The organism is Microbacterium sp. cf046, from assembly GCF_900114345.1.
Classification (GTDB): Bacteria; Actinomycetota; Actinomycetes; order Actinomycetales; family Microbacteriaceae; genus Microbacterium.
Window position 1 is genome coordinate 340576 of record NZ_FOZJ01000001.1, and the last position, 115343, is coordinate 455918.

At 68.9% G+C, this 115343-nt stretch carries 105 protein-coding genes and 1 pseudogene (2 of these 106 only partly in view); 69 read left to right on the forward strand and 37 right to left on the reverse strand.

Going from position 1 to position 115343, the window contains the following annotated elements; translation table 11 throughout:
- On the reverse strand, positions 1–63 hold the 5' end (the start) of the coding sequence (locus tag BM349_RS01600) for an XdhC family protein (RefSeq protein ID WP_091701687.1). It extends 1008 nt beyond the left edge of the window; the window shows 63 of its 1071 coding nt (coding positions 1–63); its start codon is at positions 61–63; its stop codon lies off the left edge, out of view.
- A gap of 80 nt (positions 64–143) precedes the next feature.
- Here BM349_RS01600 and BM349_RS01605 point away from each other — a divergent pair, with 80 nt between their 5' ends.
- Positions 144–722: a nucleotidyltransferase family protein gene (locus BM349_RS01605; protein WP_091701691.1), complete on the forward strand. Its 579-nt coding sequence runs from the start codon at positions 144–146 to the stop codon at positions 720–722.
- A 44-nt stretch (positions 723–766) separates the two neighbouring features.
- On the opposite strand, the gene BM349_RS01610 is transcribed toward BM349_RS01605, so the two are convergent.
- Complete coding sequence (locus tag BM349_RS01610) at positions 767–1699, reverse strand: 2-hydroxyacid dehydrogenase (RefSeq protein WP_254773679.1); 933 nt, start codon at positions 1697–1699, stop codon at positions 767–769.
- Positions 1700–1804: 105 nt separating this feature from the next.
- On the opposite strand from BM349_RS01610, the gene BM349_RS01615 reads away from it, so the two are divergent.
- Positions 1805–2236 (forward strand): DUF1761 domain-containing protein, encoded by a 432-nt coding sequence (locus BM349_RS01615; RefSeq protein WP_091701696.1) that lies wholly within the window; start codon positions 1805–1807, stop codon positions 2234–2236.
- Positions 2237–2346: 110 nt separating this feature from the next.
- Here BM349_RS01615 and purQ read toward each other — a convergent pair whose 3' ends face one another.
- Entirely contained in the window at positions 2347–3054 is a 708-nt protein-coding gene (gene purQ / locus BM349_RS01620; RefSeq protein ID WP_091701699.1) for a phosphoribosylformylglycinamidine synthase subunit PurQ, read from the reverse strand.
- Positions 3051–3299, reverse strand: coding sequence for a phosphoribosylformylglycinamidine synthase subunit PurS (purS, locus tag BM349_RS01625; protein WP_091701703.1), 249 nt, complete (start codon positions 3297–3299; stop codon positions 3051–3053). Before purS ends, purQ begins: the two co-directional genes overlap by 4 nt.
- Before the next feature lie 264 nt (positions 3300–3563).
- Here purS and BM349_RS01630 point away from each other — a divergent pair, with 264 nt between their 5' ends.
- The 5 genes from BM349_RS01630 (at position 3564) to BM349_RS01650 (ending at position 9415) form a co-directional block, all read left to right on the forward strand.
- Positions 3564–4838: an ABC transporter substrate-binding protein gene (locus BM349_RS01630; protein WP_091701708.1), complete on the forward strand. Its 1275-nt coding sequence runs from the start codon at positions 3564–3566 to the stop codon at positions 4836–4838.
- 84 nt (positions 4839–4922) lie between these two features.
- On the forward strand, positions 4923–5951 hold the full coding sequence (locus tag BM349_RS01635; RefSeq protein WP_091704698.1) for a carbohydrate ABC transporter permease: 1029 nt from the start codon (positions 4923–4925) through the stop codon (positions 5949–5951).
- On the forward strand, positions 5948–6865 hold the full coding sequence (locus BM349_RS01640; RefSeq protein ID WP_091701712.1) for a carbohydrate ABC transporter permease: 918 nt from the start codon (positions 5948–5950) through the stop codon (positions 6863–6865). The genes BM349_RS01635 and BM349_RS01640 overlap by 4 nt, the downstream gene beginning before the upstream one ends.
- Before the next feature lies 1 nt (position 6866).
- Complete coding sequence (locus tag BM349_RS01645) at positions 6867–8357, forward strand: glycoside hydrolase family 1 protein (protein ID WP_091701715.1); 1491 nt, start codon at positions 6867–6869, stop codon at positions 8355–8357.
- A 35-nt stretch (positions 8358–8392) separates the two neighbouring features.
- The gene (locus BM349_RS01650) at positions 8393–9415 is read left to right on the forward strand and encodes a LacI family DNA-binding transcriptional regulator (protein WP_091701718.1); all 1023 of its coding nucleotides are present in this window, start codon (positions 8393–8395) and stop codon (positions 9413–9415) included.
- A 7-nt stretch (positions 9416–9422) separates the two neighbouring features.
- Here the strand turns inward: BM349_RS01650 and BM349_RS01655 are convergent, their stop codons facing one another.
- From BM349_RS01655 to BM349_RS01665, 3 genes are read right to left on the reverse strand one after another with little or no spacing between them, the layout of a single operon-like run.
- On the reverse strand, positions 9423–10304 hold the full coding sequence (locus BM349_RS01655; RefSeq protein ID WP_254773680.1) for a VOC family protein: 882 nt from the start codon (positions 10302–10304) through the stop codon (positions 9423–9425).
- Between the two features lie 36 nt (positions 10305–10340).
- Positions 10341–11285 carry a phosphoribosylaminoimidazolesuccinocarboxamide synthase gene (locus tag BM349_RS01660; RefSeq protein WP_091701724.1) on the reverse strand — a complete coding sequence of 315 codons (945 nt, stop codon included), beginning with the start codon at positions 11283–11285 and terminating at the stop codon, positions 10341–10343.
- Between the two features lie 50 nt (positions 11286–11335).
- Entirely contained in the window at positions 11336–11680 is a 345-nt protein-coding gene (locus tag BM349_RS01665; protein ID WP_091701727.1) for an MmcQ/YjbR family DNA-binding protein, read from the reverse strand.
- A gap of 125 nt (positions 11681–11805) precedes the next feature.
- On the opposite strand from BM349_RS01665, the gene BM349_RS01670 reads away from it, so the two are divergent.
- Together BM349_RS01670 and BM349_RS01675 are read left to right on the forward strand one after the other, a co-directional pair.
- Positions 11806–12432 carry a PadR family transcriptional regulator gene (locus BM349_RS01670; RefSeq protein WP_091701730.1) on the forward strand — a complete coding sequence of 209 codons (627 nt, stop codon included), beginning with the start codon at positions 11806–11808 and terminating at the stop codon, positions 12430–12432.
- Positions 12429–13994: a DHA2 family efflux MFS transporter permease subunit gene (locus BM349_RS01675; RefSeq protein ID WP_091701733.1), complete on the forward strand. Its 1566-nt coding sequence runs from the start codon at positions 12429–12431 to the stop codon at positions 13992–13994. The genes BM349_RS01670 and BM349_RS01675 overlap by 4 nt, the downstream gene beginning before the upstream one ends.
- Positions 13995–14009: 15 nt before the next feature.
- Here the strand turns inward: BM349_RS01675 and BM349_RS01680 are convergent, their stop codons facing one another.
- Entirely contained in the window at positions 14010–14903 is an 894-nt protein-coding gene (locus tag BM349_RS01680; RefSeq protein ID WP_091701736.1) for a siderophore-interacting protein, read from the reverse strand.
- Positions 14904–15099: 196 nt separating this feature from the next.
- Between BM349_RS01680 and BM349_RS01685 the strand changes: the two genes are divergently transcribed.
- From BM349_RS01685 to BM349_RS01700, 4 genes are all read left to right on the forward strand, one after another.
- The gene (locus tag BM349_RS01685) at positions 15100–15999 is read left to right on the forward strand and encodes an amidohydrolase family protein (protein ID WP_091701740.1); all 900 of its coding nucleotides are present in this window, start codon (positions 15100–15102) and stop codon (positions 15997–15999) included.
- A 1-nt stretch (position 16000) separates the two neighbouring features.
- Positions 16001–17707: a thiamine pyrophosphate-binding protein gene (locus BM349_RS01690; protein WP_091701743.1), complete on the forward strand. Its 1707-nt coding sequence runs from the start codon at positions 16001–16003 to the stop codon at positions 17705–17707.
- A gap of 92 nt (positions 17708–17799) precedes the next feature.
- On the forward strand, positions 17800–18852 hold the full coding sequence (locus BM349_RS01695) for an Ldh family oxidoreductase (RefSeq protein ID WP_091701746.1): 1053 nt from the start codon (positions 17800–17802) through the stop codon (positions 18850–18852).
- 3 nt (positions 18853–18855) lie between these two features.
- Entirely contained in the window at positions 18856–19797 is a 942-nt protein-coding gene (locus tag BM349_RS01700) for an NADP-dependent oxidoreductase (RefSeq protein WP_091701749.1), read from the forward strand.
- A gap of 4 nt (positions 19798–19801) precedes the next feature.
- Here the strand turns inward: BM349_RS01700 and BM349_RS01705 are convergent, their stop codons facing one another.
- Positions 19802–20239, reverse strand: a complete 438-nt coding sequence (locus BM349_RS01705; protein ID WP_091701752.1) for a cupin domain-containing protein — start codon at positions 20237–20239, stop codon at positions 19802–19804.
- A 165-nt stretch (positions 20240–20404) separates the two neighbouring features.
- Between BM349_RS01705 and BM349_RS01710 the strand changes: the two genes are divergently transcribed.
- The 7 genes from BM349_RS01710 (at position 20405) to BM349_RS01740 (ending at position 27828) form a co-directional block, all read left to right on the forward strand.
- A complete protein-coding gene (locus BM349_RS01710; RefSeq protein WP_091701756.1) occupies positions 20405–20989 on the forward strand; it encodes a carboxymuconolactone decarboxylase family protein in 585 nt (194 codons plus the stop codon).
- A 27-nt stretch (positions 20990–21016) separates the two neighbouring features.
- The gene (locus BM349_RS01715; protein WP_139230862.1) at positions 21017–21493 is read left to right on the forward strand and encodes a MarR family winged helix-turn-helix transcriptional regulator; all 477 of its coding nucleotides are present in this window, start codon (positions 21017–21019) and stop codon (positions 21491–21493) included.
- Positions 21494–21601: 108 nt separating this feature from the next.
- A complete protein-coding gene (locus BM349_RS01720) occupies positions 21602–22957 on the forward strand; it encodes a glycine cleavage T C-terminal barrel domain-containing protein (protein ID WP_091701764.1) in 1356 nt (451 codons plus the stop codon).
- A 343-nt stretch (positions 22958–23300) separates the two neighbouring features.
- A complete protein-coding gene (purU, locus tag BM349_RS01725) occupies positions 23301–24179 on the forward strand; it encodes a formyltetrahydrofolate deformylase (RefSeq protein ID WP_175525208.1) in 879 nt (292 codons plus the stop codon).
- 29 nt (positions 24180–24208) lie between these two features.
- Positions 24209–25057 (forward strand): methylenetetrahydrofolate reductase, encoded by an 849-nt coding sequence (locus BM349_RS01730; RefSeq protein ID WP_091701772.1) that lies wholly within the window; start codon positions 24209–24211, stop codon positions 25055–25057.
- 29 nt (positions 25058–25086) lie between these two features.
- Positions 25087–26430, forward strand: coding sequence for an aminomethyl transferase family protein (locus tag BM349_RS01735; protein WP_254773681.1), 1344 nt, complete (start codon positions 25087–25089; stop codon positions 26428–26430).
- Positions 26431–26508: 78 nt separating this feature from the next.
- Entirely contained in the window at positions 26509–27828 is a 1320-nt protein-coding gene (locus tag BM349_RS01740; protein WP_091704704.1) for an ATP-binding protein, read from the forward strand.
- Between the two features lie 5 nt (positions 27829–27833).
- Here the strand turns inward: BM349_RS01740 and BM349_RS01745 are convergent, their stop codons facing one another.
- Positions 27834–28334 (reverse strand): MarR family winged helix-turn-helix transcriptional regulator, encoded by a 501-nt coding sequence (locus tag BM349_RS01745; protein ID WP_091701776.1) that lies wholly within the window; start codon positions 28332–28334, stop codon positions 27834–27836.
- 139 nt (positions 28335–28473) lie between these two features.
- On the opposite strand from BM349_RS01745, the gene BM349_RS01750 reads away from it, so the two are divergent.
- The 5 genes from BM349_RS01750 to BM349_RS01770 all read left to right on the forward strand — a co-directional run bounded on the left by BM349_RS01750 (position 28474) and on the right by BM349_RS01770 (position 35315).
- Entirely contained in the window at positions 28474–29847 is a 1374-nt protein-coding gene (locus BM349_RS01750) for an aminomethyltransferase family protein (protein ID WP_091701781.1), read from the forward strand.
- Between the two features lie 196 nt (positions 29848–30043).
- Positions 30044–31588 carry an ABC transporter substrate-binding protein gene (locus BM349_RS01755; protein WP_175525152.1) on the forward strand — a complete coding sequence of 515 codons (1545 nt, stop codon included), beginning with the start codon at positions 30044–30046 and terminating at the stop codon, positions 31586–31588.
- A gap of 75 nt (positions 31589–31663) precedes the next feature.
- On the forward strand, positions 31664–32608 hold the full coding sequence (locus tag BM349_RS01760) for an ABC transporter permease (protein WP_091701791.1): 945 nt from the start codon (positions 31664–31666) through the stop codon (positions 32606–32608).
- On the forward strand, positions 32605–34410 hold the full coding sequence (locus BM349_RS01765; protein ID WP_091701794.1) for a dipeptide/oligopeptide/nickel ABC transporter permease/ATP-binding protein: 1806 nt from the start codon (positions 32605–32607) through the stop codon (positions 34408–34410). The genes BM349_RS01760 and BM349_RS01765 overlap by 4 nt, the downstream gene beginning before the upstream one ends.
- Entirely contained in the window at positions 34407–35315 is a 909-nt protein-coding gene (locus BM349_RS01770; RefSeq protein WP_254773682.1) for an ATP-binding cassette domain-containing protein, read from the forward strand. The genes BM349_RS01765 and BM349_RS01770 overlap by 4 nt, the downstream gene beginning before the upstream one ends.
- Before the next feature lie 39 nt (positions 35316–35354).
- Here the strand turns inward: BM349_RS01770 and BM349_RS01775 are convergent, their stop codons facing one another.
- Together BM349_RS01775 and BM349_RS01780 are read right to left on the reverse strand one after the other, a co-directional pair.
- Positions 35355–36041 carry a class II aldolase/adducin family protein gene (locus BM349_RS01775; RefSeq protein WP_175525153.1) on the reverse strand — a complete coding sequence of 229 codons (687 nt, stop codon included), beginning with the start codon at positions 36039–36041 and terminating at the stop codon, positions 35355–35357.
- 8 nt (positions 36042–36049) lie between these two features.
- Positions 36050–37384: an aminomethyltransferase family protein gene (locus tag BM349_RS01780; protein WP_091701802.1), complete on the reverse strand. Its 1335-nt coding sequence runs from the start codon at positions 37382–37384 to the stop codon at positions 36050–36052.
- 178 nt (positions 37385–37562) lie between these two features.
- On the opposite strand from BM349_RS01780, the gene BM349_RS01785 reads away from it, so the two are divergent.
- The 10 genes from BM349_RS01785 (at position 37563) to BM349_RS01830 (ending at position 45483) form a co-directional block, all read left to right on the forward strand.
- Positions 37563–38456: a LysR family transcriptional regulator gene (locus BM349_RS01785; RefSeq protein ID WP_217645632.1), complete on the forward strand. Its 894-nt coding sequence runs from the start codon at positions 37563–37565 to the stop codon at positions 38454–38456.
- A gap of 91 nt (positions 38457–38547) precedes the next feature.
- On the forward strand, positions 38548–39105 hold the full coding sequence (locus BM349_RS01790) for a MarR family winged helix-turn-helix transcriptional regulator (RefSeq protein ID WP_175525154.1): 558 nt from the start codon (positions 38548–38550) through the stop codon (positions 39103–39105).
- Positions 39095–40102, forward strand: coding sequence for a VOC family protein (locus BM349_RS01795; RefSeq protein ID WP_091701816.1), 1008 nt, complete (start codon positions 39095–39097; stop codon positions 40100–40102). The genes BM349_RS01790 and BM349_RS01795 overlap by 11 nt, the downstream gene beginning before the upstream one ends.
- Positions 40099–41586 carry an NAD-dependent succinate-semialdehyde dehydrogenase gene (locus tag BM349_RS01800; RefSeq protein ID WP_091701819.1) on the forward strand — a complete coding sequence of 496 codons (1488 nt, stop codon included), beginning with the start codon at positions 40099–40101 and terminating at the stop codon, positions 41584–41586. The genes BM349_RS01795 and BM349_RS01800 overlap by 4 nt, the downstream gene beginning before the upstream one ends.
- 11 nt (positions 41587–41597) lie before the next feature.
- Positions 41598–42431 (forward strand): fumarylacetoacetate hydrolase family protein, encoded by an 834-nt coding sequence (locus tag BM349_RS01805; RefSeq protein ID WP_091701822.1) that lies wholly within the window; start codon positions 41598–41600, stop codon positions 42429–42431.
- On the forward strand, positions 42428–42883 hold the full coding sequence (locus tag BM349_RS01810) for a VOC family protein (RefSeq protein ID WP_091701826.1): 456 nt from the start codon (positions 42428–42430) through the stop codon (positions 42881–42883). Before BM349_RS01805 ends, BM349_RS01810 begins: the two co-directional genes overlap by 4 nt.
- Positions 42883–43668: an alpha/beta fold hydrolase gene (locus BM349_RS01815; protein WP_091701830.1), complete on the forward strand. Its 786-nt coding sequence runs from the start codon at positions 42883–42885 to the stop codon at positions 43666–43668. The genes BM349_RS01810 and BM349_RS01815 overlap by 1 nt, the downstream gene beginning before the upstream one ends.
- Positions 43668–44132, forward strand: coding sequence for a GlcG/HbpS family heme-binding protein (locus BM349_RS01820; RefSeq protein ID WP_091701833.1), 465 nt, complete (start codon positions 43668–43670; stop codon positions 44130–44132). The genes BM349_RS01815 and BM349_RS01820 overlap by 1 nt, the downstream gene beginning before the upstream one ends.
- Before the next feature lie 11 nt (positions 44133–44143).
- Complete coding sequence (locus BM349_RS01825; RefSeq protein ID WP_091701838.1) at positions 44144–45196, forward strand: hypothetical protein; 1053 nt, start codon at positions 44144–44146, stop codon at positions 45194–45196.
- A complete protein-coding gene (locus BM349_RS01830) occupies positions 45193–45483 on the forward strand; it encodes a putative quinol monooxygenase (RefSeq protein ID WP_091701842.1) in 291 nt (96 codons plus the stop codon). Before BM349_RS01825 ends, BM349_RS01830 begins: the two co-directional genes overlap by 4 nt.
- 203 nt (positions 45484–45686) lie before the next feature.
- Here the strand turns inward: BM349_RS01830 and BM349_RS01835 are convergent, their stop codons facing one another.
- The 5 genes from BM349_RS01835 to purD all read right to left on the reverse strand — a co-directional run bounded on the left by BM349_RS01835 (position 45687) and on the right by purD (position 51542).
- Positions 45687–47009, reverse strand: a complete 1323-nt coding sequence (locus tag BM349_RS01835; RefSeq protein ID WP_254773683.1) for an MFS transporter — start codon at positions 47007–47009, stop codon at positions 45687–45689.
- The gene (locus BM349_RS01840; RefSeq protein WP_091701846.1) at positions 47006–47452 is read right to left on the reverse strand and encodes a flavodoxin family protein; all 447 of its coding nucleotides are present in this window, start codon (positions 47450–47452) and stop codon (positions 47006–47008) included. The genes BM349_RS01835 and BM349_RS01840 overlap by 4 nt, the downstream gene beginning before the upstream one ends.
- A 22-nt stretch (positions 47453–47474) precedes the next feature.
- Positions 47475–48689 (reverse strand): L-2-hydroxyglutarate oxidase, encoded by a 1215-nt coding sequence (gene lhgO, locus BM349_RS01845; protein WP_217645633.1) that lies wholly within the window; start codon positions 48687–48689, stop codon positions 47475–47477.
- Positions 48686–50134, reverse strand: coding sequence for an aldehyde dehydrogenase family protein (locus BM349_RS01850; RefSeq protein WP_091701850.1), 1449 nt, complete (start codon positions 50132–50134; stop codon positions 48686–48688). The genes lhgO and BM349_RS01850 overlap by 4 nt, the downstream gene beginning before the upstream one ends.
- Before the next feature lie 136 nt (positions 50135–50270).
- Entirely contained in the window at positions 50271–51542 is a 1272-nt protein-coding gene (purD, locus tag BM349_RS01855; RefSeq protein WP_091701855.1) for a phosphoribosylamine--glycine ligase, read from the reverse strand.
- 79 nt (positions 51543–51621) lie between these two features.
- Here purD and BM349_RS01860 point away from each other — a divergent pair, with 79 nt between their 5' ends.
- Genes BM349_RS01860 through BM349_RS01870 form a run of 3 tightly spaced genes read left to right on the forward strand, consistent with a single transcriptional unit; the run spans position 51622 to position 52895 of the window.
- Positions 51622–52047 (forward strand): hypothetical protein, encoded by a 426-nt coding sequence (locus BM349_RS01860; RefSeq protein ID WP_091701860.1) that lies wholly within the window; start codon positions 51622–51624, stop codon positions 52045–52047.
- A 36-nt stretch (positions 52048–52083) separates the two neighbouring features.
- Positions 52084–52452, forward strand: coding sequence for a sterol carrier family protein (locus BM349_RS01865; RefSeq protein WP_091701863.1), 369 nt, complete (start codon positions 52084–52086; stop codon positions 52450–52452).
- 50 nt (positions 52453–52502) lie between these two features.
- A complete protein-coding gene (locus BM349_RS01870) occupies positions 52503–52895 on the forward strand; it encodes a potassium transporter Trk (RefSeq protein ID WP_254773684.1) in 393 nt (130 codons plus the stop codon).
- A gap of 8 nt (positions 52896–52903) precedes the next feature.
- On the opposite strand, the gene BM349_RS01875 is transcribed toward BM349_RS01870, so the two are convergent.
- Positions 52904–53515, reverse strand: coding sequence for a zinc-binding alcohol dehydrogenase (locus BM349_RS01875; RefSeq protein ID WP_091701866.1), 612 nt, complete (start codon positions 53513–53515; stop codon positions 52904–52906).
- An 80-nt stretch (positions 53516–53595) separates the two neighbouring features.
- Here BM349_RS01875 and purM point away from each other — a divergent pair, with 80 nt between their 5' ends.
- Complete coding sequence (gene purM / locus BM349_RS01880) at positions 53596–54756, forward strand: phosphoribosylformylglycinamidine cyclo-ligase (protein WP_302848241.1); 1161 nt, start codon at positions 53596–53598, stop codon at positions 54754–54756.
- Positions 54757–54761: 5 nt separating this feature from the next.
- A complete protein-coding gene (purF, locus tag BM349_RS01885) occupies positions 54762–56237 on the forward strand; it encodes an amidophosphoribosyltransferase (protein WP_091701875.1) in 1476 nt (491 codons plus the stop codon).
- Between the two features lie 82 nt (positions 56238–56319).
- On the opposite strand, the gene BM349_RS01890 is transcribed toward purF, so the two are convergent.
- Positions 56320–57447 (reverse strand): carboxylate-amine ligase, encoded by a 1128-nt coding sequence (locus BM349_RS01890; RefSeq protein ID WP_091701880.1) that lies wholly within the window; start codon positions 57445–57447, stop codon positions 56320–56322.
- Positions 57448–57616: 169 nt separating this feature from the next.
- Between BM349_RS01890 and BM349_RS01895 the strand changes: the two genes are divergently transcribed.
- Both BM349_RS01895 and BM349_RS01900 read left to right on the forward strand, forming a co-directional pair.
- Positions 57617–58822: an MFS transporter gene (locus BM349_RS01895; RefSeq protein WP_091704724.1), complete on the forward strand. Its 1206-nt coding sequence runs from the start codon at positions 57617–57619 to the stop codon at positions 58820–58822.
- Positions 58823–58887: 65 nt separating this feature from the next.
- Entirely contained in the window at positions 58888–59301 is a 414-nt protein-coding gene (locus BM349_RS01900) for a TIGR02611 family protein (RefSeq protein ID WP_091701883.1), read from the forward strand.
- A 30-nt stretch (positions 59302–59331) separates the two neighbouring features.
- On the opposite strand, the gene BM349_RS01905 is transcribed toward BM349_RS01900, so the two are convergent.
- Positions 59332–59508, reverse strand: coding sequence for a DUF3073 domain-containing protein (locus tag BM349_RS01905; protein WP_091701886.1), 177 nt, complete (start codon positions 59506–59508; stop codon positions 59332–59334).
- 164 nt (positions 59509–59672) lie between these two features.
- On the opposite strand from BM349_RS01905, the gene BM349_RS01910 reads away from it, so the two are divergent.
- The gene (locus BM349_RS01910; RefSeq protein ID WP_091701889.1) at positions 59673–60236 is read left to right on the forward strand and encodes a universal stress protein; all 564 of its coding nucleotides are present in this window, start codon (positions 59673–59675) and stop codon (positions 60234–60236) included.
- Positions 60237–60338: 102 nt separating this feature from the next.
- Here BM349_RS01910 and BM349_RS01915 read toward each other — a convergent pair whose 3' ends face one another.
- Together BM349_RS01915 and BM349_RS01920 are read right to left on the reverse strand one after the other, a co-directional pair.
- Positions 60339–60962 carry a PadR family transcriptional regulator gene (locus tag BM349_RS01915; protein WP_091704727.1) on the reverse strand — a complete coding sequence of 208 codons (624 nt, stop codon included), beginning with the start codon at positions 60960–60962 and terminating at the stop codon, positions 60339–60341.
- Positions 60962–61849 (reverse strand): DUF4097 family beta strand repeat-containing protein, encoded by an 888-nt coding sequence (locus BM349_RS01920; RefSeq protein WP_091701892.1) that lies wholly within the window; start codon positions 61847–61849, stop codon positions 60962–60964. Before BM349_RS01920 ends, BM349_RS01915 begins: the two co-directional genes overlap by 1 nt.
- A 188-nt stretch (positions 61850–62037) precedes the next feature.
- Between BM349_RS01920 and BM349_RS01925 the strand changes: the two genes are divergently transcribed.
- Positions 62038–62805 (forward strand): MerR family transcriptional regulator, encoded by a 768-nt coding sequence (locus BM349_RS01925; protein WP_091701895.1) that lies wholly within the window; start codon positions 62038–62040, stop codon positions 62803–62805.
- A 66-nt stretch (positions 62806–62871) separates the two neighbouring features.
- Here BM349_RS01925 and BM349_RS01930 read toward each other — a convergent pair whose 3' ends face one another.
- Positions 62872–64095, reverse strand: coding sequence for an ROK family protein (locus BM349_RS01930; RefSeq protein WP_091701898.1), 1224 nt, complete (start codon positions 64093–64095; stop codon positions 62872–62874).
- A 122-nt stretch (positions 64096–64217) separates the two neighbouring features.
- Between BM349_RS01930 and BM349_RS01935 the strand changes: the two genes are divergently transcribed.
- The 4 genes from BM349_RS01935 (at position 64218) to BM349_RS01950 (ending at position 69010) form a co-directional block, all read left to right on the forward strand.
- Complete coding sequence (locus BM349_RS01935) at positions 64218–65489, forward strand: ABC transporter substrate-binding protein (protein ID WP_175525156.1); 1272 nt, start codon at positions 64218–64220, stop codon at positions 65487–65489.
- 22 nt (positions 65490–65511) lie between these two features.
- Positions 65512–66447 (forward strand): carbohydrate ABC transporter permease, encoded by a 936-nt coding sequence (locus BM349_RS01940; RefSeq protein ID WP_091701901.1) that lies wholly within the window; start codon positions 65512–65514, stop codon positions 66445–66447.
- Between the two features lie 92 nt (positions 66448–66539).
- Entirely contained in the window at positions 66540–67361 is an 822-nt protein-coding gene (locus tag BM349_RS01945) for a carbohydrate ABC transporter permease (RefSeq protein ID WP_254773753.1), read from the forward strand.
- Positions 67361–69010 carry a glycoside hydrolase family 13 protein gene (locus tag BM349_RS01950; protein ID WP_091701907.1) on the forward strand — a complete coding sequence of 550 codons (1650 nt, stop codon included), beginning with the start codon at positions 67361–67363 and terminating at the stop codon, positions 69008–69010. Before BM349_RS01945 ends, BM349_RS01950 begins: the two co-directional genes overlap by 1 nt.
- 117 nt (positions 69011–69127) lie before the next feature.
- Here BM349_RS01950 and BM349_RS18685 read toward each other — a convergent pair whose 3' ends face one another.
- Positions 69128–69292, reverse strand: coding sequence for a hypothetical protein (locus BM349_RS18685; RefSeq protein ID WP_175525157.1), 165 nt, complete (start codon positions 69290–69292; stop codon positions 69128–69130).
- A gap of 255 nt (positions 69293–69547) precedes the next feature.
- Here BM349_RS18685 and BM349_RS01955 point away from each other — a divergent pair, with 255 nt between their 5' ends.
- The 7 genes and pseudogenes from BM349_RS01955 (at position 69548) to BM349_RS01985 (ending at position 77974) form a co-directional block, all read left to right on the forward strand.
- Positions 69548–69817 carry a DUF7218 family protein gene (locus BM349_RS01955; protein ID WP_091701910.1) on the forward strand — a complete coding sequence of 90 codons (270 nt, stop codon included), beginning with the start codon at positions 69548–69550 and terminating at the stop codon, positions 69815–69817.
- Positions 69818–69854: 37 nt separating this feature from the next.
- Positions 69855–70817 (forward strand): DNA topoisomerase IB, encoded by a 963-nt coding sequence (locus tag BM349_RS01960; RefSeq protein ID WP_091701914.1) that lies wholly within the window; start codon positions 69855–69857, stop codon positions 70815–70817.
- Positions 70818–70839: 22 nt separating this feature from the next.
- The gene (locus BM349_RS01965; protein ID WP_254773685.1) at positions 70840–71277 is read left to right on the forward strand and encodes a fluoride efflux transporter FluC; all 438 of its coding nucleotides are present in this window, start codon (positions 70840–70842) and stop codon (positions 71275–71277) included.
- Positions 71274–71648, forward strand: a complete 375-nt coding sequence (locus BM349_RS01970; RefSeq protein ID WP_091701923.1) for a fluoride efflux transporter FluC — start codon at positions 71274–71276, stop codon at positions 71646–71648. The genes BM349_RS01965 and BM349_RS01970 overlap by 4 nt, the downstream gene beginning before the upstream one ends.
- Positions 71649–71805: 157 nt before the next feature.
- Positions 71806–74880, forward strand: a pseudogene (locus tag BM349_RS01975) (efflux RND transporter permease subunit); the annotation flags it as partial.
- A gap of 737 nt (positions 74881–75617) precedes the next feature.
- On the forward strand, positions 75618–76676 hold the full coding sequence (locus BM349_RS01980) for a phosphotransferase (protein WP_175525158.1): 1059 nt from the start codon (positions 75618–75620) through the stop codon (positions 76674–76676).
- Positions 76673–77974 carry an aspartate aminotransferase family protein gene (locus BM349_RS01985; protein ID WP_091701935.1) on the forward strand — a complete coding sequence of 434 codons (1302 nt, stop codon included), beginning with the start codon at positions 76673–76675 and terminating at the stop codon, positions 77972–77974. The genes BM349_RS01980 and BM349_RS01985 overlap by 4 nt, the downstream gene beginning before the upstream one ends.
- Before the next feature lie 8 nt (positions 77975–77982).
- Here BM349_RS01985 and BM349_RS01990 read toward each other — a convergent pair whose 3' ends face one another.
- The 3 genes from BM349_RS01990 to BM349_RS02000 all read right to left on the reverse strand — a co-directional run bounded on the left by BM349_RS01990 (position 77983) and on the right by BM349_RS02000 (position 80812).
- Positions 77983–78597, reverse strand: coding sequence for an antibiotic biosynthesis monooxygenase (locus BM349_RS01990; protein ID WP_091701939.1), 615 nt, complete (start codon positions 78595–78597; stop codon positions 77983–77985).
- A gap of 33 nt (positions 78598–78630) precedes the next feature.
- Entirely contained in the window at positions 78631–79542 is a 912-nt protein-coding gene (locus tag BM349_RS01995) for a DUF998 domain-containing protein (protein ID WP_091701943.1), read from the reverse strand.
- A 193-nt stretch (positions 79543–79735) separates the two neighbouring features.
- Positions 79736–80812 (reverse strand): DUF998 domain-containing protein, encoded by a 1077-nt coding sequence (locus tag BM349_RS02000; RefSeq protein WP_091704734.1) that lies wholly within the window; start codon positions 80810–80812, stop codon positions 79736–79738.
- A gap of 326 nt (positions 80813–81138) precedes the next feature.
- On the opposite strand from BM349_RS02000, the gene BM349_RS02005 reads away from it, so the two are divergent.
- Positions 81139–83184, forward strand: a complete 2046-nt coding sequence (locus tag BM349_RS02005) for a DEAD/DEAH box helicase (RefSeq protein ID WP_091704738.1) — start codon at positions 81139–81141, stop codon at positions 83182–83184.
- A gap of 77 nt (positions 83185–83261) precedes the next feature.
- Here BM349_RS02005 and BM349_RS02010 read toward each other — a convergent pair whose 3' ends face one another.
- Complete coding sequence (locus BM349_RS02010) at positions 83262–84092, reverse strand: VOC family protein (protein ID WP_091701947.1); 831 nt, start codon at positions 84090–84092, stop codon at positions 83262–83264.
- 115 nt (positions 84093–84207) lie between these two features.
- Positions 84208–85272: an Rv2578c family radical SAM protein gene (locus tag BM349_RS02015; protein ID WP_091701952.1), complete on the reverse strand. Its 1065-nt coding sequence runs from the start codon at positions 85270–85272 to the stop codon at positions 84208–84210.
- 119 nt (positions 85273–85391) lie between these two features.
- On the opposite strand from BM349_RS02015, the gene BM349_RS18880 reads away from it, so the two are divergent.
- The 3 genes from BM349_RS18880 (at position 85392) to BM349_RS02030 (ending at position 89943) form a co-directional block, all read left to right on the forward strand.
- Positions 85392–86768, forward strand: coding sequence for a M15 family metallopeptidase (locus BM349_RS18880; RefSeq protein WP_254773686.1), 1377 nt, complete (start codon positions 85392–85394; stop codon positions 86766–86768).
- A gap of 192 nt (positions 86769–86960) precedes the next feature.
- A complete protein-coding gene (locus tag BM349_RS02025; RefSeq protein ID WP_091701955.1) occupies positions 86961–88127 on the forward strand; it encodes an acyl-CoA dehydrogenase family protein in 1167 nt (388 codons plus the stop codon).
- Between the two features lie 205 nt (positions 88128–88332).
- Complete coding sequence (locus BM349_RS02030) at positions 88333–89943, forward strand: M28 family metallopeptidase (RefSeq protein WP_091701959.1); 1611 nt, start codon at positions 88333–88335, stop codon at positions 89941–89943.
- Between the two features lie 62 nt (positions 89944–90005).
- Here BM349_RS02030 and BM349_RS02035 read toward each other — a convergent pair whose 3' ends face one another.
- The 3 genes from BM349_RS02035 to BM349_RS02045 form a co-directional block, all read right to left on the reverse strand.
- A complete protein-coding gene (locus BM349_RS02035; protein ID WP_091704745.1) occupies positions 90006–90815 on the reverse strand; it encodes an energy-coupling factor transporter transmembrane component T family protein in 810 nt (269 codons plus the stop codon).
- Between the two features lie 38 nt (positions 90816–90853).
- A complete protein-coding gene (locus BM349_RS02040; protein ID WP_254773754.1) occupies positions 90854–92620 on the reverse strand; it encodes an ABC transporter ATP-binding protein in 1767 nt (588 codons plus the stop codon).
- Between the two features lie 167 nt (positions 92621–92787).
- Positions 92788–93339, reverse strand: a complete 552-nt coding sequence (locus BM349_RS02045; protein ID WP_091701968.1) for an ECF transporter S component — start codon at positions 93337–93339, stop codon at positions 92788–92790.
- A 173-nt stretch (positions 93340–93512) separates the two neighbouring features.
- On the opposite strand from BM349_RS02045, the gene BM349_RS02050 reads away from it, so the two are divergent.
- A complete protein-coding gene (locus BM349_RS02050) occupies positions 93513–97040 on the forward strand; it encodes a S8 family serine peptidase (RefSeq protein ID WP_175525159.1) in 3528 nt (1175 codons plus the stop codon).
- 26 nt (positions 97041–97066) lie between these two features.
- On the opposite strand, the gene BM349_RS02055 is transcribed toward BM349_RS02050, so the two are convergent.
- Entirely contained in the window at positions 97067–98062 is a 996-nt protein-coding gene (locus BM349_RS02055; RefSeq protein ID WP_091701976.1) for a pirin family protein, read from the reverse strand.
- The gene (locus tag BM349_RS02060) at positions 98059–98415 is read right to left on the reverse strand and encodes a GNAT family N-acetyltransferase (RefSeq protein ID WP_091701978.1); all 357 of its coding nucleotides are present in this window, start codon (positions 98413–98415) and stop codon (positions 98059–98061) included. The genes BM349_RS02055 and BM349_RS02060 overlap by 4 nt, the downstream gene beginning before the upstream one ends.
- 92 nt (positions 98416–98507) lie before the next feature.
- On the opposite strand from BM349_RS02060, the gene BM349_RS02065 reads away from it, so the two are divergent.
- Positions 98508–101066 (forward strand): DEAD/DEAH box helicase, encoded by a 2559-nt coding sequence (locus BM349_RS02065; protein WP_091701983.1) that lies wholly within the window; start codon positions 98508–98510, stop codon positions 101064–101066.
- Between the two features lie 23 nt (positions 101067–101089).
- Here the strand turns inward: BM349_RS02065 and BM349_RS02070 are convergent, their stop codons facing one another.
- Positions 101090–103882 (reverse strand): helix-turn-helix transcriptional regulator, encoded by a 2793-nt coding sequence (locus tag BM349_RS02070; RefSeq protein WP_091701987.1) that lies wholly within the window; start codon positions 103880–103882, stop codon positions 101090–101092.
- A 122-nt stretch (positions 103883–104004) separates the two neighbouring features.
- Between BM349_RS02070 and BM349_RS02075 the strand changes: the two genes are divergently transcribed.
- The 8 genes from BM349_RS02075 (at position 104005) to BM349_RS02110 (ending at position 113794) form a co-directional block, all read left to right on the forward strand.
- A complete protein-coding gene (locus tag BM349_RS02075) occupies positions 104005–105084 on the forward strand; it encodes a class I SAM-dependent methyltransferase (protein ID WP_091701991.1) in 1080 nt (359 codons plus the stop codon).
- A gap of 31 nt (positions 105085–105115) precedes the next feature.
- Positions 105116–106369 carry a glycosyltransferase gene (locus BM349_RS02080; protein ID WP_091701994.1) on the forward strand — a complete coding sequence of 418 codons (1254 nt, stop codon included), beginning with the start codon at positions 105116–105118 and terminating at the stop codon, positions 106367–106369.
- Positions 106369–107238, forward strand: a complete 870-nt coding sequence (locus BM349_RS02085; RefSeq protein ID WP_091701997.1) for an alpha/beta fold hydrolase — start codon at positions 106369–106371, stop codon at positions 107236–107238. Before BM349_RS02080 ends, BM349_RS02085 begins: the two co-directional genes overlap by 1 nt.
- A 78-nt stretch (positions 107239–107316) precedes the next feature.
- On the forward strand, positions 107317–107601 hold the full coding sequence (locus BM349_RS02090) for a hypothetical protein (protein ID WP_091702001.1): 285 nt from the start codon (positions 107317–107319) through the stop codon (positions 107599–107601).
- A 94-nt stretch (positions 107602–107695) separates the two neighbouring features.
- Positions 107696–109696, forward strand: a complete 2001-nt coding sequence (gene recQ, locus BM349_RS02095; protein ID WP_091702005.1) for a DNA helicase RecQ — start codon at positions 107696–107698, stop codon at positions 109694–109696.
- 32 nt (positions 109697–109728) lie between these two features.
- On the forward strand, positions 109729–110175 hold the full coding sequence (locus BM349_RS02100; RefSeq protein WP_091702009.1) for a globin domain-containing protein: 447 nt from the start codon (positions 109729–109731) through the stop codon (positions 110173–110175).
- 119 nt (positions 110176–110294) lie between these two features.
- Entirely contained in the window at positions 110295–111968 is a 1674-nt protein-coding gene (locus BM349_RS02105; RefSeq protein ID WP_091702013.1) for a formate--tetrahydrofolate ligase, read from the forward strand.
- A gap of 44 nt (positions 111969–112012) precedes the next feature.
- Positions 112013–113794 carry a glycoside hydrolase family 3 protein gene (locus tag BM349_RS02110; RefSeq protein ID WP_091702016.1) on the forward strand — a complete coding sequence of 594 codons (1782 nt, stop codon included), beginning with the start codon at positions 112013–112015 and terminating at the stop codon, positions 113792–113794.
- Positions 113795–113867: 73 nt separating this feature from the next.
- Here the strand turns inward: BM349_RS02110 and BM349_RS02115 are convergent, their stop codons facing one another.
- Both BM349_RS02115 and BM349_RS02120 read right to left on the reverse strand, forming a co-directional pair.
- Positions 113868–114227: a hypothetical protein gene (locus BM349_RS02115; RefSeq protein WP_091702019.1), complete on the reverse strand. Its 360-nt coding sequence runs from the start codon at positions 114225–114227 to the stop codon at positions 113868–113870.
- 102 nt (positions 114228–114329) lie between these two features.
- Positions 114330–115343: the 3' portion of a GNAT family N-acetyltransferase gene (locus tag BM349_RS02120; RefSeq protein WP_091702022.1), read on the reverse strand. Its footprint extends 276 nt past the window's final position; the window shows 1014 of its 1290 coding nt (coding positions 277–1290); its start codon lies beyond the right edge, outside the window — the gene reads right to left on this strand; the stop codon is at positions 114330–114332.

The following is a 115343-nucleotide window of genomic DNA, read 5'->3' on the forward strand; positions in this document are numbered from 1 at the left end:
CACGACTGCGACCTGTTCGCCCGCGCGCAGGCGGGGCAGCAGGTCTGCGGCCAACTCCAGCATGCTCGACACGCTAGTCGCCCTGTGTTTCGACCGCGCTACGTCGTCGTGACCGGGTCGCGCGCGGGCGCTACCGTCGACAGATGGGCACACCGGTTCCCGCCCTGTGCGGACTCGTCCTCGCCGCGGGCGCCGGCGCGCGCTTCGGCGGGCCGAAGGCGCTGGCGCGGGAGGGCGACGGCACGCCGTGGGTCGTCCTCGCGGCCCGGATGCTGCGCGATGCCGGCTGCGATCACGTCCTCGTCCTCCTCGGGGCATCCGCAGATCGTGCGCGCCCGCTCGTGCCGCCCGAGGCGCAGATCGTTGTCGTCGATCACTGGCAGGACGGGCTGAGCGCGACGCTCCGAGCAGGACTGGACGCGGCATCCGCGCTGCGTGCCGACGCCGCGCTCATCACTCCGGTGGACACCCCGGCCGCCCCGGCGGACGCGGCCGCGCGGGTGACCGAGCGCGCCGGCTCGCCCCTCGCCCGAGGATTGGCCCGGGCGACGTACGCGGGACGCCCCGGCCACCCCGTGCTGATCGGCCGCGACCACTGGGACGCGCTGCGCGAGACGCTGCACGGCGACAGCGGCGCCGGCGCGTACCTGTCGGCCCGCGGCGCGACCTCCGTCGAGTGCGGCGATCTCTGGTCGGGCGCGGACGTCGATCGACAGCGTTGAGTGGGGCTCCGCCCCAAACCCCTGGCGAGCGCGCCGGCGCTCGCCTAGCTCTCGTAGACCACGTTCAGCGGAGGCTCACCGGCCAGCATCCGCTCGATCTGCGTGCGGATCAGACGCAACGTCCGCGGCTTCATCGCGCTCGACGCACCGCCGACGTGCGGCACGATGAGCGCACCCGACTGGTGCCACAGCGGGTGGTCTGCGGGCAGGGGCTCCGGATCGGTCACATCCAGCGCCGCCCGCAGCCGTCCTCGCTCGAGGTGTCCGACGAGGGCGTCGGTGTCGATCAGGGGACCGCGGCCGACGTTCACGATGAGCGCGCCGTCGGGCAGCAGTGAGAGTGCCGCGTCGTCGATGACGTGGTGCGTCGACTCGCCCCCGGGCAGGGTGAGGATCACGATCTCGGCCTGGGGGAGCAGCTCGTGCAGTCGCTCGATGCCGTGGATCCGCATCCCGTCCTCGAATCTCGCTCGGTGCGCGATGACGGTCAGCTCGACCTCGAAGGGTGCGAGCCGGGCGGCGACGGCCTTGCCCACGCCGCCGTAGCCCAGCAGCAGCACGCGCCGATCGGCGAGGCTGTCGGAGAACTCCGACGCCCAGCGCGCCTGGTCCTGAGCGCGCACGAACGTCGGCAGGTGCCGCTGGGCAGCCAGCGCGAGGGCGAGCGCGAGCTCGGCGGTGGAGGTCTCGTGCACGGAAGACGCATTCGCGAACACGTGCCCGGGCGGCAGGTGGTCCTCGATCCCCTCGTAGCCGATCGACTGGCTCTGCACGAGACGGGTCCGCACGTCGGCCAGGCGCGGCAGCACGACGGACATCGACATGTAGGGCGGGACGACGAGATCGATCGCCTCACGGGGAGCGGGCGCCGTCATGTCCCACAGGAGCACCTCGGCCCCTGCCGGCGCGGGCTGCAGCCCGGTGACGAGCTCTTCGGTGGGCACGGAAACGACAAGCGACGGGGCGGCATGGCTCACGCTTCCACGGTACCGGCGGCCGCGAGCGGCGCGCTTCACGAGGCCGGCTCCGCACCGGCGATACGCTCGGCCCCGAGCGCAGAGGCACGCTCGAAGGAGGCGGTCATGGTTCCCGAGATCAACTACTGGGCGGTGCTGCTGGCGACGGCATCCAGCATGGTCGTCGGCTCGATCTGGTACGCGCGGAAGGTCTTCGGCACGCGGTGGTCGAAGCTCGCGAACGTCGACATGGACCGGCCCGGCGCGAGCGCGACGATCGCGATCATCGTCACGGTGCTCGTGAGCTTCGTGACCGCCTGGGTGCTCGCCGGGGCGACCGCGATCGCATGGCACTTCTACGGCGGCGGCTACCTGTGGACGGCGATCGCCACCTCGGTGGCGCTGTGGGCCGGCTTCACCGCGGCCCGGTTCATCACGCACGACGCGTTCGAGGGCCGTCCGACCTCGCTCACCGTCCTGAACATCGCGCACGAACTGGTCACCGTGCTGATCATGGCGCTGATCATCGGCGTCTGGCCGCCCGCCGGCACCGTCTAATCACTCTGAGTCCCGCGAGGCTGCAATGGGACGCCGAGACGTACGGAGGCGCCCGCAGTCTCGGCGCGCGGATGCAGTCTCGCGGGAAATGCGCGAGCGGATGCCGCGGCTCAGGCGGCGGCGGCGACCACGGCGGCGATCGCCGAGGTGAAGAACGGCAGGCCGTCCAGACCCGAGCGCATCGCGGCGGCGGTGTCGGGGCCGAACCCCTCCTCGACCGCGTGCTCCGGGTGCGGCATGAGCCCCACCACGTTGCCCCGCCCGTTCGTCAGGCCCGCGATGTCACGGAGTGACCCGTTCGGGTTCACGCCGACGTAGCGGAACGCGACCAGATCCTCGCCCTCGAGGCGATCGAGCTCGGATTCCGCGGCGATGTAGCCGCCGTCCGCGTTCTTCAGCGGGATCACGATCTCCTGGCCCACGCTGAAGTCGGAGGTCCACGCAGTCGATGCGTTCTCGACGCGCAGCTTCTGGTCGCGGCGCACGAACTGCTGGTGCGCGTTGCGGATGAGCCCGCCGGGCAGCAGTTGGGCTTCGACGAGCATCTGGAAGCCGTTGCAGATGCCCAGCACCGGCATGCCCGATGCGGCGGCATCCTTCACCTCGGCCATGATCGGCGCGAGCGCGGCGATCGCACCGGCGCGCAGGTAGTCGCCGTAGCTGAATCCACCGGGCAGCACGAGCGCGTCGACGCCCTCGAGGTCGTGCGAGCCGTGCCAGAGGGCGACCGGCTCGGCGCCTGCCACCCGGATGGCGCGCTGCGCGTCGCGGTCATCGAGCGAACCGGGGAATGTGATGACCCCGATGCGCGTGCTCACTCCACGACCTCGATGCCGACGACGTCCTCGATCACGGAGTTCGACAGGATGTCGTCGGCGATCGCGCGCGCCTTGGCGAGGACGTCGTCGCCGATCTCGCCCTCTACCGTCAGCTCGAAGCGCTTGCCGATGCGGACGGACGTGAACTCGGAGACCCCGAGGCGCGAGAGCGCACCCGACACGGCCTTGCCCTGCGGGTCGAGAAGCTCGGCTTTGGGCATGACGTCGACGACGATGGTGGGCATGTGGATCCTCCGTGCGGGCGTGTCCGTCCAGTCTACGGCCGCAGCATCCACCGGCTTTCCGGCCTGGGCGGGCAGGTCGTGATGGAACCGTGACCGAGTCCGTGGGAGCGCTCCCTTGACTTCGTGGGAGCGATCCCATAGCGTGAACTCCCGTCCGGTGGGAACGCTCCCACGGCATCAAGTGGGAACGGGCACCCGGCTCGAACTCGAACACAGCAAGACCATCACCTGCAACACAACCCTGACAAACACAAAGGAGTGACAGTGAACTCACGTGCCTTCCGCAGGGGCGCCGTGGCTGTAGCCGCGTTCTCGGCTTCCGCCATCGTGCTCGCCGGCTGCGCCGGAAGCAGCGGCGACTCGCCGTCCAGCGACCCGAATGAGGAGATCACCCTCACGATCGCCACGTTCAACAACTTCGGCTACACCGATGAACTCCTCCAGGAGTACATGGACGAGAACCCGAACGTCACGATCGTCCACAACAAGGCAGCCGAGTCCGGCGATGCCCGCGCGAACTTCTTCCAGAAGCTCGGCAAGGAGGGCCTGGCCGACATCGAAGCCGTCGAGATCGACTGGCTCGCCGAGGGCATGCAGTACTCCGACCTCCTGGCCGAAGTGCCCGACGACCTCAAGGGCCGCTGGCTCGACTGGAAGGAAGCCGCCGCCACCGACCCCGACGGCCGCCTGATCGGCTACGGAACCGACATCGGCCCGCAGGCCATCTGCTACCGTGCCGACCTCTTCGCCGCGGCCGGACTCCCGTCCACCCCCGACGAGGTGGCCACGCTGTTCGACGGCGACTGGGACAACTTCTACGACGTCGCCGACCAGTACAAGGCAGCCACCGGCAAGCCGATGATCGACGCGGCGAACTCGGTGCTGCAGGGCATCGTCAACCAGATCGAGTTCACGTACACCGAGCCCGACGGCAACGTCATCGCGACCTCGAACCCCGAGCTCGAGGACGCGTACAACTCGGTCGTCGAGCGCGCGATCCCGAACGCGGCGTACGCCGGGCAGTGGAGCGACGACTGGAACGCGTCGATGACCAACGGCGAGTTCGCCGCCATGCTGTGCCCGGGCTGGATGCTCGGTGTCATCAGCGGCAACGCTCCCGATGTCACGGGCTGGGAAGTCGCCAACGTCTTCCCGAACGGCGGCGGCAACTGGGGCGGCTCGTACCTGACGGTTCCGGCCAACGGCGCCAACGTCGCGGCAGCTCAGCAGCTGGCCGACTGGCTGACCGCTCCGGAGCAGCAGGTCAAGGCGTTCGTGAACGCGGGCACCTTCCCGAGCCAGGTGGACGCGTACGAGGACCCGGCGCTCACGGACTTCGTGAACCCGTACTTCAACGACGCACCCACCGGCAGCATCTTCGCCGAGCGTGCTGAGGCAGTCACCGTCGCCCCGTACAAGGACGCGAACTACTTCAAGTACCACCAGGCGCTCCAGGATGCCGTGACCCGTGTCTTCGACGGCGTCGAAGACCAGGCCACCTCGTGGGACACCTACGTCGCAGAGGTTGAAGCCTTCTGATGACCTGATCGAGTGTGGGCCGCGGCCCTGCTGCCGCGGCCCACACTCGTCTTACCGCTCATCACCGCCGATACGGAGCCCCACGTGACCGCGACCGACACCCGCCGCCCCCGCACGTCCCCGGCATCGCCGGAACCCCGCCCCGAGAAGACGAAGCGAGTCATCTCCTTCAGCCACAAGCTGAGCCGGTGGGACCTCAAGCTCTCGCCGTACCTCTACATCTCCCCGTTCTTCATCCTGTTCGCGATCGTCGGGCTCTTCCCGATCGCGTTCACCGCGGTCATCTCGTTCCAGCAGTGGGATCTCGTCCGCAACTCCGGCACCTTCGTCGGCTTCGACCAGTACATCTGGATCCTCAGCCAGCCGCAGTTCTGGACCGCGCTGCGCAACACGTTCAGCATCTTCCTGCTGTCGTCGGTGCCGCAGATGTTCCTGGCGATCTTCATCGCCGCGATGCTCGACCGCAACATCCGCGCCAAGACGTTCTGGCGCATGAGCGTGCTGCTGCCCTTCGTGATGGCACCCGTCGCCGTCGCGCTCATCTTCAGCAACATGTTCGGCGACAACCACGGCCTCGTGAACAACATCCTGACGAGCATCGGACTGAACCCGATCCCATGGCACAAGGACCCGTTCTGGAGTCACATCGCGATCGCCACGATGGTCAACTTCCGCTGGACCGGCTACAACGCGCTCATTCTGCTGGCAGCCATGCAGGCGGTCCCCCGCGAGTACTACGAAGCCGCCACCGTCGACGGCGCGAACGCGTTCCGACAGTTCTGGAGCATCACACTCCCCTCGCTCAAGCCGACCCTCATCTTCGTGATCATCACCTCGACGATCGGCGGCCTGCAGATCTTCGACGAGCCGCGCATGTTCGACAACACCGGCAAGGGCGGCGCGGCGCAGCAGTGGCTCACGATCACGCTGTACCTGTACAACATCGGCTGGGGTGAGTTCAACTTCGGCCGGGCCGCGGCGCTCGCGTGGATCCTCTTCCTGATCATCATCGTGATCGGCCTGATCAACCTGTTCATCACTCGGCGCCTCGTGCGCGACGAAGGCGGCCGGGGCGAGATAGCCCCCCGCCGACGGAAGGGACTCCAGCGATGACCTCCATCAGCTCGCCGCCCCTGGCGATCATCGAGGAAGGCATCCCGAACGCACGGGACCGCCGGCGCAACGAGCGCACCACCAAGATCCGCGGCGTCCGCGCCAGCACATGGGTCTACATCGGACTCGGCGTGGTCGCGGCATCCGCGATCTTCCCCTACTACTGGTCGTTCCTGATCGGCTCCGGCACGGCTTCGACGATCAACGACCCGAACATGTCGTGGCTGCCGGGCGGCAACTTCATCGCCAACGCCCTCTCGGTCGTGAACGACCCCGCGGTGAACTTCTGGCTCGCGCTGTGGAACTCGATCTTCAGCTCGACCGTGATCGCGGCATCCGTCGTCGTGTTCTCGACCCTCGCGGGCTGGGCGTTCGCGAAGCTGAAGTTCCGCGGCGGCAAGTGGCTGCTCGCGTTCGTCGTCGCGACGATGGCGGTGCCGATGCAGCTCGGCGTCGTGCCCCTGTACATCCTGTTCGCCGACCTCGGCTGGACCGGCACGATGGGCGCGATCATCATCCCGGCGCTGACGAGCGCGTTCGGTGTCTTCTGGATGACGCAGTACCTGAGCCAGTCCGTTCCGGACGAGCTGATCGAGGCGGCCCGCGTCGACGGCGCGTCACAGCTGCGCACGTTCTGGACGGTCGGCGTCGTCGCCGCCCGACCCGCCGCGGCGATGCTGTTCCTGTTCACGTTCGTCGGCGCGTGGAACAACTTCTTCTGGCCGTTCATCGTCCTGGACCGACAGAGCCCGACCCTCCCGGTCGCGCTGTCGCTGCTGCAGTCGAACTACTTCGTGGACTATTCGATCGTCCTCGCCGGCGTCCTGCTGGCCACGATCCCGCTGCTGATCCTGTTCGCCTTCGCCGGCAAGCAGCTCGTGAGCGGCATCATGGCCGGGGCGGTGAAGGGCTGAGATGACCACCGACACCCGTGAGGCCTCTGCCCGCATGCCCGAACGCGCCGAGCGCGCGTTCCCCTCGAACTTCCTGTTCGGGGCCGCGACCGCCGCCTATCAGATCGAAGGCGCCGCCCATCAGGGCGGTCGCCGAGACTCGATCTGGGACGCGTTCAGCCGCATCCCCGGCGCGGTGATCAACGCCGACAACGGCGACGTCGCCTGCGACCACTACAACCTGTACCGCGACGACGTGGCCCTCATGAAGTCGATGGGCCTGCAGACCTACCGCTTCTCCACATCGTGGTCCCGCGTGCGCCCCGACGGCGGCGCGCTGAACCTCGAGGGCGTCGACTTCTACAGTCGACTCGTGGATGAGCTGCTCGATGCCGGCATCCTGCCGTGGCTGACCCTCTACCACTGGGATCTGCCCCAGGCGCTTCAGGACAAGGGCGGCTGGACGATCCGCGACACCGCGGAGCGGTTCACCGAGTACGCGCTCGACATGCACGATGCGCTCGGCGATCGGGTGAACGTGTGGACCACCCTGAACGAGCCGTGGTGCTCGTCGTTCCTGAGCTACACCGCAGGCCTGCACGCGCCGGGGCATTACAGCAGGAGCGAGGGGATGCTGGCAGCCCACCATCTGCTGCTCGGGCACGGTCAGGCGGTGCGGGAGCTGCGCTCCCGCGACTCGTCACTCAACCTCGGCATCACGCTCAACCTGACGGTGGCCGACCCGGTCGACTCCACGGACCCTGCCGACCTGGATGCCGCCCGGCGCATCGACGGCCAGTTCAACCGCTGGTTCCTCGACCCGATCTTCCGTGCGCAGTACCCGCAGGACATCTTCGACGAGATCGCGGATGACGCGTTGCGCGCGGCGATCCTGCCGGGCGACCTCGAGGCGATCTCGACGCCGATCGACACGCTCGGGGTGAACTACTACCACGGCGAGTACGTCGGCGGGCATGCCCCGGCTGTGCCGCCGATCGGCGGCGACGCACCGACCGACCGTCGCGGCGAGTCGCCGTTCCCGTCGTCCGAGGGCATCCACTGGCACGAGCGCGGGCTGCCGCGCACCCCGATGCAGTGGGAGGTGCAGCCCGAGGGCCTCACCCGTCTGCTCGTGCGGGTGTCGGACGAGTACGCGGCCCCCGCCGGCACGTCCCTGTTCGTCACCGAGAACGGCGCAGCCTACGACGACGTGCCGGTCATCGAGGACGGGGTCGTGCGGGTGCACGACGACGAGCGCGTCGACTTCGTGCGCCTCCACCTGGGCGCGATCCTCGACGCGGTGGATGCCGGGGTCGATGTGCGCGGGTACTTCTACTGGTCGTTCCTGGACAACTTCGAGTGGGCATGGGGCTATGAGAAGCGGTTCGGTATCGTGCGAGTCGACTACGACTCGCAGGAGCGCTCCGTGAAGGACAGCGGACGCGAGTACGCCCGGATCATCGCGCAGCGCACCCTGAACGATACGGTGACCTCGGACGACACCCGGTCGTAGCAGAAGAGGGTCGGAGAAGGGCAGGAAGGCACGGCATGGTCGACACGAGCACGCACGGCATCGGCACGGCTGTCACGATCGAGGAGGTCGCGGCCGCCGCGGGCGTCTCCCGGTCCACGGTCTCCCGGGTCGTGAACGGCTCGACAGCCGTGAGCCCGACCGCCCTCGAGGCGGTCCAGCGCGCGATATCCGACCTGAACTACGTGCCCAATCGTGCCGCCCGTTCGCTCGCGAGCCGCCAGACGCACGCGATCGCCCTGGTCGTCCCGGAAGACACGACCCGGTTCTTCGGCGACCCGTTCTTCGCCGCGATCGTCTCGGGCATCAACGCCCGCGTGAGCCGCTCCGACTACGTGCTGAACCTCTTCATCGCGAGCGATGACCCGGGCGACAAGACGACCAGCTACGTGCGCAGCGGCAGTGTGGACGGCGCGATCATCGTGTCGCACCACACGAGCGACCTCTTCATCGATCGGATCGCCGCCGCCGTGCCGGTGGTCTACGGCGGCCGCCCGGTGCGCGAGCGCGAGCGCGACTACTACGTCGACGTCGACAATGTGCGCGGCGGTCGCGAGGCGACCGAATACCTCGTCGAGCGCGGGCACCACAGGATCGCGACGATCACCGGGCCCCTCACGATGCCCGCCGGTGTGGACCGGCTGCAGGGCTACCGTCAGGCGATCGCGGCTGCAGGACTCGAAGAGGTCGCGATCGAGGACGGCAACTTCACGGCCGACGGCGGCGCCGCGGCGATGACCCGCATCCTCGAGCGCGGCGAGCGCCCCGACGCACTGTTCGTGGCGAGCGACCTCATGGCCCGGGGTGCGCTCGCGGTGCTCGCGCGTGCCGGCATCCGCGTTCCCGACGACATCGCGATCATCGGCTTCGACGACTCGCCGGTCGCGACGTCGGTCTCACCGCAGCTGACCACGATGCGTCAGCCGTCCTTCGTGCAGGGCGAGCAGATGGCCGAGGTGCTCCTCGACCTGCTCGCAGGGCGCGATCCCCGGCACGTGACCGTGCTGGAGACCGAACTGGTGGTCCGCGACAGCGTCTGACGAGGCGTCAGGACGCGGTCGCGAGGATCCGGTTCGCCCAGGGGTCGTCGAACGACAGGGTCATGCCGTCGTCGCGCACGGCGAACCCGTGGTGGCGAAGGCGCTCGCCGAGCGCGCCGAGCGCGTCGCCGTCCGGCAGCGCCAGGTCGACGCGGCCGAGCCCGAGGGCCGGCATCCGCGGACCGGCGCCACGCGAGTTCCATACGTTCATCGCCATGTGGTGGTGATAGCCGCCGGCGCTGACGAAGACCGCCTGATTCCCGAGGCCGGCGGTCTCGTCGAAGCCGAGCGCGTCGACGTAGAACGCGCGAGCGGTGGCGACGTCACCCACCGACAGGTGCACATGACCGACGGATGCCGCGTCCTGCGCGGTCGTGCCGCCGGCAGCCTCTTCGGTGAGGTGCTCGCCGAGGAACGTGTTCGGATCGAGGTACAGGGTGGCCATCTCGATCTGGCCGTGCACCCATGACCAGTCGGTGCGCGCACGATCCCAGTACAGCTCGATGCCGTTGCCCTCGGGGTCGGTGAAGTAGAAGGCCTGACTGACCAGGTGATCCGCGGAGCCCGTGAACGTGCCGGGGGCGTGGCGCGCGACCGAGTACAGCGCCGCCGCAAGTGCCGTCTGCGTCTCGAACAGGATCGCCGTGTGGAAGAGGCCGGCCGACCCGGGGGTCGCATGCCGCAGCGCCGGCTCGTGGCGCAGGATCACGATCGGACGCCCTGCCCGGCCGAGTGTCACCGCGTCGCCGTCCGCGGCGAGCACCTCGAGCGTCACGACATCGCGGTAGTACCGCGTCATCGCGTCGAGGTCGCCGACCAGCAGCGTCACCGCCCCCATCGAGGTGTCGGCCGCGAGCTTGTCGCCGCATGCCGCGAGCATTTCATTCATGTGCATACACAACGCGCGGCTGCATCCGTGCATTCCTCAGGACGTGAGCCGGGACAGCAGCCCGCGATAGCGGTCGGCCGTACGCTCCACGATCTCGGCGGGAAGCACGGGAGGCGTGCCGGTCCTGTCCCAGTTCGCGGCGAGCCAGTCGCGCACGATCTGCTTGTCGAAGCTCGCCATCCGCTCGGCGGGGGTGGTGCCGGACTGCCAGGCTACGGCATCCCAGTAGCGTGATGAGTCACTCGTGAGCACTTCGTCGGCGAGGGTCATGACACCGGAGTCGTCGATGCCGAACTCGAACTTGGTGTCGGCCAGGATCAGACCGCGGTCCTCGGCGATGCGCGATGCGCGGCGGTAGACCTCCAGCGACAGGTCGCGCAGCTGCGCAGCGCGGTCGGCGCCGACGAGTTCGACCGTGCGCTCGAACGAGATGTTCTCGTCGTGCTCGCCCATCGGCGCCTTGAACGCCGGCGTGTAGATCGGCTCGGGCAGTCGATCGCCGTTCTCGAGACCGCCGGGGAGCGGGATGCCGCAGACCGTCCCGCCGGCCTGATACTCCGCCCAGCCCGATCCGGCGAGGTAGCCCCGCACGACGCACTCGATCGGCTGCATCTCGAGGCTCTTGACGAGCATCGCCCGGCCCGCGACTTCGGATGGGATGAGCGAGCGGGCTCCGCCGTCGAGCGTGTGGTCGGAGACGAGGTGGTTGGGGATGCCGGGCTCGCGCGCGCTCCCCGCGACGAGGCGGTCGAACCACCACAGGCTGAGGGTGGTCAGCAGGACTCCCTTGTCGGGGATGCCCGGCTCGAGCACGTGGTCGAATGCGCTCACCCGATCGCTCGCGACGACGAGCATGCTGTCGGCGCGAACGTCGGCACCGCCGTTCCCCGTGTCGCGGGTCGAAGGGTCGGGCACATACAGATCGCGCACCTTGCCCGAGTAGAGGTGGCGCCAGCCGGGCAGGGCGAGGGGAGAGGTCACCGGGCCATTATCCCGCGCGGGCGAGGGATGCCGAGGCCGCGGCGACGGAGCTACGGCGTGATCTCGTCCAGGAACGCGTACGCCTCGCCGATGAGCTCGTCCCACCGCTGCGGGCCGGCTTCGACTCCGACGGTGGCCCACTCGCGCATCGGACGCTCGCGCATGATCATGCGCTTCGCGGCGCCCTGCTCTTCGAGCTCGGTCACCCGCACCTCGGGGATCTTCACGACGAGTCCGCCGAGGTGCCCGACGAACGCGAACACCTTGCCGCGGACGCGGAGCCCCTCGCTGCCGAACATGGTTCCGATGTCCACGCCGGGGCGCTCGAGGAAGCGCGCTGCGATGGGGTCGAAGATCTCATGCGCCTGAGCCAGGGTGGCGGCATCCTTCGTCATGCAGGCAACGGTAGTCGCGGCATCCGACGGTCGCATCGACGACGGGATGCCGGGTCGCATCTCGCGGGCGATTCTTGTATAGTCCACATGGACTAATCCACATCAACCAAAGATCTCGGGCATTCGTGAAGGACGCAGTCGACCGGCTGACCCCGCTGGGGCTCATGGTGCTCGCTCTGCTGCGCGAAGGCGACATGCACCCGTACGAGATGATGCGCCTGATGCGCCAGCGGCATGATGATCGCCTCGTCTCGATCACGAACGGCACGCTGTATCACACCGTCGGTCGCCTCGAGCGGGCCGGGCTCCTCGACGAGGTCGGCGTCGACCGCGAGGGGAATCGTCCGGAGCGCACGACCTACACGCTCACGCACGACGGCCGCGATGCGGTCGAGGAGTGGGTCCGGCGAGAGCTGCCCCGGCTCGATCATCCAGCCGAATTCCGGATCGCCCTCGCGGAGGCCCACAACCTCGATCGCACCGTCGTCGTCGAGCTTCTGCGGGTGCGCAGATCGAGTCTGATCACCGAGCACCTGCTCCACAGTCAGGGGCGCGCGAAAGCCCTGGAGCGCAGCGTACCGGAGCAGTTCCTGATCGAAGTGGAGCGGGAGGAGATCCTCCTCGAGACCGAGCTCCGCTGGATCGACGCCCTCATCGAACGTCTCGACCGACACGCATTCGCCTGGGGGGCCGACGAGCTCTTCCCCCCTTCGGAGCGCTACCTCACAGACCGGAAGGCCGCACGGCTATGACAGAACAATCGACTCGGGCTGCGGCGAAGGCTGACAGGCAGGTCCCCCAGGAACGCAGTCCGTGGCCCGCCCTGTGGGCGCTGGTCATCGGCTTCTTCATGATCCTCGTCGACACGACGATCGTCTCGGTGGCCAACCCGGCGATCAAGGCGGCGCTGGACCCCGAGACCAACAACCTCGACAACGTGGTGTGGGTCACATCGGCCTACCTGCTGGCCTACGCGGTCCCGCTGCTGATCACCGGTCGTCTCGGCGACCGATTCGGGCCGAAGAACATCTACCTGATCGGCCTCACGATCTTCACCCTGTCCTCGCTGTGGTGCGGCCTTTCGGGCACGCTCGGGATGCTGATCGCCGCGCGCGCCGTCCAGGGGTTCGGCGCGGCGCTCATGGCGCCGCAGACGATGGCGATCATCACCCGCACATTCCCGCCGATGCGCCGCGGTGCGGCCATGGGCCTATGGGGTGCCACCTCCGGTGTCGCGATGCTCGTCGGACCACTGGCCGGTGGGCTGCTGGTCGACGGCTTCGGATGGGAATGGATCTTCTTCGTCAACGTGCCCGTAGGCATCGTCGGCTTCGTCCTGGCGTGGATCCTGGTGCCCAAGCTCGAGACCCACTCGCACAGCTTCGACATCCCGGGCGTCATCCTGAGCGCGATCGGCCTGTTCCTGATCGTGTTCGGCCTCCAGGAGGGCGAGACCTACGACTGGGGCGTCATCTGGGGTCCGATCACGGTGTGGGGGATGATCATCACCGGTGTCGCGGTCATGGTGCTCTTCATCTGGATGCAGAGCCGGACCAAGAAGGAGCCCCTCGTCCCGCTCGAGCTGTTCCGCAGCCGCAACTTCGCGATCTCGAACATCTCGATCGCGACGGTGGGGTTCGCTGTCACGGGCATGTCCCTGCCGATGATGTTCTTCATCCAGCTCGCCCGAGGACTCACGCCCACTGAGTCCGCCCTGCTCCTGATCCCGATGGCACTGTTCGCGGGTGTGCTCTCGCCCCTCGCGGGCAAGCTCCTGGACCGGGTAGACCCGCGGCTCATCCTGGTGCCCGGCATCCTGATGTTCTCGATCGCGCTCGCCTGGTACGCGGTGCTGATGACCCCGGAGACGCCGATCTGGATGTTCCTGCTGCCCTCCGCTCTGATGGGGATCGGCAGCGCCGGCATGTGGGGGCCGCTCGCGACCACCGCCAACCGCGACCTGCCCGTGCAGCAGGCCGGGGCAGGATCGGGCGTGTACAACACGACGCGCACCGTGGGCTCGGTCCTCGGGTCGGCCGCGATCGCGGTCTGGATGCAGTCCCGGCTGGAGGCGAACCTGCCGGGCGCCTCCACCGCCAGCGGCGGATTCTCCGGGGGCCAGCTCCCCGAGGCGGTCGTGGACGGCTTCTCGGCAGCGATGTCGCAGGCGCTCATGCTCCCCGCGGCCGTGATGCTCATCGCGATCGTGGCGGTGCTGTTCCTGAAGCGGACGAAGGCGTCGGTGACGGCCGACTGGCACGCGTCCCAGTCGGTGGTCGAACCGGCGCAGGATGGCGCGCGCGTCGCGGACTGACCGCGCCGCGCGGACTCACTCGTCCGGGTCGAAGGGGTCGATCGGGGCATGGTGGTCGAAAGCGACCGTGCCCCGTCGCCAGTAGCCGCTCAGCTGTGCCTGCGAGGGCGACAGCCCGAGGGTCCTGCGCAGGTGCCGACGCACGCCGACGAGAGCGGACGCCTCACCCGCTGCCCAGACGAAGACACCTTCGCCGATCGGCGGGAGCTGCTCCATCGCTGCCAGCGTCGTCGCACCTGTCGCATCCGGTTCGACGACGTGGATGTGCACATCTGCGCCGGCTACCTCGCCGAGGTAGTCGGCGATCCACTCTCCCGATCCGGAGACGGCGGCGATCACGTCCACCCGCGTGCCCGACGGGACGTCGCGGATCCATCGGCTGACCGACGGCAGCGAGGTCTCATCGCAGATCAGGAGCAGCCCGTCGATGTCCTGCGGGGCGCGCTTCGAGCCGCGCGGCCCCACGATCACCAGCTGGTCTCCAGGCTGAGCCGACTCCGCCCAGGACGACGCCGGGCCCGGATCGGGGTGCACGAAGAAGTCGAGATCGAGCTCGACGCCACCGGGTGCGACGCGCGGAAGCGGCGTGAAGTCGCGGGCGATCGAGGCGCGGTCGGGGCGGACGATGCCGTCCTCACCTGGTCCGACAGGGGCGGGCGCCACGAGCTCCCCGGTGGCGGCATCCGGGAAGAACACCCGCACATGATCCGCGGGTCCGCCGCTCGTGAAGTCGGCGAACTCGGGGCCCGAGACCGTCACGCGGACGATCTGCGGTGCGACCCGCCCCACGTGCAGCACCGTCGCCGCGCGCGCCGTGAAGCGGTTGCGACCGCCGTCCCGCGCGAATCTGCCGGCATCCACTGCCTCGCGGCGACGACGAGGAGACTCGGGCGCGGTGACATCGCTCATTGCTCCAGCCAACCACAGGGCACTCGAGCGGGGGGTCGACGACCGTTGCACGATCCGTTCACATAAAGATGCGTCTGTGCGGCTGGATCGTCCCAAACGCCCGGGATAGCGTCGCACTCACTGGAGCGAACGCGCTCAGGCGGACCGCGGCCTTTCGGCCCCGCGGCGACCGCTGGACACAAACGGAGGAAATGACTTGTTCATCGTCGACTCGCAGATCCATCTCTGGAAGGAAGAGACGCCGGATCGCCCGTGGGTGCCCGGCGCGCGTGCGCGCATCCGTCTCAACGGCCACCGCGAGGAGGCCTTCCTCGCCGAAGAGGCGATCTCGCTCATGGATGAGGCCGGCGTCAACCGGGCGCTCATCCTGCCGCCCTCGTGGGAAGGCGACCGCATCGACTACGCACTCGAAGCCGCCGAGCAGTACGACGGCCGCTTCGGCATCATGGCCCGCGTGCCGCAGAACGACCCCGAAGAGGGAGAGCGCCTGCTGCACTTCATCAAGGACAGCGAGCACATCAAGGGCGTCCGCCTCACATTCCACCGCCCTCAGGACCGGAACTGGATGATCGACGGCACGAACGACTGGTACTGGCCGCTCGCCGAGAAGCTCGGCATTCCGACGATGGTGCACGCGCCGATCTGGAAGGCCGAACTCGGCCAGATCGCCGAGAAGCACCCCGGACTCAAGATCATCATCGACCACATGGGCATCATGGCGCGCTGCGTCGATGACGCGATCGGCTATTGGGTGGAGGAGACGGCCGACCTGCACGTGCACCCGAACATCTCCGTGAAGGTGTCGGCGCTTCCCGGATACTCCACGCAGCCGTTCCCGAACTACAACATCGAGAAGTACGTGCACGAGGTGGTCGACAAGATGGGCCCGGAGCGGGCGCACTTCGGCACCGACATCACGCGACTCCTCGGCCACGGGCTGACCTGGACGGATACGATCGAGCAGTTCACGAAGTACTACACGTTCTCGGCGGAAGAGCTCGACTGGATCATGGGCAAAGGCATCTGCAAGGTGCTCGACTGGGACATCCCGGCGTCCGAGACCGTCGGCGCGGGCGCGAAGGCAGAGAACGCCTGACGTGTCCGAGCCGAAGTACGACGGCGGCGAGGTGCTGATCGCGGCGCTGGATGATCTCGGCGTCGACGTCATCTTCTCCTCGCCCGGCTCGGAGTGGGCACCGGCATGGGAGGCGCTCGCCCGCCGTCAGGCCGATGGCGTGCCGACTCCCCGCTACCTGGATCTCATGCACGAAACGGTGGCCGTGGGCATGGCCACCGGCTACGGGCTGGTCACCCGCCGCGTGCAGGCGGTGCTGCTGCACGCCGCGCCGGGTCTCCTCCAGGGATCGATGGCGGTGCACGGGGCGCTGCTGGCCGGTGTCGGCATGGTCGTCGCCTCCAGCGAATCGACCACCTATGGCGACGGCGACGGGCCCGACCCTGGAGGCCAGTGGTACCGGAACCTGTCCATCGTCGGCGGCACGCACCACGTCGCCCAGCCGTTCACGAAGTGGTCGAACCAGGCCGCGAGCATCTCGACGCTGTACACGATGGTCAAGCGCGCCGGGGAGCTCGCCGATCGGCAGCCGACCGGCCCGGTGTACCTGAACATCCCGCTCGAGGTGCTGCTCGACCAGACCACGCCGCCGGTCAAGCCCAAGAAGGTCGTCGCCCGCGGTCGTCGCGTGAGCGCGCCGGAGGACATCGCCGCGGTCGCCGAGCTGCTCGCTCGCGCCGAGCGCCCTGTCATCATCACCGAGACCGCCGGCCGCGAGAAGGGCGGATTCGAGGCGCTCACCGCGCTCGCCGAGACGCTCGGCATCGCCGTGGTGGAGCCGGCGTCCGCGGTCTGCGCGAACATCTCGAAGTCCAGTCCCGCGTACATCGGCGCGGACGTGGACGCGATCATCGACGAGGCCGACCTGATCGTGCTCGTCAACTGCCGCGCGCCGTTCTATCCGCCAAGTCGCCGGCCGGCCGCGGCGAGCATGGTCGTGATCGACGAGATCCCACAGCGTCCGCACATCGTGTACCAGGTGCTCAACGCCGATCACTATCTCGAGGGCGCGCTGCCGGAGACGCTGACCGCCCTGCTCCGGGCGACGCTCGATGCCGCCGACCCTGCCCTGCTCGAGCAGCGCCGCACAGAAGTCGCAGATGCGCACGACAAGTGGCAGGCGCAGACCGCCGAGGCAGAAGCTGATGCCGCGGCCGCGGCATCAGCAATCGATCCGATCGTGCTGTCGGTCGTCCTCCGCCGGATCGCACGAGCCGAGGATGCCACGGTCGTCGACGAGACGATCACGCACGGCCGGCTCGTTCAGCGGCACATCGGCTGGGAGCGCCCCGACTCGTTCTTCTATGTCCAGGGCGGTCTCGGGCAGGGCATCGCGGTCGCCCTGGGCGTGAAGCTCGCCGTCCGGGACGGATTCGTGCTGTACACGGTCGGCGATGGCGCGTTCCTCTACAACCCGATCGTGCAATCGCTGCTCGCGTCCAAGGACTTCGCCCTGCCGGTGCTCATTGTGATCTACAACAACAAGAAATACCTGTCGATGAAGATGAACCACTTGCGCTTCTATCCGCAGGGCTCGGCGGTGCAGACCGGGAACCATCTCGGCGTCGATCTGTCCACCCAGCCCGAGCTATCCGCGTTCGCCGCGCCGTTCGACATGTACCACGCCGAGGTCGATGACCCGGCGGACCTCGCGCGTGTCCTCGCCGAGGCGACCGCCGCAGTCAGGGCAGGCACGACCGCCGTGGTCGACGTCGCCGTCTCCCGCTGAGCCTCCCGGGGCCGAGCCGACCCGACCGCGCGGCCCCGGGGCACCACCGAATGCCCGCGCGCATCGCGCACCAGAATCGAAAGGCCGTACACATGCCCGGTCCAGTCACCGTCCCATCCGCCGTCCTCGAGTCGTTCATCCGCGACCTGTTCGTCGCCGCCGGCGTCAGCGAGGCGGATGCTGCGACCGCCGCGCCCGTGTTCGTCTGGGCGAATCTCCGTGGTGTCGACTCGCACGGGCTCGCCCGCGTGCCCCGCTACGTCGAACTGTTCGAGTCGGGGGAGGCGAACGCGTCGCCCGACATCACCGTGACGAGCGACCGCCCCGGAGTGCTCGTGATCGATGCCGATCGGGCGCCCGGACCTGTGGCGCTGACCCGTGCCGCCGACCTCGCCGTCGAACGGGCCCGTGAGCAGGGTGTGGCGATGGTGTCCGTCCGGGGAACCGTGCACACGGGGGCGATCGGCTACTACGCCTCGCGGATCGCGGATGCGGGACAGATCGGCCTCGGCATCGTCGCGGGCATGCCCAACATGGCGTACGAAGGAGCTGCTGGTGCCGCGGTCGCGACGAGCCCGCTCGCGATCGCCGTCCCGGGCACGGGTGTGCACCCGACTGTGGTTCTCGACATGGCGACAGCGGTCATCGCGCTGGGCAAAATCGCCCAGTTCAAGCGCGCCGGCAGACCGCTTCCGGAGGGCGCGGCCACCACCGCCGACGGCACCCCTACGACCGATCCGGAGCTCGCCAAGATCCCCCTCCCCGTGGGCGGCGCGAAAGGCTCCGGGCTGTCACTCATGTTCGAACTGCTCACCTCGGTGCTCGTGACCGCACCGATCCTCACCGGCTTCCACGGAGGAGCCGAGGGCGGCAGGAAGCATCGCCAGAACGCCACGCTCATCGCGATCGACCCGTCCGCAGTCGGACCCGCAGACGAGTTCGCGGCGAACGTGGACGCAACGATCGAGACGATCCAGGCTCTGCCGACCGCCGAAGGATTCGACCGCGTCATCGTCCCCGGACAGCGCGGCGCCGAGACGTTCGAGAAGCGGTCGGCGGCCGGCGTCCCGGTCGGCGAGAAGCTCTGGGCCGAGATGATCGCGGCCGCCGAGAAGCTCGGCGTCGCTGTGCCCGAGGTCGGCTGAGTCATGGCACAGCGCTGGATCCTGCCGGCCTACGACGGGGTCGATGCGCTGGAGCTCGTCGAGGCTGACCTTCGCGCGCCCGGTGCCGGCGAGGTCTCGATCAGAGTGACCGCGGCGGGAGTGAATCCGTCCGATCACAAGGGGCTGTCGGGCGGGTGGAACGCAGACCCGTCGCTCCTCCCGCTCGGCATCGGTCAGGAGGCCGCGGGGGTCGTAACCGCCGTCGGGCCCGACACGCGGATCGCGACCGGCCCCGTCGCCGTGGGCGACCGCGTCGTGGCCTTCAAGATCTCCGGTGGGTTCGCGAGCGAGATCACCGTCGTCGCGGACGACGTGTTCGCACTGCCCGAGCAGCTCGATGACATCGCCGCGGCGGGGATCCTGCACGTCGGCGTCGTCGCCGCCGAGCTCCTGCATCTCTCGGGTGCAGGCGCCGGCGACACGCTCCTCGTGCACGGGGGTTCGGGGTCCGTGGGTGCGCTCGTCATCCAACTCGCCGAGCGCGCCGGTGCGCGCACGATCGCGACCGGGTCCGCCGAGAGCCAGGACAGGATCCGACGTCTCGGGGCGGAGCCGACCGTATACGGAGAAGGGCTCGCCGATCGCGTGCGCGCGCTCGCGCCTCGCGGGGTGGATGCCGCGATCGACGCGGCGGGCACCGCCGAGGCGCTCGACGTGTCGCTCGAACTCGTATCCGACGCGTCGCGGATCGCGACCCTCGCCCCCGGGCCGCGGGCCCGAGAGGCGGGGGTCGGCATCTCGGCCGGCGCGGCGCCCGCGAGCATCGCGTTCCGCGAGCCCGCACGAGCCGTGATCCTCGAGCTGGCGGCATCCGGTGCCATCGCGCTGCCGATTGCGCGGACGTTCGCCCTCGAGGACGCGCCCGAAGCATTGCGCCACGTCGCGACCGGACACCCCGGCGGGAAGGTGGTGCTGGTCCGCTGAGCGCTCAGCGGCCGCCCATCGCATCTTCGGCGGTGAGGTGCTCGACGGTCTTGCCGGTGTCGCCGAATGTGCGGGTCACATAGGCCTGGGGATAGATCCACAGGATGCGCATCGGCACGTCGCCGGTGTTCTGGTACCGGTGGAAGACACCGGCCTTCACGTACGCGGTGTCGTCCTTCGTGAGCTGCGCACGCACGATGCCCGCCGGCTCGTCCTTCCCGCCCTCGTGCACCTCGACGAAGCCGTCACCCTCGAGGATCAGCACCTGCTCGTCGCAGTTGTGGCAGTGCAGCGGCGCACCGGCACCAACCGGGTAGATGCTGATGCCGGTGGCGAGATCATTCTCACCCGCGCTGGTCTCGGTCGTGATGAGCGGCCACGTGCGCACCGAACCCCCGCGGTCCATCACCTCGATCTCGGCGAACTTGATGATCGTCGTCATGGTTCTCCTTCCGCGTCCGTTGTCCACGTTAGGACGCGAACGGATGCCGGAGCAGTTCGCACACTGCACGATTACCTTGCCTGCGCGGGCCTGCTTGCCTGCGATCGGCGGTCCTAGCATCGCGGTGACGGGTGCTCCGTCCGTCCGCCGACCTGAGGACCAGCCATGCGACTCGACGTGATCCCTCTCGAAGACATGACCGATCGGCAGCGGGAGCTCGCAGACCGCATCGTCGCCAAGCGCGGCAAGATCGGGGGCCCGTTCAAAGTCTGGTTGCACAGCCCCGAGCTGTGCGACCGGGTCGAGGCGCTCGGTGCCTTCGTCCGCTTCGACTGCAGTCTGCCCGAGCGGATCCGCGAGTACGCCCTGCTGATCGCTTCCAGGTACTTCGACGCGCAGTTCTCGTGGAACTCGCACATCGAGAAGGCATTGTCCACGGGCATCCCCGCCGAGGCGGTTGAGGCGCTGGCGAACGGGGAGCGTCCGGACTTCGGCGACGACATCGAGCTCGCGACGTTCCACGAGGTCGCCGCCGAGCTGCTCGGCACGCACTTCGTCTCGGACGAGACGTTCGCTCGTGCTCGCGAGGTGTTCAGCGACCAGCAGCTGGTCGATACCGTGGGACTGCTCGGCAACTTCACGCTGCTGTCGATGTGCCTGAACATGTTCCAGGTCGACCTGCAGGCCGACCGGGTTCCGCCGTTCCCCGACGTTCGCGGGTACGGCAAGGTCGAGACAGCGCAAACCTGACGACGGCGCGCCCCGTACGCTTCCGGTGTGACGGATCAGATGGCGACAAGCGGTTCGGAGTGGCTGGACGGCATCGCGTATCGCATCTGGCTGACCAGCCAATCGGTGGGTGCGCGATTCGTCGAGGTCGTTGAGCACCCCGATGTGACGGTGACGCAGCTCGGTCTCGCGGTCCATCTCGATGAGCTCGGGGCGATGTCCGCCTCAGATCTCTCCAGAATCCTCAAGATCACCCCGCAGGGCGTGAGCAAGGCGCTGCGTCAGCTCGAGGTGCTCGGGTGGGTGTCGCGATCGCCGCACCCGGATCACGGGCGCATCATCCTGTTCGAGATCACCGATGCCGGGCGCGCGATCGCCCTCCAAGGGCGGCATGATGCCGCGCGAGCGAACCGTGAGATCGAGACGCTGCTCCAGGCCTTCGACCTCTCGACGCTGCAAGCGGCCCTGTCAGCCGTCCGGAGAGGTCTGGATCAGAAGGGCAAAGACGCTGGGCTCAACGAGTGATGCAGGAAGCGCAAGCAGAGCGTGCCAGTTCAGTATGCCAACCAGTTTCAACTCTGAGCTAGCTTCGTCGCAGAAGGCCGCAGCGCAGCGGCACCGAGGAGCAGCATCATGGATTTTGCAGATCGCCAACGTGAGACGTGGGAAGCACTCAAGGCGAACCCGTGGGGCGGATTCATCTCCGACCGACCCGCACTTTTCAGTCCTGCGGCCGCAGCCCAGGACCCGGCAAACGGCAAGAACACCTACATGCGGTTCGGCCCCATGTACCTCGCGATGGAATTCGCGGGCAACCTCAATGAGGCGAAGGCGCATCGCGAGACGGCCTACATCGGCGACTGGTCGCCCTTGGCGAAGGTGATCGTCAAGGGTCCTGACGCGCTGAGGTTCCTGTCGTGGTTGGGCATGAACGATCTGTCGAAGTTCGAGATCGGGCAGATCAAGCATCACGTCCAGCTCGATGCGAATGGTTACGTCGCGATGGAGGGGATTCTCCTGCGTCTCGGTGAGGATGAGTTCATGTTCACCGCCGGCAGCGGCGACTGGCTGGTCTACCAGTTCTCCCAGGGCTCTTGGGAAGCGGAGGTCACGGAGGTCACGCCCGATCGCTACATCTTCGGGGTGCAGGGCCCGAACTCGCTCGAGATCCTCGAAAGGCTCTCCGAAGGGGGATTGCGCGACATCGCGTTCAATCGGAGCCGCCCGGCGCGACTCGCCGGCTTCGACATGCGCGTTCTGCGCACCGGCATCTCCGGCCAGCTCGGCTATGAGCTGCACGGCGGCGCGAACGACGGCAATGCCGTATGGGGAGCAGTCGTCGAGGCGGGGACGGACTTGGGGCTGCTGCAGCTGGGGTTCAAAGCCATGTCGAACCAGCACGTCGAGGCGGGGATTGCGACGAACGGCCTGGATTACCTCCCCGCCTCGATCCCGACGCCCGGCGCCCCCTGGCAGTTCAAGAGCGGGGGACCCACGGGAAGCTTCATTCCGACCGGACTCGCAGACTTCTTCCGCAAGCCCGGCGAACTCGGCTGGTCCGCGCGCGCAGGATCGCACGGCGACGACTACCTCGGCCGCGCGGCTATCGAGTCGGACAAGGCCGCCGGAGGGCCTGCGCGCACCTTCGTAGGGCTGTACTGGAACACGGATGACGTCATCGATGTGCAGAACTCCCTGTACGTCGGCGACGAGGTCATCGACCAGATGGACTTCCCCCGCGCCGCCGGCGCCGCATTCGATTTCATCCAGATCGACGGCAAGAACGTCGGCGTTGCGAGCGGACGCACATACAGCCCGTCCCTGCGGCGGACGATCTCGTTCGGCGTGATCGAGAAGGCCCACGCGGCCGTGGGAACCGAAGTCGAGGTGCTGTGGGGAACACCTGGCACTTCGCAGCGTCTCATCCGCGCGACCGTGACCGACTTGCCGTTCCTGCCTGACAACCGCCGGATGGACGTCGGGATCTAGCCTTTCCGGCTCCGGCGTCCGTCGCGCACACCGCCCGTGACGGGCGGTCAGTCGGTCTCGGCACCCTGGCAGAAGCTGCACTCGTCGTCTTCGCAGTGCCAGCCGACGACGGCGGTATCCGTGGACATCTCATTCTCCTTCGGTGGCGAGACGGGGCATCGGGCGATGCTCATGGTGCCACTTCGAGGGCCGTGCCACCTCCGCGGATCGTGCACGCGAAGGTGACGGATCTCGTCGTGCCGATGCCCTCGACCGTCAGACAGTCGACTGGTATAGTTTCAGTCAACTGAAATATGTCAGGTGAGTCCACCTGAGGGGGACAATGACGATCGTCGAACCGCGCATGCCCAATGCCGCGCTGAGAATGCCCCAGGACGAGGGCGTGCTGCTCGTGCACGGAGAAGACCGGCCCGGCCTGGTGCGTGCCATCTCCTCCGCTCTCGCGGAGTCCGGCGCGAACATCGTGTCGCTGGACCAGCACACCGATGATCCGTCGGGAGGTCACTTCTTCCAGCGCACCGTGTTCCACGTCGACGACTTCACGGCCGTGCGGCCGGCGCTCGAGGGGGCACTCGAGGCCCGGCTGGGCAAAGGCCTCGGGCTGACCTGGCGTCTCGCCGACAGGTCTGCACCGAAGCGGGTGGCGATCCTCGCCTCGACCTCCGACCACTGCCTGCTGGACCTCCTGTGGCGCCAGCGTCGCGGCGAGATCCCGATGACGGTGCCCATGGTGATCGCGAATCACAGCACCATGGCCGACGACGTGCGCGGCTTCGGCATCCCGTTCTTCCACGTGCCGTCGCGCGGTGCCGACAAGTCGGCCGCCGAGGACGAGATCGTGCGTCTTCTCGCGGGAAACGTCGACCTCGTCGTGCTCGCCCGGTACATGCAGATCCTGTCGGCCGATTTCCTCCAGCGTGTCGGCGTGCCGGTCATCAACATCCACCACAGCTTCCTCCCCGCGTTCATCGGCGCCGGGCCCTACCGCAAGGCGAAGGAGCGCGGTGTCAAGCTCATCGGGGCGACCGCGCACTACGTCACGGAAGACCTCGATGAGGGTCCGATTATCGAGCAGGACGTCGTACGGGTGTCGCACGTCGACACGGCGGCCGACCTCCAGCGCCGCGGAGCTGACGTCGAGCGCGCCGTCCTGGCACGCGCCGTGACCTGGCACTGCCAAGACCGCGTCATGCGAAACGGTCGCGAGACCGTCGTGTTCTGAACCCACCCATCACATCTGAAAGGCGATCGATGACGAACGCACCCACGGCAACGAACCTGATGACCGACTTCTCGCTCGAGATGACGGGAAAGGACATCGACGACCTCGACCAGGCTGCCGGCCTCATTCCGGCGGGCACGCGCGTGAATGTCACCTTCCTCGGCAATGAGGACCTCGAGATGCGGCTTGCGGCATCCCGTTCTGTGCTGGCGAAAGGACTCGTGCCGGTGCCGCACATCTCAGCCCGCCGCCTGACCAGCCGTGCCGAGTTGGAGACCTACCTCGGAGCGCTCCGCGACGCAGGGGCCATCGACAGTGTGTTCGCGGTCGGCGGCGACCCGAGTGAACCGGCAGGGCCGTACTCCGACTCGGAGAGCGTGATCCGATCCGGGCTGCTCGCCGAGTACGGCGTCCGCCGGGTCAGCATCGCGGGGTACCCGGAGGGCCACCCCGACATCGCCGACGACGTGCTGTGGGATGCGCTCGCCGGCAAGGCCGATTCGCTCGCCAAGCAGGGCCTCGAGGGCACGATCATCACCCAGTTCGCCTTCGACGAGGAGCCGGTCTTCGCGTGGATCGAGAAGGTCCGTGATCGCGGCATCACCCTGCCGATCCGCATCGGCGTGCCCGGTCCGGCCGGTGTCAAGCGCCTGGTCGGGTTCGCTCGTCGGTTCGGCATCGGCGCGAACGCGATGATCGTGAAGAAATACGGCTTCTCGCTGACGAATCTGATGGGCACAGCCGGACCCGACAAGCTCATCTGCGCGCTGGAATCCGGTTACGACGCCGAGCGGCATGGTGAGGTGCATCTGCACTTCTACACGTTCGGCGGTCTCACCGCGACGTCCGAATGGATTCAGCGCTTCGGTCAGAACTGACGACCCCCGATACTCGACGAGGAGAGCACATGATGCCCGCACCCAGCCTGCAGGACGCGATCGATCGCGCGGGGTCACCGATGGCCCTGCTCTGGAAGCCGGGGGTCGCACCCTGGGCCGTCCCCGTCGTCGAGCCGGAGTTCGGCGGGTGGGCCCAGGAGCAGGCGGCGTGGCGATCGACGGTGGCCCTGTTCGATCTCTCGTTCCACATGTTCGACACCTTCTTCGAAGGATCCGACGTCACGCGTCTGCTCAGTGAGGTGAGCGCCAACAACTACGACTCCTTCGCGATCGGCCAGGCCAAGCAGTTCGTGCCTGTCGCCTTCGACGGCAACATCATCACCGACGGCATCCTGCTGCGAACCGGGCAAGAGGCGTACACACTCACGGGCGTGCCCGCCGCGCAGAACTGGGTCAAGTACCACGCGACGAACGGTGGGTACGACGTGCAGTTCACCACCGACCCCGATTCCTCTGTGCGACGGGATGCCGACCCGCGCCTGTTCCGCTTCCAGGTGCAAGGGCCGCGAGCCATGGACGTCGTCGAGCGGGCGCTCGGGCGGACGCTTCCTGAAACGAAGTTCTTCCACTCGGTCGTGCTCGAACTCGACGGGGTGCCCGTGCGTGCCCTGCGACACGGGATGGCGGGTCAAGCCGGCTACGAGTTCATCGGAGACTTCGCCCACTATGTGCACGTCAGGGAAGCGCTGCTGAACGCGGGTGCGGCATCCGCGATCGCACCCGTCGGAGGGCTCGCATACTTCACGAACGGCGTGGAGAGCGGGTGGATCCCCACGCCGACCCCTGCCGTGTACACGGACCCGCGCCTCGAGGAGTACCGCCGGTCGCTCCCGGCACTCTCCTACGAGGGCATGAAGCCCCTCAGCGGCAGCTTCTACTCCGACGACATCACCGATTACTACATCTCACCGTGGGAGCTCGGCTATGGCCGGTCAGTCTCGTTCGCCCACGACTTCATCGGGCGGGATGCGCTCCTGGCAGCGCGCGATGACGTGCGACGTACGAAGGTCACGCTCGAGTTCGATGCGGACGATGTGCGCAGAACCATCGGCGATGAAATCGGCTACCTCAACAGCTACGGCCGGTTCCGCATCGAGCACGGCGGCGAGCTGGCGGGTATGACCTTCTGGACCTCGCACATCGACCCTGTCGGGACGGTGCTCGCGCTGTCGCTCGTCGACCACGCGGCCGCAGCCCCAGGCACCGCAGTCGAGGTCGTCTGGGGAGAGCACCCGGGCAGCGGAACGGCGACGGATGCGAATCTCGGCTTCCCGCGCATCCGCGCCACCGTGCAGACCTCGCCCTACGACGACTACGCGCGCACCGCATACCGCGCGGACGCGCTGGCCTGATCGGCTCGGGCTGAGACGGCATCCGGCCGCGGCGGGATCGGGGTCGGAGTGCACAGGGAGGTCAGGGTGGTCAGATCCATCGGGCGCGTGCACATCCGCGACTTCCACGACGATGATCTCGACGGCATCGTGCGGCTGTGGGAGGGAGCGAGCCTCAAGGGCAGTCCGGTGTACTCCCTCGCCGAGGTGATCGCCTCGTGCCAGGCCGACCACGCTGTCGTCGCGGTCTCCGACGACCGGCTCGTCGGTGCGGCTGTCGGGCGCGCCGCCCACGCGCAGGGCTGGATCGTGTTCTTCGCGACCGAGGCGGACGGGCAGTCCGAGCGGATCGACACGGCACTCCTCGACGCGCTCGAGCGACGGATGGCTCCTCTCGGGCTGGGGAAGCTGTCGATCCTCCTCGCGGAGCACGGAGACGGATTGGCAGGGCTCCTGGCCAACGGCTACGAGGTGCGCCATCAGCTGCGCTACCTCGAACGGCCGATGCCGGTCCAGCGGCGAGAGCTCGATCTGCTCAAGGAGGTGGGCGGCCGCATCCTGCCGCGTCATCTGTGGCGGAACGTCAGCGGCATGCGGCGCGAGAAGCAGCTGCTGGAGGAGCGACTGGTCACTCCGCTCGCGCAGCCCGAGATCGCGGAGCGGTTCGGCGTGGTGCCGCCCCGCGCGGTGATGCTGTTCGGGCCGCCCGGCACCGGGAAGACGACGTTCGCGAAGGCGGTCGCCTCGAGGCTGAACTGGCCATTCGTCGAGCTGTTCCCGTCGCGCCTCGCACACAGTCCGGGTGGCCTCGCGGGGGCGCTTCGCGCGGGGTTCGAGGTGATCGCAGATCTCGAGCACGTGGTCGTGTTCATCGACGAGGTCGAAGAGGTGGCATCACGACGGCGCGGGGACCCGCCCTCGCCGACGCAGGGCGTCACCAACGAACTGCTCAAGCTCGTTTCGGAGTTCCGTGAGCGCGAGGGACGCCTGCTGATCTGCGCGACCAACTTCATACGCGGATTGGATGCCGCATTCCTCCGGCCCGGGAGGTTCGACTATGTCATCCCGATCGGCTTGCCCGACCGCGACGCACGACGGGCGATCTGGACGCGCTATGTGCCGGAGGGCGTCATCGGCCGCATCGACGTGGACGCACTGGTCAGCGCGAGTGAGGGCCTCACGCCCGCCGACATCGAGTACGCGGCGCGCGGCGCATCGCAGGAGGCCCTCGCTCGGGCCCTCAAGACAGCGCCCAGGATCGACGGCGACGAGACGGATGCGGCCACGACCGCCGGCGCACCCGTGGTCGACCTGCGGACCGACCACTATCTCTCAGCACTCGCGGCGACGCGGGCGACGGTCTCGCCCGACGCCGCACGAGCGTTCCTCGAGGACATCGCGACGATCGGCCGCCTCTGAGCGGGTCAGGCGGAAGAAGCCGACCGGCCCTGAACCGGCCACATCGTGCCGGCCGGGAGGTCGTCGTCCATCACCGCGATCAGGGTGAGTGCCTCCTTGAAGCTCCCGCGGTCGAAGTCGGCGAGAAGGGCGTCCACCTCGGCATTCACCTGAGCGACCCGTGCGCGGCCCTCCTTCGCGGCGTCGAGGCCATTGGTCGTGACCTCGTACCAGATCACACGCTTGTGCACCGGGTGAGGAACGCGTCTGACCCATCCGAGCCCCTCCAGGTGCCCGAGTGCAGTGGTCACGCTCTGCGGGGTGAGCCGGAACAGTCGGGCCAGGTCGGACGCCGACATGTGCCCGAGCTCGTCCAGGTGCACAGTGATGCCGAGCTGGGTGACCGTGACTCCGAGGTCTTCGATTGCTTCGACGACACGGCGGTGGAGCGCCTGGTTCGCCCGCCAAAGGCGGTACGGGGTTCCATCCAGCCACGCGGACGCGGCCTCGGTGGGGTCTGTCGGCATTCGCGGTGCTCCGTTTCAGTCAGTTGCGACATTATCAGAGTGAGAAAACTTTGAAGATGACTGTATACATTGCAGATAACTGGTAACATCGCTGCATCCCGCGAAGCAGCGGGATCGACAGTCTCGAAAGGACGATCTGATGGCAAGCCTCGAAGATGAGATCCAGCGACTCGGGGGTCCGCTCGAACTCCTGCGCAGCGGGCGCTCCGGTGCCTACGTCTTCCCCGTCAAGGCGGAATTCACGAACTGGCGGGATGAGCAGGAGTCGTGGCGCACCACTGCGGCCCTGATGGACCTCTCCCTGCACATGCCCGACCTCACCGTCGAAGGCCCCGATGTCTTCGCCCTGCTGGCGCACATCGGTGCGAACAGCTTCCGCAACTTCGGGCCCATGAAGGCGAAGCAGCTCATCGCTGTGGGACATGACGGCAACATGGTCGGTGACGCGATCCTCTTCTGCCTCGGCGAGAACCTCGTCCGCATCGTGGGGCGCCCGCCGGCGTTGAACTGGGTTCAGTTCCACGCCGAGACCGGCGACTGGGATGTCACCGTGCGCAAGGACGAGCGGGCGATCCTCAACCCCAAGGGCCGCGAGCTCTACCGCCTGCAGCTGCAGGGACCGACAGCGGGCGAGATCTTCGAAAAGGTCAACGGCGGCCCGCTCCCCGAGATCAAGTTCTTCCACATGGCCACGATCAAGATCGGGCAGTACGAGGCCACTGCGCTCAATCACCGGATGTCGGGCTTCCCCGGGCTCGAGTTCTTCGGCCCCTATGCCGAGCTGGAGGGCGTTCGCGACACGCTGCTCGAGGCCGGCGCGGAATTCGGCATCACCCAGATCGGCGGCCGAGCCTACGCGTCCGTGGCGACCGAATCCGGGTGGATCGCGAACACGCTGCCGGCGATCTACAGCCAGGCCGAGATGAAACCCTTCCGGGAGTGGCAGAACGTCCGCTCGTTCGAGGGCATGCTCGCGCTCGGCGGCAGTTTCGTCTCCGATCGGATCGAGGACTACTACGTCACGCCGTGGGATCTCGGATACACCCACATCACGAAGTTCGACCACGACTTCATCGGTCGTGAAGCGCTCGAGGAGCGCCAGGACGAACCGCACCGCTCCAAGGCATGGGTCGAGTGGAACCGAGATGATGTCGCCAAGATCTTCGCGAGCATGTACAACGAGGGCGCCGAGCGGTTCAAGTACCTGGACAGTCCGATGTCGACGTATACCGCGTGCCAATTCGATCGTGTCGAGAAGGACGGCCGGCACGTCGGCAACATGAACCTGTCGATCTACTCGTCCAATACCCGGAGCTGGCTCTCACTCGGGTCTCTGGACAAGGACGCCCAGCCCGGCGACGATGTGGTGCTGACCTGGGGCGAGCCGGGCGGCGGCTCGAACAACGCCGCGATCGAGCGGCACGCCCAGACGACGGTGCGTGCGAAGGTCATCGCGCGACCCTTCTCCGGCATCACCGAAGGGTCCGGATCCAGGATCCCGGCTACCGTCTGACCCGCCTCCGCCCACCCGCCGTGCGCGTTCACGGCGGGTGGGCGCGTGGGGTCGCGAACGCAGCTGCTGCAGCAACTGACACGTCTGGTTCACCCCCCGCGATCTGCACGGTTATCTTGCGCCCCGGGCCATCGTGGACCTCGATCCCTTCGGGTTAGCGTCGAACATCCCGACGCACCGGATGCAAGGAGGCACCATGCGAACAAAGACTGCCGTACTCAGGATCGTCGCTCCGCTCGGAGTGGCCGCACTGCTGTTGAGCGGATGCTCGGGCGGAGGCGCTCCGGCCGAGACCGAAAGCTCGGCCCCGGCAGGACCGTTCACTCTCCGGGTGAACTGGGGCGGCTTTCCGGTGACCTGGGCACCCGGCTCGGCTGCGATGCAGGCGGGCCACCTGCGCATCCCGTACGAGACTCTCCTCACCCGCACCAGCGACGGCCAGATCCACCCGAACCTGGCGACCGAGTGGGAGTACGGAGAGGGCTCGATGTCACTGACCCTGACGCTCCGGGACGACGTCGTATTCCAGGACGGGACGCCCTTCAACGCCGAGGCGGTCAAGACGAACATCGAGTACGTGAAGGATGTCGTCGGCGGACAGTACGGCGGCCCGATCGCGGCAGGCGTCAAGTCGATCGACGTGGTCGACGACTCGACCGTCACGATCAACTTCACCCGCCCGTACGGCACGTTCACCACGCTGCTGACGCAGCAGAATCTGCCGATGGGAAGCCCCGCGGCCATCGCGGACGGCTCGATCGAGACGCACCCCGTCGGGACGAGCCCGTGGGCGTACGACGAGTCGAAGTCGACGGCCGGCTCGATGATGTACTTCGGCAGGTTCGACGACTACTGGGGCGAGATGCCCGCAGCCGAGAACATCGAGCTGTACGCGATCCCGGATGACACTGCAGCGGTCGCCGCCGTCATCAGCGGGGAGATCGATGTGACGGATGCCGAGGCCGAGCAGGTCCCGCGCATCGAGGAGTCGTCGGACGTGGACTGGTACCAGTACCCCGCCCTGCGCAACAACATCACGTTCTTCGACCGTGGCCCGGACGGCGTGCTCGGCGACGAGAACGTGCGCCAGGCGCTGTGCTACGCGCTGGATGTTCCGGTGTACGCGAGCCTCGACACGACGACCCACGCCGCGGACCAGCACTTCATCGAGGGCGAGCCGGGTTACAGCGCCGACATCGACGGCTACCCCCACGACCTCGACAAGGCCGAAGAGCTGCTCGCCGAGGCCGGCAACCCGACCCTGGACCTCACGATCCCCGCCGCGCCGTTCAACAAGCAGCAGGTCGAGATCTACGCCGAGCAGATGAACGAGCTGCCCGGCGTGACGGTCACCGTCCAGGACCTTGCAGTTCCCGAGTACGTCGCCACGTGGTCCAGCGGTCAGTTCCCGCTGGGCATCGGCTCCCACCCGCAGATCACGCCGCAGGACTGGTACGGGGCATGGTGGGCCGACACAGCCCGCACGAACCCGTCGGGCTGGGCGAGTGACGAGCTCAAGGCGCTCGCGGGCCAGGCGTACGGCGCCGGCGACACGCCCGACTCCGATGAGGCCTGGGCTGCGGTCATGAAGGAGGTCGCCGACGAGGCGCTCGTCTGCGGCCACATGCAGGTCGACCAGGTCATCGCGTACAACAACACGACAGTTGCCGACGTCCAGCCCTCCGAGGCGGTCTGGGAGGTCAACCTGATCGACTACTGGGCGGTCAAGCCGGCCAGCTGATCGGCGGGCGTCCCTCGCGGGCGCGCTTACAATCCACACTGACGACCACTACGAGGACGAGGCGGCCAGACCCACATGATCAAACTCATTGGGAGCCGCCTCGTCCTCGTCATTCCTCAGCTGCTGATCGTCGCTCTGCTGGTCTTCCTCCTGGTCTACCTGGTTCCGGGCAGCGTGGCGGGCATCGTGCTGGGCGACAGTGCCAATCCCGAGGACATCGCGAGGGTCGAGGCGCAGCTCGGTCTCGATCGGCCGCTCTACGAACAGCTCGGCGTCTACTTCGGCGGTCTCCTCCGCGGAGACCTGGGCGACTCGTTGATCTACGGCAGGTCGGTCGGCGACATGGTGCTCGAGCGGCTTCCCGCGACGCTCTCCCTGGTGGCCGGCGGACTCCTCGTCGCGATCGTCATCGGCGTGGGGCTGGGGATGCTCGCCGGTGTGTATGCGCGCCGCCCGGTCGACCGTGGGGTCACCGTGTTCAGTTCGCTTCTGCAGTCGGTGCCCGAGTTCTGGATCGGACTGATCCTCGTGCTCGTCTTCGTGATCCAGCTGCGATGGGCGCCCGTCGTCGCCTGGACGCCGCCCGACGAGGATGCGGCGGCGTGGCTGCGGGGACTGCTCCTTCCGTGCCTTGCGCTCGGCGCGGGCGCCTCGGCCCTCATCGCCCGGCAGACCAGGACCGCAGTGGCCGAGTCTCTTGCATCGCCCTACGCCGACATGCTCACCGCGGCCGGGGTGCCGCGCTCTCGGATCATCTGGAAGTACGCGCTGAAGAACGCGATGGTTCCGGTGCTGGCGGCGTCGGCGCTGGCGGTCGGCATCCTGTTCGGCACGAGCCTCGTGATGGAGCGGGTCTTCGCCTTCCCCGGCCTCGGCGGCCTGCTGCTGACGAGCGTCATCAGCAAGGACTTCCCTGTCGTCCAGGGCGCGGCGCTCGTCGTCTGCGTCATCGTCATCTTCGTCAATCTGGTGGTCGACATCGGGTACGGCGTACTGAACCCGAGGACCCGTCCGCAATGAGTGCCCTCGAGAATCCGCACACGACGACCGTCGCCGCCGGCGCGCAGGCGGCGCCTTCAGCGCCGACCGGTATCCTCCGCGTGGTGCGCATCGTGCTGGGCAAGCCGCTTGCAGTGGTGGCGATCTGCTGGCTCCTCCTCGTCGTGATCGCGGCGGTCGGAGCGGACTGGCTCGCCCCCTATGACCCCCTCGAGAACAACTTCACCCTCGAGGGAATCCTGCAGGGGCCGAGCGCCGAGCACTGGCTCGGCACCGATGAGAACGGCCGCGATGTCCTCAGTCGCCTGCTGTACGGGGCGAGGATCGCGCTCGCGGTGGGCTTCGGCTCGGTGCTGGTCGCCATGCTGATCGGAGTTCCGATCGGCCTGTTCCTCGGCTATCGCGGGGGATGGTCCGATCGCGTCGGAACGCGTTTCGTCGACATCTTCGATGCACTGCCAGGGATGCTCGTGGCATTCGCGATCGTCGCGATCCTGGGTCGCGGACTTCCCTCAATCATGCTTGCTATCGGTCTCATCTTCGCGATGAACTTCGCACGGATGGCTCGCGCGATCACTCTCGCGGAGCGTTCGAAGCTGTACGTGGATGCCGCGAAGGTCGGCGGCATCCGGGAGTCCTCCATCCTCTTCCGGCAGGTGCTGCCGAACCTCGCCGGACCGCTCGTCATCCAGGGCGCGATCCTCGTCGGCGCCGCGATCATCATCGAGTCGGCGCTGAGCTTCCTCGGAATCGGTCTCGAATCCAGCGTTCCGTCGTGGGGCGGCCTGCTCGGAGTGGCCGCGGCCAAGCAGGCCGTGCAGCCATTCCTCGCGTTCCCACCCGGCCTGACGATCATCCTCACCGTGCTCGCGTTCAATGTCCTCGGCGACGCGGTGAGCGAGGCCCTGCATGGCGAGAAGCGCAAGCGGTTCAAGATCCTGACGCCCAAGACGCAGGCCGCCGCGGCACCCGCCGCCGCCGCTGCGGACCCCGACGCGATCCTCGAGATCCGTCATCTGAACGTCGAGCTGCGCGGAGCGGGGGAGCCGGTCCCGCTCGTGCGGGATGTGTCCCTGACCCTTCAACGCGGTGAGATCGTCGGTCTTCTGGGTGAATCCGGCTCGGGCAAGTCGACCACGGCGCGCGCCGTGCTGGGACTGCTCCCTCCCGGGATCGGGATCTCGTCGGGATCGATCCTGCTCGACGGGCATGAGCTCGTGGGCAGGACCGAGAAGCAGCTGCGCCGCTTCCGGGGGACGACCGTCGCGGCGGTCTTCCAGGATCCGATGGCTTCCCTCTCGCCCGTGCACACAGTGGGCGAGCAGTTGCGAGAACCGCTCCGCGCTCATTTCAAGCTGTCCAAGAAGGCTGCCCGGGCGCGTGCGATCGAACTGCTGGACCGGGTCGGCGTGCAGAACGCCGCGGCGCGCATCGATGACTATCCCCATCAGTTCTCGGGTGGCATGGCGCAGCGCGTGGCCATCGCGATGGCACTCTCGGCGGGCCCCATGCTGCTGATCGCGGATGAGGCCACGAGCGCACTCGACGTGACGACCCAGGCGCAGGTTCTCGATCTCCTTCTCGACCTGCGCGACGAGTTCGGGATGGCGATCCTGCTCATCACCCACGACCTCGGAGTGGTCGCCGAGGCCTGCGACCGCGCCGCCGTGATGTATCGAGGTGAGGTCGTGGAGATCACCGAGGATGCGGCAACCCTGTTCGATGCCCCTGCTCACGAATACACGGCCAAGCTGCTGTCCGCGCGGACGCCGCGTCCGCGCAGGAAGACGGTCGCACCGCCGGTCGAGACGGTGGTCCCATGAGCCTCGACCAGGCGGCCGTGATCGACAGCGAGGAGCTCATGATGCATCCCCTGCTCTGCGTCCGAGACCTCACGATCTCCTATGACCTGCCGCAGGCGCTCTCGCTCCGGCCGAAGAGGGTGCCCGTCGTCAAGAACGTCAGCTTCGACATCCGCCCTGGCGAGACCCTGGGTCTGGTGGGGGAGTCGGGATCCGGGAAGTCGACGACCGGGCGCGCGATCCTGCGACTGCTGGACCCGGCATCCGGATCCATAGAATTCGATGGCGTCGAGGTGACGGCGTTCGGTCGGCGCACACCGCTGTCGTACCGGCGCGACGTGCAGGCGGTGTTCCAGGACCCGTCCACATCCCTGAACCCGCGCCAGCCGGTGTCGATGGCGGTGACGACGATCCTGCGACGACACGGCGTCGGCAATCGCGCGCAGCGCGATCGACGGGCAGCTGAGGCCTTCGAGCACGTCGGCCTGCAGCGCATGCACCTCGACCGGTACCCCGGTGAACTGTCCGGTGGTCAGCAGCAGCGCGTCGCGATCGCCCGTGCGATCGCTTTGCGTCCACGCCTCATCGTGTGCGACGAGGCGACCAGTGCGCTCGACCTGTCCACGCGCGGGCAGATCATCGAGCTGCTCGGCGACCTGCAGGTCGAGACGGGGGTGAGCTATCTCTTCATCGCCCACGACCTCGGCCTGGTCCGCCATTTCTCCGACCACATCGCGGTCATGCGGTCGGGCGAGATCGTCGAACTCGCCTCGGCGAACGATCTGTTCGAGCGCCCTGAGCACCCGTACACGCGCAAGCTGCTCGGAGCGACGCCGGAGGATCATCCTCGAGGCCGCGAGGAGCGGCGCAGAGTGCGCAGGGCCTTCGCGAGCGCCCACGGCGAGGGACTCATCCCCGACGTGTGACGGCCGGCGCGACCAGCACGGCTGATCGACTGCGTCCGGTCACTCGTCCAACAGGACGTACGAGCTCTCGAAGCGCCAGTGCATGTCGTGGGTCGTCGCCGGAAGGACCTCGGCGTACAGCGCATCCCGAGGTGCTGTCACGGTCGAAAGCGGCCCGCCGTGCGCCAGCGACGCGAGCAGCAGACCCGCGTGCTGCTCCGCGAGGATCGCGCGGAAGACCGCCTCGCGGACCGTGCGACCGACGATGACGGCGCCGTGCCAGCGCATCAGGCCAAGCCCGCTGTCGCCCATCGTGCGGACGAACTGCTCGGCCGCCTCGTGGTCGCGGATCAGCTCCGGTCGATCCCAGAGAGGTATGCGCTCGGGCCAGAAACTCGCATGCATCATGAGCAGTTCACCTGGCGGCTCGGCCATCGCGGCCAGCGCAACGAGGTTCGGGGAATGCACATGAATGAGAGATGCGATCTCCGGCTTCGCCCTGTGCATCGCCGCGTGGATGTACAGCTCGAGCGGCAGACCCGGACGGAACTCGTCGTCGAGGCCCAGTTCGAACAGCTCGTCGGGGCGACACAGATCCTTGCGCCGCCCCGCGCCCGGGCAGATCAGGTAGCGCTCGGGGTCCTCCGTGAGAAGGCTGACGTGCCCGAACATCCCGATCAGCTCGTGGCGACCGAGAATCCGCGTCGCCGTCGCGAGCTCGGCCCGGAGCGCTGACCGATCTGCCACCTGCGTTCTCAGTCCTTGCGATAGCCGGTGCGCGCGAACTCGTTGTAGGGCGCCGGCTGCACGGTCGCCCGCAGTCGCGGGAACCCGAGTTCGGCATCCGGAGCCGTTCCGAAGCCGGGGTGATCGCCCCACACGACCTCGACCTGCGTGCCGGGCGCAGCGTGCTCACGAGCGATGAGCGAGAGTGCGAGCACAGTGCCGACCGGCGCGATGCGCGCGGCTTGGAAGGTCGTGCCGACGAGGTCGCCGCCGACTTCGATCCGATTGCGGGCGTACGAGTTGAGGTAGGCATCCGTGCTCTCGAAGACACGGCTGACATCCGCCTCGTCCAGTTCGAGTGTCACCTTCGTCCGGCGGACGTTCTCCTTCGCTTCCTGGAGCGCGTCCCGACCGATGAAGTCGTGGTTGAACGAGACGGATCGGCCGTAGCCGAGCTCCCACGGCGTCGTGTAGTAGTCCTCGATGCTTTCGGAATAGAAGCTCCCGTAGAGAGGATTCTGACCCTCGTAGGTGAACAGTCCGAGTTGCGCGCGGTACTCAGCCAGACGCGGATCCGTGTAGATGGCGGGCGTGGGCGTGGGGATCCAGCCGCTCTCTATGCCGTTGGTCGCATATGACAGCGCGCCGACATGCACGAGGCCCAGCGGCTCGCCGGCGGCGGTGAGCGCCGCCTTGACGGCGTCGTGATCCGAGTACGCACCGATGAACTCGTAGCCGGGCTGGCCCGCCATTCCGTGCCTCAGCGCGCGGAACTTCGCGCCGGCGAGCTCGACCGGGGTCGAGTGGAAGAACTTCGTCTCGGGGAGCGGTCCGCCGAACGCGTTCTCGACCAGTTCGAGCGCGCGAGGACCCTGAATCTGAAGGCGGAACAGGCGGGGGTCGTCCTGGCGGTAGCTGAGGTCCGGGTCGGTCTCGAACTCGACGTCGTACCCGCCGGCGGTCGCGTGGTACGCGACCCAGTTCTGCGCGCCCGGCACGCCGCTGAGCACGTAGGACTCGTCGCTCTCCTTGAGCAGGATGCCGTCGGTGATGATGTTGCCGTCGTACGCGACCGGCACGAACTGCTTCGCCTGACCGACGACGAAGCTGTCGATGTTGTTCGCGCTGACGTCACTCAGGAGTCGCGCGACACCGGAGCCGCGCAGGAACGTGTCGGACATGTGGAAGGACAGGTCCGAGATCGCCACGGTCGAGCGCCACGCGTCCTGCTCCGGCGCCCAGCCGGCGTACTCGTCGTCGACGACGGGCGGCTTCCACGGGTCGGCTCCTGGTTTCCACAGCAGTCGCTGCGGCGATCCCGCCTGGTCGATGCCCTGCTGGAGGCTGACGAAATCCCACGCCATCTCAGGCTCCTTTGCCCTCGTGCTGTCACTCGACCGCGATGCCGTGGTCGAGTCAGTTATATGAAGCAGTGTAAGTCAACTGAAAACTCTTGCCAAGAGCGATCCGTGGCATGACATCCGCGCGGTTAGTCTGGGCACGCAGCGTCAAGGGAGGCGGACGATGGATCGACTGGTCGTCATGAGAACATTCGTCACGGTCGCGAAGTCGTCGAGCTTCAGCGGCGCGGCACGCGAGTTGGGCATCTCCGGCTCGCTCGTCTCCCGCCATGTCGCCGATCTGGAGCGGCAGGTCGGCGTGCGCCTGGTCAATCGCACGGCGCGGTCCGTCTCCCTCACTGAGGCGGGACACCGGTACGCCGAGTTCGCCGACCGCATCCTTTCGGAGATCGACGAGGAGGACGGGGCGCTGTCCCAGTCGCGCGATGCGCCGGAAGGCACCCTCTCCGTGATCTGCCCCAAGTGGATCGGGACGCTCGAGGTCGGGGACGCGATCGCCGCCTTCGTCCGGGACCATCCGAAGATCCATCTGCGGTTCGAGCTCGGCGGCATGTCGGACCGCAATTACGACTTCCTGGACAGGGGATACGACGTCGCGTTCCACACGCGCGATCTGCGCGACTCGAATGTGCTGGTGCGTCGTGTGTCGGAACTGCCGTTCGTGCTCGCGGCATCGGCCGACTACGTGCGCCGGCGCGGAACCCCCGAGTCAGTCGCCGATCTGGGCGAGCACGATTTCGTCCTCCATCCCAACGACCCGGTCTGGCGCCTCGGAGAGGGGGCGGACACGATCCACTACAAGGTGCAGAACGCGACTGTGGTCGCCAATTCGTACCTGGTGATCGAGAAGCTCGTCGAGAGCGGCTGCGGCATCGCCCTCATCCCGAGGCGTCCCGCCGTGAATCGGCTGGACAGCGGTGAGCTCGTCGAGCTCCTCCCCGACCACCGCCCTCCAGCGCGCGCGCTGTATGCGGTGCACGGCCCAGGCGGCCGGACGCCTGAGCGAGTGCGGATCTTCCTCGACTTCATGACCGGGTGGTTCCGGGCGAACGCGGCACGCGGCGCCACCGGCTGACCGCGGCCGCAGTGGTACCGGATGCCTTGTCGTCAATTGATGATTATGTTTGAATAACTAAAATCATCGACTGATGCGACGAGGCGGACCAATGGGGGATGCAGCGGATGCCGAGTTCCTGGAGCTCGCGGTGCTCGTCGTCGACATCGCCCGCGAGATCCAGCTCCGGGCGGCGATGAGCACCCCGGTGGTACCCCTCACACAGACCCAGGGTCAGGTCATGCGGTACGTGCACGACCACCCCGGCTGTTCCGCCACAGACATCGCCGACGGCAGCGGTCTTCAGCGCGCGAACGTGAGCGCGGCCCTTCGGGATCTCCGCGGTCGTGGGTACATCACGTCGCGGCGGGACGAGGATGACGGTCGCGCGATTCGCATCGACGCGACTCCGCTGGCGGATGAGACGATCGCGAAACTGCGCAGGTCGTGGGCGGAGCTCGTCTCCGACGCCTGGAACGCGGATGCCGCCGACGATCACACGCCGAACCTGGACCATCTCACCGCGGACCTGGCCCGCATCCGCGAGGGACTGCGTGCACACCGCGCAACTAAAGCGTTCCGCATCCCGTCTCCCGCCCCGCTGGGCGGCGGCACAGACTCGACACATCACCTCGTTATCGCTGAAGGGCCGAGCACTGATGGCGATTGAGCGCATCGAATCCGTCACGTACGGCGTGGACGACCTGGCGGAGTGCACGCGATTCTTCAGCGACTTCGGGCTCACCCTCGCCGAGGAGGCCGACGATCGTGTCGTGTTCACGACACAGGTCGGGCAGACCGTGGTCCTGCGCCCGGTCGACGCGCCCGACCTCCCGCCGTCGGTCGAGACCGGTCCCGGCATCCGGGAGGTGATCTGGGGGGTCGATTCGCATGGGGCGTTCGACGCGCTGGTCGCCGAGCTGCGCACGGATCGCGCGGTGACCGTGGTCGACGGGGTGGCGCACACGCACGACGAGACCGGTTTCGGCCTCGGCTTCGCGATCACCGACCCGGTGCACCTGAACTACGACCCTCGCCGCTACAACAGCTCGGGGCGGGTCGAGCGCTGGAACCAGCCGCACACCGCGATCCGCGACATCCGCCCGATCCGCATCTGCCACGTCGCGCTGAACATCCCGAAGGAAGGGCGGTGGGATGCCGTGCACTTCTATACGGACCGCCTGAACTTCCGGGCCACCGACATCGTCAAGCCGATGGGTGTGTTCATGCAGGTCGAGGGCGATGACGACCAGCACAACTTCCTGCTGTGCCACCGCCCGGATCGGGCCGGGACGAATCACACCTCCTACGAGGTATCGGGTTTCGACGATGTGATCGAGGGCGGCAATCACATGATCGAGAAGGGCTGGCGCGAAGCGCGGCGGCTCGGTCGGCACACGGTCGGATCGAACGTGTTCCGGTTCATCCACAATCCCGCGGGCGGCCGCGTCGAGTACGCCGCCGACATGGACCGCGTCGACGAGACGTACGGCCCGAACGTGCACGAGGAGACACCCCCGCACCACATCTGGGTGCTCGAGACGAATCGCGATGCCGAACAGGGGACGCTCCCCGGCGGAGACGGCGTCGCCGAGCCCGGGTCGGCTTCGCAGCCCGGTTCCACCGAATTCAGTGAACCCGCTGAGCCCCGAGGAGACTTCCAATGACCGCTCCCACGGACACCGTCACCGAAGCGCCGAGCCGGGCCGCCGAGATCTACTCGCGCGCCCGCCTCGGCCTGTACATCGACGGCGAGTGGCGCGAAGGCGCCGCCGGGCGCTCGTTCGAGATCCTCAACCCCGCCACCGATGAGGTCATCGGACACGTCGCGCGCGCCGAGCTCAGCGACATCGACGACGCGCTCGAGGCAGCGGAACGGGCCTTCCCGCTGTGGCGCGACACCTCGGCGTTCGAGAAGAGCCGCATCCTGATGAAGGCCGTCGCGCTGCTGCGCGAGCGCGCCCCCGAGATCGGCACGCTCATGGCGATCGAGCAGGGCAAGCCCCTCGCCGACGCGACGACCGAGGTCATGCGGGTCTCGGGAACGCTGGAATGGTGCGCCCAGGAGACGCGCCGCCTGTACGGCCGCATCATCCCGACCGACATCGACACGCAGCTCACCGTCCGATACGAGCCGGTCGGAGTCGTAGGGGCCATCGTGCCGTGGAACTTCCCCGCGGGCTCCCCGATGCGCAAGATGTCGGCGGCGATCGCGGCCGGATGCGCGCTCGTCATCAAGGCGTCGCAGGAGGTGCCGGCGACCGTATGCGCACTGACGCAGGTGTTCCACGACGCAGGGCTCCCCAAGGGTGTGCTGAACCTCGTGTTCGGTCGCGGTGCCGAGACGGCCGAGCGGCTGATCGACGCGCCTCAGACGCGCCTGATCGCCTTCACCGGCTCGGTGCCGGTCGGCAAGGAGCTCAACGCACGCGCCGGCGCGCTGATGAAGCCGACCATCATGGAGCTCGGTGGGCACGCCCCCGTCATCATCGCCGCGGATGCCGACCCGATCGTCGCCGCACGCCGCACCTCTGCGGCGAAGTGGGCGAATGCCGGGCAGGTCTGCACCTCGCCCAGCCGCATCTTCGTGCACGAGAGCATCGCCGAGGAGTTCACTTCCGAAATGGTCCGGTGCGTCGCGGCGCTCAAGGTCGGCGACCCGCTCGAGGGCGGTGTCACGATGGGGCCGCTCATCAACGCGAAACGGGTCGAGGCGACCGAGCACCTCGTTCAGGATGCCGTCGCGCACGGTGCCACGATCGCGTTCGGCGGCGAGCGCCTCGGCACCCGAGGCAGCTACTACGCCCCGACGATCCTCACCGGCGTGCCGCTGGATGCCGAGGTGATGTCGGAGGAGCCGTTCGGCCCGATCGCGCCGATCACGACCTTCACCGACCTCGATGACGCCCTCCGGATCGCGAACTCCCTGCCGTTCGGACTCGCCGCGTACGGCTTCACCGAGTCGGCCTCCACCGCCGACCTCCTGGCGCGGGGCTTCGAGGCGGGAATCCTCTCGATCAACCACTGCGGCGGCTCCGTCACCGAGGCGCCGTCCGGCGGCGTGAAGGAGAGCGGCCTCGGCCGCGAAAGCGGTCCCGAAGGCGTGCAGGCGTACCTCATCACCAAGCGCGTCAACCACAGGCTGCGCTGAGGGAAGAGCTGATGCGATACGCCAGGGTCGCTGTCGACGGGAGGGAGCTCTTCGCAGCCGTGCATGACGACCACGTCATCGAACTCACCGACGTTCGACGCTTCGGCGAGGTCCGGGACGGCTCCTTGACCTCGACGGGTCGCGGGGAGCCGCATCCGCTCTCCGCCGTGACCTTCCTCCCTCCGGTGATCCCGCCGACCTTCTACGCGGCGGGGTTCAACTACCGGGCCCACAACCGTCACCACGAAGACCTCGGCTACGACCCGGTCAAGGTCGGCCCGCACCCCGAAGTCGGGTACCGGGCGCAGAGCGCGCTGATCGGGCACGGCGCCGCGATCGTCAAGCCCGACGACATCGAGGGCAGATTCGAGACGGAGGCGGAGGTCGTCGCGGTGATCGGCCGCACGCTCCGGCATGCGAGTCGCGATGAGGCGCACGACGGCATCTTCGGCTGGACGATCGGCAACGACGTGAGCGCGCGCGCCTGGCAGCACTCCGACCGCACGCTCTGGAGGGCGAAGAACGCCGACACGTTCAAGCCCATGGGGCCGTGGATCGAGACGGAGGTCGACCCGCTGAAGTCGAGCACCACCGTGCGGCGGAACGGCGCGGTCGACGCGCAGTTCGCCACCGGCGACATGATATTCGACCCGTACGACTTCATCGTCGAGATCACGAAGTACATCACCCTGAGCCCCGGCGACGTCCTCTGGATGGGCGCCGACGGCAACACCCCGATGGATGCCGGGGATGTCATCGACATCGAGATCTCCGGCATCGGAACCCTCACCAATCACGTGGTCGGCGCAGCCGCCGGCACCGACGCAGAAAGGATGCTGACATGAGCACCACCGAGACGAACGCCGGCCCGCAGCAGGTGGCGACCGACTTCAGCCTGCCCGAACCGAAGTTCGACGACCAGGGCCGCAGCATCGAGCCCAAATACATCCATCACGTCAATTTCCCGACGACCAATGTCGACCGCACCGTCGAGTGGTACACGAAGGTCTTCGGTCTGAAGCGCGTGATGCCGAAGAGCAACACCCGCGTCGTGCTCATGACCAAGGGTCGCTTCGACATGCACTTCACCCCCGTCGAGGAGATGGACCGCATGGCGCCGTACCACTTCGCAGTCGAGGTGGAGGACTGGGATGCGTTCCTCGGCCATCTCGACAGCCTCGGCATCCGTCACACCCGCACGGTCGAGCGGCCCGAGAACCAGTCGAAGTTCTGCTATATCCACGACCCCGATCACACGATGATCGAGCTCGTCTTCCACGGCAAGCGCCCGGCCTGATGGCCGTCGTCGACAACAGCGGCACGCGGATCTACTACGAGGTGCACGGCGAGGGATCGCCGATCGTCTTCGTGCACGGCTCCGGAGGACACCACGCTGCGTGGTGGCAGCAGGTGGTCGCGCTGCGCGGAACACACACCGTGGTCACCCTGGACCTGCGCGGATTCGGCAAGTCCGACTCCGACGAGACGTACGACAGCCTCAGCTTCCCGGGCGACATCGTCGCGGTGCTCGAAGACGCCGACCTGACCGATGCGGTCCTCGTCGGACAGTCCATCGGCGCGGCCGCGGCCCTCAAGGCCGCACTGCGCGTGCCGCACCGAGTGCGCGGCGTGATCCTCGCCCACAGCCTCGGCGGCATCGACGACCCCGAGGTGGTCCCGCTCGTGAAGGCCGACCGCGCGGAGGCCGAGAAGCTTCCCGTCATCGATCGACTCCTCACGAAGCGCTTCCGCGAGGAGGAGGAGGCCAAGACGTTCCTGTTCACCCAGATGGGCACGTTCAACGCGGCGCGGATGCAGGACCTCCGCAACCTCGCCGTCGACGGCCCCACGGTGGCGGACATCGCCGAGTCGGGCATCCGCATCGCCTTCCTCGCGGGCGAGAAGGACGCCGTGATCAGCCCGACGACAGTCACCGCAGCACATGAGCTGATCGATGGCTCACTGCTGCGGATCGTGCCCGATGCGCCCCATTCGATGTATTGGGAGCGCGCTGACCTGTTCAACGCGGCGGTCGCCGAACTGACCGACGCGCTCGCCGACCAGAAAGTCGAGGTGGCCTGATGGCCGACGTCCTGCAGAACGATGCCGAGAAGATCATGGCGATCGCCGAGCGCGAAGCACGGAGGATCGGCAAGGGCCTGGCCATCGCCGTCGTGGACTCCGGCGGCTTCATCGTCAGCATCCGCCGATTCGACGGCGCGCGCCCGATGACCCCGCTCATCGCGCTCTCCAAGGCCTACACCTCGGCAGTCATGCAGCGTCCGAGCGGCATGCTCAAGCCGTGGTCGAACAACGACCCCGTGTTCTTCAGCCAGGTCGCGACGATGGGCAACTTCCCGATCGTCGCAACCGGCGGCGGAATGACCCTCAAGCGCGACGGCGAATTCGTGGGCGGTGTCGGCGTCTCAGGCGGAACGCCCGGCGAGGACCAGCTGGTGGCCGAGGTGGTCGTGGGCGAGCTCGGCTACGAGACCGACTTCTCCGAGTGGGCCGGCGCCAAGGCGCCTGCCACCGAGAGCGACTGAGGGCGTCGAGGATGGCGAATCTCTTCGCGTACCGCATCGACAATCACGGCGACAACGTGCGCCCCGAAACGATCCAGGCCGCTCGGGCGAAGTTCCGCGCGAAGGAGATCGATGCGGATGAGCTTCGCGAGATCGAGGACGAGGCGATCCTCGACCTGATCTCGCAGCAGCGCCACCTGACGCTCTCCTGCTTCACCGACGGGGCTTTCCGCAGTGGGGACTACCGCAGCGCTGTGCTCCATTCGGTGTCGGGGTTCGTCCGCGTGCCAGATCGGAAGACCCCCGACGGCGTCGGGGTGTGGACGGTCGACGGTCCACTCAAGCTCAAGAAGCCGATCGCGTCGGATGCCGCCCGGTTCCTCCTGGAGAACACCGGCTTCCCGGTCAAGGTGAAGCTGCCTTCGGCCGCCCACCTGGCAGCGCACACGTACTCTGACTCGGCAGTCCGCGCCTACCCCGGTGCGGCGGCGCTGGGCGACGCGATCGCCGAGCTGCTGCACGACGAGATCGAGCACCTGTTCGAGATCGGTGTGAAGTTCGTCCAGCTCGACAACCCCGACTTCTCTGCTCACCTCGTGGGGCGCGAGGCGGGTGAGCTCAGTTTCGATGAGGCCATCGAGATCGACGCGGCGGTCGTGGCGGGAATCGAACGCGAGGAGGACCAGAAGGTCGCCCTGACGATCGGCTGGGGGGACCACACCGATGCCTCGGTCGATCTTCAGCGCGCCGAGAAGCTGTTCGCGCTCGAGTACGACAAGTACACCGTCCCCTACCACTCCGATGCGGCCGTCGCGCAGGACCTGCCGAGGCTCGTGCCCGATGACAAGCAGATCGGGCTGGGCATCGTGGACGCCACGGTCGCAGCGCTCGAGGACGTCGACATCGTGATGAGCCGCATCGATCGTGTGCTCGAGGTCCACGACTGGGACCGCGTCGGTCTGCTGCCGCAGCGCGGCTTCCAGCAGGTGCACTACATTCCAGCGGCCCTCACGATCGAGGAGCAGCGCAAGAAGCTCGAGCATGTCGAGACGATCGCAACCATGGTCTGGGGAAACGAAGCATGAGTGAGCCGGTCGCCGTGTCCGCGCGGCTGTTCCCCGACCCGGCGCACCTCGATGCCGCGGTCGCCTCCGTCCTCGCCGCCGTGGGCGGAGTCCGCGCCGAGGAGGGGTGCGAGCAGTACGACCCGCATCTCGCTGACGACGGCAGCCTCCTCATCGTGGAGCGCTGGTCATCTCGAGAGGCCCTCGCCGCCCACGACACCGGTTCCGCCGTCCAGGTGCTCCGCGACGGTCTGGAGGGTCTCATGATCGCGCCCGCCCAGGTGACGGTGGCCGTGGCGCTCGACTGACAGGCAGCTGGACCGGACCGGCATGCCGAGTTGCAGCGGCGGGCATGCTGACCGACGGCGTCCGGCGCGATGCCGGACCGCGAAGCCCGTGGAGCGTATTGAGCTTCCGGTTCACACTCACCGACCGCCGAGCAGTGTGTGAACGGGAAGTTCAATGCGCTCCCGGAGCGACATCGAACGACATCCGCGGATCCTGCACTCGCTCAGCCACCGGAGGGGCGCGGATGCGGGACGTATCGCGGGATCGTCACCGCGAATCCCACGGCGCCGAGAAGTCCGATGACCCCGATCACGGCTGTGGCGGCCGAAAGTGTCGAGGCGGCGGTGATCGCGGCGATCAGGAGCGGCGCCGCCGCACCTCCCGCATCCGTCAGCGTGCGCCACGAGCCGAGGAACGCGGCCGGGTCTGCCGGCGGCGCGACGTCCGCGCCGAGCGTCATCAGTATGCCGCTGGAGAGGCCGTTGCCGATGCCGACGACGACCGCGACTGCGATGAACCAGCCGAACGCGGCCGGGAGGTCGTGCGTGAAGGCGAGGCCGAGGAACGCAGCGCCCATGAGCACCATCGACGGCAGCGCCGCCCACAGGCGTCCCCACCGGTCCATGATCTGGCCGCTCGAGTAGAAGAGGCCGAATTCCAGCGCACCCGTAATCCCGACCACGAGGGCGATCGTCTGTGCGTCGAGGCCCAGCGAGAGGCCCCACAGGGGCAGCAGGTAGACGCGCGCCTGTCGAAGGGCGGACAGCGTCGCGGCCGGCAGCCCCAGTCGCGCGAGCACGCCGCGGTAGCGCCACATCGTGCGGAACACGCCCTGCCGCTCGGCGGTCGGGATCGACCCGGTCGTCGCTTCGCCGGTGTCATCGGCGATGTCGTCCTCGATGCGAACAGGTGCGTCGCGTGGCGGCGTGAGCCCTGCCGAAGCCAGCTCCTCCTCGGGATCGCGCCCGACCAGCACGAGCAGGATCAGTGCGACGAGGCACGCCGCGAAGAACCAGGCGACGGCACGCTCGTCGTCCCACACCGCGAGCATCGCCGCGGCTACGAACGGCCCGGCGAACATGCCGAGCCGGAACGACCCGCCGAGGACCGAGAGGGCCCTCGCGCGATAGTTCAGCGGAACGCGGGTCGTCATGAATGCGTGCCGAGCCAACCCGAACGCCGAGGCGCACAGGCCGATGCCGAACACCGACACCGCGAGCAGGGCGAGGGTCGGCGCGAAGATCACACCGAGCGAGCCGGCAAGAGCGAGGGCGCCGGCAATCGCCATCGTGTACCGCTCCCCGATCCGGGCGACCAGCCATCCCGCAGGCAGGTTGCCGACGAGCCGGGCGACGACGAGCGCCGCGGCAATGAACGCGGCCTGGGGGACATCCGCACCGAGGGATGCCGCGACGACGGGCAGCAAGGGAAGCAAGGCGCCCTCGCCGAGGCCGAACAGCAGCGTCGGTCCGTAGATCATCGGCGCGAAGCGCCACAGCATCTGACGCGTGCCCGAGTCGAGGGCCGACCGGCCGCGAGCACTCATGGGCGGAGCTCGTCGACGACCGCGCGCGCCCATGCCGCGGCCGACGCAGCCGGATCCTGCCGGCTCATCACGTCATGTTCGCCGAAGGGTCCGACGCGCTGCGCTCCGAGACGCGTGAGCAGCTCATCGAATTCATGGCTGCCTCGGTTGTAGCTCTTTTCATAGGTCGTGTCACCGAGTCCGAACATCGCGTAGCGCAGGCCGGTCAGGTCTGGGTTGAGGTCATCGAGATCATCGTGGAGGAACTGCGCGAAGCCGGGCAGTTCGCCACCGCCGTGCGTCGAGCACGTGATGAAGTAGAACGCATCCCGATCGATGTCGTCGGGTGCGGCATCCGCCATGTTCTCGACTTCGATCGCGAGGTCGGGCAATTCCTTCGCGATCGCCCGCGCGGCATCCTCGGCGTTACCCGATTCAGTACCGAACAGCGCGATCATCCTCATGGGACGCCATCCTCTCCGCCCGCTAGGCGGGTGTCGCGGCGAGGTAGTGCTCGATGACGTACTCGGCGATCGCGATCGATGAAGTCGCGGCAGGCGACGGGGCGTTGCGGAGGATCGTGACCGGTCCGACCTGGTCGACGGCGAAGTCGTCGAGCAGGTCGCCTGCCCTGCCCCACGCCTGGGCGCGAACGCCGGCGGTGCTCTTGTACTCCAGATCAGACATCGTCAGTTCGGGCACGAACCGGCGCGCCTTCTGGAAGTAGAGCGGCTTGATCAGGGATCCGCTGATCTCGTCGACGCCCATCCGCCAGTGCTGCTTCGCGAGCGGCCAGGCTCCCGGCCACCGCAGCGACTCCCAGGTGTCCTTCAGGGAGATCTGCAGCCAGGTGTAGCCCTCGCGCGAGAGGGCCGGCACGGCGTTGGGGCCGACGTGCACGTTGTCGTAGACACCGCGCGTGAAGTGAACTCCGAGGAACGGGAATCGCGGGTCGGGGACCGGGTAGATCATGCCCTTGACCAGGTCGGTGCGTTCGGGTGCGAGCTCCCAGTACTCGCCACGGAACGGCAGGATCTTCGGCGACGGGTCGGCGCCGACAAGACGTGCGACGACGTCGGACTGCAGCCCCGCGCACGCGATCACGCGGTCGAACACGTGCTCGCCGAGCGGTGTGATGACCCGCACCCTGCCGTTCTCCAGCCGGATGCCGGTGACCTCGCTGTGCAGCAGAATCCGCCCGCCCGCCGCGCGCACGTCCTGCGCCATCGTGTCGGTGATCGCCGCGTAGTCCACGATCGCGGTGTGCGGGGAGTGCACGGCGGCGACCCCGGCGACGTGCGGCTCGATCTCGCGCAGGTGCGACACGTCGTCGATGCGCGTCAGGTCGGGCACGCCGTTCTCGAGCGAGCGACGCTCGATCTCGGCGAGGGCATCGAGCTCGGTCTCGTCGACGGCGACCACGAGCTTGCCGACCTCGCGGTACGGCAGGCCCTTCTCCTCGCAGAACTCCCGGATCGACACTCGACCCGCGGCGCACAGCGTCGCCTTGAGCGAACCGGGCTTGTAATACAGGCCCGCGTGCACGACGCCGGAGTTGTGGCCGGTCTGGTGCTGTGACAGCCGCGCCTCCTTCTCGAGCACCGTCACCTCCGCGCCACGCCGTGCGAGCGACCGGGCCAGCGCGACCCCGACGATGCCACCCCCGATGATGCCGAGGTGCTGGTGGCCCTGCGCCGTCACGCCGACCTCACTGCCGCGGTCTTGACACGCGTGTAGAAGCGCAGCGCCTCGAGCCCCTGCTCCTTGAACGGCGACCCCGATTCGCGGAATCCACCGAACGGCTGATGGATGTCCCAGCCACTGGTGGGCTGATTGACGGACACCTGCCCGGTTTCGGCTTCGTCGATGAACCGGTTGGCCGAGGCGAGGCTCGTCGTGAAGATGGCGCTGGACAGCCCGTACGCGGAGTCGTTCACGGCGGCGATCGCCTCGTCGAGTCCGTCGACGGTCAGCATCCCCAGAACGGGTCCGAAGACCTCTTCGCGCCAGAGCGAGTTGTGACGGTCGACGGTCATGAGCATCGGCACGACGAACGAGCCACGCTCGATGAGCGTCTCGTCGACGTCGGCTGACGCCACGACCTCCGCCCCCTCGGAGATTCCGCGCTCGACTCGCTCGGCGATGTCTGCCTGCGCGGTGCGGCTGACGACGGGCCCCAGGTCCACCCCGTCAGCCCCGCCCGGACCGACGCGCAGCGCGCGGATCGCGACGCTGATGCGCTCGGTGAGCTCGTCCGCGATCGAGCGGTCGACGATGAGTCGACTCGTTGCTGTGCACCGCTGTCCGGCCTGTCCGAAGGCGCCCGCGACGATGACCGATGCCGCGAGCGTCAGGTCCGCATCGGCCAGCACGACCGCGGCGTTCTTGCCGCCCATCTCGGTCTGCACGCGGACGCCGCGACCCGCGAGCCTGCGCTGCAGGCCGAGGCCGACAGCGGTCGACCCGGTGAAGGACACCGCGGCGATCCGGCGGTCGTCCACGAGGGCGTCGCCGATCTCCGAGCCGCGGCCGGTGACCGTGCCGAGCGCTCCCGCGGGCACCCCTGCGCGGTGGAGGATCTCGGCGAGCCGGAGTGTGATCAGCGGAGTCTCGGTGGCCGGCTTGATGACGACCGCGTTGCCCGCGACGAGCGCCGGTGCGAGCTTGCGTGCGGGAGTCAGCAGCGGGTCGTTCCAGGGGGTTATCAGCACCACGATGCCGATAGGCTCGCGGATCTGCATCGCGTACGTGCCGGGTCGCGCATCGGGCAGCAACTCGCCGAACGGCAGTCGCGCAAGGCCGCCGTAGTACTCGAAGAACTCGGCGGTCTTGCCCACCTCGCCCCCCGCCTCTGCCCGGGTCTTTCCCATTTCCGACACGATGAGCTCGGTGAGTCCGGCCGCCTCGGCACGGAGCATCGTCGCGGCATCCAACAGGATGCGCCCACGTGCGAGCGGGCCGACCGCGCGCCACGCCTTCGCCCCGGCGGATGCGGCGTCGAACACCGCTTCGACGTCGGCGGCCGTGAGGGCGGGAACCCTTCCGACCAGCGCACCGTCGGCCGGATCGGTCACGTCGATCACGCGACCCTCGGGTGCGGCGACGAATTCGCCGCCGATCAGATTCGCGAGCGTAGGCACCGTCATGCGTCGACCTCCTCTTGCAGGCCGCGCGCGGGCGCGCGAGAACCCTGTCCAGCTTCGTCGGCGGTGCGCGCAGCGACAATGTCCGAACACGCAACCCTTGGTTGCCGGGCGCTCACCCGACGCGCAGCGCGCGGGCTCAGTCCTCCACGACGCGCGCGGCGATGTCGGTGCGGTACCGACCGCCCTCGAGCGAGATCTCCGCGAGCCCACGGTAGGTCCGGTCGCGGGCCTCGGCGAAGGTCGTGCCGAGTCCCACGACGTTCAGCACGCGTCCGCCCGTCGCGATGAGCCGGTCGCCGTCGACCGCGGTGGCGGCGTGCGCGATGTGCACGCCCTCGACGGATGCGGCAGCATCCAGTCCCCCTATCGCGCGACCGGTCACGGGAGCTTCGGGGTATCCCTCGCTCGCGAGCACGACGGTCACCGCGACCGCATCGGCGAACGCCGGGCGCGGCCGGTCTTCGAGCGTTCCGGATGCCGCGGCCAGCAGCAGTACCGAGAGCGGGTCGACGAGCCGGGGGAGCACGACCTGGGTCTCTGGGTCGCCGAAGCGCGCGTTGAACTCGATCACCTTGATGCCGTGCTCGGTCAGGATCAGGCCGGCGTAGAGCAGGCCGATGAACGGCGTGCCCTCGGCATCGAGCTGCCGGATCACGGGCTCGGCGACCTCGGTGGTCACGTGGTGCACGAACGTGTTCTCGTCGCCGAACAGGTCGGAGAGCCAGGGCAGTGGGGAGTAAGCGCCCATTCCGCCGGTGTTGGGTCCGGCGTCCCCGTCTCCGAGGCGCTTGTAGTCCTGCGCGGGACTGAGCGGCAGGACGTGGTCGCCGTCGCTCAGGAAGAAGAGCGACACCTCCGGTCCGGACAGGAACTCCTCGACGAGCACAGCGCCGGACGGCAGGAACGCGGCCGCGTGCGCGAGCGCCGCGCCGCGGTCCTCGGTGACGATCACGCCCTTGCCTGCGGCGAGACCGTCGGCCTTCACCACGTGCGGCGCGCCGAGGTCGTCGAGCGCGTGCTCGACCTCGGCGAGCGTCGTGGCGCGCAGGGCGCGGCCGCTGGGGACACCGGCGGCATCCATGATCCGCTTCGCGAACGCCTTGGATCCCTCCAGCTGCGCGGCGGCACGACCAGGACCGAACACCGGGATACCGCGCTCCCGCAGCGCATCGGCGACACCCGCGACCAGTGGCGCCTCAGGCCCGATCACGACCAGGTCGACGGCGTTCTCCTTCGCGAACGCGGTCACTGCGGCCGGGTGGTTCTGATCCAGGTCGACGATCGTCGCATCGCGCGCGATGCCCGCGTTGCCCGGCGCCGCGAACACGTCGTGGGAGGCTTCCTCCGACCGCAGCGCCAGGATGATGGCGTGCTCTCGCGCGCCGGAGCCGAGGACCAGGATTCTCACCCGCTCAGCCTACTGATCGCCCGCCCGCCGGCTGCCTCGAGACCGCCCATCGGGGGCCCGGCGGTGGGACAATCGAGTCATGACAGCCGAGCGCGGCGATCCGGCCGGCAGGGCCGTCGGTGACGAGCACGTCGTCGATGAGGAGGTCCTGCCCGTCGTCGTGCACTCATCGCCCCGGTACGGCCGATTCCTGATGATCGGAGTCGTCATCGGGCTCGTGGTCGCCGCCGTGCTCACGTTCCTGTCCGGCGTGAACGACGAGCCGGGTGGACCGCTGTCCACCGGCGCCTCCGGCGTGCTGCGGGTGTTCGGGGTGTACGCCGCCGTGTGCGTCGGGATCGGGCTCGTCGTGATGGGCCTGCTCGCGATCCTCCTCGGGCGCCGATCGCTCAAGCATGCGCGCTCCGCGCGGGCGGAGCATGCGACCACGCTCGTCATGGACCTGGACACACCGGTCAACGACGACGTGCCGCGCTGGGTGCGCGACGACGACGACCTCTCGTAGCGGCGCGCTGTCGCGACCGGGGCGTACCGTTGTCGGATGCCGCGCAAGATCACGACCGATGAGGGCCGTTCCGCGCTCGCGGCAGTGGGTGCGGCGGATGCTGCAGGGGCGACGCCCGCCCGCACAGAGCTCGCGACGGCAGTGCGCTACCTCCTGCAGCTGCTCGTCGAGAAGGCTCCAGGCGGCGCGGTCGAGGTGCGCGTGCCCCCGTTCGGAGCCGTGCAGGTGATCGAGGGCCCCCGGCACACGCGCGGCACACCGCCGAACGTCGTCGAGACCGACGCCGTCACGTGGATCGCGCTGGCCACCGGCCGGCAGCGCTGGGAGGATGCGGCGGCCTCTGGCCGGATCCTCGCGTCCGGCATCCGTGCCGACCTCACCGACGTGCTGCCGCTGCGTCCCTGACCGGTCACCCTGCGGCATCCCGCCGTTGCGTGCGGTGAGAGAATGGAGTCATGGCCGAACAGGCGCAGACCCCCGACGAACTCGATGCCGCGGCATCCCCTCCCGCGAGCGACGAGCGCGAACCGCTGACCGTCGTCGAGGAGCACGTCGAGACCGTGCGGGTGCGGCGCTCGCCGAAGTACGCGGTGTTCCTGGCGGCCGGCGCGGGTCTCGGCATCCTCGTCGCGCTCATCCTGACCTTCTTCTTCAACGGCACCGGCGAGGTGAGCCCCAACACCGGGCTGGTCTACTCGCAGAGCCAGGTGTTCGGCTTCCTGGCGCTGATCTGCATCACGGTCGGCGTCGTGCTCGGAGGGGTGATCGCGCTGCTCCTGGACCGCGTCCTCGCCAAGCGCACGCGCGAGATCACGGTCGACCGCGAGAGCGTGCGCGTCGAGGACTGACGCCGCCGCTAGGCGAGTTCGGCGATGATCGGGTGGATCGCCGCGTCGAACGCGACCACGTCTCCGCGAAGTCCGTCGGTGACGGCGATCGTGAGGGACCCGATCCACCACACGCCGCGCTGCGTGAGCGGCAGCACCTGCACGTTCAGTTCGAACGAGTGCGCCCTGCGCCCCACCTGGCGCTCGTGCTCGGCGATCGCACTCGCGTACGCACGATACGAGACCCCCGGCTTGGCGGCGGAGTCCTTGCGATAGCGCTCGTGCGCGGACTGCGAGAACGCGAGCGCCTCACCCGCGTAGGGCATGATCGCGGCTTTGAGCACGTCCGACCCCTGCGACGGCAGCGCCACGAGCGTCTCGAATCCGTCGACGAGCTCGAGCGGCACCGGAGAAGGGTGGGCGGTCGGCTCGACCGTCATCGCCCAGTACTCCCGCCACTGCCGCTCGAGCAGAGCCTGTGCCTCCTCGGTGCGGTCGTTGACGCGGGGAGGGATGCCGCGCAGGTGCGGCAGCTCATCGGGCGAGCGGATGCCGAGCACCTGGCGCAGATACAGGGCGAGCAGAACCGGCTGGCCCGCGTCCTCGCGGATCAGCCACTCCGGAGCCCCGGTTCCGCCCATGCCGTCAGTCTACGGCGGGGTGGCCCCATCGGCGTGGGGACCCGGCATCCGCCCAGGTCGCCCGCCGGTAGGCTGGGTGCGTGGCCTCACCCTCCCACGACATCCCTTCCTCGTCAGGAAGCGCACCAGTGAATCCCTACGCCGAAGCCGGAGTCGATACGGCCGCGGGCGACCTCGCGGTCGAGCTGATGAAGTCAGCGGTGCGGCGCACTCACGGCCCGGAGGTCCTCGGCGGGGTCGGCGGTTTCGCCGGACTGTTCGACGCATCCGCGCTGCGCACCTACGCGCGTCCGCTGCTGGCGACGAGCACCGACGGCGTCGGCACGAAGGTGGCGATCGCGCAGGCCATCGACAAGCACGACACGATCGGCATCGACCTGGTCGGCATGGTCGTGGACGACATCGTCGTGGTCGGCGCGAAGCCGCTGTTCATGACCGACTACATCGCCTGCGGCAAGGTGTTCCCGGAGCGCATCGCCGACATCGTGGCGGGCATCGCGCGCGGCTGCGCGGAGACGGGCACGGCGCTGGTGGGCGGCGAGACCGCCGAGCACCCGGGTCTTCTCGGCATCAACGACTACGACGTCGCGGGGGCCGCCACCGGAGTGGTGGAGGCCGGCCGCATCCTCGGCGCCGACCGGGTCCATGCGGGTGATGTCGTGCTTGCGCTCGCGTCCAGCGGTCTGCACTCGAACGGCTACTCCCTCGTCCGCCACATCGTCGCCGGCGCCGGCATCCAGTACGGCGACAACGCGGCCGATCTGGGCACGACGTGGGGTGAGGCGCTCCTGGAGCCCACCCGCCTCTACACCTCGCCCCTGCTGCGGCTGATCACCGATCTCGGCGGCGGGGTGCATGCGCTCAGCCACGTGACCGGCGGCGGCATCGCCGCCAACCTCGCCCGGGTGCTGCCGCGGAGCACGTGGGTCGAGGTCGACCGGTCGACCTGGTCGCCGCCCCCGGTGTTCCGCACGCTCGCCGATCTCGGCGGCCTCGAACTCGAGGCGACCGAGGGCACCTGGAACCTCGGCATCGGCTTCGTCGCGGTCGTCGCAGCCGACAGGGCGGATGCCGCGGCCTCCGCGCTGGCGCAGGACGGCATCGCGACCTGGCAGGTCGGGGTCATCCGCGACGGTGCCCGGCCCGACGACGCGCACGGTGCGTTCGAGCAGGGTGCCAAGGGCGTCGACGGGGGAGCCGTCCGCCTGGTCGGGTCATTCAACGACGGCGAATCGAGCTAGGTCCCATGTGCGGCATCGTCGGAATGGTCGGGCAGGGTTCGGTCAACCAGGAGATCTACGACGCGCTCCTGCTCCTGCAGCATCGCGGGCAGGACTCGACGGGCATCGCGACCGCCGAAGCCAGCGGCATCTTCCACATCGCGAAGGCGAAGGGTCAGGTGCGCGAGGCCTTCCGCACCCGCGACATGCGGGCGCTGCTCGGCGAGATCGGCCTGGGGCATGTGCGATACGCCACCAAGGGCACGGCATCCAACGAGGAGGAGGCGCAGCCCTTCTACGTGAACGCGCCGTACGGCATCGTCCTCGTGCACAACGGCAACCTGACCAACACGCGCGAGCTCACCGACGAGCTGTTCCACAACGACCGCCGGCACCTCAACACGAGCAGCGACACCGAGCTGCTCGTGAACGTGCTCGCGAACGAGCTGCAGTCCTCCATCTCGGGCATCGAGCTCGATCCGGAGCAGGTCTTCCAGGCGGTCTCCCGGGTGCACGAGCGCGTCGAGGGCTCGTACGCGGCCATCGCGCTGATCGCCGGCTACGGTCTGCTCGCGTTCCGCGATCCGTTCGGCATCCGTCCGCTCATCATCGGCACTCGCCCCGCAGTCGACCCGGAGACCGGGAAGACCGCGTACGAGTGGATCGTGACGTCCGAGTCGCTCGTCCTGGAGAACGGGGGCTTCGAGGTCGTCCGCGACGTGCTGCCCGGCGAGGCCGTGTTCGTCGACCTGGACGGTCACCTGCACACCAAGCAGTGCGCGACGGATCCGAAGCTCGTGCCGTGCTCGTTCGAGTACGTCTACCTCGCCCGGCCCGACTCGATCATGAACGGCATCTCGGTGTACGAGGCGCGACTGCGCCTGGGCGAGCGCCTCGCCGACACGATCGCCAAGTACACGCCGATGAATGCGATCGACGTCGTGATGCCGATCCCGGACTCCTCGCGACCCGCCGCGATGCAGGTCGCCCGCAAGCTCGGCATCGAGTACCGCGAGGGCTTCTACAAGAACCGCTACGTCGGCCGGACGTTCATCATGCCCGGCCAGGCGGTGCGCAAGAAGAGCGTGCGCCAGAAGCTCAACGCGATGTCGAGCGAGTTCAAGGGCAAGAACGTGCTGCTGATCGACGACTCGATCGTGCGCGGGACGACCTCGAAGGAGATCATCCAGATGGCCCGGGATGCCGGCGCCCTCTCGGTCACGTTCGCCTCGGCCGCTCCGCCCGTGCGCTACCCCCACGTCTACGGCATCAACATGCCGTCGCGGCACGAGCTCGTCGCGCACGGCAGGACCATTCCGGAGATCGCCAAGGAGCTCGGCGCGGACTACATGGTCTACCAGGAGGTCGAGGACCTCAAGGCCGCGATCCTCGAGGGCTCAGACGTCGAAGACCTCGACATGAGCTGCTTCGACGGCCGCTACGTCACCGGGACGGTGACCGAGGAGTACCTCGCGTGGGTCGAGGGCAGCCAGGAGTCTTGACCTCCCCTGCAGTCGACTTGTGGTGAACGGCCGCTCTGGGTGGCGCTGACGCGTCCGAATGCCGCAAGTCACCGGCCGCGGGTCACAGATCCTGGTGGAACTCCTCGATCAGGTGATCGACGACCGCCGTCATCGCCTGGTCCTGGTCGGCGCCGGCCGCAGTCGCCTCGGCGACCACCGCCCGCTGTCGCTGAGCGGACGTGCCGTCAGTGGCGATCGAGAGGACCCGCACCATCTCGTCGCGGCAGTCGAGGGCCTCGGCATCCTCCGCGATCATCTCGACGAGCTCGGCCATGAGTTGCGGGAACGGCACGATCGTGTTCGCGCCGAAGTCGATCAGTCCCTCGGTGACGCCGTACCGCTGTGCGCGCCACCGGTTCTCGCCCACGAGGAAGCGGTCGTAGATGCGCCAGCGCTGGTTTCTGATGCGCAGGCGCCAGAGCATGCGCATCAGGCACTGAGTGACGGCGGCGAGCGTGAGGGCATCCACCGCGCGCGGTGACACGTCCATGATGCGCGTCTCGAGCGTCGGGTACCGGTTCGAGGGGCGGATGTCCCACCAGATCTTCGACGAGTCCTCGATGATCCCGAGGTCGACGAGCACCCCGACCGAGCGCTGCAGCTCCGCCCAGCTTTGGTAGTCCGGCGGCAGGCCGGTGCGCGGCAGGTTGTCGAACACCGAGATCCGGTACGAGGCCAGCCCGGTGTCCTCGCCCTGCCAGAACGGCGATGAGGTCGACAGCGCGAGCAGGTGCGGCAGGAAATAGGGCATCTGGCGCAGCAGGTCGCTGCGCAGCGCGTTGTCGCCGATTCCGATGTGCACGTGACAGCCGCAGATCAGCAGCCGGCGTGCGACGCCGGCCAGATCCCGCTCGAGGCCGCGATACCGCTCCTTGTCAGTGTGGTGCTGGTGCTTCCAGTCGGAGAACGGATGACAGGATGCCGCGATCGGCGCGAGTCCATAGCGGGCGGCGTGCCGCGAGATGGTCGACCGCAGGCGTCGCAGATCGTCCCGTGCCTCAGCGACGTTCCGGCACACCTTCGTGCCGATCTCGACCTGGCACTGCTTGTACTCGGGGCTGACCTGATCCTGCAGGTCGGCACGGCAGTCCTCGATGAAGTCCTCGGGAGCCACCCCCAGCGCCCGGGAATCGCGGTCGACGAGGAGGTACTCCTCTTCGATCCCCATCGTGAACTCGGGTCGCTCCATCGCGACCTCCTTCCGTTGCCCTATCTCAGCGTGCCGCGGCGCGGACGGCAAGAGCGGCGGCCCGAGAGAGCGGACCCGTCCCCGCACCTAGGCTTGATGAGTGACTCCGACTCCTGCCGGTCCCTCCTCGGGGTCCGCCCCAGAACCCCGGCTCGCCGGCTCGCGCCCGCTGTGGCAGGGTCGGGCCCTCGCGGTCATCGGCATCGTCCTGTTCGCGTTCTCCCTGCGCTCGGCGGTGGCTTCGCTCTCTCCGCTGATCGACCACATCACGGTGGACTTCGCGATGCCCGCGGCGATCATCGGGCTGATCGGAACGGCACCACCGGTCTGCTACGCCGTGTTCGGCATCCTGACCCCACTGTTCGAGCGGCGGCTGGGGCTGGAGCGACTGACCGTGATCTCGATCGTCGTCGTGGCGGTGGGCATGGTGCTGCGCGGCTTCGCCGCCGACTCGGTGGGGCTCCTCCTGTCGACCTCGTTGATCTTCGCTGCCGTGGGAGTCGGCAACATCCTGCTGCCGCCGCTCGTGCGGAAGTACTTCCCCGCTCGCATCGGGCTGATGACCACGATCTACTCGACCACGATGGCGGTGGCCTCCTTCACGCCGCCGTTGGTCGCCGTGCCGGTCGCCGACGCCTCCAGCTGGCGGTTCTCGATCGGGATGTGGGCCGTCTTCGCCGTGGTGGCGATCATTCCGTGGGTCGCGATGCTCGTGCGCGAGCGCGCCGCGGCGTCCGACGACGCCATCGAGCCGCCCAACCCCCGGGTGTTCGGCCGCATGTGGCGACTGCCCCTGGCCTGGGCGCTCGCCGTCGGGTTCCTTGCGGCGGGGTCGATCGCGTACACGTCCTTCGCCTGGCTGCCGCAGCTGCTCGTCGACACGGCCGGCGTCACGCCCGCTGCGGCCGGCGCACTGCTGTCGCTCTTCGCGGCGATGGGGCTGCCGGCATCCCTTCTCGTCCCCCTCCTGGTGACGCGGTACAACGCCACCCGCGTGCTCTTCGGCGTCGCGGTCGCGACCGGTTTCGCCGGCATCGCGGGACTCCTGTTCGCACCGCAAGCGGCCCCGTGGCTGTGGGTCGGGCTCCTGGGTCTGGAACCGCTGCTGTTCCCGCTCACCCTCGTGCTGCTCGGACTGCGCACCCGCACGCACGAGGGATCGGTCGCGTTGAGCGGGTTCGTGCAGAGCATCGGCTACGCGATCGTGGCGCTGTTCCCGGTCGGGATCGGGCTGCTGCACGGTGCGACCGACTCGTGGACAGGCCCGCTGATCGTGCTCGCGTGCGTGGTGGCGGCCGCGATCCCCGCGGGGGTCGTCGTCGCCAAGCGCGCCACGATCGAGGACGAGTGGGAGCGCCGGCACGGAGCCTGGTAGCCCGGCGGCTCCGCTCGGGGCTGATTGCCAGGCAGACTCGCGATATATCGTGTTAGGGTCCTGACATGGATCACCTGCCGAGCCACGCCGAACAGGCTGCCGTCTGGGGCGGAGAGCACCTCTCCGACGACCTCGAGCGCACGGTGCGCTCCGAGATCGTGGAGGCGGAGCGTCCCGACCACCCGATTCGCCGGATGCTGCGCCGTGCGCGTGCGCGGGTGTCGAAGCATCCGCGACTCGAGCACGCCTACCGAGTCGGCGTCGGCATCCTCGGCGGAACGCTGACCGCGATCGGCATCCTGTTCATCCCGCTGCCCGGACCCGGGTGGCTCATCGTCTTCCTCGGGCTCGCGGTGCTCGGCACCGAGTTCCGCTGGGCCAGGCGCATGGCGGTCTGGCTCAAGCGTCAGCTCGACCGCTTCTGGGCGTGGTGGAAGGCGCGGCGCGCAGCACGCGCGTCGCAGCGCGCCACGGCCTGATGACCGAGGCTGACGCGACGGAGGAGAGGACTAAGCCTTCTCGTCCTCGTACTCGTCGGCGTACTGGTCCGCCCACTTGTCGACGTACTGCTCGTCGTCCGGGTGGCCCAGTTCCTTCTCCAGTGCGGAGTAGTTGACGGTCGGGCTGTACGACTTGAGTTCGCGCGCGATCTTGGTGTGCTTCGCCTTCTGACGGCCACGCCCCATGCGAGACCCCCTCATTTCTGAGTCGCGGGCGGTGCGGGGGCATTCCGCCGCGTCAACCCGGGCATTCACGAAACCGGCTCGAGGCCGGTAAGAGTAGCATTCAGGATAACACGGAGCCCCTGGTCACCGACCGCTCCGACCCGGCACGGAAAGGGCGAAGACGCATGGCGGATCACGCACCCGAGGGCCCTGTCGGGGACGCCGATCCGGCCCCGGTCGGCGCCGACGAAGCGGCCGCACTGCAGGGCGCGGTGCTCGTGGGAGTCGTGCCCGGTCTGCCGGTCCGTGTGCTCAAGGAGGCCGGACGCTACGCCAAGCTCCTGCATGCTCCGCTCGTCGTCGTCCACGTGGATGTCACGCGATTCGTCACGTACGAAGACCCGGACGGCTACGTGCACTCGGCGCCGATCGACATCAACGTCGCGGCAGGCGAGGGGGACCTCGCGATCGTCACCGCGGAGGCCGAGAAGGTCCTCGCCGGTCATGAGGTCGAGTGGACCGTCAAGCAGCTCGTGGGCGACCCTGCCATGGCGATGAAGCACCTCGCCGATCAGGTCGACGCGAAGCTCCTCGTCGTCGGAACGCGCAAGCGCGGACTCGGCGAGTCGATCCGCGAGTTCTTCACCGGCTCGGTCGCTGCGCGGCTCGCGCATCGACAGCAGCGGCCCATCCTGGTCATCCCGCTCGGTGAACCCGTGCCGGATGACGAGGAGATCTGGCCCGGCTGAGCGCCGACGCCGAACCGCGAGACCGCATCCGAGCGCCGAGACTTCGGGTGAACCCCTCGGTCTCGACCTCCCGGTGCAGTCTCGCGGTCCTGGGCGAGGTGATCAGCCGCGCAGCGTGCGCGTGATGTCGCGGGCGATGTCGTCGAGCGACTTCGCGAGATCATCGATGACGGATGCCGCCAGCTCGCCGCCGCGGGCGACATGCGACCGCAGGTCCGCGCGCACCTGGGCGCGGAACTCGTTGATCCGCTCGTCGGCGCGATGCACCTGCTCGCGGCTGGCCGTGCGAGGGTCGTCCGCGCCGGAGAAGCCCGCGGGTGCCGTCTGGTTCGCGGTGGCCCGCTCATCGCGCGCCGCTGCGGCGAGATCGGCGCGAAGGCTCTTCATCGCCTCGCGGACATTACCGCGCACTTCGTCGGCGATCAGCCGGACGGAGTCGGTGAGGCCCGCCTCGATGCCCTCGAGGTCACCGCTGCGCGCGGCCACCTCGGCGCGTCCGGCATCCGTGATCTCATAGACCGTCTTGCGACCGTCGACCGTCTTGGTCACAAGTCCCTCCTCCTCGAGCTTCGCGAGGCGCGGGTAGATTGTGCCGGCGCTCGGCGTGTACGTGCCGCCCGTCCGGTCCGAGAGCGCCTGCATGAGGTCGTAGCCATGACGTGGCCCCTCGTCGAGCAGGCTGAGCAGGTAGAGGCGGAGGTCGCCGTGCGAGAAGACGGGTGCCATCACCACTCCTCTTCGATGGCCGGTCGGGAGTCGGATCCGGCATCGGCCGCTGTCGGCGCATCGGCCGAGGCGCCGACCCGGCGCAGCACGGTGACGCCGCCGGAGACGGAGTTCGCGCGCACGTCGACGAAGGAGCCGCTGAGCTCGCCCACCGAGCCGGTGAAGTTCGTGGTCGGGCCGTTTCCTCGGCCGGAGCGCACGACGCCGTCGACCTGGACGCGTCCGCTGACGCTGCGCACGACGTAGTTGGCCGGGAGGCCCTCGTCGAGGCGGACCGTGGCCTGGCCGCTGACCGTGTTGAGACCGACCTGGTGGGCCTCGCCGGTGGTGTCCACGAGCATCGCACCGGAGACGGTGTCGATCGTCGCCTTGCGGAGACTGCCCGTCGCTGCGACATCGCCCGACACGCTGTTGGCGCTCAGCGCGCCGACGAGCTCTCGGATCTGCACATCGCCGGAGACCGCGTTCACCGTCAGGTCGCCCGTGAGGCCGTCGACGATGATATCGCCGGAGACCGTGTTCAGGCGGGCATCGTTGCGGATGCCGGAGACGAGCGCGCTCGCGCTGACGACGCCCAGGTTGAGCGCGACCTCGCGCGGCACCGCCACGCTGATCTCGGCCTTCGGGCCTCCGGCGCCGAAGTTGCGGAACACCTCCAGGAAGTTGTCCCAGCGCAACTGCGGGTGATCGATCTCGACCACGTCGCCGGTCACCTCGATGCGGAGGTCTTTGATCGTGACCCCGTGCACTTCGATGCGCGCGCCCGGTTCGTCGTGGCCGATCACATCGATCTGTCCACCGACGAGGCCGACCTTGAGCTTGCGGACGGTTTCGATGTCGATGACTCGGGTCTCGCCCGGGTGGATGATCCACTTCTCGAGGGTCATTGTGTGCTCCAGAGTTCCGTTCTGATGGGACTGACTCGCGATATATCGCGATGAGTCAACGATAACACGATATATCGCGAATGTGTCAACCCATCCTTGGACTTCGAAGAGGGTTTGCAGACTTGACATTGACGTAACGTCAAGATCTAGCGTGTATGTCGAACCGCTGCGAAGGAAAGGGGGCGGCCATGCAGACCGAGGAGTGGTCGATCCAGCAGATCGCGAAGATCGCCGGAACGACGAGCCGCACCCTGCGCCATTACGGCGATGTGGGGCTGCTGCCGCCGTCGAGCATCGGCCGGAACGGCTACCGCCACTACGACAGGGAGTCCCTCGTGCGCCTGCAGCGGATCCTTCTGCTGCGCGACCTCGGACTGGGGCTTCCGCAGATCGCGGACGTGCTCGATCGGGAGGGCAGTCAGGAGGATGCCCTGACCGGCCACCTCGCGTGGCTGCGGCAGGAGCAGGACAGGCTGGAGCGGCAGATCGTGTCGGTTCAGCTCACCATCGAGGCATTGAGAGGAGGTGAACGACTCATGGCAGAAGACATGTTCGACGGCTTCGACCACACACAGTACAAGGACGAAGTGGAGCAGCGCTGGGGCAAGCGCGCCTACGCCGACAGCGACCGCTGGTGGCGCGGGATGAGCGCCGACGAGAAGTCGGCGTGGAAGCAGCGCCTCACGGACCTGACGAGCGACTGGGTCGCGGCGGCCGAGGCGGGCGTGGCGCCCGACGGCCCCGAGGGGACTGCGCTCGCGCAACGGCACGTCGAGTGGCTGACCGGCATCCCCGGCACGCCCGCGGCCGGGCCGGACGGCGACGTCAAGGCGTACGTCATCGGACTCGGCGAGATGTACGTCGCCGACGAGCGATTCGGCGCGAACTACGGCGGCACGACCGGTGCCGAGTTCGTCCGCGACGCGCTGCGCGCATACGCGGACGCGAACCTGTAGCAGCGCGAGCGGATGCCGCACCCCGACCGGACAGCCGGGCGTGCGGCATCCGCCGGCGTCGTGCGGTCAGCCCGCCGCGCGCTCAGCGTTGGTGAGATCGAGGATTCCCGCGCGCGCGGTCTCGACGGCGGCCGCCACCGCGCCGATGGAAACGACGTCGGCGCCAAGCGGAGACGCGTGGATCTCGGGGATCGGCAGGTCGAGCTCATCCGGAAGCGCACGCCTGGCGGCGTCGATCACAGGCTCGATGCCGCCTGAGACGGCGCCCGAGACGATCAGGCGCCGCGGGTCGAACAGGCTCCCGAACACGCCGGTGATCACCGCGAGACTCTCGCCGACGCGCTGAGTCACACGCAGGGCGTCGGCATCGCCGGCCGCGGCGAGTTCGAGCACGAGGCGCCCGTCGATCTCCGCGGGCGCGTGCCGGGCCAACCGGTGATCCGCGGGGATGTCGCCGGCGGCGATGGCTTCGCGCGCCCATTGCGCCGCCCGAAAGCCCAAACCCCACGCACCGCCCACGCCGACGACGTGGTCGAACGCCACCATCTCGGCGACGCCGCCGTGGGCGCCGCGGAGGATCCGGCCGTCCACGGCGATGCCCGCGCCGAGCCGCTCGCCGGCCAGAAGCACGACGAAGTCGTCGAATCCGACCGCTGCGCCCGAGGTGCGCTCGGCCATGGCGGCCAGGTACGCATCGTTCTCCACGCGTACGAGCGGGATCGGCGCCGCGAATCCGTCGGCGAACCCCGGATTCATCCGTCGCCAGAATCCGTCCCGATGAGGGGGTGACTCGCCGGCGGCGTTCACCGGCGCCGGCACGCCGACGCAGAGCGCTATCGCGTCCGCGCGTGAGCGACCGGCGGTCGTGAGAGCGGCATCCAGCGCGCGCTCCGCGAGCGCGCGGCGCACGTCGCCGCCGTCGTTCTCCGGATCGAGATCGATGTGCTGACGAACGAGCGTGCGACCGCGCAGATCGGCGACCGTCGTGATCAGGTGCCCACGGCCCACGTCGATCCCCACGACAGCCCCCGCGTCGGCGCGCAATTCGAACCGGCGGGACGGCCGGCCTTTGTGGTAGTCGCCCGCCGCGCGGGCGTTCGGCAGTTCACGCAGCAGCCCTCGGTGGACAAGCTCGTCGATCACGTCGATCGTCGTCGACCGGGTCAGGCCGACGCCGGCCATCGCGTCGCTGGCTGTGAAGTCTGCTGCGTCCCACGCGTGATTGAGGACCGCGGCCAGGCTCGCCCTGCGCAGGGGATTCGGAGGGGTGCCGGAGATCACATCAGTCACGGGTATTGACCTTTCGATCCATCCTCGCCATTATGGGTCACACAAATTGATTCGACTGGTAAATCTAATCTTCGAAACAAAATTCCTGATCCAAAGACGGATCGTTGGAAGGGGACAGTGTCGTGCCGAATCCATCCAGAATCTTCACCCGGCGCGCGGCGGCAGCGCTCGCGGTCGTGCTCATCGGGTCGACCCTCGGGGCGTGTGCGAGTTCCGGCGGCCGCGAGACGATCCGGTTCGCCCTCGCCAAGCCCGAGGCGATCCCCTACATGCGGGACCTCGTCCAGGAGTACAACAGCTCGCAGGACGATGTGACCGTGGTGCTCGACACCTCCGGCATCGATGCGGTCTCGGCCGGATTCGTCCGTGGCGATCCGCCCGACATCGCCCTGAACAACTACAACCAGGAGACCGCGCGCTTCATCCAGCGCTGCGCGATGTCCGATCTCTCCGACACCGAGGCGGCGCAGAGCGTTCGGGAGGACCTGACGCCGTTCATGGATCAGTTCGGCGTATGCGAGGGTCGCACGAGCGCGATCCCGTATTCGATCATGGGCGCGGCGGTGATCTACAACAAGGAGATCTTCGAGCAGAACGATCTCGAAGTGCCGACCACGTGGGATGAGCTGATCGAGGTGTGCGAGACGCTCGAGGCCGCGGGGATCACGCCGTTCTACGCGACCTTCGCGGACAACTGGACGGTGGGACAGGGCTGGTACGACTACACCGTGGGCGGCATGCTCGACACGGTCACGTTCTTCGACGAGCTCGCTGCGGAGGGCCCGAACGTCGGGCCGGACTCGGCGGTCTCGTTCCAGAAGGATCAGGCCGAACCGGTCGACAGGATGCTCGAGCTGTCGCAGTACGTCAACGACGACGCCGCGAGCCGCACGTACGGCGACGGCAACACGGCGATGGCGAACGGCGAGGGCGCGATGTACCTGCAGGGCCCGTGGGCGCTGGGCGAGATCGCGAAGGCGGCCCCCGACCTCGACCTCGGGATGTTCCCGCTGCCGGTCACCGACGATCCGGGTGACCTGAAGGCCAGGATCAACATGGACCTCGCCGCGTGGATCCCCGTGGCGTCGAAGCACCAGGAAGCTGCCCGCGCGTTTCTGGCGTACCTCTACCAGCCGGAGGTCATCCAGGCGTACAACGAGTCGCAATTGGGATTCGTGCCGACCAAGAACGCCCCGCCCGTCGAGGACGAGCGCATCATCGGGCTCCAGGAGTACATCGACGCCGGCGACGTCTACCAGGGCTCGACGCAGCTCGTGCCTCGAGCGATCCCGATCATGAACTACACGCAGGCCATCATCCTGGGCAGCGATCCGCAGCGGATCCTGAGCAACATCGACGCCGACTACGCGCGGCTCGCTTTCCGTCAGCAGTGATCCGGGCACAAAGGAGTCCCTCATGACAACCACGACGGCCCCGGCCACCACAGCGACCCTCGTCACACAGGGCACGCGACGACCTGGACAGACTCGCTCGCGCCGCCGCGTCGAGCCCATCTACTACCTGTTCCTGGTTCCGACCCTGATCCTGTTCACGCTCGCGATCACCCTTCCTGCGGTGATCGGGATCTTCTTCAGCTTCACCGACTCGATCGGCCTCGGGGAGTGGAAGTTCATCGGGCTCACGAACTACCTCGCCCTGTGGCAGGACCCTCTGGTCGTGCAGAGCTACCTGTTCACCTTCGGGTTCTCGGTCGTGACGGTCATCCTCGTGAACATCATCGCGCTGCTCCTGGCCGTGGCGCTCACATCGCAGATCCGGCTGAAGACTCCGCTGCGCACGATCTTCGTGATCCCGATGGTGATCTCGGCCATCGTCATCTCGTTCGTCTTCAAGTTCCTGTTCTCGAACTCGCTGCCGGCATTCGCCGACTTCACCGGCATCGCGTGGCTGCAGGAGAGCATCCTGGCCAATCCGGACTGGGCGTGGGTGGCGATCGTGATCGTCACGGCATGGCAGGCGATCCCGGGCGCGCTGCTCATCTACATCGCCGGCATCCTGTCGATCCCCGGCGAGGTCTACGAAGCAGCCGACATCGACGGGGCGAGCAAGGTGCAGCAGCTCACGCGCATCACGGTCCCGCTGATGTTCGGCTACATCGTGATCAACGTGATCCTGGGCTTCAAGGGCTTCCTGAACGCGTACGACGTCATCAAGGGCCTCACCGGCGGCGGACCGGGAACGTCGACCTACAGCATCGCGATGACGGTCGTGTCGGGTCTGACCACCGGCGACTATGCCTATCAGATGGCCAACGCGACGGTCTTCTTCGTCATCACCGTCCTGATAGCCATCGTCCAACTCTCGATCACGCGCGGAAGGAACGCCCTCTGATGTCAGTTCAGCCAGCACTCGTCATCGAAACGGTCGAGGCCACGGAGGTCCTCGAGGGCACCGCCCCGAAGAAGGCCGGGGGCCGCATCCGCATGGAGCGGGTCAACTGGACCGGCACCATCCTCCTCATCCTCTGCGCGATCACGGTCCTGTTGCCGCTGTACGTCACCGTGACGATGGCGTTCAAGACCAGCGCGCAGGCCGTCGACGGCAACGCGTTCTCGCTGCCGGCGCCGTTCAGCGTCGAAGGCTTCGTGGCGGCATGGGACCTCGTCAACTTCCCGGTGGGGGCGGCCATGTCGGTGCTGGTCACCGCGGGCACCGTCACCGCGACGATCTTCCTGGCCGCGTTCGCCTCATTCGCGATCGTGCGCAACTGGGATCACAAGCTGTTCCGCTACTCGTTCTTCTACCTGCTCGCGGCGATGTTCATCCCGTTCCCCGTCGTCGCGCTGCCGCAGGTGCAGCTGACCGGACTCGTCGGGCTGGCCAACCCCGTCGGCGTGATCATCCTCGCGACCATGTTCCAGTTGAGCTTCAGCGTGCTGCTGTTCACCGCGTTCCTGCGTTCGATCCCGTTCGAGCTCGAGGAGAGCGCGCGCATCGACGGCGCGTCCACGTGGCAGACCTTCTGGCACATGATCTTCCCGCTGCTCGCACCCATGAGCGCGACGATCGGCATCTTCGCCTTCCTGTACGCGTGGAACGACTTCATGATGCCGTCGCTCATCATCGCGGACCCCGCGCTGCAGACCCTTCCCGTGCTCAACTCGCTGTTCCAATCGCAGTTCAGCAACAGCTACAACGTGGCGTTCGCGTCGTACCTGATGGCGATGGCGCCGGCGATCATCGTGTACCTGTTCACGCAGCGCTGGGTGATGGAGGGCGTGACCCAGGGAGCCGTCAAGGGCTGATGACGACAACGGATGCCACATGGTGGCGGCAGGCGGCCGTCTATCAGGTGTACCCGCGCAGCTTCGCCGACGCCGACGGCGACGGGATCGGCGACATCGCCGGCATCACGTCCCGGGTGCCCTATCTCGCCCGCCTCGGCATCGACGCGGTGTGGCTGAGCCCCTTCTACCCGTCGGCACTTGCCGACGGCGGCTATGACGTCGCCGACTACCGTGACGTCGATCCGCGGCTGGGCACGCTCGAGGACTTCGATGCGATGGTCGCCGCGCTGCACGCGCAGGACATCCGGGTGGTGGTCGACATCGTGCCGAACCACACCTCCGATCAGCACGAGTGGTTCCAGGAGGCGCTCGCGGCCGGCCCGGGATCCCCCGCCCGCGACCGGTACATCTTCCGCGAGGGGACGGGGCCGGGAGGCGCCGAGGCACCCACCGACTGGGAGTCGGCCTTCGGCGGCCCGGCGTGGGATCGAGCAGCCGATGGGCAGTGGTACCTGCACAATTTCGCCGTGGAACAGCCGGACCTCAACTGGGCGAACCCCGAGGTGCGCGACGACTTCGTGCGCACGCTGCGCTTCTGGTCGGATCGCGGCGTCGACGGCTTCCGCATCGACGTGGCGCACATGCTCACGAAGGACATGTCGGAGCCGCTGCCCTCGCGCGCCGAGCTGGACGCGATGCCGCGCGACGGCGCGCATCCGCTGATCGATCGGGACGACGTGCACGAGGTGTACGCCGAGTGGCGCCAGGTCTTCAACTCCTACGATCCGCCGCGCACCGCGGTTGCCGAAGCATGGGTCGATCGCGCCCGGATCCCGCTGTACGCCCGCGCGGAAAGTCTCGGACAGGCCTTCAACTTCGACCTCCTCGAGGCGGACTTCGCAGCCGACCAGTTCCGCCGGATCGTGACCGAGAACCTCGAACTCGCCGCGTCATCCGGCTCGTCCACGACCTGGGTGCTCTCCAACCACGACGTCGTCCGGCACGCCACCCGCTACGGGCTGCCGCATCCGGAGCGCGACGCAGACGGGCGGCCCGCGCTCAAGCATGGCAACGAGTGGCTGCTGTCGGGGGGCAGGCAGCCTCGACTCGACCGTGCCGGCGGACTTCGGCGCGCGCGGGCCGCCACACTCTTCGTGCTCGCCCTCCCGGGCTCGGCGTACCTCTACCAGGGCGAAGAGCTCGGCCTGCACGAGGTGGCGGAACTCGACGACGCCGACCGTCAGGACCCGACGTTCTTCCGCAGCCCCGGCCAGGACCTCGGGCGGGATGGATGCCGCGTCCCTCTGCCCTGGACTCGCACGGGCGGCTCCTTCGGCTTCGGCGCCGATGGGGCGCACCTGCCGCAGCCGGCGTGGTTCGGACAGTGCTCGGTCGAGGCCGAGGAGGAGCACCACGACTCGACCCTGACGCTGTACCGCCGTGCGCTCGCGCTGAGGCGCGAACTCCAGTCCGTCGAGCAGCTCACCTGGATCGACGCGGGACGCGCAGACGTGCTGTGGTTCGAGCGCCCGAACGGATGGACCGTCGTGGCGAACTTCGGGACTGAGCCCTTCCCGCTCGATCGCGCGGACATCGTGCTCGCCAGCACCGACGTCCCCATCGGCGTGGTGCCGGGCGAATCGACGGTCTGGCTCGCTTCTCGGTGAGGTCGAACGGCCGGCTTCACCGGGGAAAAGACGGATGCCGCGTCCCGACGCAGTTGTCGGGGACGCGGCATCCGTGCTCCGGGGGGAGCGGGTCAGCCGGGCCGGCTGACACGTCTATCAGGTGCGGCGATTGCCGCTGATCACTCGGAACAGGAAGATGATCAGCGCGATCACACCGACGATGAGCGCGACCCAGAGGAGCCAGCTCAGTGCCGAGTTCAGTCCGCCGAAGATCGCGAGGATGACCGCGATCACGATGATGATGATGAGGGCGAGGTTCATGGAGGTTTCTCCTTCTGTCGCCGGGCTGCGGGGGATTTGGCGCGACCCGGATGCCCCTGGGGGCACGGATAAGAGAATGCACCCCTCGCGTGCGCGGGGGGAGGGGCTTGACGCGTGACGATCGGCGGTGATACGCGCTGGATTGCCCCTCATCCGCAGGTATCGAGACGCGCTGGGACTGTCAACCCCTCCCGCTCCGGGACGCCACGGTCGTAGCGTCGGAGGACCAAGGTCGATCGGACCAAGGAGGAGACCATGCCGAACCGCAGCGCGTCAGGCAGTCTGAAGAATCGCGAACTGTACGAGGAGCTCCGCAACGAGGGAGCCTCCAAAGAGAAGGCCGCTCGCATCTCGAACGCCGTCGAGCGGCACGGCCCGGCCGCCGTGGCCCGCCGGGGCGGCCAGTCGGGTGACTACGAACGATGGACCGTCCCGCATCTGCGCGAACGTGCGAAGCAGATCGGACTGTCCGGGTACTCCGGCAAACGCAAGGCGGATCTCATCCGGATGCTGCGCACGCACTGACGCGCACCACCCCTGACGCACCAAGACGAGGCACGACGTGGCACGACTAGTCCGGGTGCGCCCGGGAGATGATCCCGGGTTCCGGCGCATCCGCTCCGGGAGCGGGTTCCGCTACGCCGATGCGAAGGGCGACGCCCCCGGGCCTGCAGACCGCGAGCGGATCCACGGTCTCGTGATCCCGCCCGCCTGGGACGACGTGTGGATCGCGGTCGAGCCCAGCGCACATATCCAGGCGACCGGCGTCGATGACGCCGGCAGGCGTCAGTATCTCTATCACCCCAAGTGGCGCGAGCGCCGCGATCGCCGCAAGTTCTCGCGGGCCCTCGAGCTCGCCGCGGCACTGCCGCACGCGCGCGGTCGCGTCACGACCGCGCTGCGCCGCGAGGACCTCGACCGGGAGCGCGTGCTCGCGGCATCCTTCCGGCTGCTCGACGAGGCTGCCCCCCGGATCGGATCCGCCCGCTATCTCGCGCAGCACGGCAGTCGAGGTCTCACGACCCTGCAGCGACGGGATGCCGTCGTCTCGGCATCCGTCATCACCCTGTCGTTTCCGGGCAAGAGCGGCAAGCGCGCCCTCATCGAGATCGATGACGAGGATCTCGCGGTGGTGATGGCGGAGCTGAGCGGGGGCAGGCCGCGCTCGCCGCTGCTGTCGTATCAGCGCGGCAACCGCCGCGTTCCGCTGACACCGGCCGACGTGAACTCGCACGTGCGCTCGCTCACGGGCGGAGCGTTCACCGCGAAGGACTTCCGAACGCTTCGCGGCACGATCATGGCGGCTGACGCGCTCGCGCGGATCGGCACCGTCGATACGGCGAAGGATCGCAAGCGGGCGGAGACCCTCGCTGTGCGTGCCACCGCGGACGCGCTCGGCAACACCCCTGCTGTCGCCCGCGGGAGCTACATCGACCCTGGCGTGTTCCAGGCGTACGCGCGGGGCGAGCTGCTCGCCCTCGACGTGTCGCCGGAGTCCGCGATCCAGCGGCTGCTGATCGGCTGACGACGGGGAATAGTGTGATGGCGTGCCGCACCCACCCGTCTTCCGTGCACGGATGCTGGGCGTGGTCATGGCCGGCGGGGTCATCGGCGTCGCGCTTCGCGAGCTGCTCCTGCTGCCGTTCGTCACGGGTGCCCCCGACTCGCTCGCCCTGACGATCGCAACGGCAGGCGTCAACGTCATCGGCTCGTTCGCGCTCGGCGTCGTGGTCGGGCTCCTGCGGGACCGGCATCCGCTCGCCCGCGGATTCCTCGGGACCGGCGTGCTCGGAGGCTTCACGACGTACAGTGCGTTCGCTGTGCAGACCGCTGTCCTGCTCGGCTCGGCGCCGCTGGCCGGCATCGCACTCGGCGTCCTCTCCGTGCTGCTCGGGCTCGCAGCAGCTGCGCTGGGCGTGCGGATGACCGGGGGTCGGCGCGGTACGGAGCCCGACACGGAAGCCAGCTCGGGAGCGGCCGCGTGAGCGCCTGGGTCCTCATCGCGGCGGCCGTGGCCGGCGGCGTCGGCGCTGGTCTGCGCTACCTCGTCGATGTGCTCGTCGTCGGCGGCCGGCCGGGGCGTCTTCCCCTCGGCATCTTCGTGGTGAACGTCACGGGCTCCTTCGCCCTCGGGCTGGTCACCGCACTCGGGGCGGGGCTCATCGGCGGGGACGCGGTGTGGATCCTCGGCGTCGGCCTGCTGGGCGGGTACACGACCTTCAGCACGGTCTCCCTCGAGTCGGTGCTGCTCGCCCGGAGCGGCGAGGCTCGTCGGGGGTGGCTGAACGCCGCCGGCACGCTGGTGATCGGAGTCGCGGCGGCCGCCGCGGGACTCGCGATCGGCAACCTCTTCTGACCGCCGCGAACGCGCGTATCCACGGCGAACGCGAGGTTTTCGGCATGGGATACTGAGACCCCGATACATCTCCGTATCCGCCGCAGGATGATCCCCGCGGCATCCTGGCCCGGCGATCCACCCGGGCATCCCGAACTGCATCACAGCGAAGGCCCCCGTGTCGAATCTCGCCGTCCTGAGCCTCAAGAACCGTGCGCTCATCGCCCTCATCACGATCGTCGCTGCGGTCTTCGGAGGACTCGCGCTCACGAGTCTCAAGCAGGAGCTGATCCCGTCGATCGAGTTCCCGCAGCTCGTCGTGGTCTCGACCTACCCCGGAGCGTCCCCCGAGGTCGTCAGCAACGACGTCTCGGTGCCGATCGAATCGGCCATCCAGGGTGTCCCCGGTCTCGAGTCGACCTCGGCGACCAGCACGACGAACGCCTCGATCATCCAGGCCTCGTTCACCTACGGCACCAATCTGGCCACCGCCGAGCAGAAGATCAACCAGGCGATCAACCGCATCAAGAGCCAGCTGCCCGACGGCGTCGAGCCCAACGTCATCTCCGCGAGCATCGACGATTTCCCCGTCATCCAGCTCGCCGTCACCGGCTACGACGACGAGGAGACCATCCAGGCGCAGCTGGAGTCGACGGTCGTCCCGGAGCTCGAGGACGTTCCCGGGGTCAACGCGGCCCAGATCGTCGGCGGCGTAGGGCAGCGCGTCACGATCACTCCGGATCCGGAGGCGCTCGCCGATGCCGGGTACACCCAGCAGGCGATCCGCGACGCGCTCGATCAGAACGGCGTCCTGTTCCCGGGTGGCGAGATCACCGAAGACGATCAGACGCTCACCGTTCAGACCGGCTCGAAGATCGCCACCGTCGACGAGATCGCCGCGCTCCCGCTCGTGCCGTCCACGGCCGGCCAGCTCCGTGCCGGTGAGGTGACGATCGCCGACGTCGCCACGGTCGAGCAGAACGAGGACCCGGTCACCACGATCTCGCGGGTGGACGGCGAGCCGGCCCTGACGATCGCGGTCACCAAGCTCCCGTCCGCCAACACCGTTGATGTGTCGCGCGGCGTGCTCGCGGTGCTCCCCGATCTCGAGGACTCCCTCGGCGGCGCGACGTTCACGGTCGTCTTCGACCAGGCGCCGTACATCCAGCAGTCGATCGAGTCCCTCGCGCAGGAGGGTCTGCTCGGCCTGTTCTTCGCCGTCCTGGTGATCCTCGTGTTCCTGCTGTCGGTGCGCGCGACCCTGGTGACCGCGATCTCGATCCCGACGAGCGTGCTGATCACGTTCATCGGCATCCAGGCATTCGGCTATTCGCTGAACATCCTCACCCTCGGCGCGCTCACGATCGCGATCGGGCGCGTCGTGGACGACTCGATCGTCGTGATCGAGAACATCAAGCGCCACTACGTCGGCGATGCCGACAAGATGCAGTCGATCCTGCGTGCGGTGCGCGAAGTGGCCTCGGCGATCACCGCGTCGACGGTCACGACGGTCGCGGTGTTCCTGCCGATCGCGTTCGTCGGCGACGTGACAGGGGAGCTCTTCCGCCCGTTCGCCCTCACGGTGACGATCGCCATGACGGCATCCCTGTTCGTGGCGCTCACGATCGTTCCGGTGCTCGCGTACTGGTTCCTTCGCCCGGGCAAGCCGCTTCTGGACGCCGACGGCCGCCAGGTCGACCCCGAAGCGCCCGAGGCTCCGCCCAGCCGTCTGCAGAAGTCGTACCTGCCGATCCTGCGCTGGACGCTCAAGCACTCCTGGGTCACGCTTCTGCTGGCTGTGCTCGTGCTCGCCGGCACCGTCGCGGCCGCTCCGTTCATGAAGACGAACTTCCTGGGCGACTCCGGCCAGAACACCTTCACGATGACGCAGGAGATCGGCGCCGCTCCCAGCCTCGAGGCCGAGGATGCCGCATCCGAGCAGGTGGAGGAGATCCTGCTCGGGATCGACGGGATCCAGACCGTGCAGGTCTCCATCGGCTCGAGCGGCTCCGCGCTGCGCGACGCGTTCACCGGCGGCGGCAGCGGCACCACGTACTCGATCACGACCGATCCCGACGCCGATCAGGTCGCGCTGCGCGAAGAGGTGCAGAGCGCGGTCGGCGAGCTCGACGACGCCGGCACGTTCACCGTCGCCGGCGGCGGTGGCGGCTTCGGCTCCAGCGACATCGAGATCGACGTCACCGCGCCCGACTCGTCGACCCTCGAAGAGGCGACGGATGCCGTCGTGGACGCCGTCACGGGCGCCGAGGGCATCGGCCAGGTCTCGAGCAACCTCTCGGCATCCCTCCCCTACATCGCCGTCACGGTGGACCGCGACAAGGCCGCATCCCTTGGCCTGTCCGAGGTCGCGGTGGGCGCACTCGTGTCGAACACGATGCAGCCTCAGCGCATCGGCACGGTCGAGATCGACGACACGACGCTCACCGTGTACCTCGCGGCGTCGCAGACACCTGCGACGCTCGACGAGCTCAAGCAGCTGACCGTGCCGAGCGCGACCGGCCCGATCCCGCTCGAAGAGGTCGCCACGGTCGAGGAGAGCGAGGGTCCCACCTCGATCACGACGGAAGGCGGTCAGCGCACCGCGACCGTGACGGTCACGCCGTCCACCGACGACCTGACCACCGCTTCCGCGTCGGTCAACACCGCGCTCGCCGAAGCCGACCTGCCCGACTCGGCCGACGCCGCGCTCGGCGGAGTGATCTCGCAGCAGCAGGACGCGTTCACCCAGCTCGGGCTCGCACTGCTCGCCGCGATCCTGATCGTCTACATCGTGATGGTCGCGACCTTCAAGTCGCTACGGCAGCCCCTGCTGCTGCTGGTCTCGGTGCCGTTCGCGGCGACCGGCGCCATCCTCCTGCAGATCATCACGGGAGTGCCGCTCGGCGTCGCATCGCTCATCGGCGTCCTGATGCTCATCGGCATCGTCGTCACGAACGCGATCGTGCTCGTCGACCTCGTCAACCAGTACCGCACGAAGGGGCTGACCGCGCACGACGCGACCGTCGCCGGCGGGTCGCGCCGACTCCGGCCGATCCTGATGACGGCGCTCGCGACGATCTTCGCGCTGACCCCGATGGCGCTGGGCATCACTGGCCACGGCGGGTTCATCTCGCAGCCGCTCGCGATCGTCGTGATCGGCGGTCTGGTGTCCTCGACCGTGCTGACGCTGCTCGTGCTCCCGACGCTGTACAACCTCGTCGAGGGTGCGAAGGAGCGTCGGGCAACGCGACGGCGCGGGGATGCGGATGCTGCTCCCGGTGCGCTCGAGCCCGTCCTGGTCGGTGCAGGAGCGGCCGGCGCCGGGGGCGCGGCACTGACCCGCCGCGAGCTGCGGGCGCGCGAGGCCGCGGCCGCCGCTGCGAGCGGTGCTGCGGTCGCGACGGCGGCGGACGCCGACGTGCCGACGATCGACGAAGGCCCCGACGTGGAGATGCCGGAGGAGACGTCGGCAGCCGTGGTCGTCGATGACGAGTACATGGAGCCTGAGTCCGCATCCGAGGATGCGGCCGGCACGGCCGAGGATGACCCGGAAGAGCCCGAGCCGGCTCCTGCGGACGCGCCGACCGACACGGTCGGCGGCGAGGCGGAGGATGCTGATGCGTCACACCCGAGTGACTCGGACGTCACGGGCGACTCGGGCGTCGAGGAGAACGGCGAGGGCGATGCCGAGGCCGAGCACGACGACGGCGAAGATGTCGAGGACGTCGAGGGCGGCGACCCGGACGGAGCGGCCCACGCCGAGGCCGAGCACGAAGATGGCGCTGGGGAGACCGCCGCCGCCGCCGACGCCCCTCGCGACGACGAAGATCCTGAAGACGACGGCGAGACCGCGGCCGAGGTCGACGGCGGCGCCGAGGGCGAAGGTGCAGCCGAGCCGACCCACGACGAGCCCGGCGCTGATCACGAGGAGTCGCAGGATCGCACCGACGGATGGACTGGCGACGAACACTCCGACCGCCCGGAGTAGTCATGGCTGACGAGATCGGCGGGCCGCCGCCGATGCCCGCCGATCTCGAGGCTGCCGCAGCATCCGTCGTCGAGCGGGAGTGGCGCCGCCCGGTGTCGCGCGTTCGGCGGGTCTCATCCGACGTAGAGGAAACCTTTCTCGTGCGGTTCGACGACGACCGCGAGCCGTCGCAGGCGGTGCTCAAGATCGCCGAACCGCGGGCCGACCAGGACTGGTTCGCATTCGAGGCCGCGATCGTCGAAGCGGCGCTGCGACAGGATGCGGAGCTGCCGTTGGCGCGGGGCATCCCGACTCCCGGCGGAGCGTCGATCGTTGAGGTCGTGTTCCACGGCTCCACCCGCGCCGCCCGGCTCACGCAGCTCCTCCCTGGAGGAACGGCGGCACAGGCGCGGCCGGATGCCGCCGCGCGACGGCGGATCGGGCGAACGGCCGGCCGGCTCAGTCTCGCTCTGTCCGGTGTGACCCATCCGGTCGCGGACCGTCGCGTCGCCTGGGATCTGCGCGACCTCGACGCGCTCGCGCAGCATCTGCCGCTCCTGTCCGGCGGCCCGGTCCGCACCGAGGTCGAGAACGCCCTCGCCGCGCACCCCGCGCTCCTCCGCGCCGTCGAGCACCTGCCCACGCAGATCTCGCACAACGACCTCAACGGCGGGAACATCCTGGTCTCGGCCGATGATCCGGGACACGTGAGCGGGATCATCGACTTCGGCGATGCCGCGCACATCGCCCGCGTGTTCGACGTCGGGATCGCAGCCGCCTACGCCGGTGCAGAAGCCGCACGCGAACGCGGCGCCGGGGCTGTCTGGGGCGCTGCGGCGGCGATGACGCTCGGATATGCCGACATCGTGCCGCTCACGGCCACGGAACTGGCGGTGGTCCCCGCGATCGCCCGCGCCAGGCTCGCGCAGCGCGTGCTGATCGCGGCCGGCCGGCGGGAGGTTGCCGTCGGCACGCCGACACGCGACGATGACGCATGGCTGGCATCAGCGCAGCGCGACCTGCTCGCGATCACGGTCCGGAGCCCTGCCGACGCCCCGGAGAGCCTTGAGGAGTGGAGATGACCGACCGCCCCGTGGGTCCGAGCACATACTTCCGCCCGGAGCACTCAGCAGGCCTCGACGCCCGAACCCGTGAGCTGATCGCGCGCCGCGATCATGCGATGGGCGGGGCGTACCGGCTCTTCTACCGGCAGCCGGTGGAGTTCGTCCGCGGTGCAGGGACGAAGCTGTACTCCGCCGACGGAGAGGAGTTCCTCGATGCGTACAACAACGTCCCCTCAGTAGGGCACGCGCACCCGCGGGTGGTCGCGGCCATCGCCGCCCAGGCTGCCCTGCTGAACACGCACACGCGATACCTGCACCCGGCCGTCATCGAATACTCGGAGAGACTGCTCGCCACGATGCCCGCCGGCATCGGACACGTGATGCTGACCTGCACCGGATCGGAGGCGAACGACCTCGCGCTCAGGATCGCGCGGGACGCGACAGGCAGCACCGGCGCGATCGTGACGAGCTACGCGTACCACGGCGTCACGATCGCCACCGCGAACCTCTCCCCGTCGCTCATCGGCGCGGATGCAGTGGAGCCGTGGGTTCGAGTCGTGCCCTCACCGGTCGTCGACCCCGCCGCATTCGTCGACGGTGTGCGCGCCGCGATCGCGTCGCTCGATGCGGCCGGTCTCGGCCTGGCCGCGCTCTTCGTCGACACCGTCTTCTCGAGTGACGGTGTGCAGGCGAGCGGGACCTTCCTCGGGCCCGTCGCCGAACTCGTGCGGGCAGCAGGAGGACTCCTGGTCGCCGACGAGGTGCAGGCCGGTTTCGGGCGCATGGGCCACGGCATGTGGGGATTCGAGCGTCACGGGATCGTGCCCGATGCCGTGACCTTCGGAAAGCCGGCGGGAAACGGCATGCCGATCGCGGGCTTCGCCGCACGGGATGCCGTGATCGACGGGTTCGGCGCGCACCAGCGCTACTTCAACACCTTCGGCGGAACCCCGGTCTCGGTCGCCGCCGCACAGGCCGTGCTCGACGTGATCGAGGGCGAGGGGCTGATCGCGAACGCGGCAGCCGTCGGCGATCGGCTCTCCGCCGCGGTTCGTGGCCTCGACGCGCCCGAGATCGGCGACGTGCGCGGAGTTGGCCTCTACTACGGCATCGACATCGTGGACTCGAGCGGCGGCCCCGACGAGCCGCTCGCCCTCGCCGTCGTGAACGGGATGCGCGATCGGCGGGTGCTGATCGCCGCTTCCGGCCCGCACAATCACACCCTCAAGGTGCGGCCACCGCTGCCGTTCGACGATGCGGATGCCGACCGCTTCGTCGCCGCGCTCGCCGACACCCTCGAAGCCACGCGGAACTGAGCCGAAGGTCAGGCCGGGCGCTGCAGCCAAGGGCGCAGCATCCGCGTGACCCACGGCAGGACCAGATACGTCATCACCGGCGTGAGCAGCACGGTCGCAATCAGCACCCGCAGAGCGAGCGGCCAGTCCGCGAATCCGGGCACGAAGCCGAGCGCCCAGGATGCCAGCAGATTCGTGGGGAAGAACCCGAGCCAGATCGTCACCGCCTGCTTCCAGCGTGGCGGGGCAGAGGGGATGGGATGCTGGATCGGCCCTGTCGCGGGAGCGTCGGCACCGCGCTGCGATTCGACATGCGTCGCGAAGGGCGCGTCGAACCAGCCCTCGATGCCGGTGCGGCGCTCGATGCGCACCTCGCTCGCGAACACGCGCCCGGAATCGAGCCACCATGCGCGCTGCGCGGAGTCCTCCCACGCCTCGAGTGTCGGGATGTCGCGGAACCGGTACAGCATGTACCAGAGGTCGCTGCCCTCGCCCGCCCGCACCCACCCGGAGCCGAGGAAGCCGGGGAACGTCGTCGCGAGGTCGGTGCCCGCTTGCATCCACGAAGTCGCTTCGACCGCTCGCGACGGGTCGATTCGGCGTTCGATCGCAACAGTGATCGGGTGTGCATCGGGTTCTGCCATGCATCCATCCTCACGGTTGGATGCACCGTGCGCTCACGTCCGGTCGACCTCGGTTCGGCCGCCCCGCGCGCGGTGGTGCGCCAGATCGGATCGCTGCGCCGCGTGGCCGTGGATCAGCCGTCGGGTCGGCACGGCTGCTCGAGGGTGAGTCGCCGCCCGCATCCCGGAATGCGTCGGCATGCCGTCCCGGGTGGCGATCGCGACGTGCTCCATGCCGGCGCTGGGGGAGATCACGACGGTGCGCTGCATGCTGCCCGTTCTCGTGGGCGGCTTGGGTGGAGGGGCATCGGCGGGCCGTCCGATCGTGCGTGCGAACAGGAGCAGCCACCAGAAGATCAGGCTGAAGACGATCAGCTCGAAAGCCGCGAGGTTGATGAACCCGCCGATGTACGGCGCGGTCGTGGCGACGAGGCCGAGTGCCACGAGGCGGCTCGCGCGCGACATGACCCGGTGCATCCCCCGCAGCGTCCAGCGGCTCGTCGAGAGGATGACGACGAAGCAGAAGACGGCCCCGGTCGAACCGCGATCGTGGACGAACTCGTTCGCGTTGACCGGGAAGAAGCCGACGAGCGAGAGATTGATGCCCAGGAGTGCGACCAGGATCGGCACGATCGTGGCGGCGCGGCGGTTCGTGAGGACCGCGGTGCCGGAGTGCTGCACCATCTCGCGATTCAGGCGGAGGGCGAACAGGACGACTCCCACGCTCGTGGCGATGATCGTCGCGTTGAAGACGTGGCCGGAGAAGGCGGCGAACGTGCCGAGGCGGCTGAAGTGCAGCTGCCACCACAGCGGATCCGGGGTCGTCACGATCGACAGCAGGAGTCCGACGCCGAGGATCGCAGCCGTCGAGAAGCCGACCTGCGACGCGGAAGGAACGCGCGGCAGCGCACGCCGCAGGACGGCGCGGGGACGGATGATCGCAGGGGAGGCGGCGAGGAGGGCCACGGGGGGAGGATGGGCCTTTCGTGAGGCGGAGTGCGGCAGCGCTCCCGCCCTGCACGTTCTCCAGGCCGCAGCCGCCTACCCCCCGGAACCAGAACGCTGCGCGAACAGCCGTGCCCCCGCGCAGCAGTCGTCTCTTGGGTCGAGGGTAGCCGTTCCGCGTGACAAGCGGCGAATCGTTGCGAGCGATTCGGACTTACTCGTGCTGGCCCGTGACGCCGAGGAAGCGGATGAAAACGGCGATCCAGCCGAAGATCAGCGCGAACACGATGATCTCGAACGCGGTCAGCGAGAAGTAGGTCACGATGAAGAGGATGACCGATGCGACCGTCGCCGCCAGGAACGCCCAGGCCGACAGGAAGTAGGTGCGCGGCATCCCGCGGAGCAGCTTCGGGCCCGCGATCAGCAGCACGAGGAACATGACCGCCATCCCCGTCGCGGACAGATTGTGCAGCAGCAGGCTGAAGTCCACCGGGAAGATCCCGACGCACGCGAGCATGATCCCCATGACGACGAAGAGCGTCGAGACGGTTCGCGGCGACCTCTGGTTCTGCAGGACTCCGGCCCGGACCAGGGCCTCCATGTCGTTGGCGATGTACACCGCGAACGTCGTCACCAGCAGACCGCCCGCGATGAGCGTTCCGTTGAACACCCAGCTGGACAGGTCGTCGAATGTCCCGAGGTGGCTGAAGTGGACCTTCCACCATTCCGGATCGGGAGTCGTGAGCATCGCGGTCAGCGTGCCGATCACGATGAACGACATCAGCAGCGACGACATGCGCTGCGTCGTCATCTTCGACACGGAGAGGTAGACGATGTACGCCGTGAGCCCGAGCGTGACCGTCATGAGCACGATGGCCCAGAAGGTGATCACGGGAAGGCCGATGAATCCCATGCCGAGCAGCCGGAATCCGGCATAGGTTGCCAGGAACGCCAGGGCGGTGTGGACGACCACGACCGAGATCGTGTTGACCGTGAACTTCCACGAAGGCAGCGACCGCCGCCATTCCTGGCCGGGGTGGTTGCGCGACCGCCAGTATCCGGTGGCCGATGCGGCCGCGGCGACCACGCCCGCCCCGATCGCGGCGAGCAGCCCGAATGCGCCTTCGTTGTCGGCGAGCGGCATGTCGGGAGCGATGAGAGCGACGACGAGTCCGTAGATCGCACCGAGCACTCCCGCTCCGGCCGCCGCGTAGATCGCCTCGGATTCTGCGCGCAGCGTGGGTGCCGGCGCGACGCCCTCGGCGGGGACGGCGCGGGTGTTCGTGGCCATGGCGCCAGTGTAGGGCCGGGATGCGCTGCCCACCGGCATCCTCACAGGCTCGAATCCGAGGCACCCGCTAGAGTGAAGGGTCGGCTCTGGACACCGCGCGCACAGTGCGGATGGGTTTGTGAGTCCAAGGGGCCGATGGTGGGAGCGAATCCGCTCCGGCGACCATCACGTTGAATGGCCCCCGGCCGACGATAGTCCGGGCAACTCCGTGCCGCATGTGCGGCGTCGCGGCAGTGAATTCCGCGCAGTCCACGCTGCGCGGGTGAGTACTGCGCGCGAACTGTGGAGTGCTGTTCTCAGCTGAGACAACCCAGAAGGACATCACCATGCCCAAGAGCAAGAAGCCCGCCGGCGGACGACCGGCGAAGAACTTCGAACCGCGCTACGGCGAGAAGAAGACCTCGTTCCACGACCGCAGTCGTGGTGCCGCGCAGAAGCCGGGCAGCAAGAGCCCGAATCACCGCGGTTACCGCGCCGCCGAAGAGGGCGCACCGACCGGCGCGCCGAAGACCCGGTGGACGGCGACGCAGCGCGCCGGCCGCGACGAGGCGCGCGGCATCCGCACGCACTCGCAGGGCGAGCGCCCTGCACGTTCGTACGACGATCGTCCTGCACGTTCGTACGACGATCGTCCTGCCCGGTCGAACGATCGCCCGGCGCGTTCGTACGATGATCGTCCTGCCCGCTCGAATGATGGCCCGCCCCGTTCGTACGGAAACGATCGCCCCATGCGTTCGTACGATGATCGTCCGGCTCGCTCGAACGACCGCCCCACGCGTTCGTACGATGATCGTCCTGCCCGGTCGAACGACCGCCCGGCGCGTTCGTACGATGATCGTCCGGCCCGGTCGAACGACCGCCCCACGCGTTCGTACGATGACCGTCCGTCCCGGTCGAACGACCGCCCCACGCGTTCGTACGATGACCGCCCCGCGCGCTCGAACGACCGCCCCACGCGTTCGTACGACGATCGTCCGGCCCGGTCGAACGACCGCCCCCAGCGTTCGTATGACGACCGTCCCGCCCGCCGCGATCAGCACACCGACCGTCCGCGCGGCACCCGCCCCGCCGGCCGCTCCGACTGGAACACGGCGACCCCGCGGACACAGGCGCACGAGCAGCACGTCGACGTCGTCCACGAGCGCCTGCAGGCCGAGGCGATCCAGGCGACCGATGTCGACGGCGTGAGCTTCGGCTCGCTCGGCCTCGGCGACAACATCGTCCGCACGCTCGGCGACCTCGGTGCCATGGCCCCGTTCGCGATCCAGGCTGCGACGATCCCCGAGATCCTGGCCGGCCGCGACGTGCTGGCTCGAGGCCGCACCGGTTCGGGCAAGACGATCGCCTTCGGCGCACCGCTCGTTGAGAACGTGCTGCGTGCCGGTGCAGGCAAGCGGCGTGAGTTCGGCCGCAAGCCGAAGGCGCTCATCCTTGCTCCGACCCGCGAGCTCGCACTGCAGATCGACCGCACGATCCAGCCGATCGCGCGCAGCGTGGGCCTGTTCACCACTCAGATCTACGGTGGTGTGCCCCAGGCTCGCCAGGTCGGCGCGCTCAAGAAGGGCGTCGACATCATCATCGGCACTCCTGGCCGCATCGAGGACCTCATCACCCAGCGCAAGCTCGACCTCAGCGAGGTCATGGTCGCGGTCATCGACGAGGCCGACCACATGTGCGAGCTCGGCTTCCTCGAGCCCGTCCAGCGCATCCTGCGCGAGACGGCCGACGGCTCGCAGAAGCTGCTGTTCTCAGCGACGCTCGACCGCGAGGTCTCCGCGCTGGTCGACGAGTTCCTCGTGGACCCGTCGGTGCACGAGGTCGCCGGTGAAGACCAGGCGTCGAGCACCATCGAGCACCGCGTGCTCGTGATCGAGCACCGCGACAAGGCCCAGATCCTCGACCAGCTGGTCGACCGGGACGGCAAGACCCTCGTCTTCGCCCGCACCCGCGCGTACGCCGAGATGCTCGCCGAGCAGTTCGACGACGCCGGCATCCCGGCCGTCTCGCTGCACGGCGACCTCAACCAGGCTCGCCGCACGCGCAACCTCGAGCGCCTCACGTCCGGTCGGGTCAATGTGCTCGTGGCGACGGATGTGGCAGCTCGCGGCATCCACGTCGACGACATCGACCTGGTCATCCAGGCGGACGCGCCGGACGAGTACAAGACGTACCTGCACCGCTCCGGCCGCACCGGCCGGGCCGGCAAGTCCGGTCGCGTCGTGACGCTCATCACGCGTCAGCGTCGTCGCAAGATGACCGAGATGCTCGAGCGCGCCGAGATCGACGCGCCGTTCGAAGACGCCCGCCCGGGTGACGACACGATCGAGGAGCTGGCCGGTCGCGTGCCGACCGCGGCCGAGCTCACCGCGTAGCACCACACCTCCGGAACGCCGGGTCGCTCCCTCGGGACGCGGCCCGGCGTTCCGCATGCGCGGCAGTCGCGCGCGACCTACCCTTCGGGTGGATCGAACTGGCTCACGATGAACTGCGCGCCCTGGGGGTCGGCGATCACGGCTTCCTTCGTCCACTCGGTGTCGGCGCGGGAGCGCACGGTGCCGCCCAGTCGCTCGGCGCGGGTCGCGCTCTCGTCACGGTCCTCGACCGTGAAGCGGATCACCCACGATGCGCGCGACGCCGTCGCGTCGGGTGTGAGACCGGCGATCACATCGGCGAAACCCGGGGGAGCGGATGCCTGACGCTCATGGATGCCGGGGTCGACCGTGGCGGCGAGATGGTCGCCGTACCCCGGCAGGCGGATCATGCCGGCGCCGAGATCGGCATCCATCCGCCAGCCGAACACATCGCCGTAGAAGGAGAGGGATGCCGCGGCGTCCGGCGTGCGCAGATCGCTGAAGTTCCACGCGCCGGGCACATTGACGATCTGCGATCCGGGATGCGACCCGGCCTGCCAGAGACGGAAGATCGCCCCCTGCGGATCGGCGCAGGTCGCGCTCCAGCCGTACGGACTGCTGTCCGCCGGCGGGACGCCGACGATCCCGCCCGCTCGTTCGACGCGGATGCACGTCTGCCCGATGTCGTCGCACGAGATGTAGCTGACCCACCCTTCGCCGCCTGAGCCGGCCTCGAGGGCGCCGACATCCCTGCCGTCGAGCTGCGCGAACAGGTACGGCCGGTCCGACCCCGGCTCGCCCGCCTCGACGAAGCTCCACCCGAACAGGTCACCGTAGAATTCCGCGCCGGCCCGGACATCGGGCTGCGCTGCGTCGATCCAGCACGGCACCCCCGTTGGATAGGTCCGCAGCTCGTCAGGTCCGCTCATGGCTCCTCCTTCTCGGGCGATGGCGCCCAGAGTGCCACGATGACGGATGCCGCGGACAGGGGTTGACCGCGATCGCCCGCCACTCCCCTGGGCCTCCGAGCAGCTGTTCGTGCGCTCAGAAGAGCCGCGTCGCCTCTTCCGCGGCTCGGCCCCGCGATGTGGTCACGAATTGCGGCCGCGCCGCGAGACCCGGGACAGCGGACCGTCGAGGCTCGTCGTCCTCCGCGCGACCGTCGAGTCCGTGCACCCGCAGCAGCGGTCGCACCCGCTTCGAGAGCCAGGTGCGGTACGCCTTGGGTGCCGTCGCCGACACGCCGGGGTAGAGGCCGAGGTACGACGAGAGCAGTTCCGGATGCTCGCGAGCGAGCCATTGCATGAACCACTGCTTGGCGCCCGGCCGCAGGTGCAGCGCGCCGAAGACGACGCGCACGGCACCGGCATCCCGTATCTGCGTCAGTGCGTGGTCGAGCGCCGGGATGGAGTCGGTGAGATGAGGAAGGATCGGCATGAGGAAGACCGTCACGCGGAAGCCGGCATTCGTCGCCGCGCGCACGGTCTCGAGGCGTGCGGAGGCCGAGGGCGTGCCGGGTTCGACGAGCTTCTGAAGGGTGTCGTCGAAGACCGCGATCGACATCGCGATCGACACATGCACGGATGCGGCAGCATCGGTCAGCAGCGGAAGATCGCGGCGCAGCAGCGTGCCCTTCGTGAGGATCGAGAAGGGAGTGCCCGATTCGGTCAGCGCGCCGACGATGCCCGGCATGAGCTTGTACCGGCCCTCTGCGCGCTGATACGGGTCGGTGTTCGTGCCGAGCATGACCGGATCCCGCGCCCATGTGCCGCGCCGGAGCTCCTTGCCGAGCACCTCCGCCACATTGATCTTGACCACGATCTGCGAGTCGAAGTCGTGCCCCGCGTCGAGCTCCAGATACTCGTGCGTCCCGCGGGCGAAGCAGTACGCACACGCATGCGTGCACCCCCGGTACGGATTGACCGTCCAGTCGAACGGCATCGCCGAAGCACCCGGTACGTGATTGAGCGCGCTCTTGCACATGACCTCGTGAAAGGTGACGCCGGCGAACTCGGGCGTCGTCACGGACCGCACCAGCCCGTTGAGGCGCTCCAGACCCGGAAGCGCGGCGGCATCCGCAACACCGAGTTCCTGACCCTGCCACCGCATGAGACAATGGGAACAGAGATACGAATGTAAGTCAAGTCCGTGTAGTACAGAGTATCGATGAAACGCCGTCTGCAGGCGAGGCCTCGACCGGAGCGCCGCGGCACGGAAGAATGGGGCGGGTGACGGCACCCGAACCGCACAATCCCCCGTTGTCCCGTCGCGCCGCTCGGCTGCAGCGCGAACGGGATGATGAGCGCGCCCTGGCAGCGGACCCGGTGACGGATGCCGCGCCGTCACAGCCGGCCGAGGCGTCGCCCGATGAGCCTCGGGAAGTGCTGTCGCACACCGTTCCGCTCCCGGTGATCGCCGACCCCGAGCCTGACGTCACGCCCGACTCCGCCCCCGCCCGCGAGGTCGTGCTGGGCGCTGCGGCGCCCCTCCGCTCGCGGACGCCGGGGCGTCGCTCCAGCACGGGGCCGACCCCGATCCGCGTCGGTGCGCGTCGATCCGCCCCCGCGCCGACGCGTCGCGCAGCCAAGACCGCCGAGCTGATGGCTCCTCGCTCGGCGCCTGCGCGGCACGCACGCGGTCGCAGCGTCGCACGGATCGGCGTGGTCGCAGGCCTTGCCGTCGTCGGTTCGCTCGTCCTCGGCTCGGCTGCGACGGTCACGGCCGCCGTCACCGGCGGCCCGCTGTTCGGGATCGCGGCAGGACGCGCCGCCGAAGTGCGTGAGACGATCGAGCCCGCGCCGACCGCGCGGCTGAGCGTTCCTCTGCCTGCGCCGGCCGAGGCGATCCCCGCCCCCACCGTCGAGGCCGCGCCCGCGGCGCTGGAGCTCTGCGCGATGCCGGCGTTCACCGCAGCGCTCGCCGCCGGCGACGATGCGGGCGCGATCGCCGCCGCCGGTGGCGCGGTGGCGTTCCGGACCTCGGTCGCAGAGGGCACCGCCCCGTGCGTCGCGCTCGATGATCCGGCGCGGGTGTGGGTCGTGATCAACAAGACGCGGCCCCTGGTTCCCGTGGACCACTTCCCCGGCTCCCTCGCAACGCCCGAGGGGGTGCGCAGCACCGAAGGCGGCACGCTGCGGTCGGACGCGGCTGCGGCGCTGTCCACGATGGTGGGTGCCGCTTCATCGGCGGGGGTCGGTGAGATCGCGCTCGAGAGCGGGTTCCGGTCCTACTCGACGCAGCAGGCCACGTACTCGAGCCAGGTGAGCGCACAGGGCGTCGCGGAGGCCGACCTCTCGAGCGCGCGACCCGGGTTCAGCGAGCATCAGTCCGGGCTCGCCGGTGACCTGGTGGCATGCGCGGACGGATGCGGCACACTCGACGACCTCGGCGCGTCGATCCAGGGCCAGTGGATCGTCGCCCACAGCTGGGAGTTCGGCTGGATCACGCGCTACGAGGACGGCTACACGCCGATCACCGGCTACACCCCCGAACCGTGGCACCTGCGCTACATCGGAGTCGACCTCGCCCGGGCTTACCACGAGGGCGGCTGGCACACCCTCGAGGAGTTCTTCGGCCTCCCCGCCGCACCGACCTACCTTCAGTAGGCGTTCGGATCGCGAGGTTGAGACATCCCACAAACGCGGTACCCAGTACCGCGGATCATGGGATGCAATGTCACAGCGGTTCGGCATCCCGGCAGATCGGTGCCCTAGAATCGCCAGCGGCGACGCGGCCGCGCACGTCGATTCTCGAGAGCCCGGCCGGACGCCCACGTTCACAGAAGGGCAGGAGCGCACATGGAGCGCGAGATCTACGACGAGGACCACGAGGCGTTCCGCGACGTCGTGAAGGAGTTCCTCAAGCGCTACGCGAGCGAGCAGAAGCGCAAGGAGTGGGACGAGGCCGGCGAGATCGATCGGGCGACGATGCTCGCGGCGGGAGAGGCCGGCATCATCGGCCTCTCGGTGCCGGAGGAGTTCGGTGGCGCAGGGATGCTGCAGGACTATCGCTTCCGCGCGATCGTGCTCGAGGAGACCATCGGCGCGGGCTACGGCTCGCTCGCCGGCGCGCTCGGCATCCAGGACGACCTGGCTGTTCCCTACATCGCCCACATGGGCACGCAGGAGCAGAAGGAGAAGTGGCTTCCCCGGATGGCCACCGGCGAGGTGCTGGGCGCACTCGCGATGACCGAGCCCGGCGCGGGGTCGGACCTGCGGGGCATCAAGACGACCGCGAAGCGGGTCGAGGGCGGCTACCTCGTCAACGGCGCGAAGACCTTCATCTCGTCGGGCAAGACCGCCGACATCGTCGTGACCTTCGTCAAGACGGGCGAGGGGAACAAGCCGGACGCGTTCAGTCTGGTCATCCTCGAGAACGGCATGGAGGGCTTCGACCACGGCAAGAAGCTCGAGAAGATGGGCTTCCACGGCTGGGACACCGCCGAGATGTCCTTCGTCGACGTGTTCGTTCCCGAGGAGAACCTGATCGGCGGCAAGGAAGGACTCGGTTTCATCCAGCTCATGATGAACCTCCCGCTCGAGCGGCTGTCGATCGGGGTCGCAGCGGCGGCCGCCAGCGAAGCGGCGTTCGTATGGACGCGCGACTACACGCTCAGCCGTGAGGCGTTCGGCCAGTCGGTCGCCGACTTCCAGAACACCCGCTTCAAGCTCGCCGACATGGCCACCACCGTCGACGTTCTGTGGGCCTACGTCGACCGCGCCATGCTGCTCTACAAGGACGAGAAGCTCACCGCCGAAGAGGCCGCGAAGGTGAAGTTCTGGGCGACCGACCGGGAGTGGGAGCTGCTCGACATCGGCGTCCAGCTGCACGGCGGATACGGCTACATCACCGAATATCCGATCGCGCGCGCATTCCTCGACGCCCGCGTCCACCGCATCTACGGCGGAACGAACGAGATCATGCGCGACATCGTGAGCAGGCAGATCGTCCGCAAGCGCAGCTGATCTACTGTCGCATCGATTCTGGATGCCGCGCCCCCCGTCCCTCGGTTCTCGAGCGGCCGAGGGGCGCGGCATCCCTCATTTCAAGGGAGACGTCAAGGGGGTTTCGGAGCCCCCGCGTCGCCGGGTAGCCTCGGCGGAGTTGCCTACCGGCAACGAACCCCCCGACGGGTGTCGACGAAGACACCCGCCCGCGAAGGAGAACAAGATGAATCTGTCTGCACGACCTTCCCGAAGAGCTGTCGCCATAACGACGGCGACAGCCACCGCCCTCGCACTCGCCATCCTGCCGGCGAGCGCGGCACTGGCCGCTCCCCCCGCGGCCGCTTGCGACAACCGGAACAACAACACGATCGCCAAGCTCACCGAGTGCGTCTCGGCGGCCGGTGTCAACGAGCACCTCGCTGCGCTCCAGGCCATCGCCGACGCGAACGGCGGCACGCGCGCCGCGAACACTCCCGGCTACGACGCGAGCGTCGACTACGTCGTCGACACGCTCTCCGCCGCCGGATGGCAGGTCCACACCGAGCCGTTCGACTACTTCGTCCCGCTCCCGTCCGAGCTCGAGCAGCTCACGCCGGTCGAGGTCATGCACGACAGCGAGGCGCCGCAGGGCGCGGGCATCGGCGAGGTCACCGGGAACATCATCCCCGTGGATCTCATCCTGGGCCAGCCCAACGCCAGCGTCGTCACGAGCGCGTGCGAGCCGGAGGACTTCCTGGGGCTCGACTTCACCGGGCCGAACGACGTCGCGCTCGTGCAGCGCGGCACGTGCGAGTTCGGCGTGAAGGCGGCCAACGCCCAGACCGCCGGCGCCGAGGCCGTCGTGATCATGAACCAGGGCAACACTCCGGAGCGTTCCGGGGTGCTGACGAACATCACCCTGATCGGCGTCAACCCGGATCCGCTCAACATCCCCGTCGTGGGAGCGTCGTACGCGGCCGGAGAATCGCTCGCCCAGACGGGCTCGACCGCACGCGTGCTCGTGCCCGAACCCGACAAGTTCATCCTGCAGAACGTGATCGCGGAACTCCCCGGCAAGAACACGAACAACGTCGTCATGGCCGGCGCGCACCTCGATTCGGTTCCCGAGGGTCCCGGAATCAACGACAACGGCAGCGGATCGGCCGCGCTCATCGAGCTCGCGCAGAGCATGGCGAAGGTCAAGCCGCAGAACACCGTGCGCCTCGCATGGTGGGGCGCGGAGGAAGAGGGCCTGATCGGGTCGACGTATTACGTCGAGAACCTTCCGCAGGCGGAGCTCGATCGCATCGCGCTGTACCTCAACTTCGACATGGTCGCGTCGCCGAACTACATCTTCATGGTCTACGACGGTGACGAGTCGAGCTATGAGGCGCCGGTCGTCGTGCCCGATGGATCCGTGGAGATCGAGGACCTGTTCGAGCGCTACTTCACGAGCGTCGGCCAGCCGTATGACGACGCGGAGTTCAGCGGACGCAGCGACTATCAGGCGTTCATCGCGAACGGCATCGCGGCGGGTGGACTGTTCACCGGCGCTGAGGTGCCCAAGACGCCGGAGCAGGAACTGATCTGGGGCGGCACCGCCGGTGCAGCCTTCGACCCCTGCTACCACTCGGCATGCGACACGATCGCGAACATCAACATGGACGCGCTGGAGGTCAACTCCGACGCGATCGCCCTCGCGGTCCTGGCGTACTCGTACTCCACGGAACTGGTCAACGGCGTCGTCGGCAAGTCGATCCCGGGCGGCCTGAACCTGCCCGACCCGGCTGGTCCGGAGATGACGTTCCCCGACGGGGACGGTGGCCTGGCCCACCACGCCCTGACCGTGAACTGACCGTAACGGTTACACACGAGGGCTCGTCGCTTCGGCGGCGGGCCCTCGTGGCGTTCACGGCGTCAGCCCAGACCCCACGGAAAGAGGACCCAGAAGATCGCGGCGGATGCGGCCAAGAAGAGTGCGATGAACACGACATCGCGCGCACGGAACGGAACGACGTGCCGCTCGGTGCGATCGGGGTGGGCGCCGAAGGCCCGTGCATCCATCGCCAGCGCGACGCGCTCGGCGTGGCGGATGGCGCCGGCCAGGAGCGGGACGATGTACCCGCTCCACCGGGCGATCGCAGCGAAGGGTCCGCGGCCGCCGTGTGCGCCGCGCACCCGATGCGCCTGCCGGATCACCTCGAGCTCGTGGCCGAAGCGCGGCACGAAGCGGAACGCGGCCAGCGCCGTGTAGCCGATCCGATACGGCACGCGAAGCTGCTGCACGGTGGAGCGGACGAGGTCGGGACCGGTCGTACTGAGCCCGGCGATGAGCGCGAGGGCGACGATCGCCGCGATGCGCAGACCGGTCGCCAACCCGACCACCAGCGCGCCGCCGTACAGCGTCCAGGACCCGATCTGCCAGACGACGACACTCTGATCGACGTGCGCCGGATCGGTCCAGAGCGAGAAGCCGAAGCCGATCGCCGCGGCGCCCAGCGGCAGCGCGAGCAGGAGCACGAGTGCGAGCCGGCGCGTGAAGCTGACGCCGATCAGCAGCACCGCGTACGCCAGCAGCAGGAACGCGAGCGGCGTGGCGAGATCCCTCACGAACACCAGAAGGACCATCGCTGGCACCGGCGCCAGCAGCTTCGCGAGCGGGTTGAGCCGATACAGGAACCGCACCGGCGCGGCGGTCACGGCATCCGCGTACGGGTCGACCGCCATGCGCGGCACCTGCGCGGCCAGGAGCGGTCCGGTGGCGGTCACGCGGCGCCTCCGGGCAGGTCGGACAGCCGAGCGATGCGAGCGAGATCGGGATGCCGCGTCACCGCGCGCAGCGCTTGCGCCAGCGGCGGCATCCGCAGTCCGGCACGCTCGATGAGCTCGGCGTCGGCGTAGACGTCGGCGGTCGCCCCCTGCGCGAGGACGCGGCCGTCGGCGAGCACCACCATGCGGTCGGCGTACTCTGCGACCAACTGCATGTCGTGGGTCACGACGATGACGGTCGTCCCCTCCTCGTTCAGTTCGCGCAGGAGCCCGAGCAGCTCGTCGGCGCGTGCGCGGTCCTGGCCGAAGGTGGGCTCGTCCAGCGCGAGGACGGGGGCGCCGGCGACGAGCGCGGTGCCGACGGACAGCCGCCGCTTCTGTCCGCCGGAGAGCAGGAACGGGTGGGTCTGCGCCTTGGCAGTGAGACCGAACCGGTCCAGGAGCGCTTCGGTCCGCTCGCGGACCTCTGCATCCGAGAGGCGCTGCCGGCGCAGTCCGTGCGCCAGCTCGTCGAAGACCGTGTTGGCGATGAACTGGTGCTCGGGGTTCTGGAAGACGAAGCCGATGCGCGAGGCGAGCGTGCGCGCATCGGCGCGGCCGACATCGAGGCCGTCGACGTGCACCGACCCGCGCGGAGGCGGCACGACGCCGGCGAGCGCCTGGATCAGGCTCGTCTTGCCCGCGCCGTTCGCGCCGACGATGGCCAGGAACTCGCCGCGGGGCACATCGAGGTCGATGTCGTGCAGCACCTCGCGCCGGCTCCGGCGCACCGAGAGTCCGCGCACCGTGATGATCGGGTTCGCGAGGTGGTGTGCCTCCGTGCGGCCAGACCACCCCTTCTCGCCGAAACCATGCGCGACGGGCGTGCCATCCGAGGTGGGTTCGGCGAGAAGGGGTGGTTTCGCCGTAGAGAGGGGGGCGGATGCCGGAGCCGGAGAGGCTTCGAGCGCGGCGTGCAGCTCGGCGGGCGTCAGCGGCAGCGGGTCGAGGGCGAACCCCGCACGCCGCAGCCGCAGCGCGGCCAGCGCGGAGGTCGGCAGCCACACCCCCATCTCGTGCAGCTCCTCCGCGCGTTCGCGAAGCACCGCGTCGACAGTCCCGTCCGCGACGAGGCGTCCGTCCTGATCGAGCACGACGGCGCGGTCGACGAAGCCGATCGCCGCATCGAGGTTGTGCTCGACAAGCAGGATCGCCCGGTCGCCGGCGGCCACGAGCTCGGCGAGTGCGGCGTAGACCTCCTCGGTGCCCTGCGGATCCAGATTCGCGGTCGGCTCGTCCAGCACCAGGAGCGGCGATCCCATCGCCAGCGCGCAGGCGATCGCAAGACGCTGGCGTCCGCCGCCGGAGAGCCGGTCGGGATTCTCGCCGCGACGCTCCCACAGCCCCACCCTGCGGAGCGCGGCCTCGGCTCGATCGAGCACGTCCGAGACCGGCATCCGGAGATTCTCCGGTCCGAACGCGACCTCGTCGAGCACCGTGCCCGTCACCAGCTGCGCGTCAGGATCCTGGAAGACCATGCCGACATGCGTGCTCAGCACGGCCACGGTCGCCGCCGCCGCATCGAGTGCTCCGACAGTGATCGTTCCTTCGACGTCGGCCGGCACGTCGTTCGGGATCAGACCGTTCAGCGCGAGTGTGAGCGTGGACTTGCCCGATCCGCTGGGGCCGAGCAGCAGGACGACCTCTCCCGGGGCCACGTCGAAGCGGACCGCCGCCGGGGTCGCGGCATCCTCTCCCTGATGGGTGATCGCGAGATCGCGCACCCGCAGGAGGGGGGTGCCGGCGCGCGGCGGATCGGCCGCGCCGGCGGGCCGGGGTGCCTGCGCCGAGGCGGAGGGATCGCGCTCGAGTGCGGTCACGGGTCTTCCTGATTCAGGAGCTGAATGCAGTCCTAACTTAGCCGACCCTAACCTTGGCTCCGGGGAGGCCCTCAGCGCTGAGCGGAGCGGGCGACTCCGGCGCGGCGCAGGGCCGCGCCGATCGCCAGTCCGACCGCGGTCCATGCGACGGGCCCGACGATGAACAGCGCGATATAGACGATCTGCCCCCACACCGGGAAGCGGGAGACGTCCGCGGCGAACCAGATCGGCACGGCGATGACCACGCCGACCACGATGGCCGAGACGAAGAACCGCCACGCCTCCCAACGGCGGTAGCGACCGAGCGCCGCGATCCCCTCCTGCAGCGCGCCGATCAGGAGGGCGGTGCCGATGTACCGTCCGATCCACAGCGGCACGACCGCGCTCGCCACCAGGGCGGCGATCAGGTGGGTGATGAGGGCGACCCAGGGGCGCCGCAGCAGCTCCTGGGCGATGACGCCGGGAAGCACGTGCACGCCGAGCACGAGTCCGTAGAGGATCGGGACGGCGGCGGACACCGGCCCGCTGATCGCACCGGCTCCGGCGGAGAGCGCGCCCGTCGCGACGCCGATCGCCGCGCAGGTGAGCAGAACGCTCGTCGAGAGCCTGGATGCCGATGCCACCTGCCCAGCGTAGTGCGCAGGTCGGATGCCATTCCCACAACCCCCTTCCCCACTCCCGAGCCGAGAGTTAGGTTTGCCGCAGGCCGTTCCCAAGCGCCTGCGCGGCGTCGGACGGCCCTTCACCCAACCGGGAGTCCGTCATGGGTCGACGAGTGTTGCGCGCGGGAGTGTGCGTGACGATCGTCGCGCTCGCGTGCGGCGCGGCATCGCTCACGGGCGGTGCGGCCTTCGGCGCTGCCCCGGCTGACGAGGTCATCGCGCCGGTGCCGATCGAGTCGCCGACCGGCTCGTACATCGTCGTCCTCGACGAAGCCCCCGCCGCGACCTATCAGGGCGGCGAGGCACGGCTCGTCGCGACCCAGCCCGAGGAGGGCGAAGAGCTCGATCCGCATTCGTCCCGCGTGCAGAGGTACGTCGCGTTCCTGCAGACCCGACAGGAGCGGGTCGCCGCCGCGGCCGACGTCGAGCCGGCGGCGACGTACCAGATCGTGCTCAACGGCTTCAGCGCCACGCTCACGCCGGAGGACGCGGCCAGGGTCGCGGCGACCGAAGGGGTGCGTGCCGTCTACCCGGACGAGATCTTCCACCCCGACTCCGTGGACTCGACCGCGGCGGTCGGCGCCGGAGTGACGGCGAAGGTGTCTCCCGCCCCGATCGCCGCGGATGCTCCCGGCGTGGTGATCGGCGTGATCGACACCGGGATCTCGCCGGAGAATCCGTCGTTCGCGGGCGAGCGACTGCGGGCCAGGGTGGGACCGGAACCGCATCTTGACGGCAACGAGGTCGTCTTCGAGAAGGCCGATGGGCACGAATTCCGCAGCGAGCGCGTCACCGGCGACGGGTGGGCGAAGTCGGACTACTCGACGAAGCTGGTCGGTGCGCAGGTCTTCGCCGCCGGCGCGACCGCTGCCGGCTTCGACTTCACCCATGACGTGCTCTCCCCGGTCGACAGCGACGGCCACGGCTCGCGCACGGCGAGCATCGCGGCCGGCAACGGCGACGTGAGCGCGATGATCGACAACGTGCCGTTCGGAGTCGTCTCGGGCGTCGCGCCCGATGCGCGGATCGCGGCGTACAAGGCGTGCTTCGCCGGCGAGGATCCGCTCGTCAGCACTGACGACATCTGCGTCGGAAGCGACCTCATCGCCGCACTGGAGCGCGCCGTCGCGGACGGCGTGGACGTCGTCGACTACGCGATCGGCGGTGGGGCCGGCGCGTCCGTGTGGGCCCCCGACGACCTGGCTTTCTACAACGCGGCGGTCGCGGGCGTGTTCATCGCGGTGAGCGCGGGCAACGGCGGCCCGGCCGCCGGCACGGCGCAGGCGGGAGCACCCTGGTACACCACGGTGGCGGCATCCACTGTCCGCACGTTCGAGGGGTCGCTCCGCCTGTCGACCGGCTTCGAAGCGGGCGGTGTCTCGGTCTCGGTTCCGGTCGGCGCACCCGTCACGGCACCCGTGGTCTACGCGGGGGATGCCGGGCTGGCCGGATCGGCGGACGCCGCGCTCTGCTACGCCGGCACGCTCGATCCGGCGCAGGTGGAGGGGCGGATCGTCGTCTGCGACCGCGGGACGAATTCTCGATTGGAGAAGTCGGAGGAGGTCGCGGACGCCGGCGGGGTGGGGATGATCCTCGTCAACGTCACGCCGGATTCGCTGGACAGCGACTTCCACTCCGTCCCGACCGTGCACATCGATTCGTCATACCGCGACGCGCTGCTGAGCGAGCTGGCGAGCAGCCCCGATGTCACCGCGACGCTTTCCGGTGAGAACCTCACCGGCGTCGAGATCCCGGTGCCCCAGATCGCCGCATTCTCGGGCCGCGGACCGCTGGCCGGCACCGACGATGTGCTGAGCCCCGATGTCGCGGCCCCCGGCGTCGCGATCCTCGCCGCCACCGGGAACACGCCGGAGGGCGACCCGGCGTGGGACCTCGCCTCGGGGACGTCGATGGCCGCGGCGCACGTCGCCGGGCTCGCAGCCCTCTCGCTGATGGCGCATCCCGATGCGACGCCGAGCGAGATCAAGTCCGCGCTCATGACCGGCGCGGCGAACACCTTGAACCCCGATGGATCGGCGAACGTCGACCCGTTCGCACAGGGTGCCGGCCAGGTCGATCCCGATGCCCTGCTCGATCCGGCGCTCGTCTATCCGAGCGGACCGCTGGACTGGGCCGGGTTCGTCCAGGCGCGCGACCACGGGGCCTACGAATTCCCGTTCGTGGACGGCACCGATCTGAACCTGCCCTCCATCACGATCGGCGCCCTCGCAGGTGAGCGCACCGTGTCCCGCCAGGTCACCGCGACGCGGGCCGGCGTGTACCAGGTCGCGGCCGACATCCCGGGGGTGGACGTGTCGGTCAGCCCCGAGACCCTGACGTTCTCGGGTCCGGGTGACACACAGGCCTTCACCGTGACGTTCGCGAACGACACCGCGCCGGTCGAGGTCTGGGCGAGCGGATTCCTCAGCTGGACGGGCGAGGACGGCGCGTCCGTCCGGTCACCGCTCGCGGTGCGGCCGGTCACGGCGACCGCGACCGATCTGGTCGTGGGCACCGGTGTCGCGGGCAGCGCCGATCTGGCCGTCGTCGCGGGAGCATCCGGCGACATCCCGCTGCAGGTCGCCGGACTCGCACCCTTCGAACTGCTCGTCGACCCGGACCAACCCGCGCCGGGCCATTCGGGCGATGCTTCCTCGGGCGATGCCAACGGCAACATCGCGTGGGTGGTGGACATCCCCACGGGTGCCCCGCTCGCGCAGTTCACGCTCGAGGCGTCCGATGAGAGCGACCTCGATCTGTCCGTCTACCGCGTCGCGAGCCCTTCCGACTTCCGCTACTACGAGAGGTGGATGCCGACCGCGACGTCGCTGGAGCAGATCGCGCTCGTCGACCCGACCCCGGGCTCGTACCTCGTCGTGGCGAACGTGAGCGGCGCTGCGGACGACGCCACATGGGATCTGCACTCCGCGGTCGTCGACGCGGGTGCGGACTCGCTCACGGCGGACTCCGAGTCGCTGAACGCGCAGTCCGGGGAGGACGCGCGATTCACCCTGGAGTGGTCGGGGCTGCGGCACGACACGCGCTACCTCGGGATCGTGTCCTATGGCGATTCCGCGCCGCCGACCACCCTGGTGATCGACTCCGGTCCCGAGCCGCCGGTCCCGGACGAGCCGGCGACGGTGTCCGGGACGGCCGAGATCGGCTCCGTCCTCACCGTGGAGCCGGGTAGTTGGGACCTGGATGACCTCTCCTTCGCCTATCGCTGGCTGCGCGACGGAGAGCCCATCGCCGATGCGCTCGATCCCGAGTACCGCATCACCCGAGCCGACGTGGGGACCACGCTGACGGCCGAGGTCATCGCGACCCAGCCCGAGAACGTGAACACCGGCAGGTCGATCAGCGACGGGGTCATCGTGCGGGCTCCGTCCACAGTCGCCGTCACCCTCAACCACTACACGGGCTCCACGTCGCAGGAGTACGCGGTGACGGTCGAGGTGGACAGTTCGCGAGGCGGGATGCCGGACGGCTCGGTGTCGGTGTTCGTGGACGGCGATGAGTACACGGGCACACTCGCTGCCGGCCGTGTCACCTTCACGCTGCCCGCCCAGGAGCCCGGCATCCATGTCGTCGTCGCCGAATACGCGGGCAGCGATCGCATCCAGCCCGCGACCGGGGTCTCGGGGTTCGTCGTCACCGGGTGATCCGCCGCCCGGCGAGAATCGTGCCGCTAGATGCGCCTGCGGCGCCGCGTGAGTCGCACACCGGGCAGCGGCGGGGCGGGCACGCGCTCATCGCCGTGCTCGACGACCCGACCGAAACGGGCGTCGTGCGTCTCCCACGCGTCACGGGCGGCGACGATCTCCTCGTGCGAACGGCCGACGAAGTTCCACCACATCACGATCTCGTCCTCGAACGGCTCACCGCCGAGAAGGAACACGAGCGCGTCGCCCTCGGCGGTCACCGGCACCGATGCACGTCCCGTGCCGAGGTAGAGCATGTGTTGACGGTCCAGTTCGACGGACGGCTCATCCGCCGGAATGCCCGTGGTCACCATCGCGATGCCCTCGACGCCGACGATCGCGTACTCCCAGTCCGGCCGGAGCGGGATCTCGATGCGCGCTCCAGCAGGGATGCGGATCTCCGCGCCCACGATCGGCGTGTAGACGCTCGCCGGTGAGGTCACGCCGCCGAGCTCACCGAGCACGACGGTCGCGACGGCCGGCGGACCGGACTGCGCCGCAAGTTCGATCGAGGGCAGGTGCTCGTGGCGCTCGAACGCCGGTGCGCCGTGACGGCGCGATTCGGGCAGGGCGACCCAGAGCTGCAGCGCATCCAGTGGGACGGCACCCTCACCGACCGAGTACTCGGAGTGGGCGATGCCCGCACCACTGGTCATCAGGTTCAGGGCACCACGGCTGAGGACGACGTCGCTGCCCACGGAGTCGCGGTGCCGGATGTCGCCGGCGAACGGCCACGTGACGGTCTGCAGGCCGATGTGCGGGTGCGGTTCCACGCGCATCCGCGTGACCTGCGGGCCGAAGCGATCGAGGAAGCACCACGCGCCCACCAGCGGCAGGTCCCGCTGCGGGAGGGAGCGGTGCACCGACATCGCGCGGACGCCGCCGAGCGGCACCTCGCGTGATTCGAGCAGCATCGCACGCGGACCGTCGCATGCCGTGCCCGCCTCCGAGAGCACCGCCTCGTCGGCGTCGAGTCTGGTCATTTCACGAAGTCCGGCGCGTCGGGCCAGTCGATCAGCAGATCGGCGACCTCGTGGCCGTGAAGGTAGCGCACGACGAACGGGCACCGCGGAACGATCCGCTCTCCGCGCTTCGCGACGTCCGCCAGCGCCCGGCCGACCAGGATGCCGGCGAGGCCCTGTCCCTTGAACGCGGGGTCGACCTCGGTGTGGGGGAACACCAGGCGTCCGTGCGAGTCCACGCGGAACTCGGTGAACCCGCCGACCGCGTCGCCGACGAGGATCTCATAGCGACCGGCATCGTCGTTGCGCACGACCCGCAGGTCGGCGTCCTCGGTCGCACTCGAACCCGGGTTCGCGGCGGGCTGCGTCGTCATCTGGTTCCCTTCGTCCCCTTCGTTCAACGTACGGGCGGGCAGGGCATTCCGCCAGGTCCGGGTCGGGGATGCGGGGCTGGCAGACTCGGGTGATGTCCTCAAGCCTTCAGGGCCGCATCCCGAGCGGGGCGGACGACGACGCCGTCTACGACGGGTTCGTCGCGTGGGCCGCCGAGCAGGGGCTGTCGCTGTATCCCGCGCAGGACGAGGCGGCGATCGAGATCGCCTCCGGGGCGAACGTGATCCTGTCCACGCCGACCGGCACCGGCAAGTCGCTCGTCGCGATCGCGGCGCACGCGGCATCCCTCGCCCGCGGCGGCCGGACGTACTACACCGCGCCGATCAAGGCACTGGTCAGTGAGAAGTTCTTCGCCCTGGTCGACATCTTCGGCGCAGAGAGCGTGGGCATGGTCACCGGCGACTCGTCTGTGAATCCGGACGCGCCGATCGTCTGCTGCACGGCGGAGATCCTGGCGAACCTCGCTCTGCGGCAAGGGCCGGATGCCGACGTCGACCAGGTCGTGATGGACGAGTTCCACTACTACGGCGACCCCGACCGCGGCTGGGCATGGCAGGTTCCGCTCCTGCTCCTCTCGCGCGCGCAGTTCGTCCTCATGTCCGCGACCCTCGGCGACGTGACCGAGATCGCCGCCGACCTCTCGCGCCGCACGTCACGCCCGACCGCGGTGATCACCGGCGTCGACAGGCCCGTGCCGCTGCACTTCTCCTATGCGCGCACGCCCGTGCACGAGACGGTCGAGGAGCTGCTCGAGACCGGCCAGGCGCCCGTCTACATCGTGCACTTCTCGCAGGCCGCTGCGATGGAGCGGGCGCAGGCGCTCTCCAGCGTGCGGATCGTCAGCCGCGAGCAGCGGGACGCCATCGCCGAGGCGATCGGCGGCTTCCGGTTCACCACCGCGTTCGGACGCACACTGTCGCGCTACGTCCGGGCCGGCATCGGAGTGCATCACGCCGGGATGCTGCCGCGCTACCGGCGTCTGGTCGAGACGCTCGCCCAGCGCGGGCTGCTGCGGGTCATCTGCGGCACCGACACGCTCGGCGTCGGGATCAACGTGCCCATCCGCACCGTGCTGATCACGGCACTGGCCAAGTACGACGGGCAGCGGATGCGGCAGCTCAGCGCGCGGGAGTTCCACCAGGTCGCCGGGCGTGCGGGTCGAGCGGGCTACGACACCGCCGGCACCGTGGTCGTCATGGCGCCCGAGCACGAGATCGAGAACACGGTTGCAGTCGCCAAGGCCGGAGACGACCCCAAGAAGGTCCGCAAGATCGTGCGCAAGAAGGCACCGCAGGGGTTCGTGAACTGGGGCGAGGCGTCCTTCGAACGCCTCGTCGCCGCGGAGCCGGAGCCGCTCGAGCCGCACCTGCAGCTCACCGCCGCGATGCTCATCAACGTGATCGCCCGCGGCGGCGAAGTGTTCGAGAACGTGCGCTCGCTCGTATTCGACAACCACGAGTCACGGGCGCGCCGGTACGAGCTCGCGCGACGCGCGCTCGGGATCTTCCGGACGCTCGTGGCGGCAGGCGTGGTCGTGGCTGATCCGTCGACCGGCGGCATCCGCCTCACGGTCGACCTGCAGCCGAACTTCGCGCTCAACCAGCCGCTCTCGCCGTTCGCGCTCGCCGCGATCGGATTGCTCGACCCGGGTGACGGAGCGCCCAATGGGGCTCCGCCCCAAACCCCTGGCTCGCCGGCGCGCGCCGACTCCGCAGGCACCGGCCACTACGCGCTCGACGTGGTCAGCGTCATCGAGGCGACGCTCGACGATCCGCGCCCGGTGCTCTCGCAGCAGCAGTTCCTGGCACGCGGGGACGCGGTCGCCGCCATGAAGCGGGAGGGCATCGAGTACGACCAGCGCATGGAGCTGCTCGAGGAGGTCACCTACCCGAAGCCCCTCGCCGAGCTGCTCGCCCAATCATTCGAGGTCTTCGCCTCGAGCCAGCCGTGGGTGCGCGATTTCGAGCTCTCACCCAAGTCGGTGGTGCGCGACATGTTCGAGCGGGCGCTCTCGTTCGCCGAGCTCATCCAGGTGTACCAGCTCTCGCGCAGCGAAGGTCTGGTGCTGCGCTACCTGAGCGACGCGTATCGGGCGATCCGTCAGACCGTTCCCACCGAGGCGCAGACGCCCGAGCTGCTCGACATCATCGCCTGGCTCGGCGAGCTCGTGCGTCAGGTCGACTCGAGCCTCGTCGACGAGTGGGAGAGCCTGATCAATCCTGTGGTCGACACGACGGCGCCGGTCGTGCCGCCCGCGCCGCCCTCCGTGCTCACCAACCGCCGCGCCTTCATGGTGCTCGTGCGCAACGAGCTGTTCCGGCGGGTGCGCCTTGCGGCCCTTCAGCGGGACGACGAGCTCGCCGAACTGGATCCCGGCATCGACTGGTCCGCCGCGCTGGACGCCTACTTCGAGGAGCACGACGAGATGCTCACCGGCGGTCCGGCGCGCTCGCCGCGGCTCGTGGGCGTCGATGAGACGGATGCGGCAGCATCCGGGGTCTGGAGAGTCGAGCAGACGATCGACGACCCGGCCGGCGACCACGACTGGCGCATCCGCGGCGAGGTGGACCTGGCGGCATCGGAGGAGGAGGGCGCCGCGATCGTGCGCATCATCGAGGTCGTGCGGCTGTAGACGCCCGGGCAACCGGGTCCTCCTCAGCCTGAGGACGGAACGCGCTGACTGTCGCCCAGCCGCGACCCGCTCGGAGGTGCGAGCAGCTCGGACAGCTCGGCACGGGACGAGATGCCGAGCTTGGTGTAGACCTTGCGCAAGTGGTACTCGACGGTCTTGGGACTGAGGAACAGTGCGGCTGCCGCTTCGCGCGTGCTGCGCCCATCCGCGAGCATGATGCTCACCTGCAGCTCCTGCGGGGTGAGCTGCGCGACCGCATCCGTGCCCCGCGAGGCGACGTGCTCACCGGTCGCGCTCAGCTCTGCCGCGGCGCGCTCCTCCCACACGGTGGCGCCGAGATCGGAGAAGCCTTCGAGCGCGCCTCGCAGCTGGACCCGCGCATCGATGCGCCGTCTGGCGCGTCGCAGCCGCTCTCCGTACGCGAGGCGGGTGCGGGCCGACTCGAATCGGTCCAGGGTCTGCCCGTGCCACCTCAGCGCAGACGCGAACCATTCGTCGATCTCATCGTCCTCGGCCGACTGGCCGCTCACCCGGTCGGCGCGGGCGCGCGCCCACGGCTGCCCCTTTCCGATCGCAGCCTCGCGGTACCTCCACACCAGCTCCAAGGCCTCCGGCCGCCGCCCGAGCCGCAGCAGCGCGTCGACGAGTTCGGGGACGGGGGAGAGGTCGACATCGTGCAGGCCAAGTCGCTCGAGCATCTCGATCAGCGCCGTGAAGTGCTCCGCCGCCGGCTCGGTGTTCCCGAGCGACAGTTCGACGTCCCCGAGGGCGAATTCGACCCACGCCTCGCCGATGTGGATGTCCCGCGCGGCGCACAGCGCGCGCGCTTCGGCGGCGTGCGCGCGAGCCGCCTCCGCCTTGCCCGCCCGCGCCTCGAGCCAGCAGAGCCCCGCCAGCGACATCGCCAGCTCGGTCGTCTGCCCGGTCTCGGTCGCGAGCCGGATCGACTCCGCGTAGTTCGCCTCGGCCCTGGCCCACTCGGCGGATGCCGCCTGATCCCGTGCGACGTGGAAGAGGACGGCCGGCAGGGCCCCCACTCCTGCTTCACCGCGCACTTCGTCGACGAGGGCGCGCAGCTGGGCGCCTCCCGACGCGTCACGGAGGTACAGCGGCGCGAGCATGAGCCAGGACAGTCTGCGCGGATCGTGCAGCAGGGCGGGGTCGGTCGCCAGCAGCGGAACCGCGGCTCGGATGTCATCCGCCCCGCCGCGGCCGGCGAGGACCTTGGCCATGCCGGTCGCCATCAGCCCGAGCGCGCGCGACCGCGGCTCCGTCGTGACGCTCTGAAGAGCAGTCAGCCGATCCGCGAGGGCGGATGCCGTGCGGGCATCGCCCAGGTAGTACGTCGCATGCACCGCGTCGGCGAGCAGGATCGCGACGTCGTCGGGCCGCGGCGCGAGGTCGGCTGCGGCGAGCAGGATCTCGAGCGCCTCCCGCAGGGATCCGCTGCGTGCGGCGATGGCCGCCCGCAGCTCGAGCGCTCGCACGTGGGTCGGGTCGATCGGCACACCCGCGGCCGGTTCGGCATCCCGGGTGAGCTGGTCCAGCAGGACGAGAGCCCGATCCTGCATGCCGGCTGTCCAGGCCGCATCGGCCGCTCGCAGCAGCCGGGATGATCGCTCGGCCGCGTCCGGACTCATTCGCGCCGAGCGCTCGAACGCGGCCGATGCGACCGAATACGCGGCGCGCTGCACCGCGTGCTCCCCCGCTCCAGCCAGCAGCGCAGCGATCTGCGTGTCCGGATGCCAGATCGTCTCGGCGAGATGCCAGGCCCGACGGTCCGCATCGGCGGTGGCTTCCGCGGCGGCGCGATGCGCCGCACGCCTGTCCTGCGCGGACGCCCCGGAGTACGTCGCCGAGCGCAGGAGCGGATGCCGGAACACGACGGTTCCGCCGCGGACCACGATCAGCCCCAGATCCTCCGCTTCCTCGAGGCGTGCGACGTCCAGGCCGAGAGCGTCGCATACGTCGGCGATAAGCCCGAGGTCCGCGCCGCACACGGCGGCGACGAGCAGGACGGAGCGGCATTCCTCGTCGACGTCCGCGAGACGGCGGCCGAATGCGTCGATGACCGCGCGCGACACACGGAAGGGCATGTCCGCCGCCCCGGTCTGCAGCGCGTCCCGCTCCCATCCACCGAGTTCCACGAGGGCGAGCGGATTGCCCGCCGTCACCCGGTGCAGCTGCTGCGCCTCCTCGGCGGTCACACTGTGCCCGCGCGCCTGGACGATGAGCGTCCGTGCAGAGTCGAGGTCGAGTCCGGGGAGCATGAGGGTCGGGAGGCCTGCCGCGATGGTGTCCCCTTCGGGACTGCGAGCTCCCACGAGCACCAGCACCGGATCGGCCGCCAGACGTCGCGCCGCGAAGACGAGCGCGTTCGCCGACGACGCGTCGATCAGGTGAAGGTCGTCGACCACGACGGCGACGGGGCCCTCCTCGGCGTACCGGCAGATGAGGCTCAGCAGCGCGGCGCCGACCGTGAAGCGGTCACGTACCGTCGACGGGCCGACGGAGGCGGACGGAAGCGCGAGGGCGGCCGACAGCGCCTCGGCCTGGATGGGCGGGATCGCGGGGAGCAGATCCAGAGCGGGTCGCACCAGCTGCAGGAGGGCGGCGAACGGGATCTCCCGCTCCGACTCGAGCCCGGTGGCCTTCAGCAGCCTCATGTCGTCGAGCCGGCTGATGGCGTCCTCGAGCAGGGCGGTCTTGCCGACGCCGGCCTCGCCCGCCACGACCAGTACGCCGCTCATCCCCAGGCGAGCCTCGGCCGCGAGCCGCTCGATCGCCTGCTGCTCGGCCTGCCGACCCACCAGCATCCTCCGAGTGTACGCACGCCCGCGTGGGCGCGACCGGACTAGGGGGGACCCCGGATGCGGCATCCCCCGGCCCGTTCGTACGGTCGGAGCATCCATCGACACGACGACAGAAGGAGCCTTTCATGTCCACCACCGCACAGCCGACCGAGATCGACACCGACAAGCTCATGAGCTTCGTCTTCCGCGCCGTCGACGAGGTCGGAGCCACGCTCAATGCCGGGCTGGTCGTCATGGGCGACAAGCTCGGCTACTACCGCGACCTCGCCGCGAACGGGCCGAGCACGCCCGCTCAGCTGGCGGAGCGGACGCAGACCGCCGAGCCGTATGCGCGCGAGTGGCTGAATGCCCAGGCCGCCGGCGACTACGTCACCTACGACCCGGCGACCAGGCGCTACACGCTGCCACCCGAGCACGCACTGGCGATGACCGACCCGGACAGCCCGGCCTTCCTGCCCGGGTTCTTCCAGATCGCGCTCGGCACCGTGCACGACACCGAGCACATCGTGGATGCCGCCCGCAGCGGATCCGGCTACGGCTGGCACCAGCACGACACCGACGTCCATGTCGGATGCGAGCGGTTCTTCCGGCCGAGCTACCACGCGAACCTCGTCTCGACGTGGATTCCCGCGCTCGACGGCGTCGAGCAGAAGCTGCGCGACGGCGCGCTCGTCGCCGATGTCGGGTGCGGGCACGGCGCGTCGACCATCCTGATGGCGCAGGCGTTCCCGAACTCCACGTTCGTCGGCTCGGACTACCACGCGGCGTCCATCGAGACCGCGCGGTCGCGGGCTGCCGAGGCCGGCGTCTCCGACCGGGTCCGGTTCGAGGTCGCCTCGGCGCAGGAGTTCGGCGGCGCGCGGTACGACCTCGTCACCATGTTCGACTCACTGCACGACATGGGGGACCCGGTGGGGGCGGCTCGCCGAGTGCGCGAGGTGATCGCCGACGACGGGACCTGGATGGTCGTCGAGCCGATCGCCGGAGACCACGTCGAAGACAACCTGAATCCGGTGGGCCGGGCGTACTACGGCTTCTCGACCCTGCTCTGCACACCGGCCTCGCTGTCTCAGGACGTCGGGCTCGCGCTCGGAACGCAGGCGGGGCCTGCGCGCATCCGAGACGTGACCGCTGCAGGCGGGTTCACGCGGTTCCGCAGCGTCGCCGAGACGCCGTTCAACCGGGTGTTCGAAGTCCGGCCCTGACAGGAAGCGAGCACGGGGGCACACTGGGGGCATGGCGGCGATGGCGGGTCGGAGTCATACGTGGGTGAGGGCGCAGCGCCGCCCGAAGCGTGCGCTGCTGCTCTCCTCTCCGATCGGCCTCGGGCATGCCCGCCGCGATGTCGCGGTCGCGCAGGAGCTGCGAAAGCTCCACCCCGACCTGCAGATCGACTGGCTGGCGCAGCATCCCGTCACGCGTGTGCTGGCGGATGCCGGAGAGCATGTGCATCCGGCATCCGCCTGGCTCGCCAACGAGTCCGCCCATATCGAGGACGAGTCCGCCGACCACGACCTGCACGCGTTCCAGGCGATCCGGCGGATGGACGAGATCCTGGTGAACAACTTCATGGTCTTCAACGACGTCACGGACGAGACCTACTACGACCTCGTGATCGGGGACGAGGCCTGGGATGTCGACTACTTCCTGCACGAGAACCCCGAGCTGAAGCGGTTCGCGTTCGCCTGGATGACCGATTTCGTCGGCTGGCTGCCCATGCCCGCCGGTGGGGATGCCGAGGCCGCGCTGACCGCCGACTACAACGCGGAGATGCTCGAGCAGCGGTCGCGGTACCGCAGGCTCCGCGATCGCTCGATCTTCGTCGGCAACCCCGACGACGTCGTCGATGAATCGTTCGGACCCGGCCTTCCCGGCATCCGCGAGTGGACCACCGCGAACTACGACTTCGCGGGGTACGTCACGGGGTTCACGCCGCCGTCGGCCGAGGAGCGGGCAGCCGCCCGCGCACGCGCCGGGTTCGGCCCGGACGATCTGCTCTGCGTCGTCACGGTCGGCGGCTCGGGCGTCGGCGACGCCCTCCTTCACCGCGTGATGGATGCGATCCCGCTCGCGCGGCGGATGCTGCCGCGGCTGAGGTTCCTCGTCGTGGCGGGGCCCCGGATCGACCCCGCGAGTCTGCCGCGGCGGCGCGGAACGACGGTGCGGGGATTCGTGCCGGACCTCTACCGCACGCTCGCCGCCTGCGATGTCGCGGTCGTCCAGGGCGGCCTGACCACGTGCATGGAGCTCGCCGCCGCCCAGCGGCCCTTCATCTACGTGCCACTCGAGAACCATTTCGAGCAGAACCTGCACGTGCGCCATCGGCTCGCGCAGTACGGCGCAGGACGATGCGTCCGCTACGCCGAGGCGAGCGACCCCGATCTGCTCGCCGCCGCGATCGTCGCCGAGGCGGCCCGCGAGGTGACCTATCGCCCGGTCGAGACCGACGGGGCGGCCCGCGCGGCCGCCATGCTCGCGGAGCTGATCTGATGCGCGCGCTCGAACCGGTCTCCAGCGGCTCCGTCGACCGCGACGGCGTGGCGATCCACTACGAGGTCTACGGCGACGGCTTCCCGACGGTCTACCTGCTCATGCCCGACACGATCGTGCAGAGCCGCGGGTGGAAAGCCCAGATCCCCTTTCTCGCACGATTCTTCCGTGTGGTGGTCAGCGACCCGCGCGGCAACGGGCTCAGCGGAACGCCGAGCACCGAGGAGGGTTTCGCCGACCGGCTGATGATCGACGACGCGTGGGCGGTGCTCGACGCGGTCGGCGCCGAGCAGGCGGTGCTGGTCGGGCTGTGCACCGGGGCGGGCTATGTCGTGCTCATGGCGGCGGAGGCGCCGGAGCGCGTGCTCGGGATCTGCGCGATCAATCCGGGACTTCAGCTGAGCCCTCCGCTGCCGCACAAGGTCGAGTTCGACTTCGACGAACCGCGCGAATCGTACGAGGGCTGGCAGAAGATGAACCGGCACTACTGGCTCGAGGACTGGCCCGATTTCGCCCAGTTCTTCTTCGCCGAGATGTTCCCCGAGCCCCACTCCACCAAGCACCTCGAGGACTGCGTCGGCTGGGCGATGCAGACGACGCCGGAGGCCATGATCCTGGCCGGCTACTCCCCGCCCTATCCAGGCGATGAGCTCGAGACGGTCGCGGCGGCGGAGGCCGTGCGGTGCCCGGTGCTGGTGATCACTGGCTCCCTCGATCGGTGTCAGAACCCGGTGCGCAGCATCCGTCTCGCCGAGATCACCGGCGGCGAGCATGTGATCATCGAGGGCGGCGGCCATCTGCCGCAGGCGAGGGACCCCGTGAAAGTGAATCTCCTGCTGCGGGAATTCGTCCGCCGTGTCGCGGCCTGAGCCAATCCGATCGCGATCCCGCGACGAAGACCGTTCAGCAGGCGGCCATTCCGACCGCCTCGGAACAAGGAGGTCCCCATGCGCACACGCACTCGCGCGCTCGCTCTGGCCGGAGCTGTCGGCATCGTCGCCAGCATCGCTCTGGCCGCACCGGCGGTCGCCGCCGACGGAAGCAACTGCTGGGGCGTCGTCTCGTCCCAGGCCGCTCGCTCCGACGGCGGTCTCGGCGAACACTCCAGCTCGTTCGCCGGCGAGCGACGACTCGGTCTCGGGAATGTCGCGCGGCTGTTCGGCGTGAACGGCCCCGGCGGCCTGGGCACGCTGCTCGCCTCGATCGACGGCAACGACGCGACGCACTGCTGAGTCCAGCCGCGCAGTCCAGGGCGCCCGTTGGGGAGGGCGCCCTTTCGTGTGCGTGTCGACGAACGTGTCGGCACCGCGGGCTACCCTTGAGCCGATGAGCATCCCGTCCGCAGACCCGTACGCCGATGCGGTGTGGGCCGACGACGAGCCCCCGCCCGACGATCTCTGGGAGCCGCCCGCCGACGTCGGCTCGTGGGCCTCCCCGCCGGCCGACGGGTGGATGCCGCCGCCGAGCAACCCGCGTGCCGCCTCTCCGACTCCGCGGGCCACCCCCTCCCGCTACGGCACTGCCGCCGAGGCACTGCACACCGTCTTCGGATACGAGGCGTTCCGCGGCAACCAGGCGGCCGCGATCGACCAGGTCATCGCGGGCGGTGACGCCGTCGTGCTGATGCCGACCGGCGGCGGCAAGAGCCTGATCTACCAGATCCCCGCGCTCGTGCGCCCCGGCACGGGTCTGGTGGTGAGCCCCCTCATCGCGCTCATGCACGACCAGGTCGACGCCCTGGTGGCCAACGGCGTGCGCGCCGCGTACCTCAACTCGACGCAGGCTGCGCCGCAGCGGGCGGCAGTCGAGCGCGCCTACCTCGCCGGTGAGCTCGACCTGATCTACGTCGCACCCGAGCGGCTCTCGAGCGCGTCGACCCGAGCGCTTCTGCAGCGGGGAACGCTGAGCGTCATCGCGATCGACGAAGCCCATTGCGTGTCGCAGTGGGGTCACGACTTCCGCCCCGACTACCTGACCCTGGGCGAGCTCGGCGAGCAGTTCCCCGGCGTTCCGCGCATCGCCCTGACCGCCACCGCGACCGACGCGACCCACCGCGAGATCACCGAGCGGCTGCGGCTGCCCGACGCCGCGCACTTCGTCGCGAGCTTCGATCGCCCGAACATCCAGTACCGCATCGACCCGAAGGTCGACCCGCGCAAGCAGCTGCTGACCTTCATCCGGTCCCAGCCCGAAGGCGCGGCGGGCATCGTGTACGCACTGAGCCGCAAGAGCGTCGAGCAGACCGCGGAGTATCTGCGGACGCAGGGGGTCGATGCCCTGGCGTACCACGCGGGCCTCGACTCCTCCGTGCGCGCCGCCCACCAGTCACGGTTCCTCCGCGAGGACGGCGTGGTGATGGTCGCCACGATCGCGTTCGGCATGGGCATCGACAAGCCGGACGTGCGCTTCGTCGCCCACATCGACCTGCCGAAGTCGGTGGAGGGGTATTACCAGGAGACCGGCCGCGCCGGACGCGACGGCGAGCCGGCGGTCGCATGGATGGCGTACGGTCTCGGCGACGTCGTGCAGCAGCGCCGCATGATCGACCAGTCACCTGGCGAGCGGTCCTACAAGACCAGGCTCGGTCAGCACCTGGACGCGATGCTCGCCCTGTGCGAGACGGTGGGATGCCGTCGCGAGAACCTGCTCGGCTACTTCGGTGAGCCGTCCGGCCCGTGCGGCAACTGCGACACGTGTCTGGAGGCGCCGGAGACGTGGGACGGGCTGGTTCCGTCGCAGAAGCTCCTGTCCACGATCGTGCGGCTCCAGCGCGAGCGCGGCCAGGCCTTCGGCGCGGGTCACCTGGTCGACATCCTCCGCGGCGCCTCGACCGACCGCATCCGTCAGCAGGGTCATGATGCACTGTCGACGTACGGCCTCGGCGCCGACCTGTCCGACCAGGACTGGCGCAGCGTGATCCGGCAGCTCCTGGCTCGCGGCATCCTCGTTCCGCAGGGCGAGTACGGCACCCTCGCGCTCGGCGAGCCCGCCGCGGCGGTCCTTCGCGGCGAGGCGCCCGTGCCCCTCCGTCGTGACGTGCTCGGTCGCAGCGGCGGAGGGTCGTCGCGAGTGCGCAAGGCGGCCGCATCCGAGTCGCTCGGCGCGGCCGATCGCCCCGTGTTCGAGTCGCTGCGCGAATGGCGGGCGGGGGTTGCGAAGGAACAGGGGATGCCGGCCTACATCGTCTTCGGAGACGCCACGCTCCGCGCTCTCGCCGAGCATCGGCCCACGACGCTGGACGACCTGGACGGCATCACCGGCATCGGCGCGAAGAAGCGCGAGGCCTACGGCGCAGCGGTGCTCGAAGTGATCGCCGCCGGCGGCTGATACCGGGCGTACGCTCGCACTCGGAGGTCAGCATGGACGTCACCGTGTACGAGGCGCTCGGAGGGCGTGCCCGCGTCGTGGAGCTCGCTTCGGCGTGGCACGAGCGGTGCCTCGCCGACGAGATCATGAACCACCCGTTCTCGCACGGGGGCGATCCGCATCACATCGACAGGCTGGCAGCCTACTGGAGCGAGCAGCTCGGCGGTCCGCCGCTGTACACGAGCGGGTTCGCCGATGAGTCCTTCGTCGTCCGCATGCACTCCGGCAACGGCGTCCACGAGGAGATGGACCAGCGCGCGGTGGCATGCTTCGTCCAGGCGCTCGATGACATCGGCGTCACCGAGGCGACGCTGCGCGACGAGCTGATCAGGTGGTTCACGCACGAGACCGCCGAGATGTCGCGGTATCCCCACTCTCCGGCCGACGTGCCCGACGACCTCCCACTGCCGGTCTGGCCCGGGCGCGTCGCGTCGCTCTGAGCGACGCGCAGCTCCGACCGTAGGCTGGCCGGAGCGCGCACCGACGAGGGTGCGCAGCACGGGGCCTTCGACCCGCGGAGGCCTGGGCGCGTCAGCGAGCGCCGAGAGGGGATTCGACGGTGAGCCTCAGCAACATCGACATCGCGCAGGCCGCGCATATGCTTCCGATCCGCACGGTGGCCGAGCGACTCGGCATTCCCGAGGAGAGCCTCGAGCCGTACGGCCGGTACAAGGCGAAGATCTCACTCGAGTACCTGTCGTCGATCCGCGACCGTCCGCTGGGGACTCTCGTGCTCGTGACAGCGGTCTCACCGACGCCCGCCGGCGAGGGCAAGACCACCACGACCGTCGGCCTGGGCGACGCGCTGACCCGCATCGGGGAGCGGGCCATGATCTGCCTGCGCGAACCTGCGCTCGGACCGGTGTTCGGCATGAAGGGCGGCGCGGCGGGCGGCGGGTACGCGCAGGTGGTTCCGATGGAGGACATCAATCTGCATTTCACCGGTGACTTCTCCGCGATCGCGGTCGCCACGAACCTGCTCGCCTCCATGATCGACAACCACATCCATCACGGCAACGCGCTCGAGATCGATGTGCGCCGAGTCACGTGGCGGCGCGTCCTGGATGTCAGCGACCGAGCCCTCCGCGACGTCGTGATCGGGCTCGGCGGCCCGGGCAACGGCTACCCGCGCGAGTCGGGGTTCGACATCGTGGTGGCGTCAGAGGTGATGGCGATCTTCTGCCTCGCCACCGACGTGCGCGACCTCAAGGAGCGTCTCGGCGACATCGTCATCGGATACACCCGTGATCGCCGGCCGGTGAGCGCTCGCGACCTCGGCGCGCACGGCGCGATGACAGCCGTCCTGCGAGATGCGCTCGCGCCGAATCTCGTGCAGACGCTGGAGAACACCCCGGCGTTCGTCCACGGCGGCCCGTTCGCGAACATCGCGCACGGGTGCAACTCCTACCTCGCGACCAGTGCAGCGCTGCGCCTGGCGGACTACGTCGTGACGGAGGCCGGCTTCGGCGCCGATCTGGGTGCCGAGAAGTTCGTCGACATCCTCTGCCGGACGACCGGACTGCGCCCGTCCGTCGCGGTGATCGTCGCGACCGTCCGGGCGATGAAGTACCACGGCGGCGTCGAGGTGGCCGACCTGGCGCGCGAGGACGTCGCGGCGCTCGAGCACGGGATCGTCAACCTGACCCGGCACCTGCACACCGTTCAGGAGACATTCGGGATGCCTGCGGTGGTGGCCATCAACCATCGGGCCGAGGACACGGATGCCGAAGTCGCGGCGCTCGTCGCGGCGGTCGAACGTGCCGGCGCGGTCGCGGTCGTCGCGACGCACTTCGCCGACGGCGGGTCCGGGGCGGAGGAGCTCGCGCGAGCAGTGGTCCGCCTGAGCGCCCAGCCGTCCGAGCTCCGATTCACCTATCCGGACGAGGCGTCCCTGTGGGAGAAGATGCAGGCGATCGCCACGCGCATCTACGGCGCGTCCGAGATCACCGCCAGCAGCGCCGTTCGTGCCCAGATCAAGCGGCTGCAGGCCGAGGGCTACGGCGAGTACCCCGTCTGCGTCGCGAAGACGCAGTACTCGTTCTCGACCGACCCGAAGCTCCGTGGGGCGCCGTCCGGGCACGCGGTCGACATCCGCGAGGTGCGCCTGGCCGCGGGAGCGCGGTTCATCGTGATGGTGTGCGGAGACATCATGACCATGCCAGGGCTGCCCGCGGTGCCGGCGGCGATGACGATCGACGTCGATGAGGACGGGCGCATCGTCGGCCTCTTCTGATCGCGGAGTGGAAAACCTAGTGTTATTCGGTTTATAGTGACGTCATGAGCAATGACGCCTCCGCCACCACGACCGACGTCGACACCCGCTACCGCGACCCCGCGCTGCCCATCGACGAGCGCGTCGAGATCCTGCTGTCGCAGATGACCCTGGCCGAGAAGGCCGGGCTGTTCTTCCAGACGATGATCTCGATGGGTCCCGGCGGTGAGCTGTCCGAGGGCGACCCGGTCTTCAACCTCCCCTCGAACGCCGAATATGTCATCGGGCGGCAGATGTCGCACTTCAACCTGCTCGGCGTCGCCCCGACCGCCGGCGAGATCGCCCGCTGGCACAACAGGCTGCAGGAGCTCGCCGCGACCACGCGTCTCGGCATCCCGGTGACGATCTCGACGGACCCGCGTCACAGCTTCAGTGAGAACCCCGGCGCGGCATTCATGGCGGGCCCCTTCTCGCAGTGGCCCGAGCCGCTCGGCCTCGCCGCGACGCGCGACGCCGACCTGGTCGAGCGCTTCGGAGACATCGCCCGGCAGGAGTACACGGCGGTCGGCATCCGGGTCGCCCTGCATCCGCAGGTCGACCTCGCCACCGAGCCCCGCTGGTCGCGGGCGCTGCAGACCTTCGGCGAGGACGCCGAGCTGTCCGGCGAGCTCGGCGCGGCGTACGTGCGCGGGTTCCAGGGCGAGTCGTTCGGAGCGGGCTCGGTCTCGACGATGACCAAGCACTTCCCGGGGGGCGGCCCGCAGAAGGACGGGGAGGACCCGCACTTCGCGTACGGCCGTGAGCAGGTCTATCCCGGCGACAACTTCGAGTACCACCTGAAGCCCTTCGAGGCGATCTTCGCCGCGGGCGGCCGGCAGATCATGCCGTATTACGGCATGCCGATCGGAACGGAGCACGAGGAGGTCGGATTCGGCTTCAACAAGTCGGTGCTCACCGGCCTGCTGCGTGAGCGCTTCGGCTTCGACGGCATCGTGTGCACCGACTGGGGTCTGGTCACCGACTCCGAGATCATGGGTCAGCCCTTCCCGGCTCGCGCCTGGGGCGTCGAGCACCTCGCACCCGCCGAGCGTCTCGTGAAGATCCTGGATGCCGGAGCCGACCAGTTCGGCGGCGAGAAGTGCACCGAGCTCCTGACCGAGCTCGTCGAGGCCGGCACGATCGGCGAGGACCGGCTCGATGTCTCGGCCCGTCGCCTGCTGCGCGAGAAGTTCGCGCTCGGACTCTTCGAGAACCCCTACGTCGACGCGGAGGCGGCCGACGCCGTGGTCGGCTCACCGGAGTTCCGTGCGGCCGGCGACGCCGCTCAGCGCGCCTCGATCGCCGTGCTGAGCAGCAAGGGCGGTCTGCCGTTCGCGCCGGGCGTGAAGCTCTACGTGGAGGGCATCGCCGCGGAGGCCGCGGCGGCGTACGGCGAGGTCGTCGCCACCCCCGCTGAGGCCGACATCGCGGTCCTTCGCCTGCAGGCTCCGTTCGAGCAGCGCGCCACGATGTTCGAGAACTTCTTCCACGCGGGCTCGCTCGATTTCCTCGCCGACGTGATCGCCCACGTCGCCGAGGTGGCATCCCAGACCACGACCGTCGTCGACGTGTTCCTCGACCGGCCGGCGATCCTGGCTCCGCTCGTGGATGCCGCGAGCGCGGTCGTCGTGAACTGGGGCGTCAGCGCGGCGGCGCTCCTGGACGTCCTCTCCGGCGCTGCGCCCGCTCAGGGCAGGCTCCCGTTCGACATCCCCCGCAGCATGGCCGCGGTCGAGGCATCCCGTCCCGACGTCCCCTTCGACACCCGGGACCCGCTGTTCCGGTTCGGCCACGGCCTGACCCTGTAGGCGTTGCGGAACCGACGCGAGCGCGGCCTCCAGCTTCGACGAGGCCGCCGCTCGCGTCGGCTGGTCCGACCGGTCAGGGCACCGAGACCGAGAGCTCGTATTCCGAGCCGTCGATCGAGGTGATCTCGACGTAGGCGGGCGTGTCGCCATTGTCGTCCGCGTAGGTGCATGTCAGCTGTGTGCCGACCGAGACTTCGTACTCGCCTTCGTCGCAGAAGATCTCGAACGAGCCGTCGACCTGCTGCGACAGCGCCAGAGACGCGGTCGCGCCGATCTCGGCGCCCGACAGCAGGAGCGTCGCATCCTGGTCCTCGCCACCTTCTTCCGCAGGCTCGTCGACGGGCGCCACAGTCGGCGTGGGCGCGTCCTCGGGGGGCGAGGAGCATCCCGCGATCGTGAAGCCGCCCACGACGATCACCGCCCCTGCGAGCATGCGAAGGGTCCTCTGCACACCCCACCCCCTGATCGGATCAGTGTGCCAGAGAGCGCGCGTCTCGTACAGATGCCTCCAGGCGCATGCGCCTGGGCGAGCGGTCTAGCGCGGAGGAAAGGTCCGCAGGCGCTCGACATCGAACCGCAGCGGCAGCGCGGCCAGGTCGCGCTGACCGGATGGGTTCGGCAATTGGTATACGTCGAGCATCAGCTGGACCGGGTAGTCGATCCGCTGCGCCACCGTCTTGACCCATCGCCCGTCGATGAAGAAGCGGACGCGGTGCTCATCCCACTCGACGGCGTAGTCGTGGTACTGCGTGAGGTCTCCTTCGACGCGCACCTTCTCGAAGTCCAGCGTCAGGCGCGGGTCGCGCTGCGGCTTGACGCCGACGCCGACCCACCCCCCGGTGTCGTCGAGTTCGCTGCCGAAGATCTCGCAGATGCAGATCTCGCCGCAGTCCTCGGGGCGGTCCTCGAACCCGATCGGCCAGAGGGCCACCATCGCGTCGGGATGCCGGATGGCCCGCATCCGCACCTCGATGACGCCGAAGTGCGTGAGCCACAATCTCCGCTCGGGCTGCTCCTCGCGCACGACCAGCCCGTCACGGAACCGGTGCTGGCCGATCGGGCTGCCGACCGGCCCCGAGTACTGCCCGGTCTGCAGGTGCGACGCGCGGTTCTCGCCGTCGTACTCCGGCGACCACGGTGCCGTGTCGGCATCGATGCGCAGCGTCAGTCCGGGCTCACGCATGTCCCATCTGGCGGCGGTCGCCGCTCGCGAAGACCAGTGCGGGTTGTAATACGGCCACCACCGGGTCTCGTCGAGCGTTCCCTGATCGAAGCGCTCGTCGTGGTCGGCCGCGCGACCGGCGAGGTCCAACGGCGACATGTCGAGCACCCAGGTGTTGAACGTGAGCTGACCGCCGCGCCACGGCTCGGTGCCGGATCCGGTGTACTCGAAGCCGGCGCGCCGGCAGAGCGCATTGGAGGGCGCGTTGTCGACGCCCGGATAGGCGATCAGAAGGTCGCGGTCGCGCTCGGCGGCGAGCCGGCGGATGAGCTCCCGGAGTGCGGCGCCGGCGACGCCTCGCCCCTGCCACTCGGGGAAGACGTTCCA

Excerpts from the sequence above, each read along its gene's own strand:
- BM349_RS01665 (WP_091701727.1), bottom strand. The coding sequence starts at position 11,680 with ATGACGAAGGATGCCGCCACCCTGGCTCAGGCGCATGAGATCTTCGAC.
- BM349_RS02110 (WP_091702016.1), top strand. The coding sequence starts at position 112,013 with ATGAGCAATGACGCCTCCGCCACCACGACCGACGTCGACACCCGCTAC.
- BM349_RS01910 (WP_091701889.1), top strand. The coding sequence starts at position 59,673 with ATGGCGGATCACGCACCCGAGGGCCCTGTCGGGGACGCCGATCCGGCC.
- BM349_RS02010 (WP_091701947.1), bottom strand. The coding sequence starts at position 84,092 with ATGAGCGGACCTGACGAGCTGCGGACCTATCCAACGGGGGTGCCGTGC.
- BM349_RS01785 (WP_217645632.1), top strand. The coding sequence starts at position 37,563 with ATGAGAACATTCGTCACGGTCGCGAAGTCGTCGAGCTTCAGCGGCGCG.
- BM349_RS02070 (WP_091701987.1), bottom strand. The coding sequence starts at position 103,882 with ATGCTGGTGGGTCGGCAGGCCGAGCAGCAGGCGATCGAGCGGCTCGCG.
- recQ (WP_091702005.1), top strand. The coding sequence starts at position 107,696 with ATGAGCATCCCGTCCGCAGACCCGTACGCCGATGCGGTGTGGGCCGAC.
- BM349_RS01835 (WP_254773683.1), bottom strand. The coding sequence starts at position 47,009 with ATGAGTGCTCGCGGCCGGTCGGCCCTCGACTCGGGCACGCGTCAGATG.
- BM349_RS02030 (WP_091701959.1), top strand. The coding sequence starts at position 88,333 with ATGAATCTGTCTGCACGACCTTCCCGAAGAGCTGTCGCCATAACGACG.
- BM349_RS01780 (WP_091701802.1), bottom strand. The coding sequence starts at position 37,384 with ATGGCGTGGGATTTCGTCAGCCTCCAGCAGGGCATCGACCAGGCGGGA.
- BM349_RS01860 (WP_091701860.1), top strand. The coding sequence starts at position 51,622 with ATGACAGCCGAGCGCGGCGATCCGGCCGGCAGGGCCGTCGGTGACGAG.
- BM349_RS02055 (WP_091701976.1), bottom strand. The coding sequence starts at position 98,062 with ATGACCAGACTCGACGCCGACGAGGCGGTGCTCTCGGAGGCGGGCACG.
- BM349_RS01920 (WP_091701892.1), bottom strand. The coding sequence starts at position 61,849 with ATGACCCTCGAGAAGTGGATCATCCACCCGGGCGAGACCCGAGTCATC.
- BM349_RS01850 (WP_091701850.1), bottom strand. The coding sequence starts at position 50,134 with ATGACGGTGCCTACGCTCGCGAATCTGATCGGCGGCGAATTCGTCGCC.
- BM349_RS02005 (WP_091704738.1), top strand. The coding sequence starts at position 81,139 with ATGCCCAAGAGCAAGAAGCCCGCCGGCGGACGACCGGCGAAGAACTTC.
- BM349_RS02090 (WP_091702001.1), top strand. The coding sequence starts at position 107,317 with ATGCGCACACGCACTCGCGCGCTCGCTCTGGCCGGAGCTGTCGGCATC.
- BM349_RS01735 (WP_254773681.1), top strand. The coding sequence starts at position 25,087 with ATGATGCCCGCACCCAGCCTGCAGGACGCGATCGATCGCGCGGGGTCA.
- BM349_RS01750 (WP_091701781.1), top strand. The coding sequence starts at position 28,474 with ATGGCAAGCCTCGAAGATGAGATCCAGCGACTCGGGGGTCCGCTCGAA.
- BM349_RS01680 (WP_091701736.1), bottom strand. The coding sequence starts at position 14,903 with ATGAGCGATGTCACCGCGCCCGAGTCTCCTCGTCGTCGCCGCGAGGCA.
- purU (WP_175525208.1), top strand. The coding sequence starts at position 23,301 with ATGCCCAATGCCGCGCTGAGAATGCCCCAGGACGAGGGCGTGCTGCTC.
- BM349_RS01695 (WP_091701746.1), top strand. The coding sequence starts at position 17,800 with ATGCCCGGTCCAGTCACCGTCCCATCCGCCGTCCTCGAGTCGTTCATC.
- BM349_RS01980 (WP_175525158.1), top strand. The coding sequence starts at position 75,618 with ATGGCTGACGAGATCGGCGGGCCGCCGCCGATGCCCGCCGATCTCGAG.
- purF (WP_091701875.1), top strand. The coding sequence starts at position 54,762 with ATGTGCGGCATCGTCGGAATGGTCGGGCAGGGTTCGGTCAACCAGGAG.
- BM349_RS01825 (WP_091701838.1), top strand. The coding sequence starts at position 44,144 with ATGGCGAATCTCTTCGCGTACCGCATCGACAATCACGGCGACAACGTG.
- BM349_RS01650 (WP_091701718.1), top strand. The coding sequence starts at position 8,393 with ATGGTCGACACGAGCACGCACGGCATCGGCACGGCTGTCACGATCGAG.
- BM349_RS02075 (WP_091701991.1), top strand. The coding sequence starts at position 104,005 with ATGTCCACCACCGCACAGCCGACCGAGATCGACACCGACAAGCTCATG.
- BM349_RS01870 (WP_254773684.1), top strand. The coding sequence starts at position 52,503 with ATGGCCGAACAGGCGCAGACCCCCGACGAACTCGATGCCGCGGCATCC.
- BM349_RS01760 (WP_091701791.1), top strand. The coding sequence starts at position 31,664 with ATGATCAAACTCATTGGGAGCCGCCTCGTCCTCGTCATTCCTCAGCTG.
- BM349_RS01925 (WP_091701895.1), top strand. The coding sequence starts at position 62,038 with ATGCAGACCGAGGAGTGGTCGATCCAGCAGATCGCGAAGATCGCCGGA.
- BM349_RS02085 (WP_091701997.1), top strand. The coding sequence starts at position 106,369 with ATGCGCGCGCTCGAACCGGTCTCCAGCGGCTCCGTCGACCGCGACGGC.
- BM349_RS01940 (WP_091701901.1), top strand. The coding sequence starts at position 65,512 with ATGACAACCACGACGGCCCCGGCCACCACAGCGACCCTCGTCACACAG.
- BM349_RS01605 (WP_091701691.1), top strand. The coding sequence starts at position 144 with ATGGGCACACCGGTTCCCGCCCTGTGCGGACTCGTCCTCGCCGCGGGC.
- BM349_RS02065 (WP_091701983.1), top strand. The coding sequence starts at position 98,508 with ATGTCCTCAAGCCTTCAGGGCCGCATCCCGAGCGGGGCGGACGACGAC.
- BM349_RS01985 (WP_091701935.1), top strand. The coding sequence starts at position 76,673 with ATGACCGACCGCCCCGTGGGTCCGAGCACATACTTCCGCCCGGAGCAC.
- BM349_RS01890 (WP_091701880.1), bottom strand. The coding sequence starts at position 57,447 with ATGGAGCGACCCGAGTTCACGATGGGGATCGAAGAGGAGTACCTCCTC.
- BM349_RS01875 (WP_091701866.1), bottom strand. The coding sequence starts at position 53,515 with ATGGGCGGAACCGGGGCTCCGGAGTGGCTGATCCGCGAGGACGCGGGC.
- BM349_RS01700 (WP_091701749.1), top strand. The coding sequence starts at position 18,856 with ATGGCACAGCGCTGGATCCTGCCGGCCTACGACGGGGTCGATGCGCTG.
- BM349_RS02035 (WP_091704745.1), bottom strand. The coding sequence starts at position 90,815 with ATGGCGGTCGACCCGTACGCGGATGCCGTGACCGCCGCGCCGGTGCGG.
- BM349_RS01795 (WP_091701816.1), top strand. The coding sequence starts at position 39,095 with ATGGCGATTGAGCGCATCGAATCCGTCACGTACGGCGTGGACGACCTG.
- BM349_RS01710 (WP_091701756.1), top strand. The coding sequence starts at position 20,405 with ATGCGACTCGACGTGATCCCTCTCGAAGACATGACCGATCGGCAGCGG.
- BM349_RS01745 (WP_091701776.1), bottom strand. The coding sequence starts at position 28,334 with ATGCCGACAGACCCCACCGAGGCCGCGTCCGCGTGGCTGGATGGAACC.
- BM349_RS01945 (WP_254773753.1), top strand. The coding sequence starts at position 66,540 with ATGGAGCGGGTCAACTGGACCGGCACCATCCTCCTCATCCTCTGCGCG.
- BM349_RS01675 (WP_091701733.1), top strand. The coding sequence starts at position 12,429 with ATGACAGAACAATCGACTCGGGCTGCGGCGAAGGCTGACAGGCAGGTC.
- BM349_RS18685 (WP_175525157.1), bottom strand. The coding sequence starts at position 69,292 with ATGAACCTCGCCCTCATCATCATCATCGTGATCGCGGTCATCCTCGCG.
- BM349_RS01755 (WP_175525152.1), top strand. The coding sequence starts at position 30,044 with ATGCGAACAAAGACTGCCGTACTCAGGATCGTCGCTCCGCTCGGAGTG.
- BM349_RS01840 (WP_091701846.1), bottom strand. The coding sequence starts at position 47,452 with ATGAGGATGATCGCGCTGTTCGGTACTGAATCGGGTAACGCCGAGGAT.
- BM349_RS01990 (WP_091701939.1), bottom strand. The coding sequence starts at position 78,597 with ATGGCAGAACCCGATGCACACCCGATCACTGTTGCGATCGAACGCCGA.
- BM349_RS01815 (WP_091701830.1), top strand. The coding sequence starts at position 42,883 with ATGGCCGTCGTCGACAACAGCGGCACGCGGATCTACTACGAGGTGCAC.
- BM349_RS01640 (WP_091701712.1), top strand. The coding sequence starts at position 5,948 with ATGACCTCCATCAGCTCGCCGCCCCTGGCGATCATCGAGGAAGGCATC.
- BM349_RS01645 (WP_091701715.1), top strand. The coding sequence starts at position 6,867 with ATGACCACCGACACCCGTGAGGCCTCTGCCCGCATGCCCGAACGCGCC.
- BM349_RS01655 (WP_254773680.1), bottom strand. The coding sequence starts at position 10,304 with ATGAATGAAATGCTCGCGGCATGCGGCGACAAGCTCGCGGCCGACACC.
- BM349_RS01915 (WP_091704727.1), bottom strand. The coding sequence starts at position 60,962 with ATGGCACCCGTCTTCTCGCACGGCGACCTCCGCCTCTACCTGCTCAGC.
- BM349_RS01770 (WP_254773682.1), top strand. The coding sequence starts at position 34,407 with ATGAGCCTCGACCAGGCGGCCGTGATCGACAGCGAGGAGCTCATGATG.
- BM349_RS01615 (WP_091701696.1), top strand. The coding sequence starts at position 1,805 with ATGGTTCCCGAGATCAACTACTGGGCGGTGCTGCTGGCGACGGCATCC.
- BM349_RS01705 (WP_091701752.1), bottom strand. The coding sequence starts at position 20,239 with ATGACGACGATCATCAAGTTCGCCGAGATCGAGGTGATGGACCGCGGG.
- BM349_RS01955 (WP_091701910.1), top strand. The coding sequence starts at position 69,548 with ATGCCGAACCGCAGCGCGTCAGGCAGTCTGAAGAATCGCGAACTGTAC.
- BM349_RS01730 (WP_091701772.1), top strand. The coding sequence starts at position 24,209 with ATGACGAACGCACCCACGGCAACGAACCTGATGACCGACTTCTCGCTC.
- BM349_RS01820 (WP_091701833.1), top strand. The coding sequence starts at position 43,668 with ATGGCCGACGTCCTGCAGAACGATGCCGAGAAGATCATGGCGATCGCC.
- BM349_RS01900 (WP_091701883.1), top strand. The coding sequence starts at position 58,888 with ATGGATCACCTGCCGAGCCACGCCGAACAGGCTGCCGTCTGGGGCGGA.
- BM349_RS01865 (WP_091701863.1), top strand. The coding sequence starts at position 52,084 with ATGCCGCGCAAGATCACGACCGATGAGGGCCGTTCCGCGCTCGCGGCA.
- BM349_RS02060 (WP_091701978.1), bottom strand. The coding sequence starts at position 98,415 with ATGACGACGCAGCCCGCCGCGAACCCGGGTTCGAGTGCGACCGAGGAC.
- BM349_RS01720 (WP_091701764.1), top strand. The coding sequence starts at position 21,602 with ATGGATTTTGCAGATCGCCAACGTGAGACGTGGGAAGCACTCAAGGCG.
- BM349_RS01765 (WP_091701794.1), top strand. The coding sequence starts at position 32,605 with ATGAGTGCCCTCGAGAATCCGCACACGACGACCGTCGCCGCCGGCGCG.
- BM349_RS01790 (WP_175525154.1), top strand. The coding sequence starts at position 38,548 with ATGGGGGATGCAGCGGATGCCGAGTTCCTGGAGCTCGCGGTGCTCGTC.
- BM349_RS01810 (WP_091701826.1), top strand. The coding sequence starts at position 42,428 with ATGAGCACCACCGAGACGAACGCCGGCCCGCAGCAGGTGGCGACCGAC.
- BM349_RS02000 (WP_091704734.1), bottom strand. The coding sequence starts at position 80,812 with ATGGCCACGAACACCCGCGCCGTCCCCGCCGAGGGCGTCGCGCCGGCA.
- purS (WP_091701703.1), bottom strand. The coding sequence starts at position 3,299 with ATGCCCACCATCGTCGTCGACGTCATGCCCAAAGCCGAGCTTCTCGAC.
- BM349_RS01800 (WP_091701819.1), top strand. The coding sequence starts at position 40,099 with ATGACCGCTCCCACGGACACCGTCACCGAAGCGCCGAGCCGGGCCGCC.
- BM349_RS02080 (WP_091701994.1), top strand. The coding sequence starts at position 105,116 with ATGGCGGCGATGGCGGGTCGGAGTCATACGTGGGTGAGGGCGCAGCGC.
- BM349_RS02115 (WP_091702019.1), bottom strand. The coding sequence starts at position 114,227 with ATGCTCGCAGGGGCGGTGATCGTCGTGGGCGGCTTCACGATCGCGGGA.
- BM349_RS01830 (WP_091701842.1), top strand. The coding sequence starts at position 45,193 with ATGAGTGAGCCGGTCGCCGTGTCCGCGCGGCTGTTCCCCGACCCGGCG.
- BM349_RS02015 (WP_091701952.1), bottom strand. The coding sequence starts at position 85,272 with ATGCGGTGGCAGGGTCAGGAACTCGGTGTTGCGGATGCCGCCGCGCTT.
- BM349_RS01950 (WP_091701907.1), top strand. The coding sequence starts at position 67,361 with ATGACGACAACGGATGCCACATGGTGGCGGCAGGCGGCCGTCTATCAG.
- BM349_RS01805 (WP_091701822.1), top strand. The coding sequence starts at position 41,598 with ATGCGATACGCCAGGGTCGCTGTCGACGGGAGGGAGCTCTTCGCAGCC.
- BM349_RS02025 (WP_091701955.1), top strand. The coding sequence starts at position 86,961 with ATGGAGCGCGAGATCTACGACGAGGACCACGAGGCGTTCCGCGACGTC.
- BM349_RS02100 (WP_091702009.1), top strand. The coding sequence starts at position 109,729 with ATGGACGTCACCGTGTACGAGGCGCTCGGAGGGCGTGCCCGCGTCGTG.
- BM349_RS01905 (WP_091701886.1), bottom strand. The coding sequence starts at position 59,508 with ATGGGGCGTGGCCGTCAGAAGGCGAAGCACACCAAGATCGCGCGCGAA.